The organism is Bacillus sp. AR8-1 (genome assembly GCF_008042345.1).
GTDB lineage: Bacteria > Bacillota > Bacilli > Bacillales > Bacillaceae_G > Bacillus_A > Bacillus_A cereus.
Genome location: NZ_QNUB01000018.1, coordinates 57,264 through 171,065, shown reverse-complemented (window position 1 = coordinate 171,065; position 113,802 = coordinate 57,264). Strand labels below are relative to the sequence as shown.

Genomic DNA, 113,802 nt, shown 5'->3' with positions numbered 1-113,802 from the left:
AACATCACAACACGTACATTACAAACTTAAACGCTGCTTTAGAAGGTCATGCAGAATTAGCTGACAAAAGCGTAGAAGAATTAGTTGCAAACTTAAACGAAGTACCAGAAGCAATCCGTACAGCAGTACGTAACAATGGTGGCGGACATGCTAACCATACATTCTTCTGGACAATCCTATCTCCAAACGGCGGAGGACAACCTGTAGGTGAACTTGCAACTGCAATTGAAGCAAAATTCGGTAGCTTCGATGCATTCAAAGAAGAATTCGCAAAAGCTGGCGCAACTCGCTTCGGTTCTGGTTGGGCTTGGTTAGTAGTAAACAATGGTGAGCTAGAAGTAACAAGCACTCCAAACCAAGATTCTCCTTTAACTGAAGGTAAAACGCCAGTTATCGGTTTAGATGTTTGGGAGCATGCTTACTACTTAAACTACCAAAACCGTCGTCCAGACTACATCGGTGCATTCTGGAACGTTGTAGATTGGAACGCTGCTGAAAAACGTTACCAAGAAGCAAAATAATTGTAATAAATATAGAAAAAAGCTAGGGGAGAACCCCTAGCTTTTTTTCTATGCTTTCCTTTTACATAATTGGGCTTGTCTTTGGAAGACTAGAACATGAAGTAAAGGAGAGTTGTGTATGAAGTGGAAACATATAATTGGTGACGTTGAAGTGAATCGGGATTTAGTGTTATTGCTCCTTATAGGAGGTTTATACACGCTCGCAATTTCTTTATCGAATACGTTTGTAAATATTTATTTATGGAAACAAACACAAAATTATGTGAATCTTGGCTTGTATAATTTGGCCAGCGTTATATTACAGCCTCTCACATTTCTTGTAGGGGGAAAATTAGCGAAACGTATCGATCGCTCGATTTTATTACGAATAGGAGTAGGAACGCTCGCAATTTTTTTTATTGTTGTCTTAGTAGCGGGGAAAAGTGCTTCTCAGTATATTTTATTAATGGGGGCTCTTTTAGGAGTAGGATACGGTTTTTACTGGTTGGCTTTTAACTTATTGACATTTGAAATTACAGAACCAGAAACAAGAGATTTCTTTAATGGGTTTCTTGGACTTCTTACATCCTTCTCTGGGATGATCGGACCAATAGCAGCAGGATACACAATTTCACGTATGGAGAAATGGAGTGGTTATACTGTTATATTCTTTCTTTCATTAGTTCTATTTGCAATTGCTGTCGTCTTAAGCTTCTTTTTATCTAAAAGAGAATGTGAAGGGCGTTATGAAATCGTGCAAGTATTGAAAGAACGACGGATTGATAAAAACTGGGGAAAGATTACACGAGCTCATTTTTTCCAAGGATTGAGAGAAGGAACGTTTATTTTTGTCATTTCAGTATATGTTTATTTAGCAACTAATAGTGAGTTCGCATTAGGGAAATATAGTTTAGTGAACTCTGCTGTATCCTTTGTATGTTATTACTTAGTTGCTCGTATGTTAAAGAAGGAGTGGCGAAAAAAAGCAATTTTACTTGGAGGCATTATTTTATATGCTGTCGTCTTTTTAGTTATTTTCAATGTTACATACACGAAATTACTTATTTATGCGGCATGTATTGCGATTGCATATCCTATTTTACTTGTTCCGTATGGATCAATGACATATGACGTAATTGGTAGAGCGAAAAATGCGAGAGAATGGCGTGTGGAATATGTCGTTGTTCGGGAGCTGTGGTTAAACGCCGGAAGAATCTGTTCCATTTTAAGTTTTTTATGTGCTGTACTATTCTTTCCACCTGAAAAAAGTTTACCTTACTTATTATGTATTTTAGGTGCTGGACATTTTCTTATTTATTTTGCAGTTAAAAATGTCAAATATGATGAGGGAAATGCGAGTAAAACAAGTGTTGTAACGCAAGGAAACGCGCAAAACCAAACTGAACCAGAAGGTTAACTTCTCGTTTGTTTTATGCTAGAATAGAAAAAGATGTAAGACAGCAGTGAGGACACCTGTATGAAGGTGTCCCTTTCACATTACATAGCTGTTGGTAGAGGGGGTTTGTATGAGCAAGAAGCAGAAGCAAAATAAGAAAAAGACCCACGTTCCTTTTCGGTTAAACGTGCTGTTTTTCTGTGTGTTTTTAATGTTCTCCGCGGTTATTGTAAGGCTCGGATATGTACAAATTGTTCGCGGTGAAGAATATAAGAATGAAGTGGAGAAGAAAGAAAACTCAACGATAAGTAATCCTGTACCGCGTGGGAAAATATTTGACCGTTATGGGCGACCTGTAGTAGATAATGCAGCCATTCGTACTATTACATTTACAAAAATGAAAGGATCAACTGCAGAGGATCGCTTAGAAACAGCGAAAAAGCTAGCAGATTTGATTGAAGTACCGACAGATAAATTAACAGATCGCGATAAAAAAGATTATTGGCTTGCTATGCATAAAGAGGAAGCTAAAGAAAAAATTACGAATAAAGATCGTCAAGAGTTTAAAGATAAAAAAATTGATGATAAAGAATTAGACGAGCGTCAGCGCAGTCGTGTAACAGAAGAAGAGATTAATCAATTATCCGCAAAAGATCTAGAAATACTAGCGATTAAGAGTAAGATGGATGGCGGATATGCAATGACACCTCAAGTTCTTAAGAAAAATGCAACAGATGAAGAATATGCGATTATTAGTGAAAATTTAGCGCAATTGCCGGGAGTAGATACAAGTGTTGATTGGGAACGAAAATATGCATATGATGGTGATTTGTTCCGAAGTGTACTTGGTGGTGTAACAACTTCTGACGAAGGTTTACCAAGAGAAAGACTAGATTACTATCTTGTTCGTGATTATAATCGAAATGACCGAGTAGGAAAAAGTTATCTTGAACAACAGTATGAAGATAGTCTGCACGGTACGAAAGCAGAAGTTAGAAATGTTACAGATAAAAACGGTAATATTTTAGAAACGATTAATGTATCAAAAGGACAAAGTGGTAATGACCTGAATTTAACGATTGATATGGAATTACAAAAGCGCGTGGAGGATATTCTTACGAAGAATTTAATGAGATTTAAAGGAAGCGAACCTCTTTTAGATCGCGCATTCGTTGTAATGATGAACCCAAAAAATGGTGAAGTTTTATCTATGGCTGGGAAACAATTAGTTAACGAAGATGGTCAAACGAAAGTAAATGACTTTGCATTAGGTACCATGACAAGTTCTTATCCGATGGGGTCAACTGTAAAAGGTGCAACAGTACTTACTGGATATCAAACTGGTGCGATTCAACCAGGTTCAGTACAATTGGATGAACCAATTAAATTAAAAGGTACACCTACGAAGTCATCTTGGAAAACGATGGGATATATTAATGATCTTACAGCTTTAAAAATGTCTTCTAACGTTTATATGTTTAAAACAGCGATGAATATCGCTGGTGTTCCATATGTGAGAGGTGGTACGTTAGATATACCTCAAAAAGCATTTGATACGATGCGTTATTATTTCGGACAGTTTGGACTTGGTGTAAAAACAGGAATTGATTTACCGAATGAATCTGCTGGTCAGATGGGGAGAGGTAGTCAACCAGGTTTCTTACTAGATTTATCAATTGGACAGTATGATACGTATACACCGCTTCAATTAGCGCAATATATTTCGACGATTGCCAATGGTGGATATCGTATGCAACCACAAGTTGTAAAAGAAATTCGTCAACCGGCAGTGAAACCAGATGAAGTTGGGAAAGTTGTTCAATCTATGGAACCGAAAGTATTAAATCGTGTTGATATGCCAGAATCGCAAATTAAACGTGTTCAAGAAGGATTTAGACAAGTGTATAATGATTCAGGTGGTACAGCTACCAAATACTTTACAGGTGCAAAATATAAAGCGGCAGGGAAGACAGGTACCGCGCAAACTGTGTATGGCGGAGATAAAGAGATTGGTAGAAAGGCAAATGGTGAACGTGTGGAAACATATAACTTAACATTAGTAGGTTATGCGCCACTTGAAGATCCAGAAGTAGCATTCTCTGTTGTTGTTCCATGGGTACACGATGATAAGACTGGTATTAATGGATATATTGGTCGTGAAATTATGGACGCCTACTTTGATTTAAAAAACCAAGAAGTAAATGGTGAAGCTCCAAAAGATGATAAAAACAATAAAAATAAAGATCAAGATGATGAATAAAAAAATTTAAAAAAAGCACACTATCTGAAAAGATAGTGTGCTTTTTTTTATGGTTTATGCATATCGTGTAATAAATGTGGACAAGTATACAATATTGGGAAACACGCGGCCTTATAAATGATACTTGTATATGGTGGGATAGGGGATAAATATTTTATAGGGAAATCATCAGAGGAAATGAATAGCTACTACTGAATTAAAATTGTACCGTATGTTGATTTATGTGGAACTTTACAAAACTTTTACAAACAATTAAAACCGAATTAATAGTTTAGCAGTATTCTTATATCTGTAATCCTGTTATTTCCGGTTACTTCTAGGAGGAAGAACACGTGAAATGGATGCGTACACCGATTATAATTTTCGTACTATCGATATGGTTCCTCTGTTTTGAAATGTCTACTGCATTTGCTTTAAATGAAATGGGAGAAGTGAGAGTTGATGGATCCTCAACGGTTTTTCCTATTATAGAAGCAGTAGCGGAGGAATATACAAAGGTGCATCCAGACGTGAAAATTTCCATCAGTGTTTCTGGAACTGGAGGAGGATTTAATCGTTTCAGTAAAGGAGAAGTAGATATAAATAATGCTTCGAGAGTAATGAAACAAGTCGAGAAAAATGAGATGAAGAAAAACTCTATTCAGTTCACACCTTTTGAGGTCGCTAACGATGGTCTTACAATTGTCGTGAATCGGCACAATACATGGGTAGACGATATGTCAGTAGACGAGTTACGTTTACTGTGGAGTGAAGATGGAAGAGAGAAGCGATGGTCACAAATTCATTCAACATGGCCACGTGAACAAGTGAAGTTTTATGCACCAGGCGTAGACTCTGGTACTTATGATTATTTTCAAAATGTCATCTTACAAAATCATCGCATTGTAAAAAAAGTCTCTTTGTCTGAAGATGATCAAGTTATTATGCAAGGGGTAATGAATGATAAACATGCCATTGCTTTTGTAGGATATGCTTATTATATGGCTAATCGAGATAAGGTGAAAGCAATAAAAGTGAATGGTGTATTTCCGACGAAAGAGACCATTCAGTCAGGGAAGTATAAGCCGTTATCTAGGCCGCTACTTACTTATGTGAATAATGCATCTATCCGAAATAAAATGAATGTAGCAAACTATGTTGAGTTTATGATTCAGCATGTTGGTAACCTCGCTGAAGAGGTCGGGTATGTAAAATTAAGAAAAGAAAAATACAATGAACAGCTGCGTATGTTAACAGAAATAAAAAGGTAATGTCAGGGTGGAAAGGGGTTTTCATCTTTGGCTCATAATGACAAAAGTCAAATTACATTTTCTGTACAACATTTGATTGAAAGAAATACAAAACAAAGAAAAAAAACGCAGCGAATCAATCGAATAATGCCTTTGTTACTAAAAATAATTGCTAGCGTTTCTATTGTTACGACACTTGGAATTGTTTTTACGCTCTCTAATGAAACAATCATGTTTTTTCAAAAAATATCATTGTACTCCTTTTTGACGGAGAAAGAATGGTTACCGTTTTTTGAAAATCCTAAATTCGGTATATTACCACTTATATGTGGAACGTTCCTTGTAACAGCAATCGCTATGTTTGTAGCAATTCCTATCGGTTTAGCGTGTGCCGTATTTTTAAGCGAATATGCTTCAAATAGTGCACGGAAAATATTAAAGCCGATGTTAGAGCTATTAGCAGGTATCCCGACAATTGTATATGGTTTTTTTGCATTAACAATTGTTACGCCGCTTTTACAAAGGATTATACCAGATTTACAGTTTTTTAATGCGATTAGCCCAGGAATCGTTATCGGATTTATGATGATGCCTACAGTTGCATCTCTATCTGAAGACGCGATGAGAGCTGTGGTGAAAGGGACGAAAGAAGCTTCATTAGCACTCGGAGCGACGCGGTTTGAAATGGTAAAACAAGTGGTGTTTCCGTCCGCTTTTACAGGGATTATGGCAGCAATTATATTAGCGGCTTCGCGTGCAATTGGTGAAACGATGATTGTTGTAATTGCGGCAGGATCCACACCAAATGTATCGCTTGATCCGACACATTCTATTCAAACGTTAACAGCCTATATTGTGCAAGTAAGTTTAGGTGATGCTCCGCATGGAACGATTACGTATTACAGCATGTATGCTGTAGGTGCAACATTATTTTTGTTTACTTTTATTATGAACATCATTTCGCAGTCAATTATGCGCCGTTTTAGGAGGATGACATAATATGCGGACGTTGAATCATAAAAAAATACAAAAAAACATGGCATCACGCTTTTTAAAAGATCGAATTTACAAATTGTTATTTTATATAGCGATTTTATTTTCAATCGTAATTTTGTTTGTGTTACTGTTTCAAATTGTTGAAAAAGGTATAAGCTATCTTTCAATAGATTTCTTTACAAATTTCGCTTCACGTAATCCGAAAGAAGCTGGTATTGCTGCAGCTTTGTCAGGGACAATATTATTTATGAGTATTGTTATACCTGTTTCTTTTATATTTGGAGTTGGAACAGCCCTCTATTTAGAGCAATATGCGAAGGAATCTCTATTTAAAAAAATAGTAGAGATTAATAATCAAACGTTAGCAGGAGTACCATCCGTTGTATTTGGATTGCTTGGTTTAACTATTTTTGTATATGCTCTTCATTTAGGAGAGAGTATAGTTGCAGCAGCACTGACGATGAGTTTACTCGTCTTACCAACAGTTGTTGTGGCGAGTCAAGAAGCAATCCGATCAGTACCAAGTGCATTATTAGAGGGTTCTTACGGATTAGGTGCTACGAAGTGGCAAACGATGTATCAAATTGTATTGCCATATGCTTTCCCGGGGATTATAACGGGCTGTACGTTAGCGATATCAAGAGCAATTGGAGAAGCAGCACCACTATTAGTTATTGGGGCACTTGCGTTTGCAAATTATGTTCCATTTAGTATGTTTGATAGATTTACAGTTTTACCAATTCAAATTTTTAATTGGATGAGTAGGCCACAAGAAGAATTTCAGTATGTAGCAGCAGCTGGGATGATTGTTTTGTTAGGTTTGTTGCTATTTATCAATATATTTGTTTTATGGTTACGAAATCGAAAATAAGTTGGAAGTGGATGAAAGGGGAATTCAAATGGTAGCAACAGTAGTAAATGTACAGGTGAAAAACGAAGAGAAAATCGAGACTGCGCCAAAGAAAGTAGTATTTGATACGAAAAACTTAAATTTATGGTATGGGGAAGACCATGCTTTAAAAGATATTAATTTAAGTATTCATGAGAATGAAGTTACAGCAATTATCGGTCCAAGTGGCTGTGGTAAATCAACGTACTTAAAAACGTTAAATCGCATGGTAGAGTTAGTACCGATCGTTCGAACTACAGGTGTAATTGAATATAGAGAACGCAATATATTTGATAAATCATATCCAGTTGAAGAATTAAGAACGCACGTAGGAATGGTGTTCCAAAAGCCAAATCCATTTCCAAAATCTATTTATGAGAATGTAGCATACGGTCCAAAAATCCATGGTATTCGTGATAAAAAGACATTAGATGAAATTGTTGAGAAAAGTTTACGCGGAGCAGCGATTTGGGATGAGTTAAAAGATCGTTTGCACGATAATGCATACGGTTTATCTGGTGGACAGCAACAGCGTCTATGCATCGCACGTTGCTTAGCTATTGAGCCAGACGTTATTTTAATGGATGAGCCAACATCGGCACTAGATCCAATTTCAACATTAAAAGTAGAAGAATTAATTCAAGAGTTAAAGAAAGACTTTAGTATTGTTATCGTAACGCATAATATGCAACAAGCAGCGCGTATTTCAGACAAAACCGCTTTCTTCTTAAGCGGGGAAGTTGTGGAGTATACAGATACAAACAAATTATTTACGACGCCTTCAGATAAGCGTACAGAAGATTATATTACAGGTCGCTTTGGTTGATATCGTTGCAAAGCTAAGAGAAAATGCCCTCTTAACAGAGGGCATTTCTTATTTTTATCTCACTTTAATAGGGAAGTAATACCTTCTCTTTATCTTAAGGTTGATTACAAGCGTAAGAGGTTATGTAGGAGGTTTATCCCGCTATTTGCGGGCAGTAAGACCCCACCTCAAAATTCAGCAAAAGCAAAGAAGTTAGGTGGGCGGGCGGCCTGTAAAAGCCCGATTGATGAGGGGTGATTAAAGTTTCACTTTGTATATAATGGCACATAATATTGAGGGGGAAGAAAAAATGGTAAGAGAACAGTTTCAAGGTGATTTAAAAGTGTTACAGCAAAAGGTGATTGAGCTTGGCGAATTAGCAAATGCGGCTTTATTGATTGCTATGGAAGGTCTGCATACAAGGGATGTAGAGAAAGCGTTAGAGGTCATTGATGGTGATTACCGTATGGATAATTTAGAAGAGGAAATAAACGATCTTGCGCTTATGCTCATTACGAAGCAGCAACCTGTAGCAAGTGACTTAAGAAGGATCTTTATTTCAATTAAAACAGCGACAGATTTAGAGCGTATTGCAGATCATGCTGTTAATATTGCAAAGGCTACAATTCGTCTTGGGGAAAAAGAAGTGGCTGTTAGTTTGCACAACCTGGATGAAATGTTTGCGGTTGCAAATAAGATGTTGCATTTAGCGTTAGAAGCATATGAACAAGAAAATTTAACTTTCGCGAAACAAATTGCTGAAATGGATGATTCCGTTGATGAAATATATGGAAAAGCAATTCGTGAGTTTATATCTTCAGTTCCGGAACAACCAGAAGCAATTACGCAAATTACACAATTATCATTTGTGGCGAGATATATTGAGCGTGTAGCAGACCATATTACAAATATTGCTGAAAATGTATTTTATTTAGTAAAAGGAAAGCATTATTTATTGAATGAGTAGGAATGAAAGTAGGTGATGAGAAATCACCTGCTTTTTTTAGTCAAAACATGACAAAAAAAGCTCGTTGTTTCCTTTAGTTTATGATGATAAGATGTATCATAATGTAATGGGAAAATTAGTATATATGTTGTTTGTTAATAAGTATTATTTATCAATTAATAGTAAGCGCTTTCTTGTCGTTTTAAACGTACGTTTTTATAGGTGGGAAATTTAATTATAGGGTCTTTTAAATGAGGATTCGTTTAACTAATCAAGTTTATGCTGCTAGTTCATGTGGGATAGAGAATATACATATGGTATATGGAGCTACTGAACATTATATAAGTGGAGGCTGAAGTATATGAAGGGGGTTATTTTAGCTGGAGGAAAAGGAAGACGCCTTAGACCATTAACATGTAATACTCCAAAGCCGATGTTACCATTATTAGAAAAACCAGTTTTAGAATACAATATTGAGTTATTACGCCAGCATGGTATTCGTGAAATTGCAATTACTGTTCAATATATGAGTAAGACGATTAAGCGATATTTTGGTGATGGTAGTAAATGGGGAGTTAACTTGTATTATTTTGAAGACTCTCCTCCGCTTGGTACAGCAGGGAGTATTAAACAAGCAGAACAATTTTTAGATGAAACATTTGTTGTAATAAGCGGGGATGCATTAACTGACTTTCAATTATCAGAAGGAATTAGGTTTCATGAACAAAAGAAAAGAATGGTAACAATGTTTGTGAAAGAAGTAGAAAATCCACTCTCATTTGGATTGGTTGTAATGAATAAAGACCAGGAGGTTACACGATATATAGAAAAGCCGGGCTGGAATGAGGTAGTATCTAATGTTGTGAATACAGGCATATATATTATGGAGCCAGAAATCTTTTCTTACATACCGCCTAGACAATTTTTTGATTTCAGTCATGATGTGTTTCCGTTATTGGCAAACAAAAATGTGTTATTCGCATATTTGTCAGAAGGTTATTGGTTAGATATCGGCACATTTAATCAATATCGACAAGCACAATTTGATTTGTTAACGAAAAAGTTACAAGTACCTATTCCTTATACGGAAGTATTACCGATGGTATGGATGGGAGAAGGGGTGACGATTGGGAAAGGGACAAAAATTCATGGCCCCTCTTTCATTGGAGAAGGAGCAAAGATTGGTACAGGAGCTGTAATTGAGCCATATTCTATTATTGGAAAAAATAGTATCGTTTCAAATTATTCTCATCTTCAAAAAAGTATTGTTTTTGCAAATGCTCATATTGGAAAGTATTGTGAACTATTAGAAACGACAATAGGAGAGCGTACAATAGTTGAAGATGACGTTACACTGTTTCAAAAAAGCATTGTAGCGGATCACTGTCATATCGGGAGAAGTACGATAATTAAGCAAAAAGGAAAACTATGGCCTTATAAGGCGATTGATAGTCATTCGATAGTAGGAGCGGCTGGTATTCAAGAGAGTGAAATGAGTGCAGGGTGGTTACAAAAAAGCCGCATTGTAGGAAGAGGGAATGTTGAAATTACTCCCCAGTTTATAGTGAAGATTGCGATGGCGTATGGCTCTCTTTTTACAAAAGGAGAAAGTATATTAATTGGAAGTCAAGAAAATATAGAAACAACCTCTTATAAAAATTTATTTTTACATGCTATTCATGGTATAGGGATTCATACGATGGAATGCAAAGAAATGAACGAGTCACTTTTTCAATATAGTGTTCATCATTTGCAATGTGCAGGTGGGGTTTTCATTCAAGTGGAGAATGAGAATGAGATTGTTATAAAGTTGTATGGTCAAGCTGGCATGCCGTTAACGTATAAGCAGCAAAAAGAGATAGAACAAGTATATATGTCCGAATTATTTTATTACGTGCAGGAGAAAGAGATGGGGCGAAATAAGCTGGTTCATGTTTCTATGAATGAGTATATAGAAGTTATATTGGGGCATATTGATATCGAGAAAATACAGATGCAGAAGTTTCATCTTCTTATTAATAAGAGAAATGATACGTTGCAACATTTACTTATGCTCTTTCTACAAAGACTTGGTTGTACAGTTACATGGATTTATGCAAGCGAACAAAAAGATCATGTGAAAGCTTTGATGAAATCAAGTAAAGCGAATATGGCTCTTATGTTTTCTGAGCAAGGAAATCATTTCGAGTTATACGATAAACATAGTAATATTTACCAGGGTACAGATTTGGAAGAGGTAGCTATTCCAGATTTCTTACTCGAATCTACAGGAAATATTTACCCAATGTCTTTGAAATTAGGAGAATGTTATCTTCTGTTTTATACGCAGGATGAAAGGAAGTCGTTTCAAGTAAGGTGGAAGCGAGATATTTTATATCGAATTGGAAAATTATTTGAGCTAATAGCATTGCAAGGAAAAACGTTTCTCAGCATAGTAGAGCAATCACCTCCGCTCTATTTACTTTATGATGAAGTGGTATGTTCATGGAATGAAAAAGGGAAAATTATGAGGAAATTATTGGATGATATTGAAAGGAAGGGAGAAGGTATATTTGAAGGAGTACAGTTCAAATATACTGAAAAAGAGTGGTCTTATATCGTTTCTGACACAAAACAACCAAAATTTTTAGTGTATTCACATGCTAGAAACCCAGTAATAGCAAGGGAAAACATGAAAAATCTTATAGAAAAAATTAGACAATATCAAAAGGTGTAGAATTTTTATTTTAAAAGTGGTATTATAGTATAGTCTGATTTAAGTTATTAGTACTGGAGGGAAATAAGAATGCGTGTGAATATTACTCTAGCATGTACAGAATGCGGAGATCGTAACTATATCTCAAAGAAAAATAAACGTAACAACGCTGAGCGTATCGAGCTTAAAAAGTATTGCAAGCGTGACAAGAAGTCTACGTTACACCGTGAAACAAAGTAAGCAGTAGGAATATTTTCCTACTGTTTCTTTTTTTATTCGATTCCTATGTTAAAAGTGATACACTATCATCATAGAGTAAAGTGTCACTGTAAGGAGGAGAATGTGTGAAAGAAGAGAAAGTGCGTTTGCGTAAACAAATAATAGAACACATGAATTCTTTATCAGAAGAACAATATACAACTTTATCAGAACAGATTGCATTTTCGTTGTATGCGCAAAAAGAGTGGGTTGAAGCTAAAACAATTGGAATTACTCTCTCAATGGAAAATGAAGTGAATACATATCCTATTATCGAAAAAGCTTGGGAAGAAGGAAAGAAAGTTGTAGTTCCTAAGTGTAATAAAGGAACAAGAACGATGTCCTTCCGGAAAATTAGTGATTTTGATCAATTAGAAACGGTGTATATGAATTTACGTGAACCGATTCCGGGACTTACGGAAGAAGTGAGTGCGGATGACATTGATCTTCAAATTGTGCCAGGCGTAGCTTATACAGAGCGAGGAGAACGGATTGGATACGGCGGGGGCTATTATGATCGTTATCTCGTGCATTATAAAGGGAAAACGCTATCATTAGCATATGATTTTCAAATGGTAAAACACATTCCGGTAGAGCCATTTGATAAAAATATAGAAAAAATTATTACAGAAAAAGGAACAATGCTTATAAATGAGCTTGTATAGACAAATAAAAATTGACGAGACTTTTTCTTCTTGATTATAATAAAATATGTGAACGTTTTCTTATTATAATTTTTATAGTAAGTGAGCATAGAGGGTGATGAAATGGTATCTATTTATGATATTCAGCAATTGCTAAAGAAATTTGGTACGATTATTTATACGGGAGATCGAATTGCAGATTTACAATTAATGCAAGATGAATTGCGTGAATTAAATCAATCACAGCTAATCGATCCACAAGACTATCAAACAGCTTTATTTTTATTGAAGCAAGAAATTCAAAAAGAGCTAAATAAGAATTAGATAAAGGTAGGTAAGCAACATGGAAGAGAAATGGTTAGTTGGTGTTGACCTTGGTGGTACAACGATTAAATTAGCATTTATTAATGTATACGGCGAAATTTTACATAAGTGGGAAATCCCTACAAATACAGGTGAGCAAGGAAAACATATTACACTTGATGTTGCGAAAGCAATTGATAAAAAGCTAGAAGAATTAGGCGAATTGAAGAGCAAGTTAATTGGTATTGGTATGGGAGCTCCTGGCCCTGTACATGTGGCATCTGGAATGATTTATGAAGCGGTTAATTTAGGGTGGAAAAACTATCCGCTAAAAGATTTATTAGAAGTAGAAACAGGATTACCTGTTGTTATTGATAATGATGCAAACTTAGCAGCGCTTGGTGAAATGTGGAAAGGTGCTGGTGAAGGTGCAAAAGATTTAATCTGCATGACACTTGGTACGGGCGTTGGTGGTGGTGTAATCGCCAATGGTGAGATTGTACACGGCGTGAGTGGTGCTGCTGGTGAGATTGGACATATTACAGTAGTTACAGAAAATGCTTTCCCATGTAATTGCGGGAAGTCTGGTTGCTTAGAAACAGTAGCATCTGCGACAGGTATTGTACGTGTTGCTATGCAAAAAATACAAGAGACTAATAAAGAAAGCATGTTGCGTTCTATGTTAGCTGAAGAAGGACGTATTACATCAAAAGATGTCTTTGAAGCACTTGGACAAGGTGATGAATTAGCAGGCGAAGTAGTAGAAAAAGTAGCTTCTTATTTAGGGTTAGCTGTAGCGAACCTATCTAGTACGTTGAACCCAGAGAAAATTGTTATTGGTGGAGGCGTGTCTAAAGCTGGAGATGCGCTATTAGAACCAATTCAACGCTATTTCGAGCAATACGCTTTCTCACGTGCTGTAAAGAGCACGAAGTTAGCTATTGCAACACTTGGTAATGATGCAGGTGTTATCGGAGGAGCTTGGCTTGTAAAAAAGCACAAATACGAAGCGAAGATGATATAAGTTTTGAAATATGAAAAGAGGAAGGGGGAACCCTTCCTCTTTTTGTGTGAAATCTCGATGAAGAATAAAGTGTAAACGAATTAAGCTGCTGGTGGATACCCGTTATATAGAACAGTCATGATCGTAAACCATCCGAAAACGAGTACAGTTGCAATTGCAAAGCCGCTCGCGAAAAAGTTTTTTTCACGAAGTGTTCTAAGCGTAGCAAATACAGCTAACAGAGTGACAAGTGTAAAAATAATAACAAGGCCCATGCAATATCCTCCTCTGTCTACCCATTTCTTATTATGAGTTTTTGGAATATTTACTCTTTTATATTGTACATGTTTTAAAAATGATTGTCGAGATAGCATCCTTTCTTTTCCTAAGAGAAAGAAATGTTGTATCATTAAAAGTAAGTTTAATAACTGGAGGAGATTTTCATATGAAATGGATACAAATGCCGTTAGGCCCATTACAAACAAATGCTTATATTTTAATGAACGATCAAAAAGAGTGCATTATCTTTGACCCTGGGCACGAAGGTGAAAAGCTCGTTACATATTTACAAGAAGAACAATTAAAACCATTGGCTGTTTTATTAACGCATGCTCACTTTGATCATATCGGTGCTGTTGATGCGGTAAGAGACGCTTTTCATATTCCTGTATACGTACATAAAGAAGAAGCAGATTGGTTAGGAGATGCAACTGTAAACGGCTCTCAAATTTTTATGATGAACCGCAGTATTACAGCAAAACCAGCGGATCATATTATTGATGCAGAAGGTACATTAACAATTGGATCATTTAATTTTGAAATTTTTGAGACGCCAGGACATTCTCCAGGAAGTATTTCTTATTATAGTAAAGAGGCAAATGCTGTATTCTCAGGAGATGCATTGTTCCAAATGAGCATTGGAAGAACAGATTTGCCTGGTGGAAGTTTTGCTGAATTAATTGGAAGTATTGAAGAGAAATTATTTGTATTACCAGATGAGACAGCGGTGTTATGTGGACATGGTCCAGAAACAAGCATTGGTTTTGAAAAAGAAAATAATCCGTTTTTACAATAAGGAGTCATTATGGGAATGGAGCTCATTTTAAGAGAATGGATGGGGAAAGAAAAGGATTATTCAATTTCATATAGTACGTATATGAACCTTGTATTGTATACAGAAGGTCATGGATATTATATGAAAGAACGTGAAAAGATTGGAAGACAAGGGGATTTTTTTACAAGTAGCAATGTATCCTCTGTTTTTGCAAAAACTTTTGCTAAACTTTTTATTCGTCTTGTTGAAAATGGTGAAGTTGCTTCGAATATTTGTGAGGTTGGTGGGGGAACTGGAAAGTTTGCCTATGATGTTTTACAAGAATGGAAGCAATTATCTCCAAAAACCTTTATTGATTTAAACTATTCAATGATTGAAGTGAGCCCTTTTCATAGGAAATTACAGCAGGAGCAACTTGGCTCATTTTCTAATGTATCGTACTATACCTCCTATAGTGAAATGGGAGATTCTTTCGAGGGAATTCTCTTTTCGAATGAGTTGTTTGATGCATTTCCTGTTGAAATAATTGAGAAAAGAAATGGTATGTTGTATGAAGTACGTATTACATATACAGAGGAAGGAAACCTTTCAGAAGTATGTAGGCCGTTAGATAAAAGAATTGGTCGATATTTATTGAAATATAATATTCATATTGCTGAAGGGCAACGTTTTGAAGTACCAATTGTGATGGAGGAGTATATAAAAGAAATCGCGAAATGGTTTCAAAAAGGTATATGTATTACAGTTGATTACGGATACACAAAAGAAGAATGGATGCATCCCGCACATCGTGAAGGAAGTTTGCGAGGTTATTATCAGCATAAGCTAATACGTAACCCACTAGCGCATCCAGGTGAAATGGATCTTACTACTCATATTCATTGGGACGAGCTAAAGGAGATGTTTAGTATGCAAGGAATGAGTGCAGTATGGCATAAGAAACAATCTGAGTTCTTGTTAGCTGCAGGGATATTAGAACAGCTTACGAGCCATCAAGATATGAATCCTTTTTCTGAAACGCAAAAACAAAATCGAGCAGTTCGTTCTATGATTTTGAATGGAGGAGTAGGGAGTGCGTTTGATGTTGTTATACATACAAAAGATATGCAACATTTACATTTGGAGCGGTATGTAACAATATAAAAAACAAGACACAGTATATACTGTGTCTTGTTTTTTAATACGACTTATGTAGTATTATATATTTCCTCTCATGATATATATTTATATTAAAGATATGAGATAAAAAATATAGAATACGTTCTTTTTCTTCGATTATTAGTCCCTAACCTAATAATACGCGAACGAGTTGAATTATTGTTTCGTTCTCTACTTTGTAATAAATTTCTAATCCTTTTCTTTCACTAGAAACGATTTTAGCGCTTTTTAATTTTGCTAAATGCTGTGAAATTGTAGATTGTGGCATGTTTAAGCCAGTGTACATTGTAGAAACGTTGCTTGGACCGCGCTCAATTAATCCTTTTACGATACATAAACGAACAGGATGAGCCAGCACTTTTAATAATTCTGCATTACTTTCATATAGTTCTAATTCTTTTTGAAAGGTTTCTAACATGTTCTTTTCCACCTCCGTGTGAGCTATTATACCATACTATACATACCAAAAATTTAAAGAAAAGAAAATAGTTGTTGCAGAAAAAAAGTCCTAAAGTAAAGAAATTGTAAGAAAAGAGACCATGATGTAAATAAAATAGGTAAATTAGCACGTTTTTGTAAAATGACATTTTTGGGTGAAAATTTCGATGCGTTTTAAAAATTGAAAGATATAGATATATTTGTAACACAATTTTATCATGATTTTCTTATTCTTTCAAATGAATATACGAAATTTTTAAAATAATATGACAAAGGAATTATAATGATATATATAGAATATAAAACAGGTTAAAAGAAAAGAAGCTGAATGTAATTCGCTTCTTTATGGTGATAATGAAATATTTGATTACGGCTGATAAATCTTAGGATAATCAAGTCATTAGTCATTTATTCTAAAATTCATCTTTTAGCAACGTTAAAAATCTGTGATTCCATATGTTCTCGTAAAAATTAATTGTCTCTTTTGCGGACATAAAAGGATTATTCAACGTAGAGGTTGTTTTCTGTACCATAAAGTTTTCGTATCCCAGTCCGTGGGCAAACTTAATCGTAGCATCCATACAGTACTCTGTTTGGGCACCGCAAAATTCAATGCGATTTACAGATAATTGATCTAAAATTTCTTTTAAGTTTGTTTTATAAAATGAATTTGCATGTGTTTTTCTTACAAAAAAATCTTGTTCTTGAACATCAAGATCGGTATGAATAGCCCAAAGTTCTTTCTCGGGTACTAAATCATCATCACAATGTTGAACAAAAAGGATTGGTTTATTTAATTTTCTGTATGAAGAAATTCTTTTATTTACTTTTGTTAGTAAGTTCTGTAAATCAAATAAATGCTCTCCGCCATAACATACGCCATTTTGTAAATCGATAACGATTAAAATATCTGCACAAGTATCCATTATTTTTACCCCTTTTTTATTTCTTAATATATCAATTAATCCATTATTTAGAAATAGATGATATACTTTTATTTTTTATGGACTATAAGAAAAATTTCAAATGACTATAACTAAATCGCATAAAAAGAAGATATGAAAACCTATTCTCATATCTTCTTTTTTCTCTATGCATTTACAGGTTCTTCTACATAAGAAAGGGCATTTTCAAAATCGGATATTAAATCGTTAACATTTTCAAGACCGACTGATAACCGAAGTAATGAATTAGAGATTCCTCTTTCATCACGAGCTTCTTGCGACAGTGCTGCATGTGACATTTTTGCTGGATAAGAAAGAATTGACTCTACAGCTCCTAAACTAACTGCAAAAACAGGTAATTTTACTTTTGATAAAAATTGGCGGAGTGCATCTTCTGACTGCAAAGTAAATGATAAGACTGCTCCAGCTGATGTTGCTTGAGATTGTTGAATATCAAATCCGAGATGTGTTTGTAATCCCGGATAATAGACATTTTGTACTTTAGCGTGCTCTTGTAAATAATGTGCAATTTTATTGGCATTTTTAGCTGAATGCTCGAGGCGTACATGTAATGTTTTTAGACCGCGAAGTACGAGAGAACAATCTTGAGGTCCTAAAATAGCGCCGAATGCATTTTGTAAAAATCCAAGCTTTTGAGCGAGTTCTGCATCTTTTACTACTGCTAATCCGGCAGTAACATCACTATGCCCAGCAATAAATTTTGTGGCACTATGAAGAACAACATCAGCTCCAAGTTCAAGTGGTTTTTGGAATAGTGGTGTCAAAAATGTATTATCAACAAAAGTAAGAGCCCCAATAGATTTTGCAAGTTTAGAAACCTCGCGAATATCTGTCACCTTTAAAAGTGGATTAGAAGGTGTTTCTACATAAAAGAGCTTTGTATTTGGTTTAATGCTTTGTTTTATTTCTTCTAAATTGGTCATATCAACAAATGTATGTGAAACACCGTAACGGGAGAGTACCTCAGTTATCACTCGGTAAGTGCCTCCGTATACATCTTCTGAAATGAGTACGTGATCACCTTGTGAAAGAAGGAGGAATGCAGTGGAAATCGCTGCAATGCCTGATGCAAAGGCGAATCCCTTTGTTCCACCTTCTAATAAAGCAATGATATCTTCAAGAGCTTCACGAGTTGGATTTCCTGACCTGCTATAGTCATATTTTCCGAACGTATCTACATCAAACTGGTGAAAAGTTGATGTGTTATAGATAGGAACGTTCACAGCTCCTGTTTGCGAGTCATGTTTATATTGGTTGTGTAGTAAGAGTGTATCTATAGAATAACTCATATTCTTACACCTTCTTTTACAAGTTTAATGGCTTGCTTTAAGTCTTGAATTAAATCGTTACTATTTTCAATGCCAACGGAGAATCGAAGAAGACGATTACATACACCGTTTGCTGTTCTAATTTCTTCAGGAATATCAGCATGTGTTTGCGTTGCTGGATAAGTCATTAAACTTTCTACACCACCAAGACTTTCGGCAAATGTAATTAAGGATAAAGATTGTAAGAATGGATTAATCCAAGCTTCATCTTTAAGGCGAAATGAAATCATGCCGCCTCTTCCAGGATAAAATACATCTGTCACCCCGTCTTCATCATTTAAATATGCAACAACTGCTTTCGCATTTTCTTCATGCTGTCTCATGCGAAGCGCTAACGTTTTCATACCGCGAATTAATAACCATGAGTCAAATGGGCTTAAAACTGCACCTGATGCATTATGATAATGAGCGATTTCTTCACAAAGTTCCTTTCCTTTTGCAATGACAAGTCCGCTTAGTACATCGTTATGTCCCCCTAAATATTTCGTTGCGCTGTGAAGTACAATGTCAGCACCTTCTGTTAATGGTTGCTGTATATAAGGTGTGTAGAATGTGTTGTCTACAATAAGAAGTAGTCCGTGCCTTTTCGCTACAGTTGCGACAGCAGCAATATCAGTAACTTGCATTAATGGATTAGTTGGAGTTTCTATGAAAATAGCCTTCGTTTCAGTTGTGATAGCTTGCTCAATTTGTTTAATAGACTGTGTATTTACGTATCTACATCGAACATTCCACTTTTTTTCATGTTCAGAAAATAATCGATACGTTCCACCGTATAAATCTTCAGATACAATAAGTTCGTCTCCAGAGCGGAATAGAGAAAGGACGAGGAGAACAGCCGCCATCCCTGAACTACAGGCATAACCTTGTTCGCCATATTCTAAGTCTGCGATTGCCTGTTCTAAAAGACCTCGAGTTGGATTGCCAGTTCGTGAATAGTCAAAGCCAGTAGATTTACCAATTCCTTCATGACGATAAGCGGTTGAGAAATAAACTGGTGGATTAACCGTTCCAGTTGTAGTTTCACTGCGATTGCCGATTTGTGCTAGTTTTGTTTCGATTGTTGACATGTGAAAATTCCTCCTTTTAAATTGAAACATTAAGTGAATATAAAATAAAAAAAGCCTTCTAAGAAGAAGGCTTTCGGTTTGAATAGAGTCTTCTTCTCATCTGTCAAATCTTTCACAATTTGCTGGAATTAGCACCTTATTAACAAAATGTTAATGGTTGCTGAGGCGTCACAGGGCCAGTCCCTCTACCTCTCTAGATAAGAATGTTCGTATGAAATTTTTATTATGTTTTTAACTTTACAACAAAAGATAATTGAATTGCAACTTTATTTTAAATAATTTTTATTTTTCCGCAAGTGTCATTGACTTTTACTTTTGTGCATGCTAAATTTATTAAAAAATTAACAAACATTGTTAAAAGGGGAACGCATTTCCTTTTAGCTACATAAATAAAATAATAAAGACAACTCTTATTGAGAGCGGTGGAGGGAAAGGCCCTGTGAAACCCGGCAACCTTCAAACGAAATGTTTGAAACGGTGCTAATACCTGCAAAACGAATGTTTTGCATAATAAGAGGAGGAACGATTATGTCCCCCTCTTCAAAGTGAAGAGGGGGTTTTTATATTGATAGAAATGAGGGAGATTCGTGAAATTACTAGATTTATTATCAAAAGGAATTGTAATAGGTGATGGTGCGGTTGGGACGTTATTGCATTCACATGGCTTGCAAAGTAGCTTTGAAGAATTGAATGTATCTGATCCAGACTTAATTATATCGATTCATAAACAATATGTAGCTGCTGGAGCAGATGTAATTCAAACGAATACGTATGGAGCAAATGAGGCGAAATTACGTATGTACGGCTTAGAAAATCAAGTTACAGAAATTAATAGAGCGGCAGTAAAACTGGCGAAAGCATCTGTTACAGATAAAAATGCAATTTTAGGAACAATTGGTGGTATGAAACATATCGGAGCCGTTACAACGACTGATATGGAAAGGGAGTTTATGCTACTTGAACAGGCAGGGGCTTTACTAGAAGAACAGGTTGATGGATTACTATTAGAAACTTTTTACGATGAATTTGAATTACTTCATGCTGTTAAAGTATTGCGTAAGCAAACGAACATTCCAATTGTTGCTCAATTAGCGTTACATGAAGCAGGTACGACTCAAAATGGAAATGATGTTAATGAAATATTAAAGCAACTTATAGATTACGGTGCAAATGTTGTTGGATTAAATTGTCAACTAGGGCCGCTTCATATGACGGAGGCTTTCAAAATGATATCGATTCCGCAAAATGGCTATTTATCAGCATACCCAAATGCAGGTCTCCCGAATTATGTGGAGGGACGTTACGTATATGAGGGAAGCCCAGCTTATTTTGAGGCGATGACGCCGAGATTTATTGAGCAAGGTATTCGGTTATTAGGTGGTTGTTGTGGTACGACTCCAGAACATATTCAAAGTATGAAGCACGCTGTTGCGAATGTTACACCTGTAATAGAAAAAGACACCATTCAAAGGCCGAAAGTTGTTCATACGCATGAGAAACGTTCGAAGGCTCACGTCACTCTAGCAGAGAAAGCGAAAAAACAAACGACAGTTGTAGTGGAATTAGATCCACCGAAAACGTTAGATACACAGCGGTTTTTTGAAGGAGCAAGAGCTTTAAAAAGAGCGGGAGCAGATGCTATTACTCTAGCAGATAATTCATTAGCATCGCCTCGTATTTCTAATATGGCAATGGGTGCGTTATTAACGAAGCATGATATCCCGGTATTGACACATTTAACGTGTAGGGATCATAACGTCATTGGACTACAATCTCATTTGTTAGGTTTATCGGCGTTAGGGATGGAAGAAGTGTTAGCTTTAACTGGTGATCCAGCGCGCGTTGGTGATTTTCCTGGTGCAACTTCTGTATACGATGTGTCCTCTATTGAGCTCATTAAAATGATTAAAGAAATGAACGATGGACGTTCAATTTTAGGGAAATCAATTGGACCGGCGACAAGGTTTTCTGTAGGCGGCGCATTTAATCCTCACGTGAGGCACTTAAAAGCAGCGGTTAAGCGAATGGAACGAAAAATAGATGCTGGAGCGGAATATTTTTTAACTCAGCCAATTTACGATATCGCGTTAATTGAAGAAGTGTATGAAGCGACAAAGCATTTGGAACAACCTATTTTTATTGGAATTATGCCGTTAGTAAGTAAGCGGAATGCAGATTTTCTTCATTTTGAGGTACCGGGTATTACTCTTCCAGAAGAAATAAGAGAGAGAATGGATGGACACGAAACGAAAGAGGCGGCAATTGAGGAAGGGATTCGCATTTCGCAAGAATTGATCGACGCAGCGATGAAATATTTTAATGGTATTTATCTTATTACACCATTTTTAAAATATGAAATTACAGAACATCTTGTTAAATATGTAAGAGAAAAGCAAGAAGTGAAAGAAGGTATTAATTGATGAAGTGTATAGAAGAAAAATTACAAAATAGCATTTTAATATTAGATGGTGCAATGGGAACAATGATTCAGCAAGAGGATTTAACTGCTGAAGATTTCGGAGGAGAAGAGTACGAGGGCTGTAATGAATATTTAGTAGAAACAAGACCAGACGTTATTTTAAAGATTCATAAAGCTTATATTGAAGCTGGAGCGGATATTATTGAAACAAATACATTTGGGGCAACGAATATTGTACTAAGTGATTATGAGCTGTCTCATTTAGATGAAGAACTAAATGAAAAGGCAGCACTTTTGGCGAAGCAAGCTGTTAAAGAAAGCGGTAAGGAAGTATATGTTGCGGGAGCGATGGGACCAACAACGAAAGCAATTAGTGTTACTGGTGGTGTGACTTTTGAAGAATTGATTGAGGCTTATACAAGGCAGGCACGAGGATTATTAAAAGGAGAAGTTGATGTATTACTCGTTGAGACGAGTCAAGATATGCGTAACGTGAAAGCAGCTTATATTGGAATTCAAGCTGCTTTTGAAGAACTGAAAAAAACGGTTCCTATTATGATTTCAGGAACGATTGAGCCAATGGGAACGACTCTGGCTGGGCAAACAATTGAAGCTTTTTATTTATCAGTAGAACATATGAAACCATTATCTGTTGGGTTAAATTGTGCGACTGGTCCGGAGTTTATGAGGGACCATATTCGTTCACTATCTGATTTATCGGAGTGTTACATTTCTTGTTATCCAAATGCAGGTCTTCCTGATGAAGATGGACATTACCATGAGTCTCCATCTTCTCTCGCTGAAAAGGTGAAGCGATTTGCTGAAGAAGGATGGGTTAATATTATCGGTGGTTGTTGTGGCACGACACCAGAACATATAAAAGCAATGAAAGAAGCACTAGCATCTCTTAAGCCTCGTGACCATCATGAGAGAGAAGGACATGGAATTAGTGGATTAGAGGCACTGCAATATGATGAGTCTATGAGACCGTTATTTGTAGGTGAAAGAACGAATGTTATTGGATCACGTAAATTTAAACGATTAGTAGCAGAAGGGAAATTTGAAGAGGCTGCTGAAGTGGCAAGAGCGCAAGTGAAGAAAAATGCTCATATTATTGATATTTGTATGGCAGATCCTGATCGTGATGAAATAGAAGATATGGAGAAATTTTTGACAGAAGTTACGAAAGTGTTAAAAGTACCGATTATGATTGATTCAACGGATGAAAATGTTATGGCAAGAGCACTTACTTATATTCAAGGAAAAGCTGTTATCAACTCTATTAATTTAGAAGATGGAGAAGAGCGTTTTGAAAAGGTAACACCGCTTCTTCGTAAGTATGGTGCTGCAATTGTAGTTGGTACAATCGATGAAGATGGTATGGCAGTAAGTGCTGAAAGAAAATTAGAAATTGCAAAAAGAAGTTACGAATTATTAACGACGAAATATGGGATACGCCCGTCAGATATTATTTTTGATGCACTTGTGTTTCCAGTAGGGACAGGTGATGAAGAATATATTGGTTCAGCGGCAGCGACTATAGAGGGCATTCGCCTTATTAAAGAAGCGTTACCAGAGTGTTTAACGATTTTAGGTGTAAGTAACATATCATTTGGTTTACCACCGGCTGGACGTGAAGTATTGAATTCCGTCTTTTTATATCATGCTACGAAGGCTGGATTAGATTACGCGATTGTTAATACGGAAAAATTAGAACGCTATGCGTCGATTCCAGAGGAAGAAAAACACCTTGCAGATGCATTACTGTTTGAAACGACGAAAGAGACGTTAGAAGAATTTACAAACTTTTACCGAGTCGCTAAAAAGAAAGATGTCGTTGTGCAAGAAACGTTAACGCTAGATGAACGACTAGCAAATTATATTGTAGAAGGTACGAAACAAGGATTACACGAGGATTTAAGTCTTGCACTTGAAGAAGGAAGAAAACCTCTTGATATTATTAACGGTCCGCTTATGACAGGGATGGATGAGGTAGGACGACTATTTAATAATAATGAACTTATTGTTGCTGAAGTATTGCAAAGTGCCGAAAGTATGAAAGCTGCTGTAAGTTATTTAGAGCCACATATGGAATCTAGCGATAGTGCAAAAAAAGGGAAAGTATTATTAGCAACTGTAAAAGGTGATGTGCATGATATTGGGAAAAATCTCGTTGAAATTATTTTAGCGAATAACGGATATGAGATTATTAATTTAGGAATTAATGTACGTTCGGATCGAATTGTTCAAGAAGTACAAGAAAAGAAGCCGGACATTATAGGCCTTTCAGGTTTATTAGTAAAATCAGCGCAACAAATGGTAACGACTGCTGAAGATTTAAAAGCAGCAAATATTGATGTGCCCATTGTTGTAGGTGGTGCAGCGTTAACGAGAAAGTTTACAGATAATCGAATTTCACCATCATATAAAGGGCTCGTTTGTTATGCGAGTGATGCGATGACGGGGCTCGATATTATTAATAAGCTTCAAAAAGAAGAAGAGCGTGAGAAGATGAAACAGGATAAAAAAGAACGTCATCTTCATATCGTAAAAAAAGAGGAGAAGAAAGTAGAAATTCCAACAGTAATTGAGCCATTACCGAAGGCTGAGGTTATGGTGCCTGATTCAACAAAACGAATTGTATTACGTGATATTCCGGCTCTTCATCTCGCTCCATTTTTAAATAGACAAATGCTACTTGGGCATCACCTTGGATTAAAAGGAAATGTGAAGAAGCTTTTGAAAGAGGGAGATAAGAGAGCACATGAATTAAATGATTTAATAGATGAATTATTGCAGGAAGGACAATCTTGGTTAAAGCCGAAAGCAGTGTATCAATTTTTCCCAGCGCAAAGCGACGGACAAAACATTGTAATATATGATCCAGAAAATCATACGCGTGTTATAGAGCGTTTCACATTCCCTAGACAAGGAAAGGCTCCCTATCGTACTTTAGGCGATTATTTGCGCCCAATTGGAGATGAGATGGACTATGTTGCTTTCTTATCTGTTACGGTTGGGGAAGGAGTTCGGGACATTGCTGAAGAGTGGAAGGAGAAAGGTGATTACTTACGTAGTCATGCCATTCAATCGTTAGCGCTTGAATTAGCAGAAGGACTTGCTGAAAAAACACATATGCTCATTCGTGACCGCTGGGGCATTCCAGACTCACCTGAACTGACGATGGAAGAACGTTTCCGTACGAAATATAGAGGAATACGCGTGTCATTTGGTTATCCGGCGTGTCCAGAACTTGCAGATCAAGAAAAGCTATTTCGCTTAATTCATCCAGAGGAAATAGGTATTTCATTAACAGAAGGATTCATGATGGAGCCAGAAGCGTCCGTAACGGCTATGGTATTTTCTCACCCTGAGGCAAGATATTTTAGTGTATTATAGTCTAGAAGGGGGAGACGTATGAAGAAAATAGTCTTTACAGGTGGCGGTTCGGCAGGACATGTAACACCTAATTTAGCCATTATCCCATATTTACAAGAAGACAACTGGGATATCTCTTACATTGGTTCTCATCAAGGTATTGAGAAAACGATTATAGAAAAGGAAGGCATTCCCTACTATAGTATTTCGAGTGGAAAGCTACGTCGTTATTTTGATTTGAAAAATATAAAAGATCCTTTTCTTGTAATGAAGGGTGTTATGGATGCGTATGTAAGGATTCGAAAACTAAAACCAGATGTGATTTTTTCAAAAGGCGGTTTCGTATCTGTACCAGTCGTAATTGGAGGATGGCTAAATAGAGTACCAGTTTTATTACATGAATCTGATATGACGCCAGGACTAGCAAATAAAATTGCGCTTCGTTTTGCTTCGAAAATATTTGTTACATTTGAAGAAGCAGCGAAACATTTACCGAAAGAAAAAGTAATATATACGGGATCTCCTGTACGTGAAGAAGTGCTGAAGGGAAATAGAGAAACAGGTTTAGCATTTTTAGGTTTTTCACGTAAAAAGCCAGTTATTACGATTATGGGAGGTAGCTTGGGCGCGAAAAAAATTAATGATACGGCTCGAGAAGCATTACCAGAACTTCTTGAAAAGTATCAAATTGTTCACCTTTGCGGAAAAGGTAACCTTGATGAAAGTTTACAAAATAAAGAAGGATATAGACAATTTGAATATGTACATGGAGAACTGCCAGATATATTAGCGGTAACAGATTTTGTTATTTCACGCGCGGGCTCCAACGCAATTTTTGAATTTTTAACATTACAAAAGCCGATGGTTTTAATTCCATTATCGAAATTTGCAAGCCGTGGAGATCAAATATTAAATGCAGAGTCCTTTGAAAGGCAAGGGTATGCCTCCGTATTATATGAAGAAGATGTAACTGTAAAATCTCTTATAAAGTATGTCGAAGAATTGAATCAAAATAATGAGAAGTATAAAACAGCACTAAAAAAATATAATGGAAAAGAAGCAATTAAAACAATCATTCAAAATATTTCAGAGGCATGATGAAATAATCATGCCTCTTTTAGTAGGGTGAAAGATTCCAAGAATTGATATTTTTATGTTACAATAAAGTGAAACTTTAATCAGTTGGGGGCATCCTCCATCTAACTTCTTTGCTTTCACTGGAATTTGAGGAGGGGGTTTTACTGCCCTCAAATAGCGGGATAACAAATGGGTTAATAGGGAAATTCCAATTAATGAAGCGTGAAAATACGAATGGATTAGGAGTGACTGTGTTGGAGCTAAGTCTCTATGAAAATACTGCACTTATTATATGCTTTGTGTTGTACGTTGGTAGTGTTATTGTTTATATTTCAAGGAAATTTTCGCAAGAAAGAGAGCTTGAAAAATCAGAGATAACAGCTGAACTAGAAATGTTAGCTGATGAAAGTTATAAAAAACAAAAAATAAAAGAAGACCATGAAGCATCCCATCATTTAAACGCAAATAAGTTTTAAAGATGGGGATTTTTTTTGAAGTTGTTATTTATTATAGCTATAACAAATAACGCTAAAAAGGAGTTTCCCGATACATAATGAAGGAGTGTATATAAATGAATTTTTATATCGCCTCAGGTTTCCAAAATAAACATCTTGTATGTTCCGTAGCAAATGAACTGAAACATGCAGGATGGCACCATACATATGATTGGACCAAAAACGAAAGAGCAGTGAATCAAGAACAATTAAGAGAAATTGGTCAGGCAGAAAAAAATGCTGTAAAAGAAGCGGATGTGTTTTTACTTATATTAGATGGCGGAAACGGGAGCCATACAGAGTTTGGAATGGCGATTGCACTAGAGAAAACGATATATGTATATCATGCAGGAAACCCGCTCCAAACAACGTTCTATCACTTGCCAGAAATAAATATTTTTGAAGGAGATGTAGCTGAGTTTGCATCTTATGTTATGAATCATGTGAAATAATAGTAACTACCTAAAAGGTTATAAAAGTGATCTTTTGGGTACAGTGATGATAAGAAACGTATATAAAGGAGTACATAATATGAAATTAGAAAATGGATGGGAAACGAGCTTTTTAGAAGTCGTACAAAATAGTGAATTTAAGAAAGAGGCACTTCTTAGTCAATTGCTTTGTCAGGATAGTGAAGAAGTAGAAGAGCTTGTGGATGATTACGGCTACGAAGAACTTGTTGAACGTGAACATGATGATGAGTTAGCTGAAATCTTAGGAGAAGAACTTTTTAGTGAGATGGAACGCCAAGTATTCTTATCTTCAAACCCAGAAGAAAAACTTATTGCATTCGTCAATGGATTAGGTTTTCATGTGTTAGATTGGATCGTTCTTCTTGAAACAGAATTTGGCATTGATAGTGCAAACTTTACATCAGATGCTGTAAAGGTGTTAGAAAAGCGTTTCAGACAGTTTCCGTACATAGAGGACAATACAATTTTTGATATGACATTTGGAGAATCGATGGATGTATTAGAATCTGTTACAGGATTACAACTAAAGGAAAAGATGAACATATAATGAAAAAAGAACGTGATTCAATCACGTTCTTTTTTTACATAATAATAATTTTATCATCTAGTTTTGTCTGCCCGGTAAGAAGTGCGTTTAAATATTCCACTTTTCTTATACAAGCTTGTATATGTCTTTCAACCTCTTGTAACTCTGCTTGGTGATGTGTTTCAATTGGATGAATTTGTACGTTGAATTTTTCAAATTGACTACTATATGTTATTTCTGCATAGCCGCTCATAATATCGGTTTCGTTATGAAATAAAAATTGCCTCGTTTTGTCACAGAATGATACATCCTGAAAGCCATATACTTTTAATGCTTCAATTACTTTTTTAATCATTTTTGTATTCATTTTTTTAACCCTCTTTACGAAGTTCTACTTTTATATTATAACATAAAAAATTACATAGAAAGCGCTTCCAAGTGTATTTTATTATAAACTTTACGTTTCAATCACAAAAATGAAACAAAGAAAAAATAATTGTAAAGAAGGAAGGACTCTTTTATTGTTTCGTCATATATATAGAGAAATAGTGCAATGAAAGGAAATTTTCCGAGGTGGAGATCGTATTTCCAATTTGAGCGCAGTAAAAGAGGTGAGAATCTTGAACTTTGATATTGTAGGACAAAAAGCATATATAAAAGATGGACCGCATCGGAACCGAATTGGAATTGTAAAGAAAAACGAGACAAAATTAGCATCGCAGTTTGCTATTGTAATTGGAGAACAAATTATTGATGTAGAGCTAAAGGATATCGTGTTAGTTGGAGTAGACGTAGGACAATTTCATAAATGGTGCGAACAAAATGGTTATTTGTGAAAAGGACGGGCTGTGAGATAATGAAATATATTTGAGGAAAGAGAATATATTATTGTATTCTCTTTTTCTATGTTTAAGGAGGCGAAAATGAAATATAAAGAACAGGAGTTTACGTTGGAGTTAAAAGAGAACATTCAATGTATGGAGAAGGAAATAGAGCGAATGTCACTTAAATTTTATAAAGAGTATTCGCATTTATACATAGAAAAAAACATGGAATTAGATATGGGATTTGCAAGAGAAAAAGAGAATCCCTTTGAGGTGGGTTATTATTCAACAGTTGCTATAGCTATATTAGATGAAGAAAAAGAGATGATTAAATTTCACAATATTCCAATTTGGGAATGTGAAAGAATCTTTTTAGGAATGCCAATTCAATCAAACATTTTGGGTAGTAAGAAAGTAGGAGAACTCGCTGATGAATCTTGTTATGAGATTGAGGAAGAGTTAAAAGAGCAATTAGAAGAATACTTGGAGTGATAATTCTCAAGATAAGATCTATAAAGAGGGAACGGAATAAAAAAGACGCTAACAATTGTATGTTAGCGTCTTTTTTTCATTATGAAGCAATTTCACCAGTTTTTGTATCATCTTGATTGTACGTATCTTGATCTAATTCACCAAGCCATTTACTTGAAATAAGACCTGCTGTCATAGAACCACTTACGTTAAGAGCTGTACGACCCATATCGATTAATGGCTCAACCGAGATAACTAGAGCAACAATACCGATTGGTAAGTTCATTGTAGATAGTACGATTAAAGCTGCGAATGTTGCACCGCCACCAACTCCGGCAACACCGAATGAGCTAATAGCAACAACAGCGATTAAAGTTAAAATAAATTGTGGTTGTAATGGATCAATTCCTACAGTTGGAGCGACCATCATTGCAAGCATTGCTGGATAAATACCTGCGCAACCGTTTTGTCCGATAGATACCCCAAATGAAGCTGCGAAGTTTGCAATTCCTTCGGAGATACCAAGCTTTTCTTTTTGAGCTTCAATATTTAATGGCATCGCACCAGCACTAGAGCGAGATGTGAATGCAAAAGTTAGTACAGGGAACACTTTTTTCAAATATTGAATGGGATTTAAACCAGACAATGCAATTAATAATAAGTGAATGATAAACATTACGATAAGTGCTACATAAGAGGCTAACACGAAGTTACCAAGCTTTAAAATAGCATTTATATCGCTACCAGCAACTGTTTTTGCCATAAGAGCTAATACGCCGTATGGAGTAAGGCGTAAAATTAATGTTACCATACGCATTACGATTGCATATACAGCATCAAGCATTTTCTTAAATAGCTCTGCTTGTTCTGGATATTTTCGTTTTACACCTATAAAGGCAATGCCGATAAAGGCTGCAAATATTACGACAGAGATTGTTGATGTTGGACGAGCGCCTGTTAAATCAAGAAACGGATTTGTAGGCAATAGCTCTAATAATTTATCTGGAATTGTTGTCTTTTCAATAGAAGTAAATCTTTCTTCAACTAGTTTCAGACGAGCAGATTCTGCATCACCTTGTTGCAAGCCTGTTGCAGATACATCAAATCCTGCACTTGCAGCGATACCGACAGCTGCAGCGATTCCTGTAGTAAGAATTAAAATTCCGATAATAAGACCACTAATTTTACCAAGGTTTTTCGTTAACTGTAATTTTGTAAATGCTGAAATAATAGATACTAAAATAAGTGGCATAACGATCATTTGAAGTAATTTCACATAACCGTTACCAATTAAGCCAAACCAAGTATTTGATTCAATAATTACTTTAGAAGTTGGCTCATAAATGAATTGTAATATAAGACCGAATAAAATTCCGACTCCTAAAGCGGTAAATACACGTTTATTAAAAGATACATGCTTACGTTGCATATAATATAATACGCCAACTAAGATGAGCATGACTGCAACGTTAATTCCGACAAGCAGTGTATTCATGTTGATTCCCCCTAATTCCAATCTGTTATATAGAATATAAGGTAATAAAACCTATAAGTCAACTAGGAAATTCCGGGATTAAAAAAAAGATGGCAAAATGCCATCTTTTAATGTCCAGCCCCAGGGACAAGTAAAAATGTCGTGTAGTATGTAAATCCTATGAAGAAAACAGTTAAATATGCCCCGAATACGTATATATACATACGCTCTGTTAATTTTAAATAGCTTAAAAGTACGAAGAAACCTGTTTGTCCTAAAAATAGTAGTGCAGCCTGTTGCATATCTCCTACGTAAAACATAACCGAGAAAATTCCAGTCCAAAAGCCGAGAACGCGAAACATGCGATCCATGCTATTTCCCTCCTTTTCTAGAAAAAGTAAAACCTCTTTTCATTATAGTTTATTTTTCTTACTATTGTAAATATTCGTTCATATAAAAAGAAGCCAATTATTATTGGCTTCTTTTTATATGATAAATTAAATTGTTAGTTTATAATTACAAGATTTACATCCATCTAATAGACTATCATGTCGAGTTAATTCCATGTTAGGGAATAGGATTTCAAAAATGCCTTTCATCATATCTCCGTGCATGTTACAAATTTCAGTTGGATGATGAACAGCAACTTCTTTAAATGGACAATTGTGTACATCATAGAAAATTTTTGTTCCATCTGCACTTAATTCAAATGCAGGTGATAAGCCAGCTGTTGAGAAAGCTTCTTTTGCAATTTGAACTTTTTGTTCCACTGTTAAAGCATCTTCACTCACATTTAAACGTTGCATATGTTGTTGCATTAATTCAGCTCCGAATTGTTTTCCTGTTTCGTATAGCGCTTTCTCACCAGCAGCGCCAAGGCTAAGTAAAGAATTAAATGCGATTCTTGCTAACAATTGATAATCACGGAATGGAAATTGTAATTGGATAACATCTTCAGATAAGACATATAATCTGCTCGGTCTTCCGCCTTTTCCAGTTTTCTTCGTTTCCGATTTTAGCATATGAACATCTTCTAATTTAGATAAATGTAAACGCGCTACGTTTGGATGAATATCGAATTCATCTGCAATTTCTTGTACCGTTACGTAACTATGTTTTTGCGAAATATATTTATAAATGTAATAACGAGTTGGGTCAGATAATACACCTGTAATTTTTAAAGCTTGTTCCATGAGGATCTCCACCTTTATCACTTTATCCAAGATAATAACATTATAATACAGATAAACATTATTATAGGTAATTTCAGACAATAATTCGGAAATTGTTCATAATTTCACAAACATATTTTTCCTTTTTCCTCTATTGAAAATACAAAAGTCCAAATTTTTATTGCGCATGTTTTCATGCTATATACATAGTGAGGAGGGAAAAGTGATGAATGGGATTGAAATTTTTGCGAATACAATTTTAAAAGAAGCGTGTAGGGTACAAGCGTCAGATTTACATATTGTGCCCCGGCAGAAGGATGTAGCGGTGCAACTACGTGTAGGAAAAGATTTAATGACGAGACATTGTATTGAAAAGGAGTTTGGAGAAAAACTTGTCTCACATTTTAAATTTTTAGCATCTATGGACATAGGAGAGAAACGGAAGCCACAGAATGGTTCGTTGTATTTGCAAATTGATGGACAAGAAGTGTATTTACGCCTTTCAACACTCCCAACAGTATATCAAGAAAGTCTCGTTATTCGCCTTCATTTACAAGCATCTGTGCAGCCCTTATCACATCTTTCGTTATTTCCAAGTACGGCAGCAAAACTACTCTCGTTTTTACGCTATTCACAGGGGCTACTCGTGTTTACTGGACCGACTGGTTCTGGGAAGACAACGACAATGTATGCATTATTAGAGGTAATTAGAAAAAAGAAAACACGTCGCATCATTACACTTGAAGATCCGGTTGAAAAAAGAAGTGACGATGTATTACAAATTCAAATAAATGAAAAAGCGGGTCTCACATATGAAACAGGATTAAAGGCTATTTTACGTCATGATCCAGATATTATTTTAGTCGGTGAAATCCGTGATGAAGAAACAGCAAAAATAGCTATAAGAGCAAGTTTGACAGGACATTTAGTCATGACAACGCTGCATACGAATGATGCGAAAGGAGCAATCATTCGTTTCATGGATTATGGTATAACGAGGCAAGAGATTGAACAGTCTTTATTGGCTGTAGCTGCACAGCGACTTGTCGAATTGAAGTGTCCGTTTTGCAGAGGAAAGTGCTCAACTTTATGTAAATCAATGAGGCAAGTAAAGCAAGCAAGCATTTATGAGCTGCTATATGGATATGAGTTAAAACAAGCGCTTAAAGAAGCAGATGGAGAATGTGTTACTTACAAACATGAGACTTTAGAATCGTCAATAAGAAAAGGATATGCTTTAGGTTTTTTAGAAGATGATGTTTATGTTTAAGAAAACTTGGAGTTTAAGTGATCAAGTAGTATTGTTGAAACGTTTAGGAGAATTATTAGAAAAAGGCTACTCTCTTTTACAAGCATTAGAATTTTTACAGTTTCAATTACCTGTAGAAAAGAAAGTACAATTGCAGCACATGATTGAGGGGTTAAAAGATGGGAAAAGTCTACACGATTCTTTTCATCAGTTAAAGTTTCATCAGGACATGTTAAGTTATTTATTTTATGCCGAGCAACATGGTGATATTTCTTTTGCTTTGCAACAAGGAAGTGCACTTCTTTATAAGAAAGATAAGTATAGGAGAGACATGATGAAAATCATGCAGTATCCTATGTTTTTAATGTTTTTTCTACTAATCATGCTTTTTATTTTCAACCTCATTTTATTACCTCAGGTTGAAATGGTTTATAGTTCGTTCGGTTCTAATACACCACTACTTACAGAACAAATTTTAAGTGCAATAAAACTGCTACCTTACATTATTTTAACCGCTATTTTAATTGTTATTATTGGATGTAGTTTGTATATGTTGTATTTTAGGAAACTTCCACATATTAGCCAGGTAAAAATCATGCTTCATATGCCCCTCATCAAAACATTTCTTATTTTAAAGCATTCACATTATTTTGCTACTCAGTTGAGTGGTTTATTAAATGGTGGACTATCAGTATGCGAAGCTTTAACAATAATGATGGAGCAAAGATATCATCCGTTCTTTCAATATGAAGCGAGCCGGATTGAAAGACAATTAATTGGAGGAGAACAGTTACAATCTATCATTGCTAAAAGTGGGTATTACGAGAAAGAACTTTCTTATGTTATTACGCATGGACAAGCAAACGGCAATTTAGCGATTGAATTAGGTGACTATAGCGATCTTATTATGGAAAAGATGGAACGGAAAATTAAACATATGTTAGTTATCATTCAGCCTATTTTATTTACATGTATTGGAGGAATCGTTGTCCTTATGTATTTAGCGATGATTATGCCAATGTTTCAAATGATGAATTCTATTTAGGGGGCATTTGTATGCAGAATGAGGAAGGATTTACTCTGTTAGAGATGCTATTAGTAATGGTTGTCATAACTATATTATTACTATTAATTATTCCGAATGTAGTTACACAGCGTTCATCGGTCCAAGGAAAAGGGTGTGCAGCTTACGTGAAATCTATAGAAGCACAAATACAAGTATATCAATTACAACATAATAAAATTCCATCGTTAAAAGAACTGACAGATGAAAAGTATATTACAACTGATAAGTGCCCGAATGGCGAATCTATTCATATTTCAGATGATGGCGCAGTATCAATTAGGGCATTGTGAAACAACAGGGGTTTACTTTTTTAGAAATGTTACTCGTTTTATTTGCTATTTCTGTATTAAGTGTAGTTACGTATTTTAGTGTTCATTCCTTATACGAGCGACAAAAAGTTGAACAATTTTTGAGACAGTTTTCAAATGATATTTTGTATATGCAACAATTAGCGATAAATCGTCAAAAGCACTATACATTACGTTGGCATAAAGATAGAAATATGTATGCTATAAAAGAGTCAGGTACAAAGTATTATATCGTCAAGCGAGAGTATGAAGAAGATATACAAATTGATTTGCATACGTTTCCAAATCCGATGACATATAATCCAAGTGGAAATATTAATAGAGGTGGTACGATTATAATTTCATATCGAAATTATAAATATGAAATTGTATTTCAGCTTGGAAGAGGGAGATTTACGTATCGTGAAATGTCAAAAAGGATCCATAATGGCTGAAATGATTGTATCGTTAAGTATTTTAATGATGGCTGTATCGTTACTACTACCGCAAACAGTATTAGTTATGCAAGAAAGAAAAAATATACAAATTCGTTATAAGGCATCTGGATTATTAAAAAAGGAAGCAATTATATATATGTATGGAAATGAAGAAAAGCGAATAATAGAAAAGAATATAAATGGAATTGTGTATTACACATATTGGGGAGGCAATGAAGTTTGTACCATGTGGAGAGATGTGAAAGACAGAGTGATGGAACAATGCTTTTATGTAGGAGAAAAAATAAATTAGAATTTGGTTTTTCATTAATAGAAATGATTGTATGTCTGTTTCTATTATCAATATTTTTTTTGCTCTTTCCCCGCCTACATTTCATTGGAATGGAAAATAAACAGTCAAAAGGATTAAATGATTGGGAGTGGGATGTATTTTTAGGTCAAATGCAATTGGAGTTTCGTGAAGTATCATCTGGAGAACAGCTAGCATTTGAAAATGGAGAAAGTATTTTACGATTTCGATCGCGTAATGGGAGTGAAGTATCGTATGAAAAAGAGAATAGTCGTCTTATAAGAAAGGTAAATAGGCGCGGGAGGGAAGTTGTTTTACAAAATATTGGAACGGTTTCTTACAAACTAACATCTCATGTACTCATTATAAATGTGAAAGATACTAGCGGAAAAATATATGAAGGTGTAGTTATGCGATATAGTGAAATGGAAATGAATGTATGAGAGGGCAAAATGGGTTTACAATGCCTGGAACACTCATCTTTCTTATTTTATTAACTTCTTTTTTTATATACGAAACAAATATGTTGTTTACAGATAAAAATTTTTATATAGAAATAGAACAAAAGTTTTTACTGGATGAACTACTTAACCGATCTATTATAGATATAAAAAAAGACTTACAGCAAAAAGAAAAAGAAGGTGCATTTTTCTTTCAGTATGAAAAGGGAGAAGTGAGTGGAAATTATATCTTTGAAAATGATTTAATTCTCGTTGCGTTGCAGTGTACACTCAAACAGGAAGCTTTCTATACGGTGAGCTTTCGGTATAGAAAAAAGGATGGGAAAATAGTCGATTGGATAGAAGGATAATATGTAAAAAATACGAAGAAAAACCAGGGATTTCTATTGTGAATTGAATTGATTTTTTAGAAGAAATGGATAACTATAACGATTAAAAGTTTAAATTTTCTCAAAAAAGAGAAAGGTAGAAAGAATGTGATATATTCATGCTATCCAATCATTATTTTTAGGGAGAATAGGGAAATGACAAACAACAATCAAATAGGTGAAAATAAGGAACAAACTATTTTTGATCATAAAGGAAATACGATTATGACAGAAGATAGAGAAATACACATTATTTCAAAATTCGAAGAACCTCTTATTGTCGTATTAGCAAATGTACTAAGTGATGAAGAGTGTGATGAATTGATTGAAATGTCTAAAAATAAAATGAAGCGTTCTAAAGTTGGTTCATCACGTGATGTAAATGATATTCGAACAAGTAGCGGTGCATTTTTGGAAGACAATGAACTTACTTCAAAGATTGAAAAACGAATTTCATCTATCATGAATGTTCCTGCGTCGCATGGTGAAGGATTGCACATTTTAAATTATGAAGTGGATCAACAATATAAAGCACACTATGATTATTTTGCGGAACATAGTAGATCAGCTGCTAACAATCGTATTAGTACGCTTGTAATGTACTTAAATGATGTAGAAGAAGGCGGGGAAACGTACTTCCCGAAATTAAATCTTTCTGTACACCCTAGAAAGGGAATGGCAGTATACTTTGAGTATTTTTATCAAGATCAATCACTAAATGAGCTTACGTTACACGGAGGGGCACCTGTAACGAAAGGCGAGAAATGGATTGCAACGCAGTGGGTGAGAAGAGGTACTTATAAGTAAAAGCGAGTGTTACGTTTTGTTCTTCATAGTATAAGAACAAAACGTTTTTTTATTAAACAAAGTAGCATCTTTCGTTATAATAACAATTAATAAATGACGATTGAGAGGACAGAAAATGAAGTCTATATACATAACCGGCTATATGGGAGCAGGGAAAACAACAATTGGAAAAGCATTAAGTCAAGAACTTCAAATGGATGTTGTGGATACTGATCAAAAAATCGAAGAGAAGCAAGAGAAGGCAATTCGTGATATTTTTGCCGAAGAAGGCGAAACGGCTTTTCGGGAATATGAAAGCGAAATGTTACGTTCGCTACCAGTCCATAATGTCATTATTACAACTGGTGGGGGAATTATTGAACGAGCGGAAAATCGCAAGTGGATGAAAGAGAACGGAACTGTCGTGTATTTATATTGTGATCCGCATGTAATTGCAGAAAGGCTTCGTGAAGATACGACACGTCCACTATTTCAAAAGAAAGATATAGATGCATTTGTAACGAAATTTGAATTACGCCGAGCTTATTATGAAGAGGCTCATATTCATATCGATACGACAAATAAGTCTGTAAAGCAAATTATGAATGAATTAAAGAAAAAGATTAATGTATAAAAAAGTGGACATACTAATCAAGTAGAGGTGATGATAATATGTCTACTAATGATTATGTTCGCTTTGTGACGCAGCAGTTTGTGTCGTATATGGATGCTCCAAAAGAAGATCGAAAACAAAAGAAAGAACAACGCCGTGCTGAAAAAGAGCCATTTATGAATAAGTGGTTTGGTGTTATGCCGCTGAGTGCTGCTTTGTTTTATCGAAATGTAAAAAGTAAAAGAAAAAAATCAAGTTAAATTTTAGTCATATGTCTAGCAAAATAAAGATGCCCTAGTGTCGTAATACACTAGGGCATCTTTGTTTACTGCACGGATTCTTGTTCTTCCGTAACGGCATGTATTTTATTGTTCACCCATACGAACCCTATTCCGATACAAATAGAAATACCCCATCCGACAGCGGTCATAATCGCTCTCATTTCACCGTAGCCATCTACACCAAAAACAGAGATGAAATAAATTTTTAAAAAGCTTTTTAATATAAATTGTAGCCCGAAAAATAACGTTAAATATTGCAGTGCTGGATATATACGACTATCACGATAAAGCTCACGACTTTTATCACGGTCATGACCTTGAAGTGCGGCAATATCTGCTGCGAAATATAACATAAGTGGTTTTTTTATAAAAATTGTACATATGACGATAATACCGAGTACGATGTGATAGTACGCATCGTTCCATAACATTCGTTCAGCTGACCCAGATAATAGATCTACCGTTGTATTAGAAATGAGTGTAATTAAAATAAAGAACCCTGTCACGTTAAACTGTTTTTCTTTTTTAAAGGTATACAGTGTATAAATAATCCCCGGAACAGAGGAAAGTAACATCGCGTAATAAGGATCGATATAAGGTTTTGCAAATTTCCAAATGAGGAATGGGATTACGAGATAAAAGACAAGATCTAATATAGCTTTTTTATTTTGATTCATACAAAGCCTCCTTAAGTCATACATATATTTTATAATATAATTTCTGAAAATTGTATAAGGTTTAATGGGAAAAGAAAAAATTGCCCCTAGCGTAGTAAGTTTTTTTAGTATATAATAAAGGAAACGCTTTCATTTTTAGTTTGTTCACAAAATGGACGGAAAATCACATATTTACTATCGATATGTTGCTTTATAATGAAACTAATTAAATATACATGCATACAATATTGTGAAATAAATAACATAAATAATCTATATAAATGTAAACGTTATCAAAAGAGAGAGGTGGAGACAATGAGTAAATTTTTCTTCAATCATAATCCAGCAACAGTAGAGGATGGAAGGCTTGTTAAATATGCTGAAATTATTTATGGAGAAGGTGGCCGTTCTGTATTAGAAAATTTAATGGTGAAGGCATCTATCAGATTGCGTGATCGTTATCCGAATAAATCTGACGAGCAGATCTCGAACCTAGTAAATAAAGGCATCCATGATATGTTTCAAAAATATGTGAGCGAGTAAGAGTAGCCAATGGCTGCTCTTATTTTTTGTATAAGGATTGTAACTCTAGCTGAAAATAAACATGTATTTTGAAAAACGCAAAAAGGAGTGGGAAAGATGAGCAATGGAATTGGACGTTCGAAAGAAAATCTTCCAACTGATGCAAATCATGTGAGCGCAAAGGATCGTGCACAGCAGAAACGTATGGCACAGAAAAAACAGCAAGAGCGTAGTGGCGATAGCGAGTAGGGTAGAAAATAGCTCAAAAGAGGCTCCTTCTAAAGCAGAAGGAGCTTCTTCAAGATAGAAAATGATTCGCGGTAACATAAAAAAGGCCACCGTTAATAATTTGCACTGTAATACGTGGTTCATACTGTTCTTGCAGAGCTTGTTTTTCAATTTCATAGCTCTCAGGAAGTTCGTCACTTTCTTCATAAAAACGGTTTAAAAGGTCTAGATCATGATTCCAACGCACTCTTGCTTCTTTTGCCCACGTATGGTCATCTTCTGCAATTATATTTTTTAAAGCGTCTTCTATGCGTTGTAAACCACTTTGAGGTTTAATGATGGGCGAGAGCGTAAAACAAAAATCAGGTATTTTTGGTGTAAGTTTAATGTTTGTTAATGTTTCATGAAAGTTTGCCATCATTGTTCCAGAAATGAGATGAATGCCAATCGAGTGAAGGATGTCTTTTTTTTGATCACATTGATAGGAAACTTTTATATTAATACCGAGCCAAGGGTGGAGCGGTGTATGTGTTGCCCCATTATGTCTTACATCCTCATATAAACGTATGTAAGAGCCTAATTCTTTTGTCGTTTGGAAAATTTGATGTAGACGTGGTGAACCGTAGTGAATAAGCTCACCATCATTTTCTTCATTTTCTGGATTTGTAATAAGAGTAAGGCGCATCGGATTCGGTACGCCTCCTGTTTTCTCAAGATAGTGCCAATAAAAAGGGCGATTCATTAATAATTTATCCATCTCAATTGTTAACTGTACATCTAATAAATGAGGAGAACGTTCTAAAATTTCACAGTTATTCGCCTCAAAGAAATTGTATAAGTAATTATGAATTTCATGTTGCTGCATAGCCTTGCACCTCAGCTTCATTTCGTTTCGCAAAGTCGATTATAGATGTTAAGTTTTCCATCTTAATTCTAATTTCACCTTCGCTTTTTGATTGCGCGAAAATTTCTTGAATGTGCGCGTCGATGTTTTTCATATTAATTCTCGTTAAAATTTCATCGAGTTCACCGATAACACGCTCGAATAAGTTGATTTTTTCATATAACAGTTTCAGAATATGTTCTTCAACAGTATGCTTTGTAGCTAAGTTATAAATATGAACATCATTCTTTTGACCGAGACGGTGAATACGTCCGATTCTTTGCTCAAGACGCATTGGATTCCATGGCAAATCATAATTGATCATATGGCTACAAAACTGTAAGTTAATGCCTTCTCCGCCAGCTTCCGTTGCAATTAACACTTGGGCACGATTTTGGAAAAGTTCCTTCATCCAATCTTTCTTCCCGCGTTTAAATCCGCCGCGGAATGGGACAGAAGAAATACCGTGTTGTTGTAAAAACCATTGTAAGTACATCTGTGATGCTCGGTATTCCGTGAAAATGACGACTTTATCGTCAATTTCTTTTATAAGCTCTAGAGCTTTAGTTGCTTTCGAGTTGAAAGGAATATGATTAATTTTGTCCATTAGCACATCGATATGTGGATCTTTTATATAATGTTCATTTTCTTTCTGTCTTTTTTCTACATGCTTTTTCAATGAATAGTAAACAGCCTCACGACTACTACACGCTTCCCGTTTTAAAGTTAACGATGAGAAAGCAGATGTGAAGGCGTCTTGTCCTCGCCAATTTTCGATATCATTATATAGAGCTTGTTCTTGTTCATTAAACTCAACAAAAATTGTACGTACATGTCTCTTCGGCCAATCGATACCGGTATTATGTCGTCTATTTCGCACCATTACTTTGTTAATGAGAGCTTTTAAGTCTTCATCTGATTCGGCTGAACGATTTTTGGAAGCGTAATATTCTTCAAAGTTGGATTGATTGCCTAGATGTCCTGGCTTTAATAAAGAAACAAGGTTAAAAATTTCATCAATCTTATTTTGAACAGGAGTAGCGGTTAGTAATAAACAAAACTTCTTTTTTAATCGTTGTGCAAATTCATAGTTTTTTGTTTTATTATTTTTCAGTTTATGTGCTTCATCGATAATAATAAGGTCATATTCTAAGTTCAACACGATATCGCGATGTGGTGAACGTTTCGCAGTATCAATTGATGATACGATTACGTCAGCTTGTTCCCACGAGTAGCTTTTCTTTTGTGCTACAGCGGGAATGAAAAACTTTGTATTCAGCTCGTATGCCCATTGTGATACGAGAGAAGCTGGGACAAGTATAAGTACCTTTTTCACAAGCCCGCGGACCATGTATTCTTTCAAAATAAGTCCAGCTTCGATTGTTTTTCCAAGACCTACTTCATCTGCTAGAATCGCTTTACCATTCATTTGTTCAATTACATTTTGAGCGACTTCTAATTGATGCGGAAGCGGTGTGAAATGGGATAAATGTTTCGGTGCTTGTAGTCCATCAAAAGTAGGAACAAGTAACGATTTTTCTGTTTCATAAGCTAAGTGATATAAATCCCAGTTTGTCCAAGGACCATCTTCATCAATTCTATTTAAAAAATTGTTTTGCCACGTCCGATCTACGGAAATATCGACATTCATTACGACTCTCCCACCTTTTATAAACTAAAGTAATTATTTTTTAATGTATGATGATTTGCCTTAAAAGAAGGCATAATTATCGTTATTAAAGGCTATATGATAGACAATAATAAAGTATTAAATCTCAAAAGCTGTATTTATTGTGTTTTAACATAAAAAATTCTAAATTATTTTTTATGCTAGAATATTGATGAAATATAGCGAATGATGTTAGGATAATGGTGTGAAATGTGTGGAATCTTTCGTATTTTATCCAAGAAAGTGATTTTTTATTTACGCTTTCATAAAAAAATATAATGAGATTCCGTATATCCTATCTTTTCAGAATGAAAATGTTTAGAAAAGGGAAGCAACTTTTATTGATTTGTCAAAGCATAAGGGGGAGAGAGCATGATTACATTACAACGTACACCGTTATTTGATGTATACGCGAAGTATGGTGGGAAAACAATCGACTTCGGTGGTTGGGAATTACCAGTTCAATTTTCAAGCATTAAAGAAGAACACGAAGCTGTACGTACAGCTGCAGGTTTGTTCGATGTGTCTCATATGGGAGAAGTTGAAGTAAAAGGTGTAGATAGTTTAGCATTTTTACAACGTGTTGTTACAAATGACGTATCTACCTTAAAGGTAGGGGGCGCACAATATACAGCTATGTGCTACGAAAATGGTGGTACAGTAGATGATTTATTAATCTACAAACGTGGTGAAGAAGACTATTTATTAGTAATCAATGCATCAAATATCGAGAAAGATTACGAATGGTTAGCAAGTCATGTAATTGGCGATGCGACAGTAGTCAATGTTTCTAGTGAAGTTGCACAGCTTGCAATTCAAGGACCAAAAGCAGAAGGCATTTTACAAAAAGTTGTGTCAGAAGATTTGAAAGAAATTAAGTTCTTTAAATTTAAAAACGATATTCTTGTAGATGGAATTCCAGCACTTGTATCTCGTACAGGTTATACAGGTGAAGATGGATTCGAAATTTACTGTAAGAGTGAAGATGCTGCAAAACTTTGGGAGAAACTTCTTGAAGTTGGAGCAGAAGAGGGCTTAAAAGCATGTGGTTTAGGTGCTCGTGATACACTTCGATTCGAAGCAACATTACCACTTTATGGACAAGAATTATCAAAAGATATTACACCGATTGAGGCTGGAATTGGCTTTGCGGTAAAAACAAATAAAGAAGCAGACTTCTTTGGGAAAGCAACGTTAAAAGAGCAAAAAGAAAACGGTGCGCCTCGTAAATTAGTCGGCATCGAAGTAATCGAACGTGGAATTCCTCGTACGCATTACCCTGTATTTATTGGTGAAGAAAAAATTGGGGAAGTAACGAGTGGTACACAATCTCCAACGTTAAAGAAAAGCATTGGTTTAGCACTAATTGATGTAAAATACGCAGCAGTTGATACAGAAGTAGAAATTGAAATTCGTAATAAACGCGTCAAAGCAGTAGTTGTTCCAACACCATTTTACAAACGTTCAAAGTAACGGGGAGAGGGGTAGATTTCATGTTGCATCGTTATCTTCCAATGACAGAAGAAGACAAAAAAGAAATGTTACAAACGATCGGCGTTCAAACGATCGATGAATTATTCTCTGATATTCCAGAGAGTGTTCGTTTTAAAGGGGATTTAAAAATTAAAGAAGCAAAATCAGAGCCAGAGCTTTTAAAAGAGCTATCTCAAATGGCTAGTAAAAATGCTAACTTAAAAGAATACGCTTCTTTCTTAGGAGCAGGCGTATACGATCATTATGCTCCAGTAATTGTAGATCATGTTATTTCTCGCTCAGAATTTTATACAGCTTACACACCATACCAACCGGAAATTTCACAAGGGGAATTACAAGCAATCTTTGAATTCCAAACAATGATTTGTGAATTAACAGGAATGGATGTAGCAAACTCTTCTATGTATGACGGGGGTACAGCTTTAGCTGAAGCGGCAATGTTAGCAGCTGGCCATACTCGCAAAAAGAAAATTCTTGTATCTAGCGCGGTTCATCCAGAATCAAGAGCAGTACTTGAAACGTATGCAAAAGGTCAAAATCTTGAAGTTGTTGAAATTAATCATAAAGATGGTGTAACAGATTTAGACGTATTACAAAGTGAAGTAGATGATACAGTTGCTTGTGTAATCGTTCAATATCCAAACTTCTTCGGACAAGTTGAAAAATTAGCTGATATTGAAAAAATCGTTCATCAACAAAAATCATTATTTATCGTTTCTTCAAATCCATTATCATTAGGCGCATTAACACCACCAGGGAAATTTGGTGCTGATATTGTAATCGGTGATGCACAACCATTCGGTATTCCAACGCAGTTTGGTGGACCGCACTGTGGTTACTTTGCAACAACGAAAGCATTTATGCGTAAAATTCCAGGACGTCTTGTTGGACAAACTGTAGATTCAGATGGTAAACGTGGATTTGTATTAACGTTACAAGCACGTGAACAGCATATTCGCCGTGATAAAGCGACGTCTAATATTTGTTCAAACCAAGCGTTAAATGCATTAGCAGCTTCTGTTGCAATGACGGCACTTGGCAAACAAGGTGTGAAAGAAATGGCACGTCAAAACATTTCTAAAGCACAGTATGCAAAACGTCAATTTGAGGCGAAAGGCTTTACAGTAACATTTGCTGGACCATTTTTCAATGAGTTTGTTGTAGATTGCAAACGTCCAGTGAAAGAAGTAAATGATGCATTATTACAAAAGAATATTATCGGTGGTTACGATCTAGGCCGTGATTATAAAGAGCATGAAAACCATATGCTTGTAGCAGTAACTGAGCTTCGTACAAAAGAGGAAATTGACACACTTGTAAACGAAATGGGGGCTATCCAATGAAGAACCAAGACCAAGCACTTATCTTTGAAGTGAGTAAAGAAGGACGCATAGGATATAGCTTACCCAAATTAGATGTAGAAGAAGTGAAACTAGAAGATGTGTTTGAGAGCGATTATATTCGAGTAGAAGATGCAGAGCTACCAGAAGTATCTGAACTTGATATTATGCGCCACTATACAGCACTTTCAAACCGTAACCACGGTGTTGATTCTGGATTCTATCCACTTGGATCTTGTACGATGAAATATAATCCGAAAATTAATGAGAGTGTAGCTCGTTTCGCAGGATTTGCAAATATTCATCCACTGCAAGATGAAAAGACAGTACAAGGTGCAATGGAATTAATGTATGACTTACAAGAGCATTTAATTGAAATTACAGGTATGGATACTGTTACTTTACAACCAGCAGCTGGTGCACACGGAGAATGGACAGGTTTAATGTTAATTCGTGCATACCATGAAGCGAATGGTGACTTTAACCGTACGAAAGTAATTGTACCTGACTCTGCTCACGGAACGAACCCGGCATCTGCAACTGTAGCTGGTTTTGAAACAATTACAGTAAAATCAAATGAAAATGGCCTTGTTGACTTAGAAGACTTAAAACGTGTTGTAAACGAAGAAACAGCAGCACTTATGTTAACAAATCCTAATACATTAGGTCTATTCGAAGAAAATATTTTAGAAATGGCAGAAATCGTCCATAATGCAGGCGGTAAGTTATACTATGATGGTGCAAACTTAAATGCGGTATTAAGCCAAGCACGCCCAGGAGATATGGGATTTGACGTTGTGCATTTAAACCTTCATAAAACATTTACAGGTCCTCACGGCGGTGGTGGCCCAGGTTCTGGTCCAGTAGGTGTGAAAGCTGATTTAATTCCGTACTTACCAAAACCGATTTTAGAAAAAACGGAAAATGGTTATCACTTCAACTACGACCGTCCAGAAGCAATTGGTCGTGTGAAGCCATTCTATGGTAACTTCGGAATTAACGTTCGTGCATACACGTATATTCGCTCTATGGGTCCAGATGGCTTGCGTGCAGTAACTGAGTATGCTGTATTAAATGCGAACTATATGATGAGAAGATTAGCGCCATTCTACGATCTTCCATTCGATAGACATTGTAAGCATGAATTTGTATTATCAGGTCGTCGTCAAAAGAAACTTGGCGTACGTACATTAGATATTGCAAAACGTCTGCTTGATTTCGGTTACCATCCACCAACAATTTACTTCCCATTAAATGTGGAAGAATGTATTATGATTGAGCCGACAGAAACAGAATCAAAAGAAACATTAGATGGTTTCATTGATAAGATGATTCAAATCGCTAAAGAAGTAGAAGAAAATCCAGAAGTTGTACAAGAAGCACCGCATACGACAGTCATTAAGCGTTTAGACGAAACGATGGCTGCACGTAAACCAGTTTTACGTTATGCAAAGCCAGCTCCTGTACAAGTTTGATTAGAATAACAAAAGGAGAACTCGCTGCGGCGGGTTCTTTTTTTGTATGGAGAATTTGTGCAGAAATAGTGAAGAAAATGTTAAAAAATTATATTTTTTGTTTCCTAATGGTGTAAAGGTGTAGTTTTATAGGTAGTTTTGTTGAAAAAGTCGGTTTGATAAAAGTATTTATTTTTGTTAGAATTTTATTGAAATTAAGAAGATGTGATGAGGTAAAAATTACTCATTTTTATGTATATGTGAAAAAACGAGCAAGACGGGGGTGAAAGTGTGGGATATCGATGCTATAGAATGGTATACCATTTAGAAAATGGAGAAACAATTAAAGATGTAAAAGAATTTTGCTATCGAGACCAAGGGAAAGTGTTAGAAAGAGTAGCAAATCGTGTAATGGATAATAGAGAAGTGACGGCGATTGATAAACAAGGAACAATCATTTCAATAGCATGTGAGGACATTGTAAAGGTGGAACTTGATTACATAACAGAAAGTTAACCTTGAGTCATATCGAATTATTCGATAAAATAAACTGTTGAATGGTGAAGTGAGAAGAGAGGAGTTTATCATGGGTAGTACAAGACACTTTTATATGTTTATCTTAGCGTTTGTTCTTGTTGTGGCATTAACGATTTACTTAATCGTTGACAGCAGCTGGTACAACACGGTTCATCCGGCATTCCTTCTGTTTATGTATATAGGAATTGCAGTAGTAAGTTTCGGAATGAGAGATGAGATGTTAGATCGCTTTGAAAAGTGATACATATACGAAAGACCAACAGGAAAATGTTGGTCTTTTTTTCTTGCCAAAAATAGGATGTTGTGTATATACTGTATATATAAGGTATATACAGTATATACACACACTGGAGGAAAACATGAATATTATTATTTCGAATTCTTCCCAAGACCCTATTTATGTGCAAATAAGAAAACAATTAAGCCAGCTTATTTTAAATGGTGGTTTAAAGGGTGGAGACCAATTACCGTCTATTCGTAGCTTAGCGAAGGAATTGCAAATTAGTGTAATTACAACGAAGCGTGCGTACGAGGAGCTTGAAAAAGAAGGATATATAGAAACTGTTGCTGGGAAGGGGACTTATGTTTCACGTAAAAATAATGAACTATTAAAAGAACAGCGGCTACGTCTATTGGAAAGTAAGGCTGAAGAAATCGTAAAAGAAAGTAAAGTGTTGCAGCTTTCACTTGAAGAATTGCAGCAGATGATTGCGTGTTTATATAAGGGGGAATAAGAGATGTTAGAGCTAAAAAATGTTTGTAAAAGTTATGAAGATTTTGCAGTGAAAAATATAAGTTTTGCATTACCACGAGGATATATTATGGGGTTTGTCGGACCAAATGGTGCTGGGAAAAGTACAACGATCAAAATGATTATGAATTTAATTAGAAAAGATAGCGGCGATATAAAAATTTTTGGCAAAGACAATAAGAAAGCCGAAAAGGACATAAAACAAAATATTGGTTTTGTATATGATGAAAATCATTATTACGAAGATTTAACGTGTGAACAAATGAAACGTATTATTGCACCGTTATATAAAAAGTGGGACGAAAATCAATACCAATCGTATATGCAAAGATTGCAAGTTCCAAAGTATAAAAAAATTAAAGAGCTATCTAAAGGGATGAAAATGAAGTTTGCGATTGCCATCGCACTTTCACATCATGCAGAGTTTATCATTATGGATGAGCCGACAGCAGGATTAGATCCAGTTGTCCGAAGTGAATTACTTGATATGTTGCAAGAAATTGTAATGGAAGATGAAGTATCTGTATTATTCTCAACCCACATTACAACGGATTTAGAACGTATTGCAGATTATATTACGTTTATCAACGATGGAGAAATTATATTTACTGGTGAAAAAGATGAATTAATGGAGAACTACGTAATCGTAAAGGGAAGCAATGATTTATTAGATCGAGAAGGAAAAGAACTATTTGTTGGATTACGAAAAAATAAATTCGGTTTCGAAGGTTTAGCGAAGGATAAACAAGCAATTATCGATTGGTTTGGAAATGAGGTTGTAATAGAAAAGCCTACATTAGACGATATCATCGTTTACACTGCGAAAGGGAGAGGTGCCTATGCGTCAGCTCGTATATAAAGATTTATTCTTTTTTCGGGTAATTTGGTTAGTGAATCTTGTTATGCCCCTTTTGTTCTTTATGTTAGATGCAAGTGGTGAATTGTTATTTCCAATGAGTTGTCTATTTATAACCTTTTCATCGGTTATGACGTTAACCGTTATGGATGAAAGAAATAAAAGTGACATTGTTATAAATAGTTTACCGGTAAGTCGAAAGGATATCATAATTGCTAGATATATTTCCTGTGCAATATTCATTGTTGGTGCCATTCTCTCTACGATGTTAGTTGTTTTTCTTATAAGGGGTATTGTGGTTATTAGTGATATCGGTGTATATCATCCTAATCTATACATTGAAATTCCATGGTATGAAGTCATAAATGGAGCTGTTTATGCCACATTTTTTGTTGTCACGTTTTTCCCTAGTTATTATGGTACAAAATCGAAGGTAGTAAGAAGTATAGGATCAGCAGCATCAATAGGAGTGGGTGTAATTCTTTGGATATTTATTAGTGATGGGCTGAATGAAACAACATCTTCATTCAGTGAGTGGATTATGAATCCAGTACATATTGGTGTATTTATAGTTGGAGGAATGATATTAGCTAGTGTCTATATCGTTTCTATGTTTCTTACAATTAAAATTTATGAAACGCGTGATTTATAGAGAGGAGAATTTATATGCAACAATTGATTTTGAAGGAGTTTTTCTTACAGAAGAAGATGTTTCCTTTCTATTTTTTAATACCCATTTTATCTATTTTTAAGGATTCCGTCGAACCAATGGGGATTGCAATAGGATTATTTATAACATGCAGTACGATCATATATATTTCTTTTTATTATGAAGAGAAAAGTAAAACAGAAAAAATATTAGTGAGTTTGCCTATAACGAGAACAGAGATAGTTATAGCTAAATATATTGCAAGTTCATTATTTATTATGGCTGGTTTGAGTATAACTTTTATAGTCATAATATTAGGAAATATTCTATTGAACAGAGATATAGGTATGCCTGGATATGCAGTATTTTCAGCAATAGTAGCAACTTTAATCTATTGTGTTGTAACGATACCCGCTAATTACATTGGAGGATATAAGGCTACTTCTGTTTTGAATGTTATTATGGTTTTGCCTTTAACAGGTATGATTGGCCTTATGTGCAATATTTTTGGTGATAAAACAATTATGCTAAAAGTACTCCACTCTCAAGAGGCTACACTAGCAATGGGTGTTCTTGGTATTGGAGTGTTAGTAAGTATAGTCATATCAATGTTTCTCTCAATGAAAATGTTTCAGGAGGCAGAGTTATAGAAGGGACATTTTCATATTAGGAGGGGTAATACATGATTAAGCAACTAGTCTTAAAAGATATAGTGTTGCAAAGAAAGTTAGGGTTTGTTTATCTTATATGTTTGTTTTTCCTTGCTATTGTTGATTTTCGTAGTGATAGTTTCCTTATGACGATTAGCGTATCTATACCTTTTCTTGGCATGGTACTGTCAATGAGTTATGAGGGGAAAAATAAAAGTGAAATGATAGTAAATAGTTTACCGTTTGAGCGTAAAGATATTGTCATAGGAAAATACATATTTGTAAGTATTTTAGTTACTCTAGGTGGAGGTTTCTCACTAATGATTGGCTTAATTCAGTTACAAAATGAATATATAACTGGACTTATGCTGTGGGGAGCGGTTCTTGGCGGAATAACGGGAGGGTTGGTTTGCAGCATAATCGTACTCCCAATTGAATTTTTAGTAGGATATAGCAGTGTAAAACAAATTGCTCCCTTCATCGGAATTGCATTTGGATATTTAAGTGGATTAATTGTAAATAACGTGTGGTTAGATGTAGAAAATGCTTGGAGCACGAGTCTAGTCATAAATATTTGTTTTATAGCAGGACTCATTCTTTTTTATGTTATGTCCATGTTGCTTTCAGTTAGCTTATATAATGAGCGTGATTTATGAGGGGAGGAGTAATCAATCGGTTTGAAGGTGGAACTTTTGAATTTATAACGACAACAGTAATTACGATTACTGGCTTTGTTTTTATATATTTAAGCCTTGTCTTACCGATATCATTGTTGCTAGGATATAAAAAATCTATTTTTATTACGCTTTTTATACTAATGGCACCGATTGTTATTGTAGAAATGTTCTTTCAAATCAACATAGAACAAATTCATTTACATAATGGAGTATTGTTAATTTGTTCAATTTGTATGTTGCTTTTATCTGTACTTGCCTCGGTAAAGCTATATGAAAAAAGAGAATTTTAAAAGGTGCCTTAAAAAAGGCACCTTCTTCAATAACGACAATACGAGAGCAGTAGTTTATAAAAAGAAACGCTATTTGGTACATCTTTCGGAGTATGTAATATAAAGCTGAAAACGATGATGAGAATAAGAAATAGGAAAAATAAAAATAGGATTTGCTTATGTATAGAATTTTGCATATTATTCACTCCTTTTTTAGGTAGTATGTCCAAAAGAAAGGAGTGTATGAAAAATTTTAGGGGGGAGAATGATGAACAAAAGAAAATGGTTATATAGAATAGGGGTACTTTTTGTTTCAATCGGTCTCATATTAGCAAATTTTTATTCAGACATACCTTCACCGTTTCCTAATTTGCATAAAGGAATTGGTATAAGTATTGTCATAGTTGGTCTTCATTGTCTTATTGCATCTAACTTTTATAGAAAATCTGAATGAATACAAAAAAGGACAGTTACTCTTTTTCAGAAGTACTGTCCTTTTTAAATAACTTATTCCATAGCTTGGCGATACTCCATATAATGACGATTGCAATGGAGGCAATAATTGACCAAGCAATAGATGCAATTTCAAGTGCCATGCTAGGAAGGAAGGTAAGAATGGATACTACTTTATGAAACAACCATTCTATTATATGAAAACTTATTTGTAATAGAATGACGATACCAAGTGTGATCCATGCTAATATTTTCTTTCCTTTTTCTTTCCACATGACATTCACCTCACGTTAGCTTAATAGTTTTAAGCCAACAGCGCCGCATAGAATGCAGCTTAAGAAAGCAAGACGACGCCAATCCGCTGATTCTCGGAAAATGAGAATGCCTAGAAGTGCACTTCCAGCAGTTCCGATTCCAGTCCAAATTGCGTAAGCAGTTCCCATCGGTAACGTGTTCATCGCAAGAGATAAGAAGAAGAAGCTTACGCCGAAGTTAGCGATTAAAATAACTTTTGGTGCCCAGCCTTTCTTTTCAGTGGCTACTTTCATAAAGAGTACACCAATAATTTCACAAATACCAGCTAGAATTAAAAATACCCAAGCCATTTTATGCGGCCTCCTTCGCTTCTTTTTCTTCTGTTACTCGTTTTAAACCAATTACTCCGAAGAAGATTAAACCGATTAATAAAACTTTTACGATAGAGAAAGGTTCTCCGAAGATGAAAATCTCTGTAAGAACGATTCCACCAGCTCCAATTCCTGTAAAGACTGCGTATACAGTGCCGACAGGTAAATCTTTATAAGCTCTAAATAATAAGACGAAACTAATTGTAATTAATAGAGCAACACCAGCCCATTCAAGTGGTGCCTCTGCTTTTTTTAGTCCAATCACCCAAAAGATTTCAATAATACCAGCGATGATTACATAAATCCATGCCATATGTCATTTCTCCTTCCTACCAGTCGTTAGGTAAAGGGCTTAAAAACGACGCATTGCAAAGGAGCAATCCGTCAGTTTGAAAGTCCGCGCCAAAATACTTTCCAAGAAGCGTCTAAACGTGTCTCAAAACGATTTAAACCTGCGTATAGTAGTTCAACCATAAGACCGTCGAGTAAGCATAGAAAAGCCTCTAAGGCGTCTTTTACTTCAATGTTATGCAGCTCATCTTGTTCGCTTGCTCTTTTAAATACAGGGAATAAAAGTTTTCCGACGTTTTCAATGTGTACATTTGCTTTATTAATAATTTGTTCGCGAAATGCATCAGGCGGAAAATAAGAAGTTCGTAACCAAAACATTGATTCTTCACTTTCACCAAAGCGTTTTGCATAGCCTTTTAATAATTTTAAAAGCAATTCTTCAGTAGACGAATTGGAAAAGCTTTCAATATCGCCTGTGAAGCTCTGCAAATCTTTTTGGAGAGCAGATTCTAAGCATATGAAATATAGCTCTTCTTTTCCTTTAAAGTGTGCGTAAATCGATGGTTTTTTAATCCCAACTTCTTGAGCAATATTTGCCAATGAAGTTCCTTCATAGCCGTAGCGTGCGAAATGAGAAAGTGCTACAGCTTTAATGCGGTTTGCTGTCATTTTCATCCCCTACCTACCGTTCGTTAGGTTAATTATATGAGATGAAAACTATAATGTCAATAGGTGAAGAGCTGAAAAAGAGCGTTATAGGTAACGCTCTTTTTAGACAGTCTCTCGTTCAATTAAATGGAATGAAAGTTCTTTTGCGCTGCCGACAATTTGCTCGCTTTGGATCTGCTTATGGAATAAAGAAAAAGCATGTGAGCCCATTGCGAGACCGGGATGTTCAATTGTGGAAATTTCTAATGCCTTTGAAATTTCATGATTATCAAATCCAAGGATAGCAAGGTCTTCAGGTACTCGAATGCCATGTTTTCGAGCCTCTGTTAATAAACCAGCTGCAACTTGATCGTTCGCTGTAAAAATAGCAGTTGGACGATTTTTCATATTTAAAATACGATGGAGTATTTGTGCTCCGTCCTGCATTGTATAGCATTGGTGGAAAATCCATTCAGGATGCAACGTTTTCCCTTCGTTACGAAGGGTATCGGCGAACGCTTTTTCGCGCTCCATGGAGTTTACACTTGTTTTTCTTGCTAAACAAATTCCGATTTTTTCATGGCCTTTACTTAGTAAATAGGCAGTACCGAGACGGAAACCTTCATAATGATCTACGTAGATGGATGAAATGAGGGGGTGCTTCATTTTTTCACATGAAATAATAGGGGCAAATTTTGCGAAAGGTTCGATTTGTTCCCAAGAGCTCGTTCGGGAGCAAATAATCATCCCATCAAATTGTTTCATTTTCATCATTTCAAGAACACGAATTTCTTCAAGGCTATCGTAATTTGTTTGGCATAAATTAATGTGATATCCAGCTAATAATGCTTCGTTACCGATTCCTTCAATAATGGTACTGAAGTAGGGGAGGTTAATGAAAGGAAGCATAACGCCAATTGTATATGTTTTCCCTCTTATTAAATGGACAGCATTTATATTTTTTGCGTAGTTTAATTCTTCAACAGCGTCTAGAACACGCTTACGCTTTTCTTCTTTTACGTAAGGGTGATTATTCAGAACACGAGAAACAGTTGATATCGATACACCAGCAGTTTTAGCAATTTGTTTTATATTGGCCATATGTATCACCTCTTTCCCTTATTATAAAGGGAAAATAATAAGAAAGAAAAAATCTTGACCTGAAAAGCTTTTCACAAACTATGGTATTAATAAGACTTCTTTTTATTCGCGTAACCTTTTCACTTGGGCGTAAGAATGATAGGGGTCTTTTTTGTTTGCAAAAAGTGTTGTCAAAATGTGGGAGAATAACGTGGAAAGTTTTCAAAGGTGGAGTTTGATGACAAAGCGAATATGAAGAGCATATCAACGCTTCGTTCTTTAAGAGAGCGGTATGAAAGGGCGGAAACAAATTGAAAAAAAGAATCATTTGTTTCGTGTTTTCTAGTTTTGTACTTAGTTCGTGTTCGTTTCAGCAAACGATGCAAGAAGAAAAACACTTTGTGGGAACAACAGGAGGAGCTATGGATCGTGTTACGGATCCTATTCCGCTAAAGGAACTTCCAAAATATTTTCCGGTGAAGTTTAAAGTTCCAACGTTTTTACCGTACGACATTACAAGTGATGTGAAGGGTGAAGTAAGAACGCTTGGGAAAAAGAACGCTGTCTTAACGATTAAATATAAACAGCAGGAGCCAGGTCGAAATGAGTATATTGAGTTAAATGTCGCGAACTTTCCGTATAGTTTTCCGGATCTCGTGGAAGAGAAGCGATTTCAAGAACAAATGAAACTGAATAATGGAACGTCTGCTTATTTTAAAAATAAAGATGATTATGAACGTGGTGACGAATTTGCTACGCTTATATGGAAAGAGAAAGGAATTGAATATCAGCTATTGTATCGGAATGTAGAAGAGAACGATAAAGAAACGATTAAGCAGAATTTATTATACATTGCGAACAAGATGAAATGAAAAAACTAGCCGATTTATTCAGCTAGTTTTTTGTATGTTATTATTTCTTTTTAATTTTGCCTGTCCAAGATTTAAATCCACCTTGTAATTGGTAGAAATCTTTGTAGCCTTGTTTTTTTAAGTATTGCGCTGCACGACCTGTACGGAATCCGCTTTGGCAATATAAGTAAACAGGTTGATCTTGACGAAGTTCTTTATGGCGAAGGCGAATTTGTGATAACGGAATGTTACGTGCACCTAAAATGTGCCCTGCGTTATATTCGTCTGTTTCACGAATATCGATAAGCTGTGCTTTACGGTAGCCAGCGCGAAATTCTTCTTCTGTAAGAGTTTTAATTAATTTTTTCTGATAGAAGTACATCCATACAGTGTAGCCGATAAATGCTACGATTACGGCTAATAAAATAATCCAAGTTGTTGACACGATTCTATCGCTCCCTTTTTTCTTATCCTACTTTCAATATTATAATGCCCATATGTATTTATGCAACAGATTCATTTGCATATAAGAAGAAATTTCGTATTCTTTCACAAATTTTGTCGAATTTGGTAGACTAGAGAATGTGAAAAATAATTGGTTATATGAGGTGCAGGATGGGAAAAGAAAAATGGTGTTATATTAACTCTGGTCAATGTTCACCGGCATTCAATATGGCGTTAGATGAATGTTTGTTAAGTTGGCAAAGTGAAAAGAAAATGCCACCAACAATTCGTTTTTATGAATGGGAAGTACCAACATTAACAGTTGGATATTTTCAACGTGTTGAGAAAGATATTAATATGGATGTAGTTAACGAAAAAAAATATGGATTCGTTCGTCGTCAAACAGGCGGCAGGGGTGTACTACATGACAAAGAGTTAACGTATAGTGTTATTGTGTCTGAAGATCATCCGAATATGCCAAAAACAGTTACAGAAGCGTATCGTGTTATTTCGCAAGGCTTATTAGATGGTTTTAAGGCATTAGGGTTAGAAGCATATTATGCAGTTCCAAAAACAGAAGCAGATCGTGAAAATTTGAAAAATCCACGTTCAGGTGTATGTTTTGATGCACCATCTTGGTATGAAATTGTAGTGGAAGGAAGAAAAATTGCTGGTAGTGCTCAAACACGTCAAAAAGGTGTTATTTTACAGCATGGATCGATTCCATTAGAAATTGATTTAGATGAACTATATGATCTATTTTTATTCCCAAATGAACGTGTGAAGGAACGTATGAAGAGTATGTTCTCTTCTAAAGCAGTAGCAATTAATGAATTAACAGACCGTACATTTACGATAGAACAGTTAATTAAAGCGTTTGAAATTGGGTTTGAAAAAGGATTGGATGTAGAACTTGTTCCATATGAATTAACAGAAGAACAGTTACATGAAGTTCAAACGTTAGCGAAAGAAAAGTATGAAAGTAATGAGTGGAATTATAAAAAATAAGAGATGGCAATTGCCATCTCTTATTTTTTTATAGTAAATTAAGTACTTTTTCTACTTTGATTCCTTTATCTTGTAAAGAACGAAGACGACTTACAACGTCCATGATGTTCAAACGTTAGCGAAAGAAAAGTATGAAAGTAATGAGTGGAATTATAAAAAATAAGAATTGCCATCTCTTATTTTTTTATAGTAAATTAAGTACTTTTTCTACTTTGATTCCTTTATCTTGTAAAGAACGAAGACGACTTACAACGTCCATAATTTCTTTATCAAATGTAACGCTAATACCTTGGCTTTGTAGTTCTTCTTTTAAGCTTTCAATAGAATCATCTATGTCGATGCCAAGCTCGTAATCTTGACAAACTTCAATTGTCTTTTTCACGAGTTTAACATAATTTTCTTGTAGTTTTGAATTTGTTTCAGTCAAAGCAGGCTGCTTCGGTTTTGCAGGAGCAACCGGTGCTGTCTCTTGCTTTGTAACTGGAGTAGGGACTACTTTTTTCACAGGTGCTGGAGTAGTTAGTTCTACAGCCGCTTCTACGCTTACTGGCTTCGGTGTCGGTACCGGAGTAGGTTTAGGTGCCATAGCAGGTGTTTCCACACGCGTAACAGGCTTAGGAGCAGGTGTAATTGCTTTTGGAGCTTCTACAACTACTTCTTTTTTCGGTGCTGCTTCTACCTGTGTTTCTTCTTGCTCGACAGCTTCTTTATTTTCTTTACTCCACATAACGCGTTCAATTTCTAGAGAAACATTGTTTTTGTTCATCGCTGTTAATGTAACTTTACCAACTTCAGCGTTTCCAGTGAAATCAACAATTTTATAAATAACACTCTTGTTCCAATCCACGTTTCCGCTCAAAAATAATTCTTCGTTACATTTCGGCGTTAAGCCCTCGATTTTAATTTCTGCGTTTACACCGTTTTCACTATATACCATAATTAGCGAAGCATTTACATCTTCGTCTGCTAACATTAGTTCACGTACCATTTTGCCGGTGCGTACTTGCGTTTTCTTCTTAACTGACATCTAATTTCTCCTCTCAAAAATTCAGTAATAATAAAAAAATCGTATAACGAAAAATAATTGCTCACGAAGATTTATGATACCGATAATAAAAGCATCACGTCAACAATTAACTTTAATTATTTTGCATTTTTCTTATTTTCTTTATGAAATTTTTCAATTTGTAAAATTAGACAGAAGAAAAAACAGCCTTTTGAAGGGCTGTTAAAAATTTGATTTTTTATATAAAAATTTGTACAAAATATAAAAAGAAAGTGTAATAAGAGAACCTTGCAAAATAGACAAATTATAAAATAAGTATGATTGTGTTTTGAAAAATACGTTTGCAAAAACTGATAAGACAAAAGGTATAAATACTGATAATAAGAGGAGTGCTTTTTGTTTCCAGGAAACTAATATCGTAAAAGAGAAACGTCTAAATAAAGAAAAAGTTATAAAAGCACCAATTGTTAAAACGATAGCAGATAATATTGTTCCAGGAATACTAAATGGAATTCCTGAAGTGTTTGTACTTGAAAATAGTTTTTGCATAAGAGTAGTGAATGTATCGTATCCAATTTGAACAGCTAATAATAAACTAACCGCAAACCCAATAACGGCAGCTTGTTGGAAAGAATTTTGATGTTCCGAAGAGTTAATTAATTCATCGCAGTAAGCTTTTAAATCCTCTCCGAAAATGTCATGTGCAGTTTTACCGTCTTCTTGCGCTTCTAAAAGATGATCCAATATTTCTAAAAGTAATTCTTCCATTTGTTTTTGTGGAACGCTAGTAAGGCGTAAATAAATAAGCATATCACCATAAGCAGCTTCGTTTTCAGCTGTTAATAACTCCCTCTTTTCATTGTTTAATTTAACCATTTCTTTTTCAGTCATCATATCGTTACTCCTTTTTAAAGTCTAAATATTCTTTTTTGTAGAAGAGTTTATATAGTGCATAGCAAGAGATGGCTAGTAAAGCGCCAATCCAAGGTGAGATTTGTAATGTAGTATAGGGCTGTTTCATAAAGAAAAAGGAAATACCGATTAATAGTATCCATAGGCTATGGCGTATGAAAAATTCTCCAAGTTGCCTCCAAATAGTTGTTTTATTTTTAAATAAATCAGTGTTAATAAAATCGAAAACAAAACGTATCATAAGATGTACGGACAAGATAAATGCAATCAGATAAATGAAATCAATGTGTACAAATTTAAAACGTGCTTCATTTGAAAATAAGGGAAATATCAATGCAATTACGGAAGAAACAGCAAAATATATTGCTAACAGGTAACTAGTTATAAATAAAGGAATCGATAATTGTTCCCATAAACTTTGTGTCGGTAGGGCAGCAATTAGTTCGTCACAGTATGCCTGTAAGTCGTCGCCAAAAATATCATAAGCACTTTTTTCTTCTTGCTGGGCTTCGATAAGGTGATCGAGAATTTCGATTAGCAGTTCTTCCGTGTGGTATTCTGGTACTTTAGCTAAGCGAATGTATATTAACATGTCACTATAGGCGGTTTCATTTTCTGTAGTTAATAATTTACGCTTTTCGTTATTTAGTTCGATTAAATCTTTCGCCTTCATCCCTATCACTCCCCCTGTAATAAGTTATTTACCGTAGTAGAAACCATTCCCCAGCTTTTTTTAAATTCTTCAAGTTGTTCTACCCCTTTATCGGTTACGTGATAATATTTTCGCTTCGGACCGAGTGAGGAAGCTTTTAATGTTCCTTCAATCAATTTTTCTTTTTGCATACGTAATAATAACGGATATATGCTTCCTTCGCTTACGAATGTAAAGCCGTGTTTATTTAATTTTGTGCTCAGTTCATATCCGTAAACTTCTTCTTGTGAAATGATGTATAGGATGCAACCTTCTAGTACACCTTTTAACATTTGGCTGTGCATGATTTCACCACCTTTTACTCAGGTAACTTGCGTTGCAAGGTAGCCGTTATCCAAATTATAACATTCAGTAACTTGCAACGCAAGTTACTGAAGTGGAAAACTTTAATGAGTGTTAACTTTTCAACGTTTCCCATACTAACGAGAGGGAAGCACATGAAACCATTTATGCCAAAACTCGTTTACTTTGAACCAAAGGCACTTGAATATCCGCTTGGAAAAGAGCTTTATGAGAAGTTTACGAAGATGGGATTAGAGATTCGTGAAACGACATCACATAATCAAATTAGAAATTTACCAGGAGAAAATGATTTGCAAAAGTATCGTAATGCAAAGGCTACACTTGTCGTTGGAGTGAGGAAGACGCTAAAGTTTGATACGTCAAAACCGTCAGTTGAATATGCAATTCCGCTCGCCACAGGGTGTATGGGACATTGTCATTATTGCTATTTGCAAACGACACTTGGGAGTAAGCCTTACGTTCGTGTGTATGTCAATCTTGATGAAATATTTGAGAAGGCAAAGCAATATATGGATGAAAGGGCACCTGAAATAACAAGATTTGAAGCGGCGTGTACATCAGACATTGTTGGGATTGATCATTTAACACATGCATTAAAGCGGGCGATTGAATTCATTGGAGAAAGTGAATATGGGCGTTTACGTTTCGTTACGAAATATTCGCATGTTGATCATTTATTAGATGCAAAGCATAATGGGAAAACTCGTTTCAGGTTTAGTATAAATTCACGATATGTAATTAAAAATTTTGAACCAGGGACATCGCCGTTTGAAGAGCGAATTGAGGCGGCTCGTAAAGTAGCAGGTGCAGGTTATCCACTTGGTTTTATAGTTGCACCACTTTATATGCATGAGGGATGGGAAGAAGGATACCGCGAATTATTTGAACGACTGTACAATGCGCTGAAAGATATGTCGATACCAAATTTAACGTTTGAATTGATTCAGCATCGTTTTACGAAACCAGCGAAAAAGGTTATTCAAGAGCGTTATCCAAATACGAAGCTTGAAATGGATGAAGAGAAGCGAAAGTATAAATGGGGACGATATGGAATTGGGAAATATGTATATAAAAAAGATGATGCAGAAGTATTGGAGGAAACGATTCGAGGATATATTCATCACTTTTTTCCTGACGCAGAAATTCAATATTTTACATGAAAGGAACTTGTATTTGAATACAGGTTCTTTTCACTTTTGTAGATTTAGGCTCGTTTCCACCTTGTCACGTTATTCTTTCTGGTGTATCATTTTATTGATTGCTTCGTACGGAATAAGCAAAATGAAATTGGATGGAGGAAACCGATGCCTACCCCTAGTATGGAAGATTATATTGAACAAATTTATTTGTTGATTGATGAAAAGGGTTATGCCCGTGTATCTGATATTGCTGAAGCGCTTAGTGTACATCCATCCTCTGTAACAAAAATGGTACAAAAATTAGACAAAGACGAATATCTAATTTATGAAAAATATAGAGGGCTTGTATTAACATCAAAAGGTAAAAAAATCGGAGAACGTCTCGTATATCGACATGAATTGTTAGAACAGTTTATGCGCATTATCGGTGTGGATGAAAGTAAAATTTATAATGATGTAGAAGGAATTGAACATCATTTAAGTTGGGAATCAATTGACCGTATCGGTGATTTAGTACAATACTTTGAACAAGATGAGGTTCGAGTGGAAACACTTCGTGGTGTTCAAAAAGCAAATGAAGAGAAAAGTAATTAAGGGGAACGGATGGCGTTTCCTTTTTTATTTCAATTCGAAAAGGATGGGAGAATTATGAAAGCAATTATTTTTGATTTTGATGGATTAATTGTGGACACAGAAACGATATGGTTTCACTCTTTCAGAGATGCTGTTCGTGAATACGGCGGAGAGCTACCTTTAGAGGAATTTGCGAAATGCATTGGAACAACAGATGAGGTGCTTTTTGCATATTTAAATGATCAATTAAAAGAGAAGTTTAACAAAAGTGTATTAAAAGAAAAAGTGGCAACTTTACATAAAGAGAAAATGAAAATACCAGAAGCTCGTGACGGGGTAAAAGAATATTTAGAAGAAGCGAAAGAAATGGGATTAAAAATCGCACTAGCTTCTAGTTCGTCTAGAGAATGGGTTATTCATTTTTTAGAAGAGCTACAGATTCGAGAATATTTTGAAGTAATTAAAACGAGAGAAGATGTTGAGAAGGTAAAACCAGATCCAGCTCTTTATCGAGTTGCAATAGAAGAATTAGGAATTAAGCCATCTGAAGCTGTTGTATTTGAAGATTCATTAAATGGATTGAGAGCAGCAGTTGCAGCGGGATTAACATGCGTTGTTGTACCTAATGATGTGACACGGAATTTATTATTTGAAAATCATCATCTTCGAATTGAAAGTATGAGAGAGAAAAGTTTAAAAGAAGTGCTTCAAAGTATAAAAAAAGACCGTATTTCCTAAAAGGAAGCACGGTCTTTCTTTTTGCTTTTTTTGCCTTCAATGACAGTTAAATGAGACTGTTTTCTTTTTCGTTTCAAAGTGGAAGAATTCCCTTTTTTACTTTTGTCATTAGAAGTATTTGACTTAAGGAAAGAATTGCCTAGGGGTGCTACATTTTGTTTCCCATGTTTGCGGTTCGATTGTTTTGCCGCACGCTTATATGAGCTTTGCGAATTTGCAGAACCACTGGAATTTGTAAACATCTTGTATAGCAAGTAAAAGATACCGACAACAAGTAACATGTACCCGATATTTCTTAATACACCCATGGGATTTGTAATAACAGATGAAACAAGGCCGAATATTGCCAATCCAATAATAAGCACAAATATAGCGAAAGTAAACGAACGACCGTTCATAAGGGACACCTCCTAAAAACGTATATTAAAATTAGTATATTAACGATGAGGAAAGGAGTTGAACACCATTTTTAAATAATTATTGTTTGTTCTCTAAACGTAATAATTCTTCAAACGATGCAATTGCTACTTCCACTTGGTCATCTGTTGGTTCTTTCGTTGTTAATAGTTGTAGCCATAACCCAGGATATCCAAGTACGCGTAATACGGGAATATCTCTTAATCGATTTGTAAATTGCAATACTTCAAAAGAAATACCAAGTACAACTGGAATTAATAAAATTCGGTTTATAACTCGTGCCCAAAGAGGATCTGTAGGGACTAGGAAATAAACGAACATTCCAATAATGACTGTAAATATAATAAAGCTACTGCCGCATCTATAATGGAGGCGAGTTTGCTTTTGAACGTTTTCTACAGTCAGAGGAAGGTTATTCTCATAAGCATTGATTACCTTATGCTCTGCACCGTGATACTGAAATACCCGCTTAATAAGTGGGGTTAAAGAAATAAAGTATATATAGCTCAATAATAGCATGAGCTTAATGACACTTTCGACAATGATTTGCCCAGTATGAGATGGGAAAATCGGTCTCGTTAATTCAGCTAATAGTGCAGGAACTGCTGTGAAGATGACTTTACCGAATATGAAAGATAAAACGCCAACAGCTGCAACTCCTAATACCATCGTTAATTTTGATTGTTCTTCTTTTTTATTTGCAATTTGTTCATCATCTTCTGGGTGGACGTCAAATCGTTCTGAAGCGAAGTTTAAATGCTTTGCTCCATTCGCACTTGCATCCACAATAGCGGCAATACCTCGTAAAAATGGAATTTTTTTTAGGATAGATAATACTTTATTACGAACGCGTGGTAATCGATAAAATTCAATCGATTTATCTTTACGACGAACCGCTGTAACAGTATATTCTCTACCGCCAAACATAACTCCTTCAATGACCGCTTGCCCGCCATATATTTGTTTTGACTCTTCTGCCATGTTAACACCAACCTGTATTTGTTTCTCTCTTATGTAGAAAAAGAGGCAATTGTCATACTGGGTTCTGTCGTTTTGAAATAAGACAATCACCGAGTTTCCTTTATTTTATCGGCAAATACAAGTAGATGACAAGGGAAAATGTTATGAGAGTCGGACATTTCTTATTCTTTTTATAGACAAATTTCGCAGGATTTAAACATGCTTCAAAATAGTTTCGGGCATACTATTGAGCGGAGGTGTCGATGTGAGTCAAGAACAATTAGGAACAAGGAATTTTGTACAAATCGGTTTGTTTGGTGGAATCTTTTGGGGCGGGATATGGTATTTCCTTCATATATTTTCATTCACGGAGGCGGGACCGAATTATTTCCTTTTACCATTTGCGTTTGGAAGTTGGAAAGAAGGTGTATGGGGGAATGTGTCAGGAATAGTTTGTATGGGACTTCTTTCAATTTTGATTGCCTTTTTGTATAAAGCATTTTTTGCGAAGTTTGAGGGGATTATTGCGGGAATTATTTATGGATTATTTTGGTGGGCATTACTGTTTTTTGGGATGGGTTTAATGGCTCCTGTTATTAAAAGTGCGCTCCATTTACCAAAAGAGACAATTGTAACGACAATATGTATTTTTATATTGTATGGTGTGTTTATAGCATATTCTGTTTCTTACGCAGTAAATAGCAATAAAGTAGAACAAGAAGGGCGAGAGAAGACGAACTATTCAAATAAGTAACTCCTATGTTAAAATATTGTATAGATATTTAATATTAAGGAGTTTTAAGAATATGAAAAAGTTACTCCTCGTAAACGGGCCTAACCTAAATCGCCTCGGTGTTCGTGAGGTAAATGTATATGGAAAGGGCACGCTAGCGACACTTGAAGCAGATATGAAGCAAGAAGCGGAAACAATGGGAGTGGAGTTAGAATGTTTCCAATCGAATCATGAAGGTGCCATTATCGACATTATTCATGAAGCGGAAGATATATATGAAGGGATCATTTTAAATCCGGGAGCATTTACGCATTATAGCTATGCGATTCGTGATGCCATTGCGAGCATTTCGATTCCTGTTATTGAAGTACATATTTCTAACATTCATCAGCGTGAATCGTTTCGTCACGAATCTGTGACGGCAGCTGTTTGTGCAGGACAAATTGTTGGATTTGGTTTTTATGGCTATAAGTTAGCGTTATTTGCATTAATGGAGAAATTGAGGGAGGCATAAAGTAATGGAGAAAATTGAAAGATTACGAAGTGCATTTGGTGAGGCTGGCATTGACGGTATTTTGTTAACAAATGAACATAGTCGTAGATATATGGCTAACTTCACAGGAACAGCAGGTGTAGTTCTTATTTCAAAAGATCGTGCTCAATTTATTACAGATTTCCGTTACGTCGAGCAGGCAAGTAAACAAGCGGTTGGATATGAGATTGTACAGCACGCAGGATTAATCATTGATGAAGTGGCAAAGCAAGTGAAAGAGCTTGGAATTCAAAAGCTTGGTTTTGAGCAAGATACTCTTACATATAGTTCTTATTCAGCGCATAAGGAAGCGATTGATGCTGAATTTATCCCAACTTCTGGACTTGTAGAAAAGTTACGCTTGATAAAGACTGATTCAGAGATTAAGATATTAAAGGAAGCTGCACAGATTGCAGATGCTGCCTTTGAGCATATTCTATCATTCATTCGCCCGGGAGTATCTGAAATTGAAGTGTCAAATGAACTTGAATTTTTCATGAGAAAACAAGGAGCAACATCTTCTTCGTTTGATATTATCGTTGCTTCAGGTCTTCGTTCGGCATTACCGCACGGCGTGGCATCTGAAAAAGTGATAGAAACAGGAGATTTCGTTACATTAGACTTCGGCGCTTATTACAAAGGGTATTGCTCTGATATTACTCGTACGATTGCAGTCGGTGAACCATCTGATAAATTAAAAGAAATTTATAATATCGTTTTAGAAGCACAACTACGTGGTGTGAACGGTATTAAAGCTGGTTTAACAGGTCGCGAGGCTGATGCGCTAACGCGTGATTACATAACGGAAAAAGGATATGGTGAATACTTTGGACACTCTACTGGTCATGGAATAGGTCTTGAAATCCATGAAGCGCCAGGTTTAGCGTTCCGTTCTGATACAGTACTTGAACCCGGTATGGCTGTAACAGTAGAACCAGGTATTTATATTCCAGGTATTGGCGGCGTACGTATTGAAGATGATATCATTGTGACAAGTGAAGGTAATGAAGTAATTACGAAATCACCAAAAGAACTTATTATTTTGTAATACACAGGAGGATTTTTTTACATGATTTCAGTAAACGATTTTCGTACAGGTTTAACAATTTCAGTGGACAATGCCCTTTGGCAAGTACTTGATTTCCAACACGTAAAGCCAGGTAAAGGTGCTGCATTCGTTCGTTCTAAACTACGTAACATTCGCACAGGATCTGTTCAGGAGAAAACATTCCGTGCAGGTGAGAAAGTAGAAAAAGCACACATCGAAAACCGTCGTATGCAATACTTATACGCAAGTGGTGAGGCTCACGTATTTATGGATAACGGAACTTATGAGCAAATCGAGCTTGGTGAAAAACAAATCGAGCGCGAGCTTAAATTCCTAAAAGAAAACATGGAAGTAGCAATCATGACTTACCAAGGCGAAGTACTTGGTGTTGAACTTCCAAACACAGTTGAATTACAAGTTACAGAAACAGAGCCTGGTATTAAAGGTGATACTGCTTCTAACGTAACAAAACCAGCTACATTAGAAACTGGTCTTGTTGTACAGGTACCAATCTTCATTAACGAAGGCGAAATGCTTATCATCAACACTGGTGAAGGTAAATACGTTTCTCGTGCATAGTAGAAAAGCACTCGTGATAATTCACGAGTGCTTTTTTTATAGGAAATAGGGTAGATAGTAAATAGCTGTTACAATAAAACTGAAAGCTGTAAGACTAGCAGCACCTACTGTGTAAGGGCTCCATGTCATACGAAAAGGTTTTACTTCACCTGTTTTATATATAGTGTGATCAATGTTGGCATTTTGGTTTATATTTAAAGCAATGAGCCAAATTGTACCAAATATCCCTAAACTACCAAGGAAAAAGGTCTCTATAAATGACCAACCGACCAACAATGAAAAAAGATAAATAAGAGCTAATTCTACTACAACGGTTAAACTAATTTTCAATGCCTTCATATTTTTCCTCCTCACTCTGTAATTCCAACCAGTTTAAAAAATTTTCACGTGACACGACATGCAGAGAGCAAGGTGACTTTACTTCTTTCTCTAGTGCAGCGTGTTCGTCTGGAAACTTGTTTTCCACATGCAATGAAATATAAGGTAGTTTTTCTTGTGCTTTTAACGAGCGGATATTATTCATTTTAGCACCAGCAAATACGTAGGAAAGTTGTAAGTCTAAAAAAGCGATTTTAAAGATTTCTTTTTTAGCAGCCTCGTTATAGCCTTTTCCCCAGTACGGATAGCCGAGCCAACTACCAATGTGAGATTGCTTCTTCTCATTATTAATATGTTTAAGTGTGGTGAGGCCAATTATTTCATTCTCTTCATTTACAATCATTCTCGATAATGATTTCTTTTGATGTTCTTCTTCTATTGCGAAAAGAAGAAATGTTTTCGTGTCTTCGATGTTTTCTACCGTTAGCCCTAATGCATTTTTTATATGTGGATCACTTGATAGCTCGAAAATCACATTTGTATAGCATAAATCGAGTGGTAATAAAGTGACGTGCTGCATGGCTTATACCCCTTTTAAACTAAATATACCATAATATACCACGTAAAAATATGAATATTCAGATTAGAATGCGGGCTTTAGAGAAAAGTTATGTTTTTGCTTCTGAAATAGACAACCTCTGCATATGGTTGTACAAATATATTTTTTTTTAGAATATGAAGTTAGTAACTGTTACGGGAGAAGGTGGAAGAATGAAACAGTGGCTAGCGGCAATGGAAACATCCGTGCTTGTTATGGGAGCACTTCGATTATTTTCAGGTAGTGCGGAGATATTTGCTGCTTTGCTTATGCTTTATGTGAATGATGCGAAGAAAGCGTTGTTTATAAATGGTATGTTAGCGTTTGTTGGACCTACCGTATTAATTTTAACAATGACAATTGGGATAGCGAGTGTAGCAAGTGAAATTTCTTTCTTGAAGCTCTTTTTTCTAGCGCTTGGAATTTGCTGTATTTTTATCGCATTACTGAAATAGTAAGTCGAGTATAGTGGGGAGAAGCCGATGAAAGAGGTATTAGAAGTTTTACCAAAAACGATGAAGTATTTAATTGAAGAATGTAAGCAATACGATGCTTTAGAGGAAATTCGTGTTCGAATTGGAAGACCGCTAGAGTGTATTGCACACGGAAAGGTGTTTTTTTATGACTATATCACTACTGCAGAGGATGCTATTTACTTACTGAATAAGTTAAGTCAATTCTCAATTTATACGATGGAAGAGGAATTAAAACGTGGGTATGTGACACTTCGCGGGGGGCATAGAATCGGATTAGCGGGAAAAGTCATTACAGAAAAAAGCGCAGTGAAAATGATTCGTGATGTCTCTTCCTTTAATATTCGTATTGCTCGTCAAAAAATAGGGATTGCTGAACCGCTTTTGCCATATTTGTATGAAAAAAGATGGTTAAACACGATGGTAATTGGCCCTCCGCAAACGGGAAAAACGACACTTTTAAGAGATGTAGCTCGTTGCATGAGTCAAGGAGTAAGTGCTTCGGAAATTCCTTCTTGTAAAGTGGGGATCGTTGATGAACGGTCAGAAATTGCTGGCTGTGTGAAAGGGATCCCGCAATATGATTTTGGTACCCGAGTCGATGTGTTAGACGCGTGTCCAAAAGCAGAAGGAATGATGATGATGATTCGTTCTATGAGTCCTGATATTTTGATCGTAGATGAAATTGGCCGTAAAGAAGATAGTGAAGCAATTATGGAGGCAGTGCATGCAGGTGTTCAGCTTTTTATAAGTGCACACGGATTTTCCTATGAGGATGTTGTGAGACGTCCATCGCTAAAGGCAGTGCTAGAGCTTGGTATATTTGATAGGTTTGTGGAGTTGTCAAAAGCGAGGGGTCCAGGAACGGTTATGCAGGTGAAAGATAAATATGGAAAACCAGTGCTATCAAGTAGAAAGGCTGAGGGCGTATGGTGAAAATATTCGGTGCAGTGTTAATCGTTGCGGTCAGCACCTTTTTCGGGTTTTCATACGCTAAAAGATATAGTGAGAGGCCGAGGCAACTTAGATTATTAAAATCAGCACTTCAATCATTAGAAGCAGAAATTATGTATGGACACACACCTTTATCTGAGGCTGCCGAGCGATTAGTTAAACAAATGCCAAAGCCATTAAATTGGATATTTCAAAGTTTCGCCAGAAGACTACAAAGCGGGGAACAAACAGTAAGAGAAGCGTGGATAGATAGTTTGAAAGAGAACTGGAAGTTAACCGCATTTCAACAAACTGAGTATGAAATACTGCAGCAATTTGGTGAAACGCTCGGGCAACATGATCGTGAATCACAACAAAAACATATTCGCTTATGTATTACACATTTGGAGAGAGAAGAAGGAGAAGCGAAAGCGCTACAACTGCAATACGAAAAAATGATTAAGAGCTTAGGGGTACTAGCAGGGCTACTTATTGTAATTTTACTGCTATAGGGGGGAGAAAGGCGATGTCCATTGATGTTGGATTAATATTTCAAATCGCCGGAATCGGCATTGTTTTAGCTTTCATTCATACTGTACTAAAAGAATTAAAGCGGGAGGATATTGCAAATTGGGTTATCCTTGTCGGTTTTGTCGTCATTTTATTTCATGTTGCATTTTTAATTAACACGCTATTTGACAAGATTAAAAGTGTCTTTCTCTTCCAGTAAAGGAGGCGGTTCGAATCGAAATTATACAAATTGTCGGATTAGGCCTCGTTGCTACGTTTTTAGCTGCTGTTTTGAATCAGCATAAATCTAGTATTACATCTTTATTTATTGTGTTCGTAGGTAGCGTGATGTTTCTTATTTTAATCGATCAAATTCATTCTATTTTACAAATGATTGAGAGAGTAGCAAGTGAAGCGAAAGTTAGTAACGTCTACGTGGAAACGTTACTAAAGATTATTGGAATTGCTTATATTGCTGAGTTTGGAGCCCAAATTACAAAAGATGCTGGTCAAGGTGCCATCGCTTCGAAAATTGAACTTGCTGGGAAAATCTTAATTCTCGTTATGGCGATTCCTATTTTGACGGTTGTAATTGAAACTATTCTCGGATTTTTACCGACGGGATAAGGGGGAGTGAATGTTGAGGAGGTTTGGAGCTAAGCTGCTATTTGCTTGCTTCCTTTTCTTTTCTTTACCGGTTGTTGTACAAGCTTCTCCTGTAGAAACAAACGTCGTTGATCAACAATTGGATAAGCTCGGAATTGAAGATGTGAAGCAATTTTGGGACGGGCTTGTTACAAAATATGGTGGCTATTTGCCAGAGAGTCAAAAAGGGAGCTTTATGGAGTTTGTAAAGGGAGAAAAAGAATTCTCTCTAAAAGAGTGGATGATAGGGTTATTAAAATATTTATTTCATGAGCTTGCTGCTAATGGAAAACTGCTTGGCACACTTATTATGCTCACAATCTTTAGTGCATTGTTGCAATCACTGCAATCCGCTTTTTCAAAAAGTAGCGTAAGTAAAATTGCTGATGCTGTTGTGTATATGGTACTTATTATTTTTGCTTTAAATAGTTTTTATGTCGTTATGACATATGCAAGAGAAACGATACAAACAATGGTAGATTTCATATTAGCGTTATTGCCAATTTTGCTGGCGCTTATAGCAACTGGGGGCGGGGTTGTATCTGTATCATTTTTTCATCCGGTTATCATTTTCTTAATGAATACGAGTGGGCTTCTTATGAATTATATCGTTCTACCACTTTTATTACTGGCAACGATATTAAGTATTGTAAGTACAATGAGTGATCAATATAAAGTGACGAAATTATCCAAGCTTCTGCAAAACGTTAGCGTAGGGATTATCGGTGTCTTTTTAACAATTTTTTTAGGAGTATTATCTGTACAAGGGACAGCAACAGCTGTTGCTGATGGAATAGCTGTGAAAACTGCTAAATTTGTAACAGGAAACTTCATTCCAGTAGTTGGAAGGATGTTTACAGAAGCGGCAGATACTGTTATTAGCGCATCAGGATTATTGAAAAACACAGTCGGAATTATTGGGCTCGTCATTTTATGCTTAATTGTTGCTTTTCCAGCGATTCAAATTTTCTGTATTGCATTTATTTATAAATTCGCAGCAGCAGTATTGCAACCGGTTGGCGGCGGAGCAATTATTCAATGTTTAGACATTATTGGACGAAGCATCATTTACGTATTTGCTTGCTTAGCTATCGTATCATTTATGTTCTTTTTAAGTATTACAATTATTATTGCTGCGGGGAATATTACACTTATGATGCGGTAGGAGGTGAAGAGTATGCAATTTGTTACAGAGTGGATCAGAAATATTATCGTTTTTTTGCTCTTAGCAACAATGCTTCATCTTATTCTTCCAAATTCGAATTTGCAAAAATACGTTAAATTCGTTGTAAGTCTTTTGTTAGTCGTATTAATTTTAACGCCCCTTTTTAAACTATTGCAGACAGATGTAAATGAAGTAATTGCAAATTTTAATGAAGAAAAGTACGTAGCAGAAGGATCTGTAAAAAATTCAATAGATTCGAAGAAAAAAGAAATACAAGCTCTAACACGTGCATATAGTTTAGAAGAGATGGCTACCAAAATGAAAAAAGAAGTAGGAAAAGAGTTTGAGAAAAAGTATGGTATGACTGTCTCTGAAATACAAATAGTCGCAGCAGAAAATACAGAAGAAGTAAAGTCAGCGAAAGATATTCAATCTGTTGTTGTGACGTTGAAAGAAAAAGAACGTAGTAAAAATGATGCAATCGAAACAGTAAAGCCAATTGAAATTAACACGAAAGAGCCTCCAAAAAAAGTGGAAGAAACGAATGTAGAAATGAAAGATTTCTTTTCAAGCAGGTGGCAACTAGAGGGTAAACAAATCCAAGTTCAAATGGAAGGGAGGACAGGTAGAGTAAATGGACAATAAAGATAAAAATTCGAAGTTCTCATTTTTTCGAAACTTATTGAATGGGGATCAAAAAGAAAGCAACGAGAAGGGTAAAAAGGTAACACCTAAGTTTTTACTTGTCCTACTCATACTTGGAATTTTGCTTATGTTTTCTAGTAGTCTCTTTTCAAGTAAAAAAGAAGAAGTACCTGTATTTAAAGAACAAAAAACTCAAAATCAAGAAAAAGACGTACCAACTTTCGGACAAAAAAGTAATGATAGTATGTCAAATGTAGAAAAATATGAAAAAGCGTATGAACAAGAATTAAAAACTGCTTTAGAAGAAATAGCAGGAGTAAAAGACGTAACGATTAAAGTGAATTTAGATTCATCTGAAGAAAAAATTTTAGAAAAAAATACAGTGAAACGCTCACAAACAACAGGTGAAACAGATAAAACAGGCGGTAAGAGAGAAGTAGAGGACGAGTCTCTTGATGAAAAGACTGTCATTATACGTGAAGGGGATAAGGAAACTCCTGTTGTTTTACGAACAGAGAAGCCGAAAGTACGTGGTGTTCTTGTCGTAGCAAAGGGAGTGGATAATATACAAGTTAAAGCAATGGTAAAAGAAGCTGTGATAAGGCTGCTAGATGTACCGGCCCATCGCGTTTCAGTTTCACCGAAAAATTGATAGGGAGGAAATAAAGTGTTAAAAAAACAAACAGTTTGGTTATTAACGATGTTAAGTTTAGTTGTTGTACTATCTGTGTATTACGTGACAACTCCTGACAAAATGAATACAGCATCGCCGGCAACAGGTGAAAAGATTGGACAAGAAAAACAAGGTACTGATAAAGCAGTAACAAACGAAGCGCCTAAAGAAACTCCGAAAAAAGAAAATACAAGCAAGGAAACAACAAATAAAGAAACAGACAAAAAAGAAAATGCAAAAAAAGAAACAAGTAAAAAAGAGGGCAATGTATCAGTTCAATCAAGTGATGAGAATTTCACAGCTTTACGTATGCAAATGGAAGATCAGCGTAGTGAACAAAAAGCAAAATTACAAGAAGTGATGAGTTCAACAAAAGCTTCAGCAACAGAAAAGAATAAAGCAAAAGAAAATTTTGATGCCATTACGACAATGGAAACGAAGCAAGAATTACTTGAGACAGTAATTAAATCTCAAGGAGGATATCCAGATGCTCTTGTAAGAGCTGATGGTACTGACATTAGAGTAACGGTTAAAGCGGCAAAACATTCACAGAAAGAAGCAAATAAAATTATTCAACTTGTAAGAAGTGAAGGTGGATCAAAAGATGTAGGTGTGAAATTTGATCCACCAGCGAAATAAGTGAAACTTTAATCCGCAGGGATTTCCCTGCGGATTATTATCTTTTACTAAGCAAAGGGTATGCAAATAGTAAAATAGAGTATGTAAGTAAACGTGTGAATAGAAAAAAGCTATCATTTTCGATAGCTTTTTTCTATTTCGTCTTTGTAGTTATTTTTACTATGTTCAACTCGGAATGGAGAAACACGTTGCGAGTAAAAGATTAATGGTTCATGGTACTGATGATTACTTTTTCCGGATTTGACGTGGATGCAAAGAACACATGCCCAAACGATTACAGCAGGTAAAAAGAGAATGAGCCATATCATATTTCCACACCTCGACACAATATATTTTCTACACTTTGAACATACTATTCTTATATGAAGGAATGATGAACGGCGTGTAAACAAAAAAATAATATTTGGTAAAAATATGTTATTGACTATAGGTGTAGTGAAGAGTGGAGAGGGAATGGCATGTTTGCTGTGTAACGTTTTGCTAAAGTAGTGAATGTTTTTTAAGAAGTGGTCTTGCCAATTTCATGTGAAACTTGGTATTATTACTAGGTATTAAATTTTTATTGGAATAATATTTTTACAGGAGTTTCGATTTATTATAAAGAAATATAAATTGGAATGTTTAAAAAATTTATCGTAAGATGGAAATAGTAAATATTTCTATTAGTTAATGAAATATATTTTCTAATAGAATACATCGTATTTTTACAGTCAATCTAGTTTTCGTGACGAGAATCTGTAAAAACGGGACAAACAAGAGTATGGGAGTGGATTTTACATGTTTAAAATTCAAGAAGTTCGTGAATTAATTAAATTAATTGATAGCTCTAATATTGATGAATTTGAATACAAAAAAGACGGTACAACAATCAAAATGAAAAAGCGTGGTAATGAAGTTGTTGCTGTGCAAGCACCTGCAGCAAAACAAGCTATGCAACCAGTAGCGCCTGTTGAAGTTGAAACGACAGTAGCAGCAGCGCAAGCAGAAGCGCCAAAACAAGAAGAAAATAAAACTGTTCAAGATGAAAACCTACATAAGATCACCTCACCAATGGTAGGTACATTCTATTCTTCTTCTTCACCTGATACACCTCCATATGTAAGTGTTGGGGATAGAGTATCGAAAGATTCTATCGTATGTATTGTCGAGGCTATGAAGTTATTTAACGAAATTGATGCTGATGTAGAGGGCGAAATTGTTGAAATTCTTGTTAATAACGGACAGCTTGTTGAGTATGGACAACCGCTATTTCTTGTAAAAGCGTAATAAGGGAGTCTTTGTGATGATAAAAAAAGTATTAATAGCCAATCGTGGGGAAATTGCTGTACGAATTATTCGTGCTTGTAAAGAAATGGATATTGAAACAGTTGCAATTTATTCAGAAGCAGATAAAGAGTCACTTCACGTACAAATTGCAGACGAGGCGTATTGTGTAGGACCAACGATTTCGAAAGAAAGCTATTTAAATTTGACGAACATTATTAGCGTTGCGAAGTTAACAGGCTGCGATGCTATTCATCCGGGATACGGATTTTTAGCAGAGAATGCAGATTTCGCAGAGTTATGCCGTGAATGTAACTTGATTTTTATCGGTCCAAGTCCAGAAGCTATTTCAAAGATGGGCACAAAAGACGTTGCTCGTGATACAATGAAAGAAGCAGGGGTTCCGATTGTACCAGGTTCACAAGGGATTATTAAAAATACCGAAGAAGCGATCGAGCTTGCTAATCAAATTGGATATCCAGTTATTATTAAAGCGACTGCAGGTGGCGGCGGAAAAGGTATTCGTGTTGCACGCCATGAAGAAGAGCTTATAAAAGGAATTCAAATTACACAGCAAGAAGCTAGTACCGCTTTTGGGAACCCTGGTGTATACTTAGAAAAGTACGTTGAAGATTTCCGCCATGTTGAGATTCAAATAATGGCAGATACACACGGAAATGCCATTCATTTAGGAGAGCGTGATTGTACAATTCAGCGCCGTTTGCAAAAGCTATTAGAAGAAAGTCCATCACCTGCACTTGATGAAGATATTCGCAAGCAGATGGGTGAAGCGGCAGTTAAAGCGGCGGTAGCGGTTGATTATACAGGTGCTGGTACGGTTGAGTTTATTTATGAATATAAAACGAAAACCTTTTATTTCATGGAGATGAATACGAGAATTCAGGTTGAGCATCCGGTTACTGAAATGGTAACGGGAATGGACTTAATTAAAGAACAAATTCTTGTTGCTTCAGGAGAAAAGTTATCGTTACAGCAAGAAGAAGTACAATTTAATGGTTGGGCAATTGAATGTCGAATTAATGCGGAAAACCCTGCCAAAAAATTTATGCCATCTCCAGGTAAAGTAGAAATGTACTTACCACCAGGAGGATTTGGTATTCGCGTCGATTCAGCTGTATATCCGGGATATTCAATCCCACCTTTCTATGATTCGATGGTTGCTAAATTAATTGTTCACGGAAAAACACGTGAAGAGGCAATTGCAAAAATGAAGCGCGCACTTAGTGAATTTGTCATTGAAGGCGTACATACAACAATCCCGTTCCATTTGCAATTGCTAGATCATCCTGATTTTGTAAAAGGTGAGTTTAATACGAAATTTTTGGAAGAGCATGAACTTGTGACGCAGTGATACATTAAAGGAGGTTTTTTTCATGGCTGAACATATGTTAGATATGGGTCAAGATACAACTCTTGGTAAAGTAGAAATTGCACCAGAAGTAATTGAAGTAATTGCAGGTATTGCAGCTGCTGAAGTAGAAGGTGTAGCGGCAATGCGCGGTAATTTTGCTACAGATGTTGTTGAGAAGTTAGGTAAGAAAAATCATGGTAAAGGTGTAAAGGTTGAATTAGCAAACGAAGATATTATCGTTGACCTTTATGTTGTAATGTATTTTGGTGTAGCAATTCCAGTTGTTGCACAAAAGATTCAAGACAATATTCGCCAAGCACTCTTTACGATGACAGGACTTGAGCCAAAAGAAGTGAATGTTCACATCGTTGGCGTAACATTCGAAACACAAAAAACAGAAATCGAACCAGTGTAAGAATGAAAAGGTGCCTAGTAACATAGGCATCTTTTTTATCGTTTCATTTCTTCACAAATTACAACCCTCTAATTATTATACTATTTCAAAAAATAAGAAATAAACAAGAAAATGTGTCGTTTTTCCAAAAAACGTACATTGTGATAAGATATGGAACTTGAAGTTAATCTTTTTATTATTTTTCAGCCTTGTAACCCGTGTGTGAAACGATAAATTGTGTTATTATCATTGTATTATAAGGTTGGAAAATCAATGAAAACTGTAAGAGTAAGTGAATTGACGGCTTATAAATTATAATAATATAACAAAGTATAAGGAAAGACTTGAAGCATAAAGGAGAGTTACAATGAAACGTAGGACGGCTAGAGAAAGAGCAATGCAAGCATTATACCAAATGGATATTACAGGTGAATTAGAACCGAAAGTAGCAGTGGAAAATACGCTAGATGAAGGCGAAGAAACAAATGAGTTTCTAGAGTCACTTGTAGTAGGTTTTGTAGAAAATAAAGAAGCAATCGATGAAGCGATTCGTCAAAACTTAAAAAAGTGGAAGCTTGAGCGTATTAGCATTGTTGATCGCAGTATTTTACGTGTAGCTGTGTATGAAATGAAATACATGGAAGAAATTCCACACAACGTAACAATTAACGAAGCAATTGAAATTGCTAAAACATTTGGGGATGAGGAATCTCGTCGTTTTATTAACGGCGTTTTATCTAATATAAAAGATACACTGTAAATTCTTTAAGGGGGAATCTTAAAATGGTAGCAGTAATCATCAAAGGAAATGAAGTTGCGGAGAAAAAACGAGCACAATTAACAGAAGAAGTTGTGAAGTTGAAAGAGCAAGGTATTGTACCAGGATTAGCAGTTATTTTAGTTGGAGAAGATCCAGCATCTCGTTCTTATGTAAAAGGAAAAGAAAAAGGCTGTGAACAAGTAGGGATTTACTCAGAGCTAATTGAACTTCCTGAAACAATTACTGAGGAACGTTTGCTTGCTGAAATCGATCGCTTAAATGGCGATCACCGTATTAATGGCATATTAGTGCAATTACCTTTACCAAAACATATTGAAGAAAAAGCTATCATTGAAAGAATTTCACCAGAAAAGGATGTAGACGGATTTCACCCAATCAGCGTGGGACGTATGATGACGGGACAAGATACATTCCTTCCATGTACACCGCATGGTATTGTAGAATTAGTAAAAGAAACAAATCTTGATATTTCTGGAAAACATGTAGTAGTAATTGGAAGAAGTAATATTGTCGGTAAACCAGTGGGGCAATTGTTTTTAAATGAAAATGCCACTGTCACATATTGTCATTCTAAGACGCAAAATATGAAAGAGTTATCGAAGTTAGCTGATATTTTAATCGTAGCTGTTGGACGACCTAAAATGATAACAGCGGATTATATTAAAGAAGGAGCGGTTGTAATTGACGTTGGTGTTAACCGTTTAGAAACAGGAAAACTTTGTGGTGATGTTGACTTTGACAACGTGTTAGATGTTGCGGGTTACATTACACCTGTGCCAAAGGGTGTTGGTCCAATGACAATCACAATGCTTCTTCATAATACTGTTGAATCTGCCAAACGTGCAGGTGTCGTTTGTAAATAATTTGAGTCGGCTATGAGGAGAGAGAAATGGAGAAGCAATATTTAACCGTTACAGCGTTAACACGCTATATAAAAACAAAAATAGAATATGATCCGCATTTGCAGTCTGTTTGGTTAAAAGGTGAAATTTCCAACTTTAAAAATCATAGCCGTGGCCACATGTATTTTACATTGAAAGATGAAAATGCAAGAATCGCAGCGGTTATGTTTGCGGGTCATAATCGTAATATTAAATTCAAACCTGAAAATGGGATGAAGGTACTCGTGAAAGGGAAAATCTCTGTTTACGAGGCGAGTGGTTCTTATCAAATTTATATTCAAGACATGCAGCCTGACGGAGTCGGAAATTTACATTTAGCGTACGAACAGTTAAAAGTTCGCTTAGAAGAAGAAGGACTTTTTTCTCAAGTTTATAAAAAAGCAATTCCTCCTTATGCTAAAACAATAGGTGTGATTACGTCGCCAACAGGAGCAGCGATTCGTGATATTATAACAACGATTAAACGTCGTTATCCAATTGGGAATGTTATTGTATTTCCGGTACTTGTACAAGGGGAGTCAGCGGCTCCCTCGATTGTACAAGCGATTCGTACAGCGAATGAAATGGGAGAGATAGATGTACTAATCGTTGGTCGTGGTGGAGGTTCTATTGAGGAATTATGGGCTTTCAATGAGGAAATGGTTGCAAGAGCAATCTTTAAGAGTGAAATTCCTATTATTTCGGCAGTAGGCCATGAAACGGATTTTACAATCGCAGATTTTGTTGCAGATTTACGCGCGCCAACACCGACTGCAGCAGCTGAGCTAGCAGCACCTAATATTATAGAGTTACAAGAAAAGGTATTACAAAGAACTCTGAGATTGCAAAGAGCAATGAAAGAGTTAGTACATAAAAAAGAAGAAAAACTACAAGTGTTGCAAAAATCGTATGCGTTCCGTTATCCAAGACAAGTATATGAGCAAAAGGAAGAGCAATTAGATAGAGCGCTAGAACAGCTTGTTTTAGCGAACGAGCGCTATATTGATAAAAAGGTGAATCAGTTAAAGCAACTTTCATTTTATTTAGAGAAGCACCACCCATCTCAAAAAATTATTCAAACGAAGGTAGCTGTTGAAACGTTGCAAAAGCAATTACAACGTGAAATGCAAACGTTACTTCAAACGAAAGAATTTGCCTTTGTAAGAGCTGCTCAAAAACTTGAAGCGTTAAGTCCGCTTAAAGTAATGATGAGAGGGTACGGGCTTGTATATGATGAAGAGAAGCAAGTGTTAAAAAGTGTGAAAGATGTAAGCCTTGGAGATGCTGTTTCAGTTCAATTACAAGATGGAATACTAGATTGTAGCGTATCAGGCATAGAGGAGCGTGAATTGAATAATGGAAAATAAATTAAGCTTTGAAGAGGCAATTTCGCAACTTGAGCATCTTGTTTCTAAGCTAGAACAAGGTGACGTACCTTTAGAAGAAGCGATTTCTTATTTTAAAGAGGGTATGGAATTATCTAAGCTTTGTGATGAGAAGTTGAAGAATGTACAAGAACAAATGGCAGTTATTCTTGGGGAAGATGGAGAGCTTGAACCGTTTACTGCTTTAGGAGATGAAGCATAGTGACGATTGCTTTTGATACTTTTTTGAAGGAAAGTAAAACTTTCGTAGAAGAGAAACTTGTAAGCTATGCAAATGAATTACAATGTCCAAATGTACTTCGTGAAGCGATGGCATATTCTTTAGAAGCGGGTGGAAAACGTCTCCGCCCGTTACTTTTGTTTGCAACATTACAAGCGTTTGGGAAAGAAAGAAATCTTGGAGTAGGTGCAGCTTGTGCTCTTGAAATGATTCATACATATTCGTTAGTTCATGACGATTTACCTTGTATGGATGATGATGATTTAAGAAGAGGAAAGCCCACAAATCACAAAGTATTTGGTGAAGCGATGGCAGTTTTAGCAGGAGATGGCTTATTGACGTATGCTTTTCAAGTTATTATGGCATATGAGCAAAAAGAAATTTCTGCAGAAAAAAAAGTAAGACTTGTACTTGAACTTGCAAAAGCAGCAGGACCAGAAGGAATGGTTGGCGGACAAGTGGCAGATATGGAAGCTGAAGGGAAACGCCTTACGATTGATGAATTGGAGTACATCCATAAACATAAGACCGGAAAACTGCTTGAATTTGCTGTACTTGCGGGTGCGATACTTTCTGATGCGACAGAAGAGCAAGAAGAAAAGTTGCTTACGTTTGCTAAATATATCGGTCTAGCTTTCCAAATTCGAGACGATATTTTAGATGTCGAAGGCACCGAAGAAGAGATTGGAAAACCGATTGGTAGCGATCTTTCTAATGAAAAGAGCACATATACGACGTTGTTTACTGTAGATAGAGCAAAGGATATTTTAGAAGAAACAATTGCAGAAGCAAAAGGTGCAATTAGCTCCTTGCAATTACAAGATGAATATTTACTATCTATTTGCGATTTGATTGCAAAACGTAATAACTAATATAACAGCGTTTTCATTTGTTGAGTCATTCATCATTTTATGATATAAATGTAGGAAAAGGTTTTTCTTTTCTTGTTATTGGCAAAAATATATGTAGATTACATTGCCGTTATCACTTCGTGTTAGCGGCTATTTTTTTCATCGCCTAAAGAAATATGGTTTATAATAGGATTAAGGCGCAATAGACTGGTTAATAGCGGGACAAGACGAAAAGTAGAAAAGAGAATTTCTTGTTTTGTGTAAATGTTTTTTATAATATTTGACATGTTGACAGATTATGAAATGAAAGTGAGTGATCCATGTGGATCTAACGCAAATTCAAAACCCTAGTTTTTTGAAAGATATGTCTATCAGTGAACTAGAGGGATTGAGTGAGGATATTCGTAAGTTTTTAATTGAAGAGCTCTCTCAAACAGGTGGACATATTGCACCTAATTTAGGTGTAGTAGAACTCACAATTGCTCTGCACAAATTATTTGATAGCCCGCAAGATAAATTTTTATGGGATGTAGGACATCAATCCTATGTACATAAAATTTTAACTGGACGCGCGAAAGAGTTTGGTACATTAAGGCAATATCAAGGTCTATGTGGTTTCCCGAAACGTTGCGAGAGTGAGCATGATGTATGGGAAACTGGTCATAGCTCGACTTCGTTATCGGCTGCAATGGGAATGGCTCTGGCACGTGATTTAAAGAAAACGAAAGAATATGTTATACCAATTATTGGAGATGGTGCTTTAACAGGTGGAATGGCCTTAGAGGCATTGAACCATATTGGACATGAAAAAACAGACATGATTGTTATTTTGAATGATAATGAAATGTCAATTGCACCAAACGTTGGTGCGCTTCATAATGTACTCGGTCGTTTACGTACCGCAGGAAAATATCACTGGGTAAAAGATGAATTAGAGTATATATTAAAGAAAATCCCAGCAGTTGGCGGGAAAGTGGCTGCGACAGCAGAGAAAATAAAAGATAGTCTTAAATATTTACTAGTATCTGGTGTCTTTTTCGAAGAGTTAGGCTTTACATATTTAGGTCCAGTCGATGGGCATGATTATGAAAAGTTATTCGAAACGTTGCAATATGCAAAGAAAACAAAAGGCCCAGTACTTGTTCACGTTATTACGAAAAAAGGAAAAGGTTATAAACCGGCTGAGAGTGACGTTATTGGAACTTGGCATGGAACAGGACCTTATAAAATTGAATCAGGTGACTTCGTTAAGCCAAAAGAAGTTGCACCAGCATGGAGTGCTGTCGTTAGTGAAACAGTACTTAAGCTGGCGAGAGCGGATGAGCGTATCGTAGCAATTACACCTGCAATGCCTGTTGGATCAAAACTTGAGAAATTCCAAAAAGAATTCCCAGATCGTATGATTGATGTAGGTATTGCAGAACAGCACGCTACAACAATGGCAGCAGGTATGGCAACGCAAGGAATGAAGCCATTCTTAGCAATTTATTCGACATTTTTACAAAGAGCATATGACCAAGTTGTTCATGATATATGCCGCCAAAATTTAAATGTTTTCATCGGAATAGATCGCTCGGGATTAGTAGGAGCAGATGGTGAAACGCATCAAGGCGTATTTGATATCTCATTCTTACGTCACTTGCCGAATATGGTGCTTATGATGCCGAAAGATGAAAATGAAGGGCAACATTTAGTTTATACGGCGATGCAATATGAAGATGGACCAATCGCATTGCGTTATGCTCGTGGTAATGGACTTGGCGTTCATATGGATGAAGAATTAAAGGCGATTCCAATCGGTACGTGGGAGACGTTAAAAGAGGGTACACAAGCAGCTATTTTAACGTTTGGTACGACAATACCAATGGCAATGGAAGCAGCTGAGCGTCTTGAAAAAGCTGGGGTTTCAGTGAAAGTAGTGAATGCTCGCTTTATTAAACCAATGGATGAAGCATATTTACATGATCTTCTAGGGAAGAATATACCGATTTTAACGATTGAAGAAGCTTGTTTAATCGGTGGTTTTGGAACAGGAGTAGTTGAATTTGCATCTGAAAATGGTTACCATAGTGCATTAGTTGAACGAATGGGTATTCCAGACCGCTTCATAGAGCACGGAAGTGTAACAAAATTATTAGAAGAAATTGGTTTAACGACAGATGCTGTTGTAGACCGTATTCATACAATGATTCCATCAAAACAAAAAAGGGCGTAACAAATGAGCGTAAAAAAAGAAAGAGTAGATGTACTATTAGTAGAGCGAGGACTTATAGAAACGCGTGAGAAAGCAAAGCGCGCCATTATGGCCGGACTCGTATATGCAAATGAGATGAGACTTGATAAGCCAGGAGAGAAAATCTCGCAAGATACTGAGATTACGGTGAAGGGACAAGTTATGCCGTATGTAAGTCGTGGTGGTTATAAACTTGAAAAGGCATTAGAGACATTTCATCTTGATTTACAAGATAAAGTTATGATAGATATTGGTTCATCAACTGGTGGCTTTACAGATTGCGCGCTTCAAAATGGAGCGAAATTATCTTATGCATTAGATGTAGGATACAATCAACTAGCGTGGAAATTACGTCAGGATGAGCGTGTTGTTGTAATGGAACGAACAAACTTCCGTTACGTGACACCAGCAGACTTAGAACGTGGTTTACCTCAATTTGCAAGTATTGATGTTTCATTTATATCATTAAAGCTTATACTGCCAGTTTTAAAAACAATGCTTATGCCTAACGGAGATGTAGCAGCGTTAATTAAACCGCAGTTTGAAGCTGGAAGAGAGCAAGTTGGGAAAAAAGGTATCGTTCGTGATAGAAAAGTACATGAAGCTGTTGTAGAAATGATTGTCGATTTTGCTTTAAAAGAGGGCTATGATGTGGAAGGTTTAACATTCTCACCAATTACGGGTGGGGATGGTAATATTGAATTTTTAATTCATCTGAAATGGCATGGTGAACGTGAGAATGGCGAAAATCATTCTCCGATTTCTATAGAGCAAGTTGTTACAGAAGCACATGACGTTCTAAAACAAAAAGGGAAAGGGGAATAACATATGTTGTTCCTCTTTTTGCTGTAATTGTATAATGATTGTAAAAACAATTGTGTACAAGAAACGAATTATAAGTTAACATAAATAAGTGAAGTATACCAATGTTTAAACTATGGTAAGAGATAGTGTGAGGTGCAAATGTATGAATAAAGGTCAGCGCCATATTAAAATCAGGGAAATTATTGCAAACAAAGAAATTGAAACACAAGATGAATTAGTTGATATTTTACGTAATGAGGGATTTAATGTAACGCAAGCAACAGTATCGCGCGATATTAAAGAACTGCACTTAGTGAAGGTGCCATTACATGATGGGCGCTATAAATATAGCTTGCCAGCAGATCAACGATTTAACCCGTTACAAAAATTAAAACGAAATCTAGTGGATTCATTTGTAAAATTAGACACGGCAGGACATATGCTTGTGCTAAAAACATTGCCTGGTAACGCTCATTCACTTGGAGCACTTATTGATCATTTAGAGTGGGATGAGATCATCGGAACCATCTGTGGTGATGATACTTGCTTAATTATTTGCCGTACACCTGACGATACAGGTGTTGTCTCTGATCGTTTCTTAAATATGTTGTAACAAAAAATCTTGTTTGCTTTCCATCGTAAAGTGGGAAGTGAACAAGATATTTTTATTGGTCAAAAATATGATTTTTCAATTGTAATATAATATTTTGTTTGCATAAAGTTAGAAAATAGATGGATTGACCCGTAAAACAAATGTTTGGTACAATGAAGCGGGTTAGAAGAGTATATACATACAAATATATAGCATGATTATTTGAATGAAGAAATGAGAAAATCCTTTAGTAAGGGATTATTTTATAACGAGGTGAATGGGGCATTGTTATCGGAATTATCGATTAGAAACTTTGCTATTATTGAAGCATTAAATATTTCTTTTCAAAAAGGTTTAACGGTTTTAAGCGGTGAAACAGGGGCCGGAAAATCGATTATTATTGATGCGATTAGTTTACTTGTAGGTGGCCGTGGGTCAGCAGAATTTGTTCGATATGGAACAGAAAAGGCTGAGATTGAAGGGCTGTTTTATGTTGAAGATGATAAGCATCCATGTATTGAAAAGGCAGAAGAGTTAGATATAGAAATAGAAGATGGCATGATTATTTTAAAGCGTGATATTGCTGCGAACGGGAAGAGTGTATGTCGTGTAAATGGGAAGCTTGTTACACTTAGCATATTAAAAGAAATTGGGAAAACACTTGTTGATATTCATGGACAGCATGAAACGCAAGATTTAATGAATGAAGAACGACATCTGTTTATGCTTGATCACTTTGATGGGGATCGAATCGTTAAACAACTAGACATATATCAAAACGTATACGCTGACTATGAAAAATTAAAAAAACAATTGAAATCGTTAAGTGAAAATGAACAACAGATGGCACATCGCTTAGATTTAATTCAATTTCAGCATGAAGAAATTCGCAAAGCTGATTTAAAGATGGATGAAGAAAATGAATTAACTGAGGAACGATTGCAAATTTCTAATTTTGAAAAGATTTATAAAGCATTAGGTGATGCATATCGTTCATTGAGTGCTGACGGACAAGGATTAGATAATGTAAGAAGCGCAATGGGACAAATGGAAAGTATTACACATTTAGATGAAATGTATCAAGAGAATCATGATTCAATTGCAAATAGTTATTACTTATTAGAAGAGGTTGCATATCAACTGAGAGAAAAGCTCGATATGATGGAATATGATCCAAATCGTTTAGATGAAATCGAAACACGTTTGAATGAAATTCGTATGCTAAAGAGAAAATATGGAAATACTGTAGAAGAGATTTTAGCGTATGCAGATAAAATTGAACAAGAAATATTTACAATTGAAAATAAAGACGTTCATATTGAAACGACGAAGAAACAGTTGAAGGAATTAGAAAGTGTTATTCTGAAAGAAGCAACGTTGTTAAGTAATATGCGTCATGAGCTTGCAGAACACCTTACAAATGCAATTCATCAAGAATTAAAAGAATTATATATGGAAAAAACGAAATTTGAAGTGAGAATTATGAAGAGAGAAGGAAATGCAGAAGAGCCCCTTGTGGAAGGTGCGCCGGTAAGACTTACGGCGGATGGTTACGATCATGTGGAATTTTATATTTCGACGAACCCAGGAGAGCCGCTAAAACCACTTTCAAAGGTTGCTTCTGGCGGAGAGTTATCTCGTATCATTTTAGCTTTAAAAAGCATTTTTTCTAAGCATCAAGGGGTTGCATCTGTTATTTTTGATGAAGTGGATACGGGTGTAAGTGGCCGGGTCGCACAGGCTATTGCGGAAAAAATTTATCGAGTATCAGTAAACTCGCAAGTACTTTGTATTACGCACTTACCTCAAGTAGCTTCAATGGCAGATTCACATTTATTTATTCGAAAACAAGTAGCGAATGATCGGACAATTACATCAGTTACTGTTTTAACTATGGAGGATAAAGTAACAGAAATAGCTCGAATGATTTCTGGTGTGGAAATCACAGATTTAACGACAGAGCATGCGAAAGAATTACTTACGCAAGCGCATCATTTTAAACAGACAGCAGAGGCTATCCAGTAATGGATAGCTTTTTTTCTCAAATGACGATTTCTTAATTCTTCCGGTTATAAATAAAGCACTGCAAGGAGAGATTAAAAAGTGAAGCCAAGAGGCTGAATGTGGGGTAGGAGCGAGGAGAGTGAACAAGTTGAAATTAGAAAAATTTCGAAAAATAATAGGTCTTTGTCTCCTTGTTTCTTTAGTTTTTATTGGATGTTTTAAACCGCTTCGAACGTTTATTTCATCACCGAAACAACTTGTTGTTTTTGAAGGACAACAATCAGAAATATCGTCATTACCAGTTTTCAAAGCTTCATCCACAAATCGTCATGTATTTACAGTGAGTTCGAATGAACAAAAACAAGGACTTATGGTAAATTCTCATCAAAATGGTGAAGCTGATATGGTATTTCAGCTTGCTGGTTTTCCAGTGAAAAAAGTAAATGTGAAAGTGTTAAAAGATTTTAAAGTGATTCCAGGTGGACAATCAATTGGTGTGAAATTAAATACAAAAGGTGTACTTGTTGTAGGCCATCATTTAATTCAAACTGAAAAAGGTAAAATATCTCCTGGTGAAACAGCAGGTGTACAAATTGGAGATATGATTACTGAAATTAATGGTAAAACAATTGAAAGAATGAGTGATGTAGCACCGTTTATTCATAATAGTGGAGAAACAGGTGAACCGCTTAATCTTGTATTGTTAAGAGATGGAAAATATATTCGTACGAAGCTAACTCCACAAAAAGACAACGGTGAATCGTCTTATCGAATTGGCTTGTATATCCGTGATTCGGCAGCTGGAATTGGAACGATGACATTTGTTCATCCAGATTCTATGAAATATGGGGCACTTGGTCATGTTATTTCTGATAATGATACGAAAAAGCCGATTCAAGTCGAAGATGGACAAATTATGCGCTCGACAGTTACATCAATTGAAAGAGGTAGTCATGGGAATCCAGGGGAGAAATTAGCAAGATTCTCACCAGACCGTGAAGTGATTGGCAATATTACAATTAATAGTCCATATGGTATTTTTGGAAAATTAAATACGAATATGAAAAACGGTATAATGGATAAAGCAATGCCTATCGCATTATCTCATCAAGTAAAAGAAGGACCGGCAAAAATATTAACAGTTATTGATCAAGATAAAGTAGAAGCGTTTGATATTGAAGTTGTTAGTACAGTGCAGCAAAAATTCCCAGCCACAAAGGGTATGGTAATAAAAGTAACAGATAAACGTCTATTAGCGAAAACGGGCGGTATCGTACAAGGAATGAGCGGAAGTCCAATTGTACAAAATGGAAAAGTAATTGGTGCTGTTACACATGTATTTGTAAATGATCCAACATCAGGATATGGTGTTCATATTGAATGGATGTTACATCAAGCTGGAATTAATATTTATGATCAAGAGAAAAAAGCGAGCTAATATATATTATTAGCTCGCTTTTTCTGTTGAAAAATTCGTTGAAATTTTGTAAAAGCCCCGCAAGAGGTGTTTTTTGTTGTAAAATAAAAGGAAAGGGTTGAACGTTTCGTTGTATTTCTATGATGGAATGTGTTGCGAAAGGGAATAAATGAACGATAAACATATTTTTTTGTGATTTTATCGGAAAGTAAGAAACTTTAAAAGGGAATTTTCACACAATTGTCGAACAATTCATGTAGCCTAGAAGGATACACATGTCGGAGAATCGATTCGGTAAGGGAGGAAAAGCTGTGGAGAAAATTAAAGTATGTCTTGTGGATGATAATAAAGAACTAGTATCAATGTTAGAGAGCTATGTAGCCGCTCAAGATGATATGGAAGTAATCGGTACTGCTTATAATGGTCAAGAGTGTTTAAACTTATTAACAGATAAGCAACCTGATGTACTCGTTTTAGACATTATTATGCCACACTTAGATGGTTTAGCTGTATTGGAGAAAATGCGACATATTGAAAGGTTAAAACAGCCTAGCGTAATTATGTTGACAGCATTTGGCCAAGAAGATGTGACGAAAAAAGCAGTTGACTTAGGTGCCTCATATTTCATATTAAAACCATTTGATATGGAGAATTTAACGAGTCATATTCGTCAAGTGAGTGGTAAAGCAAACGCTATGATTAAGCGTCCACTACCATCATTCCGATCAGCAACAACAGTAGATGGAAAACCGAAAAACTTAGATGCGAGTATTACGAGTATCATTCATGAAATTGGTGTACCCGCTCATATTAAAGGATATATGTATTTACGAGAAGCAATCTCCATGGTATACAATGATATCGAATTATTAGGATCGATTACGAAAGTATTGTATCCAGATATCGCAAAGAAATATAATACCACAGCAAGCCGTGTGGAGCGCGCAATTCGTCACGCAATTGAAGTAGCTTGGAGCCGTGGGAATATTGATTCTATTTCGTCCTTATTCGGTTATACAGTATCCATGTCAAAAGCAAAACCTACGAATTCTGAGTTTATCGCAATGGTTGCGGATAAGCTGAGACTTGAACATAAAGCTAGTTGAGAGTAAAAGTAGTAAGGGATTTAAGCTTTAGTAAAGCTTAATAATTCTTGAAATTGATACTCGATATCAAATTTAAAACCAATGAACTTTTTATTTAAAGACCAATGAATATTATAATTCGTTGGTCTTTTTATTTTGTTGGGAAAAAGAGATTATTTGATAGTGTGGAAAATAAAACCTATTTTCAGTAATATTACATGTAAGTGAGTTTTTTATAAGGCGATAAAATAGATATAGATAGGGAGAAGGGGAATGGAAAATAAAATTTCAACTTGGCTAGGAATAGTAGTAGCTATGGGAGTTCTTGCTATTGCAGTTACATTTGGAATGTTAGAACTTGCAGATAATCCAGTAGATAAAGAAGTGAGCGCTCAAATAGATAAAAAAGAAGACCAAATAATAGTAGGTAGAGAGGTAGATGGGGTCTTTGTTGATGTGTATGTTACTGAAAATTCTACTGAAAGAGAAGTCATTACAGCGATGCATCACATGACTCATCAAAAAGTGGTGGCAGAACGAAAATCGGGCTCTATCCCAATGATTCAAAATAATGCTAAAAAATTAAAAGAAATTATAAATAAGAGTAGTTTTGCGAAGAAAAATGAGCTTTTAGCAATTGCTGATAGATGGGTGAAAAAAGATTTTAGTAAAATTGTAGAAGATCACAATTATTTCTCGGATGCTCAAGAAGATAGCGTTTGTAAAGCAACTAGAGCAATGGATGCGTTAGAAGAGCAACATTATATTTTAACTACATTCGGGGAGGAAAAGGCGAAAGAACTATACGAATCAGGGGATGCTCCGCACGTTCAATAAAAAATAATATAAAGGGTTTCTAGTTTTGTATTATCGTGTTTTAAGGATGCAATGGGGAGTTATAAATAAATAGTCTGCTTTCTTTATGACTTGTAACAAAAAAGAAAAGATGTAATTCATTATTATATGATGAAGGAACGGCTAAATGGCACCGAAGTACATCTATTAAAGAATTTTAGTAGGGAAAGTATCCATGGTATAATGGAGGGAAATAAAAAGCCCTGCAAAACAGGACTGTATTACTCTTCGTCTTTATTTTGTTTTTCTAATTCAACTAGCTTTTGAATTAAAATGTGCTGCGGCATATGCATGAGTTGTTCAAGTGGAACACCTAGTGCTTTTGATAAGCGGACTGCAGTATCTGGAGAAATTTGTAATGGTCTCATAGAAGTACCTCCTTTTTCGTATAGTATAGCATAAGATTGGGGGAGTGAGGATGACTCTTATATTTGCACATCGTGGTGCGGCTGGAACGTACCCAGAAAATACAATGATTTCATTTGAAGCGGCTGAGTCTTTTAGAGCGGATGGAATTGAACTTGATGTTCAATTAACGAAAGATGGAAAAGTTGTCGTCATTCATGATGAAACGGTGGACCGAACAACAAATGGAAAAGGTGCGGTTCGGAATTATGTATATGAGGATTTATGCAAGCTAGATGCAAGTTATAAATTTGGTGATAAAGTAGGGTTTTGTAAAATACCACTTTTAGAAGAGGTATTAGAATGGCTTGAACAAACGAGTTTGCTACTTAATATTGAACTTAAAAATAATAAAATTCCATACAGAGGTTTAGAGGAAGAAGTTATAACGCTTGTACGGAAATTTAGTTTAGAGGATCGTGTTATATTTTCTTCGTTTAATCACTACAGTATGAAACGGTGTCATATGATGGCTCCTGATATTCAAACAGCAATTTTATATCGCGAAGGTTTGCATAGTCCGTGGGCATACGCGAAAAAAATGGGGGCTACAGCAGTACATCCGAATTATCGTTACCTTCAAGATGCTATTGCTGAACTAACGATGGAAAGTGGTGTAGAGGTTCGCCCTTATACAATTAATGAAGAAACGCTTATGCGTAAATATTTTGATATGGATATATCGGCGATTATTACTGATTACCCTGAAACGGCAAGAACGTTGTTGCCAATAAAAAAATGAGACCGCGTGTAACGGTCTCATTTTTTATTTATAAATAGTGGGGCCTTCCTATCTTCTAAAGCGAGCCTGTACTTTATTTCGTTTACGGTCTCGGTGCAAGACGAAGCCACCGAAGATATAAAACCCGAGCCCGAAGCAGAGAGAACCGATTAAAAATTGTAACCACAGTATAGAGATTGGTGGAAATAGAATCCCGAATACAGTATCTCTCATTAACTTTATACCAAACACAGCTAATGAAATAGGGATGAGTGCTAATAGTAGAGCAACGTAACGCTGCATACATAACTCTCCTTTTCAGATTATTTCGTATATTTTAATGATGTTATACGGAAAGGGGGTTTGTCAAGAGGGTGCTGAACGAGTAAGATAAGGGTGTGAAAAAATTTGCAGAGTTACTTCGAGAGGAAGTGTAATATATGAAACAAAAAGTATTAATTGTTGGTGCAGGTGAAGGCGGGAGCGCACTGCTGAATCTGTTACATAGTTCGAATATATTTCAAATTATAGGGATTATTGATATAAATCCGTTGGCAAAAGGATTACAAATTGCTAAGGAATATGGAATTTCAATTGGAGAAAGTGTAACTCCATTTCTTTTTATGCATATCGATGTAATATTTGATATGACAGGTGAAGATGATGTACATAAAGTTTTATTGGAAAAAAAGAAAAAAGACACTCTTCTTATACCAGGTGATATTGCAAAAATTGTTACAGGATTAGCGCATGAGAAGGAAGGGTTAATTGGGCGGTTAGAGGAACAAACGCAACAAGGAGAATTAATTTTAAATTCTACGCATGACGGCATGATCGTAATTGATCGAGAGGGACAAGTTCGTCTTTTTAATAAAAGTGCGGAGCGTATTATCGGATATAAAAAAGAAGAGGCGATAGGAAAATATATTTTAGAAGTCATTCCCACTAGTAAATTACTTCGCATTATACGTACGAAACAAATAGAAGTAAATTATGAACTAACATTAGAGAATGGAAAGAAAATTATTACAACGCGTATACCGATATTAAAAGAAGGCGGAGAGGTACAAGGGGCATTTGCAATTTTTAAAGATATAACAGAAGTTGTAGATTTAGCGGAAGAAGTTACAGACTTAAAAGAAATTCAAACACTATTAGAGGCAATTATCAACTCATCTGAAGAAGCGATTTCGGTTGTGGATGAAAAAGGAAGAGGTTTAGTCATTAACCCGGCATATACGAAATTAACGGGTCTAACAGAAGAAGATATTATTGGGCAGCCTGCTACAACTGATATTGTAGAAGGCGAAAGTATGCATATGAAAGTACTTCGAACGCGTCGTGCGGTGCGCGGAATACATATGAAGATTGGGCAAAAAAAGCGCGATGTAATTGTAAACGTAGCGCCAGTTATTGTGGATGGAATATTGAAAGGAAGCGTTGGCGTTATCCGTGACGTGTCGGAAATTCAAAAGTTAACAAATGAATTGAATAGAGCAAGGCAAATTATTCGCACATTAGAAGCAAAATATTCATTTGATGATATTGTCGGAAATTCAGATGAAACAACGGCAGCTATCGAACAGGCGAAGCTAGGAGCGAATACACCAGCAACGGTACTGTTACGCGGTGAATCTGGGACTGGTAAAGAATTGTTTGCACATGCAATCCATAATGGAAGTAATCGAAAATACAATAAATTCGTCCGTGTAAACTGTGCGGCCATTTCGGAGACGTTGTTAGAAAGTGAATTATTTGGTTATGAGGAAGGGGCGTTTTCTGGAGCGAAAAGAGGCGGGAAACGTGGGTTCTTTGAGGAAGCGAATAACGGTAGTATTTTTTTAGATGAAATAGGGGAGTTATCTGCAAATACACAAGCGAAACTCCTTCGTGTATTGCAGGAAAAAGAAATTGTAAAAGTTGGTGGGACGAAAGCGATACCCATTAATGTTCGAGTAATTGCAGCGACACATGTGAATTTAGAAAAGGCTATTCTAGAAGGGAAGTTTAGGGAGGATTTATATTATCGATTAAATAAAATTCCAATTCAAATTCCATCTCTTCGTCAACGTAAAGGAGATATACCGAAAATTGCGGACAGGTTGATTCAAAAAATTAATCAAGATTATGGTCGTAATGTAGAAGGGCTCACTGATTCAGCTATTTTATATTTACAATCATACGAATGGCCAGGAAATGTGAGAGAACTTGAAAATATTTTAGGACGAGCGATTATTTTTATGAATTATAACGAGATCTATATTGATGTACAACATTTACCACCATTACATAATGAAGAGCAGGTGGAGTCAAAGCAATCTCATTTATTACCTGAATTAGAAGAAAAGCCACTTGAACATTTAGTAACAGAGTTTGAAGGGAATATTATTCATGAATATTTGGAGAGATTTGATGGGAATAAAACACAAACTGCAAAAGCGTTAGGGATTTCCGTTCGAAATTTATATTATAAGCTAGAAAAGTATGACCATGCAAAAAATAGCATGCAATAAATTGCGTACCGTGCAATTTATTGCATGGTATACAAAAAGCGACAAAATAAGACAGAATCTTTTGTTATTTTCCAAAGTATTGATTTTACTGCATTTTGAATGCGTTTTCATTATTGGTAAGACCACTTTTAAAAGTTGGCACGGTATTTGCTTTATAAATAGACGAGGGACGACGGAAAGGGTTGATTACAAAATATGAAGTTAGAATACTTAATTGATCAAGCAGCGGGACAGCCTAAAAAAACTGTAGCTGTAGCAGTAGCTGAAGATCATGAAGTAATTGAAGCTGTAGCGAAAGCAATTAAATTACAGCTAGCTCAATTTCGTCTATATGGAAATCAAGAAAAAATAATGGGGATGCTACAAGAACATGGTTTACAAACTTCAGAACATGTTGAAGTGATTGCAGCAATGTCTAATGCAGAGGCTGCAGAACTTTCTGTTAAAGCTGTGAGAAATGGTGAGGCAGACGTGCTTATGAAGGGGAACATCCCAACAGCGAATATTTTGAAGGCTGTGTTAAACAAAGAGTGGGGCCTACGTAAAGGTAGCGTACTTTCACATGTAGCAGCATTTGAAGTTCCAAATTATGATCGTCTTATTTTCGTTACAGATGCAGCGATGAACATCGCACCTGATGTAACACAAAAAGCTGCTATTATACAAAATACTGTAGAAGTTGCCCGGGCAATAGGAATCGACTTGCCAAAAGTGGCACCAATTGCAGCAGTAGAAGTTGTGAATCCAGCGATGCAGGCGACAATTGATGCAGCGATGTTAACACAAATGAATCGCCGCGGACAAATTAAAGATTGTATCGTTGATGGACCACTTGCTTTAGATAATGCAGTATCACAAATTGCAGCAGAGCATAAAGGCATAGTAAGTGATGTAGCAGGTAAGGCAGATATTTTACTCGTCCCAACGATTGAAGCTGGAAATGTGCTATATAAATCACTCGTATACTTTGCGGATGCAAAAGTAGGAGCAATGATTGCTGGCGCAAAAGCACCGATTGTTTTAACATCTCGTGCTGATTCAGCAGAAACAAAAGTATATTCATTAGCATTGGCAGTTGCGACTGCTTCAAAATAAACCAAAAAGGGTAAAACATTAGGGGGAAACGACAATGACATTAGAAATCTTCGAATACTTAGAAAAATATGATTATGAGCAAGTGGTATTTTGTCAAGATAAAGAATCTGGTTTAAAAGCAATTATTGCAATTCATGATACAACACTTGGACCAGCTCTTGGTGGAACAAGAATGTGGACATATGATTCTGAAGAAGCGGCGATTGAAGATGCATTGCGTCTTGCAAAAGGGATGACATACAAAAACGCAGCAGCTGGTTTAAACTTAGGTGGTGCGAAAACAGTAATTATCGGTGATCCTCGTAAAGATAAGAGCGAAGCAATGTTCCGTGCACTAGGACGCTATATCCAAGGACTAAACGGACGATACATTACAGCTGAAGATGTTGGTACAACAGTAGATGATATGGATATTATCCACGAAGAAACTGACTTTGTAACAGGTATCTCACCATCATTCGGTTCTTCTGGTAACCCATCTCCAGTAACTGCATACGGTGTTTATCGTGGTATGAAAGCAGCTGCAAAAGAAGCTTTCGGTACTGACAATTTAGAAGGAAAAGTAATTGCTGTTCAAGGCGTTGGTAACGTAGCATATCATCTATGCAAACATTTACACGCTGAAGGAGCAAAATTAATCGTTACAGATATTAATAAAGAAGCTGTACAACGTGCTGTAGAAGAATTTGGTGCATCAGCAGTTGAACCAAATGAAATTTACGGTGTTGAATGCGATATTTACGCACCATGTGCATTAGGCGCAACAGTTAATGATGAAACTATTCCACAACTTAAAGCAAAAGTAATCGCAGGTTCTGCAAATAACCAATTAAAAGAAAATCGTCACGGTGACATCATTCATGAAATGGGTATTGTATACGCACCAGATTATGTAATTAATGCAGGTGGCGTAATTAACGTAGCAGACGAATTATATGGATACAATAGAGAACGTGCACTAAAACGTGTTGAGTCTATTTATGACACGATTGCAAAAGTAATCGAAATTTCAAAACGCGATGGCATAGCAACTTATGTAGCGGCAGATCGTCTAGCTGAAGAGCGCATTGCAAGCTTGAAAAATTCTCGTAGCACTTACTTACGCAACGGTCACGATATTATTAGCCGTCGCTAATCATTCATATATAACTTTTACAAAAGGTGTGGTTACCTCTTATGAGGTTTCCGCTTCCTTTTGAATTTATTAGTGGAGGTAGCAACATTGTCTGTAAATCGAATTCTTGTTATTAACCCAGGTAGTACATCCACAAAAATTGGTGTTTTTGATAATGAAAGACCTGTTCTAGAAGAAACGATTCGTCATGACGTAGAACAGATTGGAAAATATAAGAGAATTATCGACCAATATGAGTTTCGAAAAGAAACGATTTTAGAAGTTCTACATTCTCATGGTATTAACATTTCAAAATTAAACGCTGTTTGTGGGCGTGGTGGATTACTTCGTCCAATCGAAGGCGGTACGTATACAGTAAACGATGCGATGTTAGAAGATTTGAAAAATGGCTTTAGCGGTCATCACGCTTCAAACCTTGGAGGCATTTTAGCATATGAAATTGCTTCTGGATTAAACATTCCTGCATTCATTGTGGATCCTGTCGTTGTAGATGAGATGGAGCCGGTTGCTCGTATAAGTGGTATTGCTGGTATGGAACGCAAAAGTATCTTCCATGCATTAAATCAAAAAGCAGTTGCTCGTAAAGTAGCTGAACAGTTAAATCACAAATACGAGGATTTAAATTTATTAGTTACACATATGGGTGGCGGTATTACAGTTGGTGCTCATAAAAAAGGAAGAGTAATCGATGTGAATAACGGTTTAAACGGAGAAGGACCATTTAGTCCAGAGCGCGCTGGTACAGTACCAGTAGGGCAACTAGTAGAAATGTGTTTCTCTGGTGAGTATTACCGTGATGAAATGATTAAAAAACTTGTCGGACAAGGTGGACTTGTAAGTTTAATCGGTACAAATGATGCGATTAAAGTAGAGCAAATGGTTGAAAAAGGTGATCCTGAAGCAACTCTTATTTATAAAGCAATGGCATATCAAGTTGCAAAAGAGATTGGCGGAGCTAGCGCTGTACTTCACGGGAAAATCGATGCAATCGTATTAACTGGTGGACTGGCATACAGTAAAATTCTTGTCGATGAAATAAAAGAGCGAGTGGACTGGATTGCAGATGTTATCGTACATCCAGGCGAAGATGAGTTAGAAGCGTTAGCAGAAGGAGCACTTCGTGTATTACGTGAAGAAGAAGCTCCAAAAGAATACGTTGTACGTGAAAAAGAAACGGTAGCTAGGGGTTGAGATAATGGCAAAAGAATATGATTTAGTCATCGTTGGCGGCGGTACTGGTGGATATGTTGCTGCAATTCGTGCATCACAATTAGGGTTAAAAACAGCACTAGTCGAAAAAGAAAATCTTGGTGGTACTTGTTTACACAAAGGATGTATTCCTAGTAAAGCTCTTTTACGTAGTGCGGAAGTATATGCAACTGCTAAAAAAAGCGAAGAGTTCGGAGTTATTGCAAGCAATGTAGAACTAAACTTTGCGAAAGTACAAGAGCGTAAAGAGAAGATTGTAACGCAGCTTCATAAAGGCGTTCAACATTTAATGAAACAAGGTAAAATTGATGTGTTTGAAGGTATTGGTCGTATTCTTGGCCCGTCTATTTTCTCTCCTATGCCAGGGACAATTTCAGTTGAACTTGCAAGTGGAGAAGAGAATGAAATGTTAATTCCAAAAAATGTACTTGTTGCAACAGGTTCTCGTCCAAATTCATTACCAGGTTTAGAATTAGATGGAGAATACGTAATGTCTTCGGATCATGCCCTAAAAATGGAAACGCTTCCTAGTTCGATTATTATCGTTGGTGGCGGTGTAATCGGTATTGAGTGGGCATCTATGCTTGCTGACTTCGGTGTAGAAGTTACAGTATTAGAGTATGCAAAAACGATATTACCACTAGAAGATCAAGACGTTTCAAAAGAAATGCAACGTCTATTCAAGAAAAAAGGTATTAAAGTGGTAACTGGTGCAAAAGTATTACCAGAAACATTGGTAAAAGATAATGGAGTAACAATCCAAGCTGAACACAACGGTGAAAATAAAGAATTTAAAGCAGAAAAAATGCTTGTATCTGTAGGAAGACAAGCGAATACGCAAAATATTGGCTTAGAGAACACAGATATCGTTGTGGAAAAAGGATACATTCAAACAAATGAGTTTTATCAAACGAAAGAATCGCATATTTACGCAATTGGAGATGTAATCGGTGGCCTGCAACTTGCTCACGTTGCTTCTCATGAAGGAATTGCTGCAGTAGAACATATTGCAGGGAAAGAAGTTACACCAATTGATTACTCTATGGTATCAAAATGCGTATATAGCAGTCCAGAAGTTGCTTCTGTTGGCTTAACAGAACAAGAAGCGAAAGAAAAAGGCTATAAGTTAAAAGTAGGTAAGTTCTCATTCCGCGCAATCGGAAAAGCACTTGTATACGGAGAATCAGATGGTTTCGTAAAACTTGTAGTTGATGAAGAGACAAATGACATTCTTGGTGTTCATATGATTGGACCACATGTAACAGATATGATTTCTGAAGCTGGTCTTGCAAGAGTACTTGATGCAACACCTTGGGAAGTAGCACATACAATTCATCCGCATCCATCATTATCTGAGGCGATTGGTGAAGCAGCACTTGCTGTAGATGGAAGAGCGTTACACGCATAAAAATGTGGATTTAGGAGGTTATGAAAAATGGCAGAAGTAAAAGAAAAGCGCCATGAAGAGCTTGGCTTAAGTGATGAGCAAGTATTAGAAATGTTCCGTACGATGTTACTTGCACGTAAAATCGACGAACGTATGTGGTTATTAAACCGCGCTGGTAAAATTCCATTCGTAATTTCTTGTCAAGGACAAGAGGCTGCACAAGTTGGAGCGGCGTTCGCTCTTGATAGAGAGAAAGATTATGCATTACCATACTATCGTGATATGGGTGTTGTACTAGCATTTGGTATGACAGCTAAAGAGCTTATGTTGTCTGCTTTCGCGAAAGCTGGAGATCCAAACTCTGGTGGTCGTCAAATGCCTGGTCACTTCGGTCAAAAGAAAAATCGTATTGTTACAGGTTCATCTCCAGTAACAACGCAAGTACCACATGCAGTTGGTATTGCACTAGCTGGAAAAATGGAGAAGAAAGATTTAGTAACGTTCGTTACATTTGGAGAAGGTTCTTCAAACCAAGGTGACTTCCATGAAGGGGCAAACTTTGCTGGTGTACACAAACTACCTGTTATTTTTATGTGTGAAAATAACAAATATGCAATCTCTATTCCGGTTGAAAAACAATTAGCATGTAAAAATGTATCAGATCGTGCAATTGGTTATGGTATGCCTGGATATACAATAGACGGAAACGATCCGCTTGCAGTATATAAAGCTGTAAAAGAAGCAGCAGATCGCGGTCGTCGTGGTGAAGGCCCAACTTTAATTGAAACAGTATCATATCGTTTAACAGCACATTCTAGTGACGATGATGATCGTGTTTATCGTGATAAAGAAGAAGTAGAAGAAGCAAAGAAAAAAGATTCAATTATAACATTCGCGGCTTATTTAAAAGAAGCTGGTGTGTTAACTGAGGAATCGGAAAAACAAATGTTAGACGAAATTATGCATATCGTAAATGAAGCAACAGAATATGCAGAAAATGCTCCGTATGCAGCACCTGAAGATGCATTGAAGCACGTATACGCAGAATAGGGGGGAACGTTTCATGGCTGTAATGTCTTATATTGATGCTATTACATTAGCAATGCGCGAAGAAATGGAACGCGATGAGAAAGTATTCGTTTTAGGAGAAGATGTTGGTAAAAAAGGTGGCGTGTTTAAAGCGACACACGGTTTGTATGATCAATTTGGTGAAGATCGTGCGCTTGATGCACCGCTTGCAGAATCTGCAATTGCTGGGGTAGCAATTGGTGCAGCAATGTATGGTATGCGTCCAATCGCTGAAATGCAGTTTGCTGATTTCATCATGCCAGCAGTAAACCAAATTGTTTCTGAGGCAGCAAAAATTCGTTATCGTTCTAATAATGATTGGACTTGTCCAGTTACAATCCGTGCACCGTTTGGCGGGGGGGTTCACGGTGCATTGTATCATTCACAATCTGTAGAAGCGATGTTTGCAAACCAGCCAGGTTTAAAAATCGTTATCCCTTCTACACCATATGATGCAAAAGGCTTATTAAAAGCAGCCATTCGTGATGAAGATCCAGTATTATTCTTCGAACATAAACGTGCATATCGTTTAATTAAAGGTGAAGTGCCGGAGGATGACTACGTATTACCAATCGGAAAAGCAGATGTAAAACGTGAAGGTGATGATATTACAGTTATCACGTACGGATTATGTGTTCATTTTGCTCTTCAAGCAGCTGAAAAGTTAGCACAAGATGGCATCTCTGCACACATTCTTGATTTACGTACTGTATATCCATTAGATAAAGAAGCAATCATTGAAGCAGCTTCTAAAACAGGTAAAGTTCTTCTTGTAACAGAAGACAATAAAGAAGGAAGCATTATGAGTGAAGTGGCAGCAATTATTGCTGAAAACTGTCTATTTGATTTAGATGCGCCAATCGCACGTCTTGCAGGTCCAGACGTTCCAGCAATGCCATATGCACCAACAATGGAAAAATTCTTTATGGTAAATCCAGATAAAGTTGAAAAAGCAATGCGTGAACTTGCGGAATTTTAATCGGGGGGACTATACATGGCTGTAGAAAATATTACAATGCCTCAGCTCGGGGAGAGCGTTACAGAGGGCACAATTAGTAAATGGCTCGTTAATGTTGGCGATCACGTAAACAAGTATGATCCGCTTGCAGAAGTAATGACTGATAAAGTAAATGCTGAAGTACCATCTTCTTTCACTGGTATTGTGAAAGAGTTAATCGCTGGTGAAGGTGATACGTTAGCTGTAGGTGAAGTAGTTTGTGTGATTCAAGTAGAAGGCGCAGACGAAGTAGCAGCAACAGCTGTTGAGGAAAAAACGAAAGAAGAACCAAAGGCAGCAGCAATTACGCCTGAAAAAGCACCGAAAGTAAAACAACCAACTGATGGAAAACCACGTTTTTCACCAGCTGTGTTAAAACTTGCGGGTGAGCATAACGTTGATTTAGATCTAGTAGAGGGTACGGGAGCAAACGGCCGTATCACTCGTAAAGATATTTTAAAGCTAGTGGAATCTGGAAATATTCCGCAAGCAGGTGCGGCGAAGAAAGATGAAGCTGTAGCGGCGGTAGTAGAAGCTCGCCCAGAAGCACCAAAAGCAGCACCAGTAGCGCAAAAAGTAGAAGCTGCGAAACCAGTTTCTGTACCTACAATGCCTGGAGATATCGAAATTCCAGTCACAGGTGTGCGTAAAGCAATCGCAGCAAACATGTTACGTAGTAAACACGAAGCACCACATGCTTGGATGATGATTGAAGTAGATGTGACAAACCTTGTGTCATACCGTAACTCAATTAAAGGTGACTTTAAGAAGCGTGAAGGCTTTAACTTAACGTTCTTTGCTTTCTTCGTAAAAGCAGTAGCACAAGCGTTAAAAGAGTATCCTCAAATTAATTCAATGTGGGCTGGCGATAAAATTGTTCAGAAGAAAGATATTAACCTTTCTATCGCTGTTGCAACAGAGGAAGAACTATTTGTACCAGTAATTAAGCAAGCGGACGAGAAAACAATTAAAGGTATCGCTCGTGAAATTACAGAACTTGCAGGAAAAGTACGTACGAAATCGTTAAAAGCAGACGAAATGCAAGGTGGAACATTTACAATTAATAACACAGGATCATTCGGTTCTGTTCAATCTATGGGTATTATTAATTACCCGCAAGCAGCTATTTTACAAGTTGAATCAATTGTAAAACGCCCAGTAATTATGGATAACGGAATGTTCGGTGCTCGTGATATGGTTAACTTATGTTTATCACTTGATCACCGAGTACTTGATGGTTTAATTTGTGGTAAGTTCTTAGGACGTGTTAAAGAAATTTTAGAAAACATGTCAGAAAACAATACATCTGTATATTAATAAAAAGCTCGCTTATGCGAGCTTTTTATTATCTTATTTCTTCATCTACATCCTACTATATGTATAAATATCTTTCCCAGTAATCTTACAATAAACGATTATGTATTAGGAATTTACGAAAATACATTGCTGATATATGGTATATGGATATAAAATAAGAAAAGAATAATTTTTTTGGCAAATCTTACTGACGAAACTGTAGTATAATATATTGTATTGTATGAAAAAGAGAGTTATTCTATATAAGTGTTTTATAGATAATGTGTAATCAGTCGTCAAAACATGAAGAATGTTGACTCCTGGTTTTTTATTTTTGCCGTAACAATGTTTCAGGAGGATGTCATGAAAAGAAGTACCGAGTTTCTAAAAAGTTTAGATGTAAAATTAATTTTAATTTTGTGTGCACTATGTGTGACGAGTATAGCTGCTATATATAGCAGTCAGCAAACGGGACAGTATGGAGCTGCAAACTTTGCTATGAAACAAGGTGTTAACTACATAATTGGGGTTGTATTGTTACTTCTTGTTGCAAGCATCGACTTAGATCAATTGCAAAAATTATCTTGGCCACTTTATATTGCCGGGTTTGGTTCACTTATTCTTTTGAAAATACTACCGGTTTCCACCTTCACACCTGAAAAATTAGGTGCAAAAAGATGGTTCGTTTTTCCAGTACTTGGACAAATTCAGCCGTCTGAGTTTTTCAAAATTGCATTGCTACTTGTAGTAGCGAGCATAGCTGTGAAACATAATGCGCAGTATATGGCGAGGACATTCCAAACGGATTTAAAATTAGTAGGTAAAATTATGCTAGTTTCTCTTCCGCCTATGGCTGTTGTATATAGCCAACCGGATACAGGTATGGTGTTCTTATATGCTGCTGCTATTGCATGTATTTTATTTATGTCAGGTATTCAAAAGAAATTGATAGCATTATGTACAGTTATTCCGTTGACCATATTATCTGCTTTAATATTTATTTTCTTTAAGTATCCAGATTTTTTCTATAATAAGTTAGTTACTTTACTAAAACCTCACCAACAGTCGCGTATTGTAGGTTGGTTAAATCCATTTGAAAATGCAGATCAAGGTTATCAAACACAGCAATCGATTTTAGCTGTAGGTAGTGGAGGAATGGAAGGTAAAGGATACGGTGGAGGAAGCGTCTATATCCCAGAGAAGCATACTGACTTTATTTTCGCTACAATTGCCGAAGAAGGTGGATTTATCGTAGCAGCCTTAGTTGTCTTCTTGTTCCTATTACTACTATATCGAACAATTATTATTGGTTATTCCGCTGATAATTTATTTGGTACATTATTATGCGCTGGATCAATCGGTATATTAACAGTTCAAATATTCCAAAACATCGGTATGATCGTTGGATTAATGCCTGTAAAAGGTATTGCATTACCTTTCTTATCGTATGGGGGAAGTTCCTTATTCTCGAATATGATTATGATGGGGCTCATACTATCGGTACGGAAAACTTATAAAAAATATATGTTTTCAGTTAAGTAAAAAAAGCTGGTTCGTTTTTAAACGAACCAGCTTTTTTTACATATATGCTCATAAACGTTGCAAACTAAAACAGGATAGCAGTTTGAGACGGGTAAGGAGTGCAAAGTGATGCATATGCATATTTTTGAAGGAGCACGGCATCTTTCTAATAGTGAATGGGTTATTCGGGCTATTATAGCATACATATTTTTAATATTAGTTGCGAAAGCAATGGGGCAAAGGTCTATCGCACAACTTCGTTTTTTAGATGTTGTATTAGTGTTATTGCTTGGTGGGAATATTTCTAACGCATTGTCTGATGAAAAAGTAGGGTTACTGGGCTCGATGATTACAACGTTCATACTCGTTGTACTTCATATTATAAGCTCAGTTTTAATGCTGAAATGGGATAGATGGAGACGCTTTTTAGAGCCAGCACCTATCATTCTTATACATAATGGTTCCATTGATTTTAGCAATTTGAAAAAGGCGAGAATTACCGTGGAATATTTGTTTTCGGAACTTCGCATGCGAAATGTGAGCGATATTCAAACGATTAAATTAGCATTATGGGAAGCGAACGGTGTCGTTTCTATATTTCGGTATCCAGAATATGAAGCAGTTTCGCGGCTTGATCTTAAAGTGGCGGGAAGAAAATCTCCAGTTTCTTTTGTATTAGTAAAGGATGGGAGGATTCAGAAAGATGTTCTTGCATTATTAGGAAAAACAGAAGCGTGGGCGAGAGAATTTCTAGAGGAGAGTACAGAAGTCGAATCCATTATGTTAGCTACAGTAGATGAATCACATAAAATAAATATTTTGTTAAAAAAATGAAAAATATATGCATTTTGTCGTTTCGTACATATGATACAATAGTGTGGACAACGAAAAAGGAGGCGATACGGTGGGATATGTAGAAGAATTACGAAAAATAGTTGGTCATCGCCCTTTAATTTTAGTTGGTGCTGTTGTACTCGTTATAAATGAAAATGGATATGTTTTATTGCAGCAGCGGACAGAGCCGTACGGAAAATGGGGGCTACCTGGCGGGCTAATGGAGCTTAGTGAATCACCAGAAGAAACAGCTTATCGTGAAGTATATGAAGAGACAGGAATAAAAGTGAAGAACTTGCGACTAATCAATGTATTTTCTGGAGCGAACTACTTTACAAAATTAGCAAACGGTGATGAATTTCAATCTGTAACAACCGCCTATTATACGGATGAATACGAAGGGGATTTTGTTATGAATAAAGAAGAAGCAGTTCAGCTTAAATTCTTTTCAGTAACAGAACTACCTGACTATATTGTAGGATCGCATAAAAAAATGATTGCTGAATATATGAAGATTATGGAAAAAAAGATATAATAATAGTGAAAGAAATACAAAAACACAGTTCTGGTTGGTAGTCCAGACGCATGATTTCATGTCAGTAACCTTCCCCTCCGGGATGTCCCGTATTTCTAATCTTTTAAAGGAGGGGCTGTCAATGGATTTGACAGTATATCACGATGGCCAATTTTTTGTTGGAATTATTACATGCAAAGAACAAGGGAAATTGTATGGAGCGGAACCGTCAGCTGAAGAAGTGCTTATGTTTGTGAATGGTTCACTTTTAGAGCATTTTCAGCATTTTGCAAAATGTGGTGTAGAAGTTAAAGAAAAACAGCGTCCTAAAAACATAAAGCGTATCATACGACAAGCAGCAAAAGAAACAAATGTTAAACGTTTTACTAAGGCGCAAGAGGCGATTAGTTTATCTTATGAATTGCATAAACAAGAAAAGAAAGTGCAGTCTAAGGAGAAGCGAGAAGCTGAAAAAGAAAGAAGACGTTTAATTAAAGTACAAAAAGCAAAGCAAAAACATCGTGGTCATTAAAGAAAAGGTGTTAGAGCAATTGCTCTAACACCTTTTCTATACTTAAATACAAGTAAACTTACTTGTATTTCATAAACATTAACTGGTAAGATACAAATAGGTAGTTTTAGAGGAGGGAAAAGAGTGATTAATTTTAACTTTTTTATGAATGATGTTGTCCGCCAAGCGCGTGAAGAGATTGTCTCTGCTGGATATACAGAATTGACGACGCCAGAAGCGGTAGAAGAAGCGTTTAAAAGAAATGGAACAACACTTGTAATGGTAAACTCTGTATGTGGTTGTGCAGGTGGTATTGCTCGTCCTGCTGCTGCGCATTCCGTACATTATGATAAACGTCCTAACCACCTTGTAACGGTGTTTGCAGGTCAAGATAAAGAAGCGACAGCAAGAGCGCGTGAATATTTCGAAGGGTACCCACCTTCTTCTCCATCATTTGCTTTATTAAAAGATGGAAAAATTGTAACGATGGTAGAGCGTCATGAAATTGAAGGTCATGAACCGATGCAAGTTATTGCGAAACTACAATCATATTTTGAAGAGAATTGTGAAGAACTATAAAAAATAAGAGAAAAGGCGGCACGTCCACAATCAAGTGGATGTGCCGCCTTTTTTATTTATTATTAAAATTTCAGAGATATGCATAGTTATGTTATTTTATGCATTATTTTATACATAACAAATAGCATTTATATTGTTTTATTATTTATTTTTATTTTATATATTGCATAAAAATAAAAGTGCTGATACAATACAAGCATCGAATAAATATTCTATTAAACTTTTAAATATACATTATTAGGGGGAAGAAAGATGAAGAAGTTAGTATCAATATCGTTTGCACTTATTTTAATTGTAAGTATATTCAGCGCTTGTAGTAATGGGGAATCGAAAGAAACAAAAGGAAATAAGAAAGTACTCGTAATGGGGACTTCAGCAGATTATAAACCATATGAATACGTGGAAGCTTCAAAAAGTGATGAAATTATTGGTTTTGATGTTGATGTTGCTAAATATATCGGAAAAGAACTTGGGTATGAAGTGAAAGTGAAAGATATGGATTTTGGTGGTTTATTAGCATCTCTTAGTTCAGGAAAAGTTGATTTCGTAATGGCAGGCATGACGCCAACTGCAGAGCGTAAAAATAATGTTGATTTTACAGATATTTATTTTGTTGCGAAAAATATGGTTGTTTCTAAAAAGGATTCTAATATTAAATCTGTAGAGGATTTAAAAGGGAAAAAAGTAGGGGTACAAACAGGATCTATTCAAGAAGAGAAAGCAGCAGAATTTAAAAAACAAGTAGATTTCCAAGTTGAGGGACGTGACCGTATACCAGAAATCGTACAAGAAATTAAAGCTGGTCGTTTTGACGCTGCAATTATAGAAGACACAGTTGCTAAAAATTATTTAGAGAAAATGAAAGATTTACAAGGAATTGAAATTAAAGAAGCGCCAGAAGAAGTTGGAGCAGCAATTGCCCTTCCGAAAAACAGTGATAAAACAGCTGAATTTAATAAAGTAATTAAAAAAATGCAAGAAAATGGAGAAATGGATAAATTAGTGAAGAAATGGTTTGGCAGCGGAAAATAAGCTGCCTTTCACTTTTCTGTGAGGGGAATGAAAAGAATGAACTTAGATTTTTCGGCGATTACGCCTTCGATACCATATATACTAAAAGGTTTAGAAGTTACTTTGAAAATTGTAGCGGTATCAGCTTTAGCAGGATTTATTTTAGGAACGTTATTAGCACTTTGTAAAATTGCTAGAATACGAGCATTAAATATAGCAGCAGATTTTTATACATCAATTTTTCGTGGTACACCACTTGTATTGCAATTAATGATTATTTATTTCGGTGTCCCGCAAATAATTGGTTATGAAATACCAGCATTCTTAGCAGCTGTACTTGCATTTAGCTTGAATTCAGGTGCATACATGTCAGAAGTAATTCGTGCTGGTATTCAAGCAGTTGATAAAGGACAAACAGAAGCAGCTATGGCTTTAGGGATACCATACGGAAAAATGATGAGAAATATTATTTTCCCTCAAGCATTAAAAAATATATTACCAGCGCTTGTGAACGAATTTGCGACACTTACGAAAGAATCAGCTGTAGTAACAGTAATAGGCGCGACTGATTTAATGCGTCGTGCTTACATTGTAGGCGGTGAGACATTTAAATATCTTGAACCATTACTTTTTGTTGGATTGATTTATTATATGTTAGTCATTATTCTTACATTAGTCGGGAAGGCAATTGAAGGGAGAATGAAGAAAAGTGATTAAAATTGAAAACCTTCATAAATCATTTGGTAAAAACGAAGTATTAAAAGGAATTACAACAACGATTGAAAAAGGGGAAGTAGTTGCAATTATAGGACCTTCTGGATCAGGAAAATCAACATTTTTACGTTGTATGAATATGTTAGAAGCACCAACGGATGGTCACATTTGGATTGGAACGGAAGAAGTAACGAATCCGAAAACGAATGTTATGCATGTTCGTGAAAATGTCGGTATGGTATTTCAGCATTTTCACTTATTTCCTCATATGACTGTATTAGAAAATATTACGTATGCTCCTATCAATGTAAAAGGGGTAACGAAGCAAGAAGCTGAAAAGAAAGCTGAGAAACTTTTAGAAAAGGTTGGATTAGTAGATAAAAAAAATACGTATCCGAATCGTTTGTCGGGAGGACAAAAGCAACGCGTAGCAATTGCAAGAGCGTTAGCGATGGAACCGGAAGTTATGTTATTTGATGAACCGACATCGGCGCTAGATCCAGAGATGGTGAAAGAAGTGTTAGAAGTTATGAAATCGTTAGTTACGACAGGAATGACGATGGCTATCGTTACACATGAAATGGGCTTTGCAAAAGAAGTGGCAGATCGTGTTCTTTTCTTGGACGGAGGAAAGCTTGTAGAAGATAGTGCGCCAGAAGAATTTTTTGCAGCGCCGAAAAGTGAACGTGCGCAACAATTTTTACAAAAAATATTGTAATATGAAAAGGTTATGTGAATAATAAGTAGAAAAGGATGACATTGTGTCATCCTTTTTTTATACTAGCTGTAAATACGTTTATACATATAGGAGCAATGATATGTTCAAAATTGGATACCGTACAGTAAAAACAGCAATAGGGACAGGCGCGGCAGTTTTTATTGCTCAGTTATTAGGATTAGAATTTTATAGTTCAGCAGGTATTTTAGTTATTTTATGTGTACAAAATACGAAGCGCAAATCGCTTCAAGTGTCGTTACATCGTTTTCTAGCGTGTGTATTATCAATGGTATTCGCGTTTTGTATTTTTGAAACGATCGGCTATACACCACTTGCAATTAGCATATTGTTACTTACATTTATTCCGACTGCAGTAATGCTTAAAATTCAAGAAGGTATTGTCACGAGTTCAGTTATTGTTATGCATCTATATTCATTGAAGCAAATTACATGGCTTATAGTTGGAAATGAAATTGCTATATTAACAATAGGAATTAGCGTGGCGTTATTAGTAAATATGTATATGCCGAGTAGTGAAAATAAGCTAAAAGAGTATCAGGATAAAATAGAGAGTAATTTTAAAACGATTTTGTTTGAAATGGTTGTGTATTTACGAAATCGAGAAAGTAGTTGGAGTGGAGCAGAACTCATTGAAACCGAGAATATGTTAAATGAAGCAAGAGATTTATCGTTTAAAAAACTTGAGAATGCATTTATGCGAGAAGATGATTATTACTATCGTTATTTTAATATGCGTATGCAACAATTTGAAATTTTAGAGCGAATGATACCATTAGCAGCTTCTTTATCGTGGACGTATGAACAAGCTGACATGATTGCAGATGTTGTTGAAAACATTGGTAATGCTATTAGCCCTGAGAGTACAGGCGTTATTTCCTTAAGGCAGCTTCAAGAAATGAGGGAATTATTTAGAGACATGCCATTGCCAGCTACACGCGAAGAATTTGAGATACGTGCGAAACTTGTTCAACTTGTGTATGAAATGGAACAATATTTACTCATTAAAAGTCGCTTTAAGGGAAAGGATAATATAAAAGAACTTATATAGAAGGTAGGAATTATCTATGCCGTATCTTCTCTCTATCATATTATGTCTTTCTTTATCGCCGATTTGGCCTCTTGGGGATAATCCACGTGCCGGAGATCCTTTTATTATTGTAAATAAAGCAACGAATAAATTAGCTTACATTGACGATGGAAAGATTCAAAAGGTTTTTCCAGTAGCGACAGGGAAAACGAATGAATTAACTCCAGAAGGAACTTTTGATGTTGTAATGAAAGCGAAGGATCCGTATTACATTGCGAAGGATATTCCAGGTGGATCGCCAAAAAATCCACTTGGATCAAGGTGGATTGGATTTAATGCAAGAGGAACTGATGGAAGTAAATATGGAATACATGGAACAAACCAACCGAGTTCAATTGGAAAGTATATTTCACAAGGATGTATAAGAATGAAGAAAAACGATGTGGAATATTTGTTTGATCGTATTCCAATTGGAACGAAAGTATGGATTGTGAAATCGAAAAAATCATTTCAGCAATTGGCAAAAGAAAAAGGAGCCGTTGCATATGAAAAAGCCAACGAAAAGGTTGGCTTTTTCTATTGTAATAAGTTGTCTTGACATGTGTACATAACCATGCGTTAATGAAAGTATAGAAAGATAAAATTAGATAAAGGGGTTGCTCATATGTACTTGAATCCAAAACTTTCGTATATGCAGTTTTTTATGGGATTTCTATTTGTTATTACATTCATATTGGCAACTTTTAATATATGTTCTTATCTTGTAGCGATTGTATGTATGGCATTACTTAATCTCACTTTTGTTATTGGGGCATTTCAGCAGAAACAATATACAAGTTTTGTAATAGCACTTGTAATGTCACTTTCCTTTAGTATTGTAGCGATTGTGTTTTATATAAAATAAACCATCTCGATGTCGAGATGGTTTATTTTGTCATGTGTAAAAAGTAAAAAAAGGACGAACACATCGCCCTTTTTACCAAAACATACTCGCGCCAGCAAGTAATGTTGTTACAAGCATAGAAATTAGCATCACATAAACCATAATTTTTTGAGCTTTTTTATGCATCGTTATACCTCCTTGCAAATCAGTACAATTTCATTGTAACGAGAAATGAAATTATGGACAAGGGGAGAGTAAGGACAAAATTCGGGAAGGGGTTGCAAAATATAACAGGAAATTTGAGTGTGTGTAGAGAATATAGTAAAAGGGTATATTGTTAATTTTTAGTTGGGCAAGCTGAAGAATGGAGATACGATGATGAAAATATACGAAACAGATCGTTTATATTTAAAGGAAATTGATGAGTCGTATGCTGAAACAGTTCTTCAATATTACGACAGAAATCGTGAGTTTTTAAAAGCTTGGGAAGAGTATAGACCGGATGATTTTTTTACGCTAGATTATCAAAAGAAAAAGTTGCAAAAGGATAGAAAAGAGTTCGAAGAAGGGAAAATCATCAGACTATGGATTTTTAAAAAGGGTGATGATACGAAAATAATTGGGTGTATTTCATTTAATTTAATCGTTCGTGGCATTTATCAATCTTGTGTACTCGGTTATAAATTAGATAAAGCAGAGTTAAACAAAGGGTATACGACAGAAGCGCTTAGAAAAGCAATTCAAGTTGCTTTTGAGGGATTTCAGTTACATCGTATAGAAGCTCCGATTATGCCTCGTAATTTAGCATCTATACAAGTAGTGACGAAGATAGGCTTTCAATATGAAGGCGTGTCTAGGAAGATGTTAATGGTAAATGGCGTGTGGGAGGATCATATGCGCTGGGTATTGTTAAATGAGTAATAGAAAGCAGATGGTTATCTAGACATGTAAACCATCTGTTTTTTGTCTTGTATTTCGAAACTTTTGCGAAATTCTGTTATAATTAATAGTGTTACATACATAATGGTAGTGCAGGAGGCGCAGTCTTATGATTAATCAAGAACGTTTAGTAAATGAATTTATGGAATTAGTACAAGTAGATTCTGAAACGAAATTTGAAGCAGAAATCTGCAAAGTATTAACGAAGAAATTTACAGATTTAGGTGTAGAAGTATTTGAAGATGACACAATGGCTGTAACTGGTCATGGTGCAGGTAACTTAATTTGTACTTTACCAGCAACAAAAGATGGTGTTGATACAATTTACTTTACTTCTCATATGGATACAGTAGTTCCTGGTAATGGAATTAAGCCTTCTATTAAAGATGGATATATCGTATCAGATGGTACAACAATTTTGGGCGCGGATGATAAAGCTGGATTAGCATCAATGTTCGAAGCAATCCGTGTTTTAAAAGAGAAAAATATCTCTCACGGTAAAATTGAATTTATTATTACAGTCGGAGAAGAATCAGGTCTTGTTGGTGCAAAAGCTTTAGATCGTGAGCGTATTACAGCGAAGTATGGCTACGCATTAGATAGCGATGGAAAAGTTGGTGAAATCGTTGTTGCAGCTCCAACACAAGCGAAAGTGAACGCAATTATTCGCGGGAAAACAGCTCACGCTGGTGTAGCACCGGAGAAAGGTGTATCTGCAATTACTATCGCAGCGAAAGCAATTGCGAAGATGCCACTTGGTCGCATTGACTCTGAAACGACTGCAAACATTGGACGTTTTGAAGGTGGTACACAAACGAATATCGTTTGCGATCATGTACAAATCTTTGCAGAAGCTCGTTCTTTAATCAATGAGAAAATGGAAGCACAAGTTGCGAAAATGAAAGAAGCATTTGAAACAACTGCAAAAGAAATGGGTGGTCATGCAGACGTTGAAGTAAACGTTATGTACCCAGGATTTAAATTTGCTGATGGCGATCACGTTGTAGAAGTTGCAAAACGTGCAGCTGAAAAAATTGGTCGTACACCTTCTCTTCACCAAAGTGGTGGCGGAAGTGATGCAAACGTAATTGCAGGACACGGTATCCCAACAGTTAACTTGGCAGTTGGTTATGAAGAAATTCATACAACAAACGAGAAGATTCCTGTTGAAGAGTTAGCAAAAACAGCAGAATTAGTTGTTGCAATTATTGAAGAAGTAGCGAAGTAATAGAATAGAAAAAGCGTGTAAATCAATTGTGATTTACACGCTTTTTATTTTGATTCGATTGTTTTTACAAGGCGTATAAGCCAATACAAGAAAAATCATAGCAGTATATAATATTAGACGAGAGAAAAATTCAAACGTATTCATGTTGAAAATTGGAAGGAGTAAATAATTAATTATGATGATTAATATAACTACAAGGAACATATAGTTAATTTCACCATAATCAGCCTCTTTCACATGTGTATCCTCTTTATATGGATTATAAAAAAGAACAAGTAATTATTATAACTATTGTGCAAAATTTGATATAATAAAAGAACGAACGTTCTGATTAGGGAGTGAGTACTATGCGAGAAATGTATCCGAAAAATGGTCGTGTAATTTTACATGTAGATATGAATTGCTTTTTCGCATCTGTTGAAATTGCTCATGATCCATCATTACAAGGAAAGCCATTAGCGGTTGCTGGAAATGAAAAAGAGAGAAAAGGAATTATTATAACATGTAGTTATGAGGCGAGAGAATACGGAATACGTACGACGATGCCCCTTTGGGAAGCGAAAAGGTTATGCCCGCAATTAGTTGTAAGGCGTCCTAATTTCACATTATATCGCGAAGCTTCATTTCAAATGTTTCAAGTCCTTTCCCGTTTTACAGAAAAGATACAACCAGTCTCAATAGATGAAGGATATTTAGATATTACAGATTGCTACGCACTTGGTTCTCCTCTTGAAATAGCAAAGATGATTCAACAAGCACTATTAACAGAGTTGCAGCTTCCGTGTAGTATTGGAATCGCTCCAAATCTTTTCCTAGCAAAGACCGCTTCAGATATGAAAAAACCACTTGGTATTACCGTGCTTCGAAAACGCGATATTCCAGAACTGATTTGGCCACGTCCAGTTGGAGCAATGCATGGAATTGGTGAGAAAACAGCTGAAAAATTAAATGATATTCATATACAGACAATTGAACAGTTGGCAAAGGGAGACGAGCATATCATTCGCGCTAAAATTGGCAAGCACGGTGTTGATTTGCAAAGGCGTGCAAAAGGTATGGATGATAGGGAAGTGGATCCGAGTCAAATGGGACAGCATAAAAGTGTCGGTAACTCGATGACTTTTTCAAAGGATATGGATGAAGAGAAAGAATTACTTGATATGTTAGAACGTTTATCAAAGTCAGTGAGTAAAAGGTTACAAAAGCGAACCCTTGTCAGCTATAATATTCAAATTATGATTAAATACCATGATAGGCGAACAGTAACACGGAGTAAGCAATTGAAAAATGCGATTTGGGAAGAACGCGATATTTTTCAAGCAGCATCCCGTTTATGGAAGCAACATTGGGATGGTGATTCCGTTCGTTTACTAGGTGTTACAGCTACTGAAATAGAGTGGAAGACAGAATCGGTGAAACAATTAGATTTGTTTTCATTTGAAGAGGATGCAAAAAAAGAACCGCTACTTGCTGTCATTGATCAAATTAATGATAAGTATGGAACACTACTTTTACAACGAGGTAGTCAACTACTACGTAAGCAAGAGAAGTCGTTTCAACAAAAGTTAGAAAATAAATTTATGTAGAAGGTGTCATGAAGTAGTAAAAATCATGACACCTTTCCTATTTAACTCGCTTCTAAATCTAAAGAAGTCTTCCATCCAGCTCCAGTAACGCCAGATTCTAATAGCATTCTACTTACTATTTTTTCAATTAAGATAGCTGCATTTGTCTTGCAATGTAATATAGCCTGTATACAAACTTTTTGATTAGAATCTACATCTTCACTATACAACTCTTTTAAACTGAGCCCTTCTGTACTTACCATATGCATAAGTAAAAAACGAATATGTGCTTCAGTTTCTTCTGAACAAGTAAGGGAAAGTAAGTAGTTCGTTTGTTCAGGTGATTCTTCTTTTGATTTTTTATTCATAAAAAGAGCAATTGGACGAAGAAGTATATTTGCTAGTAACACGCCGGCTGCACCTAATATAGCTGCAACGAGGAAACCGGCGCCTGTAAGAGTACCGACAGCAGCTGCACACCATAAAGTAGCTGCCGTATTTAGCCCTCTAATACTAAAACCATCGCGGATAATAACGCCACCCCCTAAAAAACCAATGCCACTAACGACTTGAGCAGCAATGCGTGAGGGGCTAGCATCATGATCAAGCATGACGGATAATAAAACAAATATACAGGCACCAAGTGATACGAGAGCATTTGTCCGCAGCCCGGCCATTCGGTGTCTCCATTGCCTTTCCATTCCGATGCAAGCACCTACAATAATTGCGATAACTAATCTGAATACAATGTCGTACCATACCATCATGGTCACCTCCATATATAAGTATCTGTTATGTCTTTTAGAATGAGCGGGGAATACCCACTCATTCTTATTTTTACAACCAGCTATGAAACTTTTTAATATAAAGCTTTTTCAGGAATTGTGTTAAAAAAGCGTAGCCTAATAGTATTCCTACTAACCAAGGGAAGTAGCTAAGTGGCAATGCTTGTAAACCAACGGCTGCACCAAGTGGTGAGAATGGAATATAAATCCCGATTGCCATAATAAGAGCGGTTAATAAAACGACTGGTGTTGATGCAGTGCTTTGAATAAATGGAATCTTCTGTGTTCGTATCATGTGAACAATTAAAGTTTGTGTTAACAATCCAACCACAAACCAACCGGACTGGAATAATGATTGCTCGCTCGGTGTATTTGCGCCAAATACATTCCACATGACTACGTATGTGATAATATCAAATATGGAACTAATTGGGCCGATACAAATAATGAAGTTTCGTAAGTTTGCAGTATCCCATTTTCGTGGTTTTTCTAGAAACTCTTTATCCATTTTGTCCCATGGAATAGAAAGTTGGGAAATATCATAAAGTAAGTTTTGAATTAAAAGATGAATGGCAAGCATCGGTAAAAAAGGAATGAAA

The 113,802-nt window shown here is 35.9% G+C and carries 135 protein-coding genes, 2 pseudogenes and 2 riboswitches (2 of these 139 running past the window's edge); of the genes and pseudogenes, 103 read left to right on the top strand and 34 right to left on the bottom strand.

Going from position 1 to position 113,802, the window contains the following annotated elements; all coding sequences use genetic code 11:
• The 13 genes from sodA to glcK all read left to right on the top strand — a co-directional run.
• A protein-coding gene (gene sodA / locus DN400_RS14270) for a superoxide dismutase [Mn] (protein WP_001052031.1) crosses the window boundary here: on the top strand, positions 1–521 show its 3' portion. 91 nt of this gene lie to the left of the window's left edge; only the last 521 of its 612 coding nucleotides appear in the window; the start codon falls outside the window, past its left edge; the stop codon is at positions 519–521.
• A 118-nt stretch (positions 522–639) separates the two neighbouring features.
• The gene (locus DN400_RS14265) at positions 640–1,917 is read left to right on the top strand and encodes an MFS transporter (protein WP_023523062.1); all 1,278 of its coding nucleotides are present in this window, start codon (positions 640–642) and stop codon (positions 1,915–1,917) included.
• A gap of 109 nt (positions 1,918–2,026) precedes the next feature.
• Positions 2,027–4,156, top strand: coding sequence for a peptidoglycan D,D-transpeptidase FtsI family protein (locus tag DN400_RS14260; protein ID WP_053563643.1), 2,130 nt, complete (start codon positions 2,027–2,029; stop codon positions 4,154–4,156).
• A 341-nt stretch (positions 4,157–4,497) separates the two neighbouring features.
• Positions 4,498–5,406 (top strand): PstS family phosphate ABC transporter substrate-binding protein, encoded by a 909-nt coding sequence (locus DN400_RS14255; protein WP_276578355.1) that lies wholly within the window; start codon positions 4,498–4,500, stop codon positions 5,404–5,406.
• Positions 5,407–5,433: 27 nt separating this feature from the next.
• Positions 5,434–6,384 (top strand): phosphate ABC transporter permease subunit PstC, encoded by a 951-nt coding sequence (pstC, locus tag DN400_RS14250; protein WP_061659936.1) that lies wholly within the window; start codon positions 5,434–5,436, stop codon positions 6,382–6,384.
• A gap of 1 nt (position 6,385) precedes the next feature.
• Complete coding sequence (pstA, locus tag DN400_RS14245; RefSeq protein ID WP_065229364.1) at positions 6,386–7,252, top strand: phosphate ABC transporter permease PstA; 867 nt, start codon at positions 6,386–6,388, stop codon at positions 7,250–7,252.
• A gap of 28 nt (positions 7,253–7,280) precedes the next feature.
• Positions 7,281–8,096, top strand: a complete 816-nt coding sequence (gene pstB / locus DN400_RS14240) for a phosphate ABC transporter ATP-binding protein (RefSeq protein ID WP_000226681.1) — start codon at positions 7,281–7,283, stop codon at positions 8,094–8,096.
• A 289-nt stretch (positions 8,097–8,385) separates the two neighbouring features.
• Positions 8,386–9,042: a phosphate signaling complex protein PhoU gene (gene phoU, locus DN400_RS14235; protein ID WP_000251246.1), complete on the top strand. Its 657-nt coding sequence runs from the start codon at positions 8,386–8,388 to the stop codon at positions 9,040–9,042.
• 340 nt (positions 9,043–9,382) lie between these two features.
• The gene (locus tag DN400_RS14225) at positions 9,383–11,737 is read left to right on the top strand and encodes a sugar phosphate nucleotidyltransferase (protein WP_147801721.1); all 2,355 of its coding nucleotides are present in this window, start codon (positions 9,383–9,385) and stop codon (positions 11,735–11,737) included.
• A gap of 69 nt (positions 11,738–11,806) precedes the next feature.
• Positions 11,807–11,956: a 50S ribosomal protein L33 gene (gene rpmG, locus DN400_RS14220; protein ID WP_001265616.1), complete on the top strand. Its 150-nt coding sequence runs from the start codon at positions 11,807–11,809 to the stop codon at positions 11,954–11,956.
• A 104-nt stretch (positions 11,957–12,060) separates the two neighbouring features.
• A complete protein-coding gene (locus DN400_RS14215) occupies positions 12,061–12,639 on the top strand; it encodes a 5-formyltetrahydrofolate cyclo-ligase (RefSeq protein WP_000656861.1) in 579 nt (192 codons plus the stop codon).
• A 102-nt stretch (positions 12,640–12,741) separates the two neighbouring features.
• On the top strand, positions 12,742–12,942 hold the full coding sequence (locus DN400_RS14210; RefSeq protein ID WP_000253699.1) for a YqgQ family protein: 201 nt from the start codon (positions 12,742–12,744) through the stop codon (positions 12,940–12,942).
• Between the two features lie 19 nt (positions 12,943–12,961).
• Complete coding sequence (glcK, locus tag DN400_RS14205) at positions 12,962–13,945, top strand: glucokinase (protein ID WP_000391701.1); 984 nt, start codon at positions 12,962–12,964, stop codon at positions 13,943–13,945.
• 80 nt (positions 13,946–14,025) lie between these two features.
• Here glcK and DN400_RS14200 read toward each other — a convergent pair whose 3' ends face one another.
• Positions 14,026–14,199: a DUF2759 domain-containing protein gene (locus tag DN400_RS14200; protein ID WP_000524852.1), complete on the bottom strand. Its 174-nt coding sequence runs from the start codon at positions 14,197–14,199 to the stop codon at positions 14,026–14,028.
• 170 nt (positions 14,200–14,369) lie between these two features.
• Between DN400_RS14200 and DN400_RS14195 the strand changes: the two genes are divergently transcribed.
• Together DN400_RS14195 and DN400_RS14190 are read left to right on the top strand one after the other, a co-directional pair.
• Positions 14,370–14,999 (top strand): MBL fold metallo-hydrolase, encoded by a 630-nt coding sequence (locus DN400_RS14195; RefSeq protein ID WP_147801720.1) that lies wholly within the window; start codon positions 14,370–14,372, stop codon positions 14,997–14,999.
• A gap of 9 nt (positions 15,000–15,008) precedes the next feature.
• Positions 15,009–16,121, top strand: a complete 1,113-nt coding sequence (locus DN400_RS14190; protein WP_065229363.1) for a class I SAM-dependent methyltransferase — start codon at positions 15,009–15,011, stop codon at positions 16,119–16,121.
• Between the two features lie 142 nt (positions 16,122–16,263).
• Here DN400_RS14190 and DN400_RS14185 read toward each other — a convergent pair whose 3' ends face one another.
• The 4 genes from DN400_RS14185 to metI form a co-directional block, all read right to left on the bottom strand.
• Entirely contained in the window at positions 16,264–16,554 is a 291-nt protein-coding gene (locus DN400_RS14185; RefSeq protein ID WP_000894377.1) for an ArsR/SmtB family transcription factor, read from the bottom strand.
• Between the two features lie 433 nt (positions 16,555–16,987).
• Positions 16,988–17,500 (bottom strand): cysteine hydrolase family protein, encoded by a 513-nt coding sequence (locus DN400_RS14180; RefSeq protein ID WP_065229362.1) that lies wholly within the window; start codon positions 17,498–17,500, stop codon positions 16,988–16,990.
• A 164-nt stretch (positions 17,501–17,664) separates the two neighbouring features.
• Complete coding sequence (gene metC, locus DN400_RS14175) at positions 17,665–18,828, bottom strand: cystathionine beta-lyase (protein ID WP_023523020.1); 1,164 nt, start codon at positions 18,826–18,828, stop codon at positions 17,665–17,667.
• On the bottom strand, positions 18,825–19,937 hold the full coding sequence (gene metI, locus DN400_RS14170) for a cystathionine gamma-synthase/O-acetylhomoserine thiolyase (RefSeq protein ID WP_000103887.1): 1,113 nt from the start codon (positions 19,935–19,937) through the stop codon (positions 18,825–18,827). The genes metC and metI overlap by 4 nt, the downstream gene beginning before the upstream one ends.
• Before the next feature lie 93 nt (positions 19,938–20,030).
• A riboswitch (SAM riboswitch) is annotated at positions 20,031–20,141 on the bottom strand.
• A gap of 203 nt (positions 20,142–20,344) precedes the next feature.
• Positions 20,345–20,454: riboswitch (SAM riboswitch) on the top strand.
• Between the two features lie 70 nt (positions 20,455–20,524).
• Between metI and DN400_RS14165 the strand changes: the two genes are divergently transcribed.
• The 6 genes from DN400_RS14165 (at position 20,525) to DN400_RS14135 (ending at position 28,325) form a co-directional block, all read left to right on the top strand.
• Positions 20,525–22,357: a bifunctional homocysteine S-methyltransferase/methylenetetrahydrofolate reductase gene (locus DN400_RS14165; RefSeq protein WP_065229361.1), complete on the top strand. Its 1,833-nt coding sequence runs from the start codon at positions 20,525–20,527 to the stop codon at positions 22,355–22,357.
• Positions 22,357–25,755 carry a methionine synthase gene (gene metH / locus DN400_RS14160; RefSeq protein WP_065229360.1) on the top strand — a complete coding sequence of 1,133 codons (3,399 nt, stop codon included), beginning with the start codon at positions 22,357–22,359 and terminating at the stop codon, positions 25,753–25,755. The genes DN400_RS14165 and metH overlap by 1 nt, the downstream gene beginning before the upstream one ends.
• A gap of 18 nt (positions 25,756–25,773) precedes the next feature.
• Positions 25,774–26,832, top strand: coding sequence for an undecaprenyldiphospho-muramoylpentapeptide beta-N-acetylglucosaminyltransferase (gene murG, locus DN400_RS14155; protein ID WP_065229359.1), 1,059 nt, complete (start codon positions 25,774–25,776; stop codon positions 26,830–26,832).
• 194 nt (positions 26,833–27,026) lie between these two features.
• A complete protein-coding gene (locus DN400_RS14145; protein WP_000817964.1) occupies positions 27,027–27,287 on the top strand; it encodes a DUF3966 domain-containing protein in 261 nt (86 codons plus the stop codon).
• 95 nt (positions 27,288–27,382) lie between these two features.
• Complete coding sequence (locus tag DN400_RS14140; protein ID WP_001012331.1) at positions 27,383–27,757, top strand: nucleoside 2-deoxyribosyltransferase; 375 nt, start codon at positions 27,383–27,385, stop codon at positions 27,755–27,757.
• Positions 27,758–27,836: 79 nt separating this feature from the next.
• Positions 27,837–28,325: a hypothetical protein gene (locus DN400_RS14135; protein WP_000764263.1), complete on the top strand. Its 489-nt coding sequence runs from the start codon at positions 27,837–27,839 to the stop codon at positions 28,323–28,325.
• A 34-nt stretch (positions 28,326–28,359) separates the two neighbouring features.
• Here DN400_RS14135 and DN400_RS14130 read toward each other — a convergent pair whose 3' ends face one another.
• On the bottom strand, positions 28,360–28,671 hold the full coding sequence (locus tag DN400_RS14130) for a hypothetical protein (RefSeq protein ID WP_001093240.1): 312 nt from the start codon (positions 28,669–28,671) through the stop codon (positions 28,360–28,362).
• A 253-nt stretch (positions 28,672–28,924) separates the two neighbouring features.
• Here DN400_RS14130 and DN400_RS14125 point away from each other — a divergent pair, with 253 nt between their 5' ends.
• Both DN400_RS14125 and DN400_RS14120 read left to right on the top strand, forming a co-directional pair.
• A complete protein-coding gene (locus tag DN400_RS14125; protein WP_001008326.1) occupies positions 28,925–29,140 on the top strand; it encodes a DUF3912 family protein in 216 nt (71 codons plus the stop codon).
• Positions 29,141–29,227: 87 nt separating this feature from the next.
• Positions 29,228–29,620 carry a hypothetical protein gene (locus tag DN400_RS14120; protein ID WP_065229358.1) on the top strand — a complete coding sequence of 131 codons (393 nt, stop codon included), beginning with the start codon at positions 29,228–29,230 and terminating at the stop codon, positions 29,618–29,620.
• A 79-nt stretch (positions 29,621–29,699) separates the two neighbouring features.
• On the opposite strand, the gene DN400_RS14115 is transcribed toward DN400_RS14120, so the two are convergent.
• The 3 genes from DN400_RS14115 to DN400_RS14105 form a co-directional block, all read right to left on the bottom strand.
• On the bottom strand, positions 29,700–31,094 hold the full coding sequence (locus tag DN400_RS14115; protein ID WP_001094344.1) for an L-cystine transporter: 1,395 nt from the start codon (positions 31,092–31,094) through the stop codon (positions 29,700–29,702).
• A 107-nt stretch (positions 31,095–31,201) separates the two neighbouring features.
• Positions 31,202–31,444: a DUF2626 domain-containing protein gene (locus DN400_RS14110; protein WP_000375619.1), complete on the bottom strand. Its 243-nt coding sequence runs from the start codon at positions 31,442–31,444 to the stop codon at positions 31,202–31,204.
• Between the two features lie 126 nt (positions 31,445–31,570).
• Positions 31,571–32,266: a helix-turn-helix transcriptional regulator gene (locus DN400_RS14105; RefSeq protein WP_000434124.1), complete on the bottom strand. Its 696-nt coding sequence runs from the start codon at positions 32,264–32,266 to the stop codon at positions 31,571–31,573.
• Positions 32,267–32,471: 205 nt separating this feature from the next.
• Here DN400_RS14105 and comGA point away from each other — a divergent pair, with 205 nt between their 5' ends.
• The 10 genes from comGA to DN400_RS14055 all read left to right on the top strand — a co-directional run bounded on the left by comGA (position 32,472) and on the right by DN400_RS14055 (position 38,082).
• Positions 32,472–33,515, top strand: a complete 1,044-nt coding sequence (comGA, locus tag DN400_RS14100; protein WP_065229357.1) for a competence type IV pilus ATPase ComGA — start codon at positions 32,472–32,474, stop codon at positions 33,513–33,515.
• Positions 33,508–34,539 (top strand): competence type IV pilus assembly protein ComGB, encoded by a 1,032-nt coding sequence (gene comGB, locus DN400_RS14095; protein ID WP_147801719.1) that lies wholly within the window; start codon positions 33,508–33,510, stop codon positions 34,537–34,539. The genes comGA and comGB overlap by 8 nt, the downstream gene beginning before the upstream one ends.
• 11 nt (positions 34,540–34,550) lie before the next feature.
• On the top strand, positions 34,551–34,850 hold the full coding sequence (comGC, locus tag DN400_RS14090; RefSeq protein WP_001178687.1) for a competence type IV pilus major pilin ComGC: 300 nt from the start codon (positions 34,551–34,553) through the stop codon (positions 34,848–34,850).
• Entirely contained in the window at positions 34,847–35,302 is a 456-nt protein-coding gene (comGD, locus tag DN400_RS14085; protein WP_002094140.1) for a competence type IV pilus minor pilin ComGD, read from the top strand. The genes comGC and comGD overlap by 4 nt, the downstream gene beginning before the upstream one ends.
• Positions 35,295–35,597, top strand: coding sequence for a hypothetical protein (locus DN400_RS14080; protein WP_000829462.1), 303 nt, complete (start codon positions 35,295–35,297; stop codon positions 35,595–35,597). The genes comGD and DN400_RS14080 overlap by 8 nt, the downstream gene beginning before the upstream one ends.
• Positions 35,567–36,037, top strand: coding sequence for a competence type IV pilus minor pilin ComGF (gene comGF / locus DN400_RS14075; protein ID WP_065229356.1), 471 nt, complete (start codon positions 35,567–35,569; stop codon positions 36,035–36,037). Before DN400_RS14080 ends, comGF begins: the two co-directional genes overlap by 31 nt.
• Positions 36,034–36,405, top strand: a complete 372-nt coding sequence (gene comGG / locus DN400_RS14070) for a competence type IV pilus minor pilin ComGG (protein ID WP_001214888.1) — start codon at positions 36,034–36,036, stop codon at positions 36,403–36,405. Before comGF ends, comGG begins: the two co-directional genes overlap by 4 nt.
• Before the next feature lie 174 nt (positions 36,406–36,579).
• Positions 36,580–37,230 (top strand): 2OG-Fe(II) oxygenase, encoded by a 651-nt coding sequence (locus tag DN400_RS14065; protein WP_000183863.1) that lies wholly within the window; start codon positions 36,580–36,582, stop codon positions 37,228–37,230.
• 115 nt (positions 37,231–37,345) lie between these two features.
• On the top strand, positions 37,346–37,843 hold the full coding sequence (locus DN400_RS14060; protein ID WP_065229355.1) for a shikimate kinase: 498 nt from the start codon (positions 37,346–37,348) through the stop codon (positions 37,841–37,843).
• Between the two features lie 38 nt (positions 37,844–37,881).
• Positions 37,882–38,082 (top strand): YqzE family protein, encoded by a 201-nt coding sequence (locus DN400_RS14055; protein WP_000106083.1) that lies wholly within the window; start codon positions 37,882–37,884, stop codon positions 38,080–38,082.
• A 65-nt stretch (positions 38,083–38,147) separates the two neighbouring features.
• On the opposite strand, the gene DN400_RS14050 is transcribed toward DN400_RS14055, so the two are convergent.
• Positions 38,148–38,780: a VC0807 family protein gene (locus tag DN400_RS14050; RefSeq protein ID WP_001073111.1), complete on the bottom strand. Its 633-nt coding sequence runs from the start codon at positions 38,778–38,780 to the stop codon at positions 38,148–38,150.
• Between the two features lie 104 nt (positions 38,781–38,884).
• Positions 38,885–39,001: a hypothetical protein gene (locus DN400_RS14045; protein ID WP_003279814.1), complete on the bottom strand. Its 117-nt coding sequence runs from the start codon at positions 38,999–39,001 to the stop codon at positions 38,885–38,887.
• 73 nt (positions 39,002–39,074) lie between these two features.
• Between DN400_RS14045 and DN400_RS14040 the strand changes: the two genes are divergently transcribed.
• Both DN400_RS14040 and DN400_RS29880 read left to right on the top strand, forming a co-directional pair.
• Positions 39,075–39,302, top strand: a complete 228-nt coding sequence (locus tag DN400_RS14040) for a hypothetical protein (protein ID WP_000032702.1) — start codon at positions 39,075–39,077, stop codon at positions 39,300–39,302.
• Between the two features lie 96 nt (positions 39,303–39,398).
• Positions 39,399–39,530 carry a hypothetical protein gene (locus tag DN400_RS29880; protein WP_000064665.1) on the top strand — a complete coding sequence of 44 codons (132 nt, stop codon included), beginning with the start codon at positions 39,399–39,401 and terminating at the stop codon, positions 39,528–39,530.
• A 49-nt stretch (positions 39,531–39,579) separates the two neighbouring features.
• Here the strand turns inward: DN400_RS29880 and DN400_RS14035 are convergent, their stop codons facing one another.
• On the bottom strand, positions 39,580–40,374 hold the full coding sequence (locus DN400_RS14035) for a YqhG family protein (protein WP_065229354.1): 795 nt from the start codon (positions 40,372–40,374) through the stop codon (positions 39,580–39,582).
• Positions 40,361–42,043, bottom strand: coding sequence for a DEAD/DEAH box helicase (locus DN400_RS14030; protein WP_001100040.1), 1,683 nt, complete (start codon positions 42,041–42,043; stop codon positions 40,361–40,363). The genes DN400_RS14035 and DN400_RS14030 overlap by 14 nt, the downstream gene beginning before the upstream one ends.
• A 390-nt stretch (positions 42,044–42,433) precedes the next feature.
• Here DN400_RS14030 and gcvT point away from each other — a divergent pair, with 390 nt between their 5' ends.
• The 12 genes and pseudogenes from gcvT to DN400_RS13965 all read left to right on the top strand — a co-directional run bounded on the left by gcvT (position 42,434) and on the right by DN400_RS13965 (position 51,192).
• Positions 42,434–43,534, top strand: coding sequence for a glycine cleavage system aminomethyltransferase GcvT (gene gcvT / locus DN400_RS14025; protein ID WP_000631769.1), 1,101 nt, complete (start codon positions 42,434–42,436; stop codon positions 43,532–43,534).
• Positions 43,535–43,554: 20 nt separating this feature from the next.
• Entirely contained in the window at positions 43,555–44,898 is a 1,344-nt protein-coding gene (gene gcvPA / locus DN400_RS14020) for an aminomethyl-transferring glycine dehydrogenase subunit 1 (protein ID WP_000903240.1), read from the top strand.
• A complete protein-coding gene (gene gcvPB, locus DN400_RS14015; protein WP_000795702.1) occupies positions 44,895–46,370 on the top strand; it encodes an aminomethyl-transferring glycine dehydrogenase subunit 2 in 1,476 nt (491 codons plus the stop codon). The genes gcvPA and gcvPB overlap by 4 nt, the downstream gene beginning before the upstream one ends.
• A 291-nt stretch (positions 46,371–46,661) precedes the next feature.
• On the top strand, positions 46,662–46,865 hold the full coding sequence (locus DN400_RS14005; RefSeq protein WP_000262496.1) for a DUF3929 family protein: 204 nt from the start codon (positions 46,662–46,664) through the stop codon (positions 46,863–46,865).
• A gap of 70 nt (positions 46,866–46,935) precedes the next feature.
• Entirely contained in the window at positions 46,936–47,127 is a 192-nt protein-coding gene (locus tag DN400_RS14000; RefSeq protein WP_000535933.1) for a hypothetical protein, read from the top strand.
• Between the two features lie 118 nt (positions 47,128–47,245).
• Complete coding sequence (locus DN400_RS13995; RefSeq protein WP_001021349.1) at positions 47,246–47,620, top strand: GntR family transcriptional regulator; 375 nt, start codon at positions 47,246–47,248, stop codon at positions 47,618–47,620.
• Positions 47,621–47,623: 3 nt separating this feature from the next.
• Positions 47,624–48,496, top strand: a complete 873-nt coding sequence (locus DN400_RS13990; RefSeq protein ID WP_050844515.1) for an ABC transporter ATP-binding protein — start codon at positions 47,624–47,626, stop codon at positions 48,494–48,496.
• Positions 48,477–49,145, top strand: a complete 669-nt coding sequence (locus DN400_RS13985) for an ABC-2 transporter permease (RefSeq protein WP_001249554.1) — start codon at positions 48,477–48,479, stop codon at positions 49,143–49,145. Before DN400_RS13990 ends, DN400_RS13985 begins: the two co-directional genes overlap by 20 nt.
• Before the next feature lie 14 nt (positions 49,146–49,159).
• Positions 49,160–49,792 carry an ABC-2 transporter permease gene (locus DN400_RS13980; protein ID WP_098205557.1) on the top strand — a complete coding sequence of 211 codons (633 nt, stop codon included), beginning with the start codon at positions 49,160–49,162 and terminating at the stop codon, positions 49,790–49,792.
• A 32-nt stretch (positions 49,793–49,824) separates the two neighbouring features.
• The gene (locus tag DN400_RS13975) at positions 49,825–50,448 is read left to right on the top strand and encodes an ABC-2 transporter permease (RefSeq protein ID WP_098533032.1); all 624 of its coding nucleotides are present in this window, start codon (positions 49,825–49,827) and stop codon (positions 50,446–50,448) included.
• Positions 50,449–50,459: 11 nt separating this feature from the next.
• A pseudogene (locus DN400_RS13970) lies at positions 50,460–50,759 on the top strand (ABC-2 transporter permease); the annotation flags it as partial.
• A gap of 244 nt (positions 50,760–51,003) precedes the next feature.
• Entirely contained in the window at positions 51,004–51,192 is a 189-nt protein-coding gene (locus DN400_RS13965; RefSeq protein WP_098850641.1) for a hypothetical protein, read from the top strand.
• A 16-nt stretch (positions 51,193–51,208) separates the two neighbouring features.
• Here DN400_RS13965 and DN400_RS13960 read toward each other — a convergent pair whose 3' ends face one another.
• From DN400_RS13960 to DN400_RS13940, 5 genes are all read right to left on the bottom strand, one after another.
• The gene (locus tag DN400_RS13960) at positions 51,209–51,466 is read right to left on the bottom strand and encodes a DUF3975 family protein (RefSeq protein WP_000265371.1); all 258 of its coding nucleotides are present in this window, start codon (positions 51,464–51,466) and stop codon (positions 51,209–51,211) included.
• Between the two features lie 15 nt (positions 51,467–51,481).
• Positions 51,482–51,796: a DMT family transporter gene (locus tag DN400_RS13955; RefSeq protein WP_000312623.1), complete on the bottom strand. Its 315-nt coding sequence runs from the start codon at positions 51,794–51,796 to the stop codon at positions 51,482–51,484.
• A gap of 1 nt (position 51,797) precedes the next feature.
• The gene (locus DN400_RS13950) at positions 51,798–52,130 is read right to left on the bottom strand and encodes a DMT family transporter (protein WP_000312339.1); all 333 of its coding nucleotides are present in this window, start codon (positions 52,128–52,130) and stop codon (positions 51,798–51,800) included.
• Between the two features lie 71 nt (positions 52,131–52,201).
• Positions 52,202–52,783: a TetR/AcrR family transcriptional regulator gene (locus tag DN400_RS13945; RefSeq protein WP_002005730.1), complete on the bottom strand. Its 582-nt coding sequence runs from the start codon at positions 52,781–52,783 to the stop codon at positions 52,202–52,204.
• A gap of 96 nt (positions 52,784–52,879) precedes the next feature.
• Positions 52,880–53,857, bottom strand: coding sequence for a LacI family DNA-binding transcriptional regulator (locus DN400_RS13940; protein ID WP_001273986.1), 978 nt, complete (start codon positions 53,855–53,857; stop codon positions 52,880–52,882).
• A gap of 314 nt (positions 53,858–54,171) precedes the next feature.
• On the opposite strand from DN400_RS13940, the gene DN400_RS13935 reads away from it, so the two are divergent.
• On the top strand, positions 54,172–54,708 hold the full coding sequence (locus DN400_RS13935; RefSeq protein ID WP_033657529.1) for a hypothetical protein: 537 nt from the start codon (positions 54,172–54,174) through the stop codon (positions 54,706–54,708).
• A 40-nt stretch (positions 54,709–54,748) separates the two neighbouring features.
• On the opposite strand, the gene DN400_RS13930 is transcribed toward DN400_RS13935, so the two are convergent.
• Positions 54,749–55,132 (bottom strand): rhodanese-like domain-containing protein, encoded by a 384-nt coding sequence (locus tag DN400_RS13930; protein ID WP_000108654.1) that lies wholly within the window; start codon positions 55,130–55,132, stop codon positions 54,749–54,751.
• A 170-nt stretch (positions 55,133–55,302) separates the two neighbouring features.
• Here DN400_RS13930 and DN400_RS13925 point away from each other — a divergent pair, with 170 nt between their 5' ends.
• On the top strand, positions 55,303–56,139 hold the full coding sequence (locus DN400_RS13925) for a lipoate--protein ligase family protein (protein WP_000514092.1): 837 nt from the start codon (positions 55,303–55,305) through the stop codon (positions 56,137–56,139).
• A 184-nt stretch (positions 56,140–56,323) separates the two neighbouring features.
• Here the strand turns inward: DN400_RS13925 and DN400_RS13920 are convergent, their stop codons facing one another.
• From DN400_RS13920 to DN400_RS13905, 4 genes are all read right to left on the bottom strand, one after another.
• The gene (locus DN400_RS13920; protein ID WP_000111924.1) at positions 56,324–57,166 is read right to left on the bottom strand and encodes a hypothetical protein; all 843 of its coding nucleotides are present in this window, start codon (positions 57,164–57,166) and stop codon (positions 56,324–56,326) included.
• A 201-nt stretch (positions 57,167–57,367) separates the two neighbouring features.
• Positions 57,368–58,036 carry a DUF1048 domain-containing protein gene (locus DN400_RS13915; RefSeq protein WP_071713561.1) on the bottom strand — a complete coding sequence of 223 codons (669 nt, stop codon included), beginning with the start codon at positions 58,034–58,036 and terminating at the stop codon, positions 57,368–57,370.
• A gap of 7 nt (positions 58,037–58,043) precedes the next feature.
• The gene (locus tag DN400_RS13910) at positions 58,044–58,730 is read right to left on the bottom strand and encodes a DUF1129 domain-containing protein (RefSeq protein ID WP_072940265.1); all 687 of its coding nucleotides are present in this window, start codon (positions 58,728–58,730) and stop codon (positions 58,044–58,046) included.
• A gap of 5 nt (positions 58,731–58,735) precedes the next feature.
• Complete coding sequence (locus DN400_RS13905; RefSeq protein WP_071713559.1) at positions 58,736–59,053, bottom strand: PadR family transcriptional regulator; 318 nt, start codon at positions 59,051–59,053, stop codon at positions 58,736–58,738.
• 153 nt (positions 59,054–59,206) lie between these two features.
• Between DN400_RS13905 and splB the strand changes: the two genes are divergently transcribed.
• The 3 genes from splB to DN400_RS13890 all read left to right on the top strand — a co-directional run bounded on the left by splB (position 59,207) and on the right by DN400_RS13890 (position 61,522).
• The gene (gene splB / locus DN400_RS13900; RefSeq protein WP_000802128.1) at positions 59,207–60,232 is read left to right on the top strand and encodes a spore photoproduct lyase; all 1,026 of its coding nucleotides are present in this window, start codon (positions 59,207–59,209) and stop codon (positions 60,230–60,232) included.
• A gap of 144 nt (positions 60,233–60,376) precedes the next feature.
• Positions 60,377–60,805, top strand: a complete 429-nt coding sequence (gene mntR / locus DN400_RS13895) for a transcriptional regulator MntR (protein ID WP_001143080.1) — start codon at positions 60,377–60,379, stop codon at positions 60,803–60,805.
• A gap of 54 nt (positions 60,806–60,859) precedes the next feature.
• A complete protein-coding gene (locus tag DN400_RS13890) occupies positions 60,860–61,522 on the top strand; it encodes an HAD family hydrolase (protein WP_033657528.1) in 663 nt (220 codons plus the stop codon).
• On the opposite strand, the gene DN400_RS13885 is transcribed toward DN400_RS13890, so the two are convergent.
• Together DN400_RS13885 and DN400_RS13880 are read right to left on the bottom strand one after the other, a co-directional pair.
• Positions 61,519–61,920, bottom strand: coding sequence for an SA1362 family protein (locus DN400_RS13885; RefSeq protein ID WP_001014464.1), 402 nt, complete (start codon positions 61,918–61,920; stop codon positions 61,519–61,521). The two genes, DN400_RS13890 and DN400_RS13885, sit on opposite strands and share 4 nt — an antisense overlap.
• A 79-nt stretch (positions 61,921–61,999) precedes the next feature.
• On the bottom strand, positions 62,000–62,920 hold the full coding sequence (locus DN400_RS13880) for a DUF1385 domain-containing protein (RefSeq protein ID WP_000807120.1): 921 nt from the start codon (positions 62,918–62,920) through the stop codon (positions 62,000–62,002).
• Between the two features lie 244 nt (positions 62,921–63,164).
• On the opposite strand from DN400_RS13880, the gene DN400_RS13875 reads away from it, so the two are divergent.
• The 4 genes from DN400_RS13875 to efp are packed head-to-tail and all read left to right on the top strand — an operon-like array spanning position 63,165 to position 65,791.
• Positions 63,165–63,653: a YqhR family membrane protein gene (locus tag DN400_RS13875; protein ID WP_147801718.1), complete on the top strand. Its 489-nt coding sequence runs from the start codon at positions 63,165–63,167 to the stop codon at positions 63,651–63,653.
• Between the two features lie 52 nt (positions 63,654–63,705).
• Positions 63,706–64,146, top strand: coding sequence for a type II 3-dehydroquinate dehydratase (aroQ, locus tag DN400_RS13870; protein ID WP_000735140.1), 441 nt, complete (start codon positions 63,706–63,708; stop codon positions 64,144–64,146).
• A gap of 4 nt (positions 64,147–64,150) precedes the next feature.
• On the top strand, positions 64,151–65,212 hold the full coding sequence (pepQ, locus tag DN400_RS13865; RefSeq protein WP_000411057.1) for a Xaa-Pro dipeptidase: 1,062 nt from the start codon (positions 64,151–64,153) through the stop codon (positions 65,210–65,212).
• A 21-nt stretch (positions 65,213–65,233) separates the two neighbouring features.
• Positions 65,234–65,791: an elongation factor P gene (gene efp / locus DN400_RS13860; RefSeq protein WP_000626513.1), complete on the top strand. Its 558-nt coding sequence runs from the start codon at positions 65,234–65,236 to the stop codon at positions 65,789–65,791.
• A gap of 36 nt (positions 65,792–65,827) precedes the next feature.
• Here efp and DN400_RS13855 read toward each other — a convergent pair whose 3' ends face one another.
• Positions 65,828–66,130: a hypothetical protein gene (locus DN400_RS13855; protein WP_000645574.1), complete on the bottom strand. Its 303-nt coding sequence runs from the start codon at positions 66,128–66,130 to the stop codon at positions 65,828–65,830.
• A complete protein-coding gene (locus DN400_RS13850; RefSeq protein WP_001164993.1) occupies positions 66,111–66,689 on the bottom strand; it encodes a GNAT family N-acetyltransferase in 579 nt (192 codons plus the stop codon). The genes DN400_RS13855 and DN400_RS13850 overlap by 20 nt, the downstream gene beginning before the upstream one ends.
• Before the next feature lie 191 nt (positions 66,690–66,880).
• On the opposite strand from DN400_RS13850, the gene DN400_RS13845 reads away from it, so the two are divergent.
• From DN400_RS13845 to DN400_RS13805, 9 genes are read left to right on the top strand one after another with little or no spacing between them, the layout of a single operon-like run.
• On the top strand, positions 66,881–67,162 hold the full coding sequence (locus DN400_RS13845; RefSeq protein WP_000816050.1) for a YqhV family protein: 282 nt from the start codon (positions 66,881–66,883) through the stop codon (positions 67,160–67,162).
• Positions 67,163–67,189: 27 nt separating this feature from the next.
• Positions 67,190–68,116, top strand: coding sequence for a stage III sporulation protein AA (spoIIIAA, locus tag DN400_RS13840; protein ID WP_000665907.1), 927 nt, complete (start codon positions 67,190–67,192; stop codon positions 68,114–68,116).
• Positions 68,110–68,625: a stage III sporulation protein SpoIIIAB gene (gene spoIIIAB, locus DN400_RS13835; RefSeq protein WP_000238703.1), complete on the top strand. Its 516-nt coding sequence runs from the start codon at positions 68,110–68,112 to the stop codon at positions 68,623–68,625. The genes spoIIIAA and spoIIIAB overlap by 7 nt, the downstream gene beginning before the upstream one ends.
• A 14-nt stretch (positions 68,626–68,639) precedes the next feature.
• Positions 68,640–68,843, top strand: a complete 204-nt coding sequence (spoIIIAC, locus tag DN400_RS13830; protein ID WP_000020914.1) for a stage III sporulation protein AC — start codon at positions 68,640–68,642, stop codon at positions 68,841–68,843.
• A gap of 23 nt (positions 68,844–68,866) precedes the next feature.
• Positions 68,867–69,250 (top strand): stage III sporulation protein AD, encoded by a 384-nt coding sequence (spoIIIAD, locus tag DN400_RS13825; protein WP_077393170.1) that lies wholly within the window; start codon positions 68,867–68,869, stop codon positions 69,248–69,250.
• A 10-nt stretch (positions 69,251–69,260) separates the two neighbouring features.
• Entirely contained in the window at positions 69,261–70,433 is a 1,173-nt protein-coding gene (gene spoIIIAE / locus DN400_RS13820) for a stage III sporulation protein AE (protein ID WP_000946113.1), read from the top strand.
• A gap of 12 nt (positions 70,434–70,445) precedes the next feature.
• A complete protein-coding gene (spoIIIAF, locus tag DN400_RS13815) occupies positions 70,446–71,078 on the top strand; it encodes a stage III sporulation protein AF (RefSeq protein WP_001161037.1) in 633 nt (210 codons plus the stop codon).
• Entirely contained in the window at positions 71,068–71,730 is a 663-nt protein-coding gene (spoIIIAG, locus tag DN400_RS13810) for a stage III sporulation protein AG (RefSeq protein WP_000368890.1), read from the top strand. The genes spoIIIAF and spoIIIAG overlap by 11 nt, the downstream gene beginning before the upstream one ends.
• A gap of 15 nt (positions 71,731–71,745) precedes the next feature.
• The gene (locus tag DN400_RS13805; RefSeq protein ID WP_000914710.1) at positions 71,746–72,390 is read left to right on the top strand and encodes a SpoIIIAH-like family protein; all 645 of its coding nucleotides are present in this window, start codon (positions 71,746–71,748) and stop codon (positions 72,388–72,390) included.
• Positions 72,391–72,503: 113 nt separating this feature from the next.
• Here the strand turns inward: DN400_RS13805 and DN400_RS13800 are convergent, their stop codons facing one another.
• Positions 72,504–72,698, bottom strand: a complete 195-nt coding sequence (locus DN400_RS13800; RefSeq protein WP_002000935.1) for a hypothetical protein — start codon at positions 72,696–72,698, stop codon at positions 72,504–72,506.
• 469 nt (positions 72,699–73,167) lie between these two features.
• Here DN400_RS13800 and accB point away from each other — a divergent pair, with 469 nt between their 5' ends.
• From accB to DN400_RS13720, 15 genes are all read left to right on the top strand, one after another.
• Positions 73,168–73,656: an acetyl-CoA carboxylase biotin carboxyl carrier protein gene (accB, locus tag DN400_RS13795; RefSeq protein ID WP_000472864.1), complete on the top strand. Its 489-nt coding sequence runs from the start codon at positions 73,168–73,170 to the stop codon at positions 73,654–73,656.
• A 16-nt stretch (positions 73,657–73,672) separates the two neighbouring features.
• Positions 73,673–75,025, top strand: a complete 1,353-nt coding sequence (gene accC / locus DN400_RS13790; protein WP_000592870.1) for an acetyl-CoA carboxylase biotin carboxylase subunit — start codon at positions 73,673–73,675, stop codon at positions 75,023–75,025.
• 22 nt (positions 75,026–75,047) lie between these two features.
• Positions 75,048–75,440, top strand: a complete 393-nt coding sequence (locus DN400_RS13785) for an Asp23/Gls24 family envelope stress response protein (RefSeq protein WP_000807630.1) — start codon at positions 75,048–75,050, stop codon at positions 75,438–75,440.
• A 346-nt stretch (positions 75,441–75,786) separates the two neighbouring features.
• Positions 75,787–76,179 carry a N utilization substance protein NusB gene (nusB, locus tag DN400_RS13780; RefSeq protein WP_000830247.1) on the top strand — a complete coding sequence of 131 codons (393 nt, stop codon included), beginning with the start codon at positions 75,787–75,789 and terminating at the stop codon, positions 76,177–76,179.
• Between the two features lie 23 nt (positions 76,180–76,202).
• Entirely contained in the window at positions 76,203–77,063 is an 861-nt protein-coding gene (gene folD, locus DN400_RS13775; RefSeq protein ID WP_098850640.1) for a bifunctional methylenetetrahydrofolate dehydrogenase/methenyltetrahydrofolate cyclohydrolase FolD, read from the top strand.
• A gap of 26 nt (positions 77,064–77,089) precedes the next feature.
• Positions 77,090–78,448, top strand: coding sequence for an exodeoxyribonuclease VII large subunit (gene xseA / locus DN400_RS13770; protein WP_098360870.1), 1,359 nt, complete (start codon positions 77,090–77,092; stop codon positions 78,446–78,448).
• Entirely contained in the window at positions 78,438–78,668 is a 231-nt protein-coding gene (xseB, locus tag DN400_RS13765; RefSeq protein WP_000428423.1) for an exodeoxyribonuclease VII small subunit, read from the top strand. Before xseA ends, xseB begins: the two co-directional genes overlap by 11 nt.
• Entirely contained in the window at positions 78,668–79,558 is an 891-nt protein-coding gene (ispA, locus tag DN400_RS13760; RefSeq protein ID WP_000150374.1) for a (2E,6E)-farnesyl diphosphate synthase, read from the top strand. The genes xseB and ispA overlap by 1 nt, the downstream gene beginning before the upstream one ends.
• Before the next feature lie 301 nt (positions 79,559–79,859).
• Positions 79,860–81,752, top strand: a complete 1,893-nt coding sequence (gene dxs / locus DN400_RS13755; RefSeq protein WP_000366452.1) for a 1-deoxy-D-xylulose-5-phosphate synthase — start codon at positions 79,860–79,862, stop codon at positions 81,750–81,752.
• Positions 81,753–81,755: 3 nt separating this feature from the next.
• A complete protein-coding gene (locus tag DN400_RS13750) occupies positions 81,756–82,595 on the top strand; it encodes a TlyA family RNA methyltransferase (protein ID WP_000111872.1) in 840 nt (279 codons plus the stop codon).
• Positions 82,596–82,737: 142 nt separating this feature from the next.
• A complete protein-coding gene (gene argR, locus DN400_RS13745) occupies positions 82,738–83,187 on the top strand; it encodes an arginine repressor ArgR (protein ID WP_001032580.1) in 450 nt (149 codons plus the stop codon).
• A 264-nt stretch (positions 83,188–83,451) separates the two neighbouring features.
• Positions 83,452–85,191: a DNA repair protein RecN gene (recN, locus tag DN400_RS13740; RefSeq protein ID WP_000947734.1), complete on the top strand. Its 1,740-nt coding sequence runs from the start codon at positions 83,452–83,454 to the stop codon at positions 85,189–85,191.
• Between the two features lie 118 nt (positions 85,192–85,309).
• Positions 85,310–86,608: a SpoIVB peptidase gene (gene spoIVB / locus DN400_RS13735; RefSeq protein ID WP_002000940.1), complete on the top strand. Its 1,299-nt coding sequence runs from the start codon at positions 85,310–85,312 to the stop codon at positions 86,606–86,608.
• Positions 86,609–86,898: 290 nt separating this feature from the next.
• Positions 86,899–87,693: a sporulation transcription factor Spo0A gene (spo0A, locus tag DN400_RS13725; protein ID WP_011110369.1), complete on the top strand. Its 795-nt coding sequence runs from the start codon at positions 86,899–86,901 to the stop codon at positions 87,691–87,693.
• 252 nt (positions 87,694–87,945) lie between these two features.
• Positions 87,946–88,509, top strand: coding sequence for a PRK06770 family protein (locus DN400_RS13720; RefSeq protein WP_071713555.1), 564 nt, complete (start codon positions 87,946–87,948; stop codon positions 88,507–88,509).
• 239 nt (positions 88,510–88,748) lie between these two features.
• Here the strand turns inward: DN400_RS13720 and DN400_RS13715 are convergent, their stop codons facing one another.
• A complete protein-coding gene (locus DN400_RS13715; protein ID WP_001247671.1) occupies positions 88,749–88,895 on the bottom strand; it encodes a YycC family protein in 147 nt (48 codons plus the stop codon).
• Between the two features lie 50 nt (positions 88,896–88,945).
• Between DN400_RS13715 and DN400_RS13710 the strand changes: the two genes are divergently transcribed.
• Entirely contained in the window at positions 88,946–89,674 is a 729-nt protein-coding gene (locus DN400_RS13710) for a glycerophosphodiester phosphodiesterase (RefSeq protein ID WP_065229334.1), read from the top strand.
• 48 nt (positions 89,675–89,722) lie between these two features.
• Here DN400_RS13710 and DN400_RS13705 read toward each other — a convergent pair whose 3' ends face one another.
• Complete coding sequence (locus tag DN400_RS13705; protein ID WP_065229333.1) at positions 89,723–89,956, bottom strand: DUF2627 domain-containing protein; 234 nt, start codon at positions 89,954–89,956, stop codon at positions 89,723–89,725.
• A 137-nt stretch (positions 89,957–90,093) separates the two neighbouring features.
• Here DN400_RS13705 and DN400_RS13700 point away from each other — a divergent pair, with 137 nt between their 5' ends.
• The 19 genes from DN400_RS13700 to DN400_RS13605 all read left to right on the top strand — a co-directional run bounded on the left by DN400_RS13700 (position 90,094) and on the right by DN400_RS13605 (position 108,707).
• Positions 90,094–92,166 carry a sigma-54 interaction domain-containing protein gene (locus DN400_RS13700; RefSeq protein ID WP_065229332.1) on the top strand — a complete coding sequence of 691 codons (2,073 nt, stop codon included), beginning with the start codon at positions 90,094–90,096 and terminating at the stop codon, positions 92,164–92,166.
• Positions 92,167–92,361: 195 nt separating this feature from the next.
• Positions 92,362–93,261: a phosphate butyryltransferase gene (gene yqiS / locus DN400_RS13690; protein ID WP_000764675.1), complete on the top strand. Its 900-nt coding sequence runs from the start codon at positions 92,362–92,364 to the stop codon at positions 93,259–93,261.
• 34 nt (positions 93,262–93,295) lie between these two features.
• Positions 93,296–94,396 (top strand): leucine dehydrogenase, encoded by a 1,101-nt coding sequence (locus tag DN400_RS13685; RefSeq protein WP_000171357.1) that lies wholly within the window; start codon positions 93,296–93,298, stop codon positions 94,394–94,396.
• A gap of 87 nt (positions 94,397–94,483) precedes the next feature.
• Positions 94,484–95,587, top strand: a complete 1,104-nt coding sequence (buk, locus tag DN400_RS13680; protein WP_000115781.1) for a butyrate kinase — start codon at positions 94,484–94,486, stop codon at positions 95,585–95,587.
• Between the two features lie 4 nt (positions 95,588–95,591).
• Entirely contained in the window at positions 95,592–97,013 is a 1,422-nt protein-coding gene (lpdA, locus tag DN400_RS13675; protein WP_001051295.1) for a dihydrolipoyl dehydrogenase, read from the top strand.
• 27 nt (positions 97,014–97,040) lie between these two features.
• The gene (bfmBAA, locus tag DN400_RS13670) at positions 97,041–98,042 is read left to right on the top strand and encodes a 3-methyl-2-oxobutanoate dehydrogenase subunit alpha (protein WP_000852551.1); all 1,002 of its coding nucleotides are present in this window, start codon (positions 97,041–97,043) and stop codon (positions 98,040–98,042) included.
• A gap of 13 nt (positions 98,043–98,055) precedes the next feature.
• Complete coding sequence (bfmBAB, locus tag DN400_RS13665; protein WP_000290071.1) at positions 98,056–99,039, top strand: 3-methyl-2-oxobutanoate dehydrogenase subunit beta; 984 nt, start codon at positions 98,056–98,058, stop codon at positions 99,037–99,039.
• Positions 99,040–99,054: 15 nt separating this feature from the next.
• Positions 99,055–100,374 (top strand): dihydrolipoamide acetyltransferase family protein, encoded by a 1,320-nt coding sequence (locus DN400_RS13660; RefSeq protein WP_000257642.1) that lies wholly within the window; start codon positions 99,055–99,057, stop codon positions 100,372–100,374.
• A gap of 342 nt (positions 100,375–100,716) precedes the next feature.
• Entirely contained in the window at positions 100,717–101,895 is a 1,179-nt protein-coding gene (locus DN400_RS13655; protein WP_000831182.1) for an FtsW/RodA/SpoVE family cell cycle protein, read from the top strand.
• A gap of 108 nt (positions 101,896–102,003) precedes the next feature.
• Complete coding sequence (locus DN400_RS13650; RefSeq protein WP_000550963.1) at positions 102,004–102,708, top strand: DUF421 domain-containing protein; 705 nt, start codon at positions 102,004–102,006, stop codon at positions 102,706–102,708.
• 70 nt (positions 102,709–102,778) lie between these two features.
• On the top strand, positions 102,779–103,243 hold the full coding sequence (locus DN400_RS13645; RefSeq protein ID WP_000542551.1) for an NUDIX hydrolase: 465 nt from the start codon (positions 102,779–102,781) through the stop codon (positions 103,241–103,243).
• Positions 103,244–103,364: 121 nt separating this feature from the next.
• Positions 103,365–103,754, top strand: coding sequence for a YjdF family protein (locus tag DN400_RS13640; RefSeq protein ID WP_147801717.1), 390 nt, complete (start codon positions 103,365–103,367; stop codon positions 103,752–103,754).
• Positions 103,755–103,898: 144 nt separating this feature from the next.
• Positions 103,899–104,312 carry a BrxA/BrxB family bacilliredoxin gene (locus DN400_RS13635; protein ID WP_001979317.1) on the top strand — a complete coding sequence of 138 codons (414 nt, stop codon included), beginning with the start codon at positions 103,899–103,901 and terminating at the stop codon, positions 104,310–104,312.
• 252 nt (positions 104,313–104,564) lie between these two features.
• Positions 104,565–105,344, top strand: a complete 780-nt coding sequence (locus DN400_RS13630) for a transporter substrate-binding domain-containing protein (protein ID WP_000737678.1) — start codon at positions 104,565–104,567, stop codon at positions 105,342–105,344.
• Positions 105,345–105,380: 36 nt separating this feature from the next.
• Complete coding sequence (locus DN400_RS13625) at positions 105,381–106,040, top strand: amino acid ABC transporter permease (RefSeq protein WP_001046915.1); 660 nt, start codon at positions 105,381–105,383, stop codon at positions 106,038–106,040.
• Complete coding sequence (locus DN400_RS13620; protein WP_000590203.1) at positions 106,033–106,755, top strand: amino acid ABC transporter ATP-binding protein; 723 nt, start codon at positions 106,033–106,035, stop codon at positions 106,753–106,755. Before DN400_RS13625 ends, DN400_RS13620 begins: the two co-directional genes overlap by 8 nt.
• Positions 106,756–106,855: 100 nt before the next feature.
• Positions 106,856–107,824: an aromatic acid exporter family protein gene (locus DN400_RS13615; RefSeq protein ID WP_000472671.1), complete on the top strand. Its 969-nt coding sequence runs from the start codon at positions 106,856–106,858 to the stop codon at positions 107,822–107,824.
• Positions 107,825–107,840: 16 nt separating this feature from the next.
• The gene (locus DN400_RS13610; RefSeq protein ID WP_065229328.1) at positions 107,841–108,401 is read left to right on the top strand and encodes a L,D-transpeptidase; all 561 of its coding nucleotides are present in this window, start codon (positions 107,841–107,843) and stop codon (positions 108,399–108,401) included.
• 66 nt (positions 108,402–108,467) lie between these two features.
• Positions 108,468–108,707: a DUF3894 domain-containing protein gene (locus tag DN400_RS13605; RefSeq protein ID WP_065229327.1), complete on the top strand. Its 240-nt coding sequence runs from the start codon at positions 108,468–108,470 to the stop codon at positions 108,705–108,707.
• Positions 108,708–108,779: 72 nt separating this feature from the next.
• Here the strand turns inward: DN400_RS13605 and prli42 are convergent, their stop codons facing one another.
• Entirely contained in the window at positions 108,780–108,872 is a 93-nt protein-coding gene (gene prli42 / locus DN400_RS29470) for a stressosome-associated protein Prli42 (protein WP_000549037.1), read from the bottom strand.
• Between the two features lie 189 nt (positions 108,873–109,061).
• On the opposite strand from prli42, the gene DN400_RS13600 reads away from it, so the two are divergent.
• Positions 109,062–109,607, top strand: coding sequence for a GNAT family N-acetyltransferase (locus tag DN400_RS13600; RefSeq protein ID WP_025118231.1), 546 nt, complete (start codon positions 109,062–109,064; stop codon positions 109,605–109,607).
• Between the two features lie 127 nt (positions 109,608–109,734).
• Positions 109,735–110,853, top strand: a complete 1,119-nt coding sequence (locus DN400_RS13595; protein ID WP_000609816.1) for a tripeptidase T — start codon at positions 109,735–109,737, stop codon at positions 110,851–110,853.
• A 44-nt stretch (positions 110,854–110,897) separates the two neighbouring features.
• On the opposite strand, the pseudogene DN400_RS30290 reads toward DN400_RS13595, so the two are convergent.
• Positions 110,898–111,090, bottom strand: a pseudogene (locus DN400_RS30290) (hypothetical protein).
• A 110-nt stretch (positions 111,091–111,200) separates the two neighbouring features.
• Between DN400_RS30290 and DN400_RS13585 the strand changes: the two are divergent.
• Positions 111,201–112,439 (top strand): DNA polymerase IV, encoded by a 1,239-nt coding sequence (locus DN400_RS13585; RefSeq protein ID WP_025118230.1) that lies wholly within the window; start codon positions 111,201–111,203, stop codon positions 112,437–112,439.
• Positions 112,440–112,480: 41 nt separating this feature from the next.
• Here DN400_RS13585 and DN400_RS13580 read toward each other — a convergent pair whose 3' ends face one another.
• Both DN400_RS13580 and mgtA read right to left on the bottom strand, forming a co-directional pair.
• Positions 112,481–113,182 (bottom strand): MgtC/SapB family protein, encoded by a 702-nt coding sequence (locus DN400_RS13580; protein WP_048563851.1) that lies wholly within the window; start codon positions 113,180–113,182, stop codon positions 112,481–112,483.
• A 73-nt stretch (positions 113,183–113,255) separates the two neighbouring features.
• Positions 113,256–113,802, bottom strand: partial view of a magnesium-translocating P-type ATPase gene (gene mgtA, locus DN400_RS13575; protein WP_065229325.1) — the end only. It continues 2,159 nt past the right edge of the window; the window shows 547 of its 2,706 coding nt (coding positions 2,160–2,706); its start codon lies off the right edge, out of view — the gene reads right to left on this strand; the stop codon is at positions 113,256–113,258.

Bases quoted from the DNA above. Each gene is read 5' to 3' on its own strand.
- DN400_RS13640 (WP_147801717.1), top strand. From the start codon at position 103,365: ATGGATTTGACAGTATATCACGATGGCCAATTTTTTGTTGGAATTATT.
- DN400_RS13650 (WP_000550963.1), top strand. From the start codon at position 102,004: ATGCATATGCATATTTTTGAAGGAGCACGGCATCTTTCTAATAGTGAA.
- DN400_RS13630 (WP_000737678.1), top strand. From the start codon at position 104,565: ATGAAGAAGTTAGTATCAATATCGTTTGCACTTATTTTAATTGTAAGT.
- efp (WP_000626513.1), top strand. From the start codon at position 65,234: ATGATTTCAGTAAACGATTTTCGTACAGGTTTAACAATTTCAGTGGAC.
- nusB (WP_000830247.1), top strand. From the start codon at position 75,787: ATGAAACGTAGGACGGCTAGAGAAAGAGCAATGCAAGCATTATACCAA.
- DN400_RS13920 (WP_000111924.1), bottom strand. From the start codon at position 57,166: ATGTCAGTTAAGAAGAAAACGCAAGTACGCACCGGCAAAATGGTACGT.
- DN400_RS14080 (WP_000829462.1), top strand. From the start codon at position 35,295: ATGGCTGAAATGATTGTATCGTTAAGTATTTTAATGATGGCTGTATCG.
- DN400_RS13750 (WP_000111872.1), top strand. From the start codon at position 81,756: ATGAGCGTAAAAAAAGAAAGAGTAGATGTACTATTAGTAGAGCGAGGA.
- DN400_RS14135 (WP_000764263.1), top strand. From the start codon at position 27,837: ATGAAATTAGAAAATGGATGGGAAACGAGCTTTTTAGAAGTCGTACAA.
- DN400_RS13700 (WP_065229332.1), top strand. From the start codon at position 90,094: ATGAAACAAAAAGTATTAATTGTTGGTGCAGGTGAAGGCGGGAGCGCA.
- DN400_RS14185 (WP_000894377.1), bottom strand. From the start codon at position 16,554: ATGTTAGAAACCTTTCAAAAAGAATTAGAACTATATGAAAGTAATGCA.
- DN400_RS14110 (WP_000375619.1), bottom strand. From the start codon at position 31,444: ATGGATCGCATGTTTCGCGTTCTCGGCTTTTGGACTGGAATTTTCTCG.
- bfmBAB (WP_000290071.1), top strand. From the start codon at position 98,056: ATGGCTGTAATGTCTTATATTGATGCTATTACATTAGCAATGCGCGAA.
- metH (WP_065229360.1), top strand. From the start codon at position 22,357: ATGAAGTGTATAGAAGAAAAATTACAAAATAGCATTTTAATATTAGAT.
- DN400_RS14145 (WP_000817964.1), top strand. From the start codon at position 27,027: ATGAAGCGTGAAAATACGAATGGATTAGGAGTGACTGTGTTGGAGCTA.
- DN400_RS13850 (WP_001164993.1), bottom strand. From the start codon at position 66,689: ATGCAGCACGTCACTTTATTACCACTCGATTTATGCTATACAAATGTG.
- DN400_RS14180 (WP_065229362.1), bottom strand. From the start codon at position 17,500: ATGGATACTTGTGCAGATATTTTAATCGTTATCGATTTACAAAATGGC.
- DN400_RS14260 (WP_053563643.1), top strand. From the start codon at position 2,027: ATGAGCAAGAAGCAGAAGCAAAATAAGAAAAAGACCCACGTTCCTTTT.
- bfmBAA (WP_000852551.1), top strand. From the start codon at position 97,041: ATGGCAGAAGTAAAAGAAAAGCGCCATGAAGAGCTTGGCTTAAGTGAT.
- DN400_RS14050 (WP_001073111.1), bottom strand. From the start codon at position 38,780: ATGAATCAAAATAAAAAAGCTATATTAGATCTTGTCTTTTATCTCGTA.
- gcvPB (WP_000795702.1), top strand. From the start codon at position 44,895: ATGAAGAACCAAGACCAAGCACTTATCTTTGAAGTGAGTAAAGAAGGA.
- DN400_RS14120 (WP_065229358.1), top strand. From the start codon at position 29,228: ATGAAATATAAAGAACAGGAGTTTACGTTGGAGTTAAAAGAGAACATT.
- DN400_RS14265 (WP_023523062.1), top strand. From the start codon at position 640: ATGAAGTGGAAACATATAATTGGTGACGTTGAAGTGAATCGGGATTTA.
- DN400_RS13595 (WP_000609816.1), top strand. From the start codon at position 109,735: ATGATTAATCAAGAACGTTTAGTAAATGAATTTATGGAATTAGTACAA.
- DN400_RS14060 (WP_065229355.1), top strand. From the start codon at position 37,346: ATGAAGTCTATATACATAACCGGCTATATGGGAGCAGGGAAAACAACA.
- DN400_RS14190 (WP_065229363.1), top strand. From the start codon at position 15,009: ATGGGAATGGAGCTCATTTTAAGAGAATGGATGGGGAAAGAAAAGGAT.
- spoIIIAF (WP_001161037.1), top strand. From the start codon at position 70,446: ATGCAATTTGTTACAGAGTGGATCAGAAATATTATCGTTTTTTTGCTC.
- DN400_RS14140 (WP_001012331.1), top strand. From the start codon at position 27,383: ATGAATTTTTATATCGCCTCAGGTTTCCAAAATAAACATCTTGTATGT.
- pstA (WP_065229364.1), top strand. From the start codon at position 6,386: ATGCGGACGTTGAATCATAAAAAAATACAAAAAAACATGGCATCACGC.
- accB (WP_000472864.1), top strand. From the start codon at position 73,168: ATGTTTAAAATTCAAGAAGTTCGTGAATTAATTAAATTAATTGATAGC.
- DN400_RS13880 (WP_000807120.1), bottom strand. From the start codon at position 62,920: ATGGCAGAAGAGTCAAAACAAATATATGGCGGGCAAGCGGTCATTGAA.
- folD (WP_098850640.1), top strand. From the start codon at position 76,203: ATGGTAGCAGTAATCATCAAAGGAAATGAAGTTGCGGAGAAAAAACGA.
- DN400_RS13945 (WP_002005730.1), bottom strand. From the start codon at position 52,783: ATGAAAATGACAGCAAACCGCATTAAAGCTGTAGCACTTTCTCATTTC.
- argR (WP_001032580.1), top strand. From the start codon at position 82,738: ATGAATAAAGGTCAGCGCCATATTAAAATCAGGGAAATTATTGCAAAC.
- DN400_RS13975 (WP_098533032.1), top strand. From the start codon at position 49,825: ATGATTAAGCAACTAGTCTTAAAAGATATAGTGTTGCAAAGAAAGTTA.
- DN400_RS13955 (WP_000312623.1), bottom strand. From the start codon at position 51,796: ATGGCTTGGGTATTTTTAATTCTAGCTGGTATTTGTGAAATTATTGGT.
- DN400_RS13995 (WP_001021349.1), top strand. From the start codon at position 47,246: ATGAATATTATTATTTCGAATTCTTCCCAAGACCCTATTTATGTGCAA.
- DN400_RS13655 (WP_000831182.1), top strand. From the start codon at position 100,717: ATGAAAAGAAGTACCGAGTTTCTAAAAAGTTTAGATGTAAAATTAATT.
- DN400_RS13885 (WP_001014464.1), bottom strand. From the start codon at position 61,920: ATGAACGGTCGTTCGTTTACTTTCGCTATATTTGTGCTTATTATTGGA.
- DN400_RS13845 (WP_000816050.1), top strand. From the start codon at position 66,881: ATGAAACAGTGGCTAGCGGCAATGGAAACATCCGTGCTTGTTATGGGA.
- DN400_RS14035 (WP_065229354.1), bottom strand. From the start codon at position 40,374: ATGCAGCAACATGAAATTCATAATTACTTATACAATTTCTTTGAGGCG.
- DN400_RS14225 (WP_147801721.1), top strand. From the start codon at position 9,383: ATGAAGGGGGTTATTTTAGCTGGAGGAAAAGGAAGACGCCTTAGACCA.
- DN400_RS13855 (WP_000645574.1), bottom strand. From the start codon at position 66,130: ATGAAGGCATTGAAAATTAGTTTAACCGTTGTAGTAGAATTAGCTCTT.
- DN400_RS13905 (WP_071713559.1), bottom strand. From the start codon at position 59,053: ATGCACAGCCAAATGTTAAAAGGTGTACTAGAAGGTTGCATCCTATAC.
- DN400_RS13600 (WP_025118231.1), top strand. From the start codon at position 109,062: ATGATGAAAATATACGAAACAGATCGTTTATATTTAAAGGAAATTGAT.
- DN400_RS14040 (WP_000032702.1), top strand. From the start codon at position 39,075: ATGAGTAAATTTTTCTTCAATCATAATCCAGCAACAGTAGAGGATGGA.
- DN400_RS14130 (WP_001093240.1), bottom strand. From the start codon at position 28,671: ATGAATACAAAAATGATTAAAAAAGTAATTGAAGCATTAAAAGTATAT.
- DN400_RS13950 (WP_000312339.1), bottom strand. From the start codon at position 52,130: ATGGCATGGATTTATGTAATCATCGCTGGTATTATTGAAATCTTTTGG.
- DN400_RS14195 (WP_147801720.1), top strand. From the start codon at position 14,370: ATGAAATGGATACAAATGCCGTTAGGCCCATTACAAACAAATGCTTAT.
- accC (WP_000592870.1), top strand. From the start codon at position 73,673: ATGATAAAAAAAGTATTAATAGCCAATCGTGGGGAAATTGCTGTACGA.
- yqiS (WP_000764675.1), top strand. From the start codon at position 92,362: ATGAAGTTAGAATACTTAATTGATCAAGCAGCGGGACAGCCTAAAAAA.
- DN400_RS13635 (WP_001979317.1), top strand. From the start codon at position 103,899: ATGAATGATGTTGTCCGCCAAGCGCGTGAAGAGATTGTCTCTGCTGGA.
- comGG (WP_001214888.1), top strand. From the start codon at position 36,034: ATGAGAGGGCAAAATGGGTTTACAATGCCTGGAACACTCATCTTTCTT.
- DN400_RS13710 (WP_065229334.1), top strand. From the start codon at position 88,946: ATGACTCTTATATTTGCACATCGTGGTGCGGCTGGAACGTACCCAGAA.
- DN400_RS14030 (WP_001100040.1), bottom strand. From the start codon at position 42,043: ATGAATGTCGATATTTCCGTAGATCGGACGTGGCAAAACAATTTTTTA.
- DN400_RS13960 (WP_000265371.1), bottom strand. From the start codon at position 51,466: ATGTGGAAAGAAAAAGGAAAGAAAATATTAGCATGGATCACACTTGGT.
- DN400_RS13615 (WP_000472671.1), top strand. From the start codon at position 106,856: ATGTTCAAAATTGGATACCGTACAGTAAAAACAGCAATAGGGACAGGC.
- gcvT (WP_000631769.1), top strand. From the start codon at position 42,434: ATGATTACATTACAACGTACACCGTTATTTGATGTATACGCGAAGTAT.
- metC (WP_023523020.1), bottom strand. From the start codon at position 18,828: ATGAGTTATTCTATAGATACACTCTTACTACACAACCAATATAAACAT.
- DN400_RS13980 (WP_098205557.1), top strand. From the start codon at position 49,160: ATGCAACAATTGATTTTGAAGGAGTTTTTCTTACAGAAGAAGATGTTT.
- DN400_RS13990 (WP_050844515.1), top strand. From the start codon at position 47,624: ATGTTAGAGCTAAAAAATGTTTGTAAAAGTTATGAAGATTTTGCAGTG.
- DN400_RS14105 (WP_000434124.1), bottom strand. From the start codon at position 32,266: ATGGAACAAGCTTTAAAAATTACAGGTGTATTATCTGACCCAACTCGT.
- DN400_RS13720 (WP_071713555.1), top strand. From the start codon at position 87,946: ATGGAAAATAAAATTTCAACTTGGCTAGGAATAGTAGTAGCTATGGGA.
- phoU (WP_000251246.1), top strand. From the start codon at position 8,386: ATGGTAAGAGAACAGTTTCAAGGTGATTTAAAAGTGTTACAGCAAAAG.
- comGC (WP_001178687.1), top strand. From the start codon at position 34,551: ATGCAGAATGAGGAAGGATTTACTCTGTTAGAGATGCTATTAGTAATG.
- mntR (WP_001143080.1), top strand. From the start codon at position 60,377: ATGCCTACCCCTAGTATGGAAGATTATATTGAACAAATTTATTTGTTG.
- DN400_RS13785 (WP_000807630.1), top strand. From the start codon at position 75,048: ATGGCTGAACATATGTTAGATATGGGTCAAGATACAACTCTTGGTAAA.
- murG (WP_065229359.1), top strand. From the start codon at position 25,774: ATGAAGAAAATAGTCTTTACAGGTGGCGGTTCGGCAGGACATGTAACA.
- DN400_RS13625 (WP_001046915.1), top strand. From the start codon at position 105,381: ATGAACTTAGATTTTTCGGCGATTACGCCTTCGATACCATATATACTA.
- spoIIIAB (WP_000238703.1), top strand. From the start codon at position 68,110: ATGGTGAAAATATTCGGTGCAGTGTTAATCGTTGCGGTCAGCACCTTT.
- DN400_RS29880 (WP_000064665.1), top strand. From the start codon at position 39,399: ATGAGCAATGGAATTGGACGTTCGAAAGAAAATCTTCCAACTGATGCA.
- DN400_RS13585 (WP_025118230.1), top strand. From the start codon at position 111,201: ATGCGAGAAATGTATCCGAAAAATGGTCGTGTAATTTTACATGTAGAT.
- glcK (WP_000391701.1), top strand. From the start codon at position 12,962: ATGGAAGAGAAATGGTTAGTTGGTGTTGACCTTGGTGGTACAACGATT.
- DN400_RS13610 (WP_065229328.1), top strand. From the start codon at position 107,841: ATGCCGTATCTTCTCTCTATCATATTATGTCTTTCTTTATCGCCGATT.
- spoIIIAC (WP_000020914.1), top strand. From the start codon at position 68,640: ATGTCCATTGATGTTGGATTAATATTTCAAATCGCCGGAATCGGCATT.
- DN400_RS13705 (WP_065229333.1), bottom strand. From the start codon at position 89,956: ATGCAGCGTTACGTTGCTCTACTATTAGCACTCATCCCTATTTCATTA.
- DN400_RS13985 (WP_001249554.1), top strand. From the start codon at position 48,477: ATGCGTCAGCTCGTATATAAAGATTTATTCTTTTTTCGGGTAATTTGG.
- DN400_RS14005 (WP_000262496.1), top strand. From the start codon at position 46,662: ATGGTATACCATTTAGAAAATGGAGAAACAATTAAAGATGTAAAAGAA.
- rpmG (WP_001265616.1), top strand. From the start codon at position 11,807: ATGCGTGTGAATATTACTCTAGCATGTACAGAATGCGGAGATCGTAAC.
- pstB (WP_000226681.1), top strand. From the start codon at position 7,281: ATGGTAGCAACAGTAGTAAATGTACAGGTGAAAAACGAAGAGAAAATC.
- DN400_RS14115 (WP_001094344.1), bottom strand. From the start codon at position 31,094: ATGAATACACTGCTTGTCGGAATTAACGTTGCAGTCATGCTCATCTTA.
- DN400_RS13715 (WP_001247671.1), bottom strand. From the start codon at position 88,895: ATGAGACCATTACAAATTTCTCCAGATACTGCAGTCCGCTTATCAAAA.
- pepQ (WP_000411057.1), top strand. From the start codon at position 64,151: ATGGAGAAAATTGAAAGATTACGAAGTGCATTTGGTGAGGCTGGCATT.
- DN400_RS13915 (WP_071713561.1), bottom strand. From the start codon at position 58,036: ATGACTGAAAAAGAAATGGTTAAATTAAACAATGAAAAGAGGGAGTTA.
- prli42 (WP_000549037.1), bottom strand. From the start codon at position 108,872: ATGCATAAAAAAGCTCAAAAAATTATGGTTTATGTGATGCTAATTTCT.
- splB (WP_000802128.1), top strand. From the start codon at position 59,207: ATGAAACCATTTATGCCAAAACTCGTTTACTTTGAACCAAAGGCACTT.
- aroQ (WP_000735140.1), top strand. From the start codon at position 63,706: ATGAAAAAGTTACTCCTCGTAAACGGGCCTAACCTAAATCGCCTCGGT.
- DN400_RS14000 (WP_000535933.1), top strand. From the start codon at position 46,936: ATGGGTAGTACAAGACACTTTTATATGTTTATCTTAGCGTTTGTTCTT.
- DN400_RS13800 (WP_002000935.1), bottom strand. From the start codon at position 72,698: ATGATATGGCTCATTCTCTTTTTACCTGCTGTAATCGTTTGGGCATGT.
- xseA (WP_098360870.1), top strand. From the start codon at position 77,090: ATGGAGAAGCAATATTTAACCGTTACAGCGTTAACACGCTATATAAAA.
- lpdA (WP_001051295.1), top strand. From the start codon at position 95,592: ATGGCAAAAGAATATGATTTAGTCATCGTTGGCGGCGGTACTGGTGGA.
- spoIIIAA (WP_000665907.1), top strand. From the start codon at position 67,190: ATGAAAGAGGTATTAGAAGTTTTACCAAAAACGATGAAGTATTTAATT.
- DN400_RS13580 (WP_048563851.1), bottom strand. From the start codon at position 113,182: ATGGTATGGTACGACATTGTATTCAGATTAGTTATCGCAATTATTGTA.
- DN400_RS13925 (WP_000514092.1), top strand. From the start codon at position 55,303: ATGGGAAAAGAAAAATGGTGTTATATTAACTCTGGTCAATGTTCACCG.
- xseB (WP_000428423.1), top strand. From the start codon at position 78,438: ATGGAAAATAAATTAAGCTTTGAAGAGGCAATTTCGCAACTTGAGCAT.
- DN400_RS13890 (WP_033657528.1), top strand. From the start codon at position 60,860: ATGAAAGCAATTATTTTTGATTTTGATGGATTAATTGTGGACACAGAA.
- DN400_RS13605 (WP_065229327.1), top strand. From the start codon at position 108,468: ATGTACTTGAATCCAAAACTTTCGTATATGCAGTTTTTTATGGGATTT.
- comGB (WP_147801719.1), top strand. From the start codon at position 33,508: ATGTTTAAGAAAACTTGGAGTTTAAGTGATCAAGTAGTATTGTTGAAA.
- DN400_RS14045 (WP_003279814.1), bottom strand. From the start codon at position 39,001: ATGCATGTATATTTAATTAGTTTCATTATAAAGCAACATATCGATAGT.
- DN400_RS14065 (WP_000183863.1), top strand. From the start codon at position 36,580: ATGACAAACAACAATCAAATAGGTGAAAATAAGGAACAAACTATTTTT.
- DN400_RS14055 (WP_000106083.1), top strand. From the start codon at position 37,882: ATGTCTACTAATGATTATGTTCGCTTTGTGACGCAGCAGTTTGTGTCG.
- DN400_RS13685 (WP_000171357.1), top strand. From the start codon at position 93,296: ATGACATTAGAAATCTTCGAATACTTAGAAAAATATGATTATGAGCAA.
- comGA (WP_065229357.1), top strand. From the start codon at position 32,472: ATGAATGGGATTGAAATTTTTGCGAATACAATTTTAAAAGAAGCGTGT.
- spoIIIAE (WP_000946113.1), top strand. From the start codon at position 69,261: ATGTTGAGGAGGTTTGGAGCTAAGCTGCTATTTGCTTGCTTCCTTTTC.
- DN400_RS13965 (WP_098850641.1), top strand. From the start codon at position 51,004: ATGATGAACAAAAGAAAATGGTTATATAGAATAGGGGTACTTTTTGTT.
- DN400_RS14200 (WP_000524852.1), bottom strand. From the start codon at position 14,199: ATGGGCCTTGTTATTATTTTTACACTTGTCACTCTGTTAGCTGTATTT.
- DN400_RS13940 (WP_001273986.1), bottom strand. From the start codon at position 53,857: ATGGCCAATATAAAACAAATTGCTAAAACTGCTGGTGTATCGATATCA.
- metI (WP_000103887.1), bottom strand. From the start codon at position 19,937: ATGTCAACAATCGAAACAAAACTAGCACAAATCGGCAATCGCAGTGAA.
- spoIIIAG (WP_000368890.1), top strand. From the start codon at position 71,068: ATGGACAATAAAGATAAAAATTCGAAGTTCTCATTTTTTCGAAACTTA.
- gcvPA (WP_000903240.1), top strand. From the start codon at position 43,555: ATGTTGCATCGTTATCTTCCAATGACAGAAGAAGACAAAAAAGAAATG.
- DN400_RS13910 (WP_072940265.1), bottom strand. From the start codon at position 58,730: ATGAAGGCGAAAGATTTAATCGAACTAAATAACGAAAAGCGTAAATTA.
- DN400_RS13660 (WP_000257642.1), top strand. From the start codon at position 99,055: ATGGCTGTAGAAAATATTACAATGCCTCAGCTCGGGGAGAGCGTTACA.
- DN400_RS14255 (WP_276578355.1), top strand. From the start codon at position 4,498: ATGCGTACACCGATTATAATTTTCGTACTATCGATATGGTTCCTCTGT.
- comGF (WP_065229356.1), top strand. From the start codon at position 35,567: ATGCTTTTATGTAGGAGAAAAAATAAATTAGAATTTGGTTTTTCATTA.
- DN400_RS14210 (WP_000253699.1), top strand. From the start codon at position 12,742: ATGGTATCTATTTATGATATTCAGCAATTGCTAAAGAAATTTGGTACG.